Origin of the sequence: Okeania sp., assembly GCF_035285525.1 — a bacterium.
In the GTDB taxonomy this organism is placed as follows: Bacteria; Cyanobacteriota; Cyanobacteriia; order Cyanobacteriales; family Microcoleaceae; genus Trichodesmium.
Map to the genome: position 1 here is coordinate 1 of NZ_JAYKGW010000061.1, position 87,084 is coordinate 87,084.

Genomic DNA, 87,084 nt, shown 5'->3' on the forward strand with positions numbered 1-87,084 from the left:
TTTTGAGTGGTTATGGAAAGATAATATTTGTTTGTTTGAGTTTGAGAAATTCTACTACAGGAAAACTTTCCTAAATTTTTCTACTGATTAAATTAGAAATTTTAATTTGATTAAGAGTTGAGGCTAAATTTCTGAAGTGGTAGTTGGAAGTGGTTATGGAAAGATAATATTTGTTTGTTTGAGTTTGAGAAATTCTACTATAGGAAAACTTGTCTAAATTTTTCTACTCATTATTTCTGAAGTGGTAGTTGGAAGTGGTTGTGGAAAGATAATATTTGTTAACACACAAAGCTTAAAGGGTTTTTCTCATAACACAAAGTGTCAAAAAACTACTAAATTAATCTTGAAAACTATGGACTTTTTCCCACAAAACTTGGAAAAATTTAGAACAATTAATAGCTGTAACTATTACCTATTGCTCCCTTATTCATTGCCTACCTTCACCAACAGAATTGTTCAGCAAGCTCTAACTAATATTATCTCTAGATTAAGTGCAAATTTCATCTTTTTTCAAGATTTATCTCTTCTTCCCTCTTCCTTCTTCCCTCTTCCTTCTTCCTTCTTACTTCATTTTTAGAGATATTTGATAAATCTTACTACGAGATACATTAATTTTTTCTGCAAGTTGACGACTAGCTTGAGAACGAGAAATTCCTTGAGCAAAAAGTTCTTGTAACTCCTCTTTAATAGTATCTTCTGATAATACTATTTTTTCTGCTTCAGCACCTGCAATAACAATCGTAAATTCTCCTTTTGGTTGATAATTTTGATAATGAATAATTGCTTCTTCAACACTTCCACGCCAAAATTCTTCATGGAGTTTTGTTAGTTCTCTTGCCAAAACTATTTTTCTATCTTTACCTAACATTTCGGCTAAATCTTCTAGAGTTTGTAATAACCTATAAGGAGACTCATATAAAATAATAGTTTCTGACGAATTAGATAATTTTTCTAATTCTTCTTCTCGTAGTTTAATTTTAGTAGGTAAAAAACCAATAAATATAAATTTGTTAGTCGGTAAACCAGAAGCACTTAATGCTGTAATACTAGCAGTAACTCCCGGTATTGGTACAACAGAAATATTCGCTTCCACACAAGCTTTTACTAACTCATATCCAGGGTCAGATATTCCTGGCATTCCTGCATCAGTTACTAAAGCTATAGTTTTTCCTTGCTTTAGTTTTTCTATTAATTCTGGTATGCGACTTTGTTCATTATGTTGATGGTAACTTAATTGTGGAGTTTCGATTTGAAAATATTGTAATAATTTTCCTGTATGACGAGTGTCTTCCGCTGCTATTAAATCTACCTTTTGTAATGTTTGAATGGCTCTAAATGTTGTATCCTGTAAGTTGCCTATTGGTGTACCAACTATGTAGAGAGTTGATAAATTTATTTCACTCATAATATTATGTCCGGTTGAATAATTAGACTTTGGTGGAAGGAAAGCAGCTATGCTGAAGCTTTTCTGACATTTAACCTTGATTTTATAAACAGACTATGCTAACGGACATGATATAATGACAATTACCATAAACTTTGCTATATTTGGATTTTCTATTAGACATCTCCAAAAATAAAAATTAAAATCAATTATCCCATACGAAATTATCAATTCTTCTTCCCTATTCCCTGTTCCCTCTTTTCTGGAGATGTCATATAGCAACCGACAAGGCGATTAGGACATGGACTGATGATAGATATCAGACTTTTCCAACTGTTCCCAGTTAAGTGTTCCCTGCTATGAATATTATTTGTTCGACCAAATGCTTGATAAAGTGGTAATTACGCTTATGAAGAACAGTAATTTTTCCAGTTTCCAAGTATAGCAAGAAGGCATGAGAAATGGTATGACTTGACTCTTCTACCTTCTTATAGTTATTCTGAATAAGAATGAAACATTTTTTTAGCTGAAACTCTTTGATAGTAAGAAATTATTGTCTCAGTCTAAACCAGAATGACTATATTTTCTTGAAATTTGATTGATAAATAAACAAAGTCATTTTAAAATATTGTAGGGACGTTCCATGGAACGTCCCTACACTGAATGAAAATTGCTTTAATATTTAATTTAATTAAGACTGCTAGTATATGATTCCCAGTCTGGACAACTTTCGTCTTCCACACCATAAGGGTGCATCGCACAAACTAATAGATTTCCTCCATAAGCTTGACCATGATAATGAGTACATCCTCTACAAGCTGGATGATTTTCTAATGTAGGTTTTACACGATCAACAAAATGATAGTCTACTTCTTCTTCCTGTGTCTCAACATCAAAGTCTAAGTAAACTTCAATTCTTGGTTCAATTAAATCATTGAGATACTCATCTAATTCTGCAATAATATTAGTCTGTATCTCTTCAGTAATTTCTTCAGAGAATTTTCCCCACTCTTCAAAAACTTCTGAAATTTCTTCTGCCATTTCATTAAAAAAACCCTCTACTTCCATCATGGCATTTTCTATTACTTCAAAGAAGTTTTTTGACCAATCTTCCATTATAATCTCTTTCGACTTTCCTTCAAAATTTTGACTACTAATAAAATTCCTTCAATCTTGCTCTGATTTGGGAATATAAATTTAGTCTTTTTGTAAATGATGTAATTCATCTTGCAACTTCTTTATTTCTTGACGCATTCTATCTACTTCTGTAGAACTATCGTCTTCTGAAATAATTTCTATACGGCGTGGTTCATTAGGTCTTGTTTCCGAATATGAATCTATAGGTCCTTGCTCCATAGATTTATTCATCATATCTTCCACAAATCTACGAGCTTCTTCTGTGGTCATTTCACCACGCTTAACCATTTCATCTGCCAGCTTTTGGGTTTCTGTCCTTAGTTCTGCCAACTTCTCGCTAGCTTTCTCACCTGCATAAGAAGCTAGTCCCACTCCTAGATAAACAGCCCTTTGAAAAATTCCTCCCAAATTATCCATAATATGTTCATGGCTCCTTTAAATTGGGTGACCCGGAGTCAACGCCTACTATAAGCATCCCGTGTTGCTGCTACCTTCCGGTCCTGACAAGGTTTAGGTGTTATGGTCGCGATGGTCCGAATCGTTTATTACTATAACATAAATTTTCATTCTGCAACTATATACCACTGATAAATTTCATAAGTTACGCAATTATTTTTAATTAGGGGGTCTTCGGCTACTATTTTTTCTGCTTCTGCCATAGATGCAGCCTCAAATAGCAGCATTCCGCCTCCCTTTTTTGCCCAATAACCACTTTTGGCTTTATGTCCTTTAGCAATTAATTCTTGGACATAAGCTATATGGTCTGGCACATACTGGTCAAATATTGGCTTTTCTACTATACCTTTTTCTATTTTGGCAAACCAAGGCATTTTATTTTTTAAATTTTAATTTTATGGGTTTATCTAAACGTTTATTATTTGTGGCTCTTGTGCCACCAGAAAATATTCAAAACCAAGTTACGAAAATTAAGGAATATTTTGCTCAAGAATATAATAGCAGTCATGCTTTAAAGTCTGTACCTCATATTACTTTACAACCTCCTTTTAAATGGGCGACTGAAAATTTAAGTTTGGTGCAGGAGTCGTTAGAGATTTTTGCTCAAAAATGTTCTACTTTTCCGATTACTTTGTCTGGTTTTTCTGCTTTTCCTCCTCGTGTTATTTATGTTAATGTTGTGAAAACTCCAGAACTTTTAAAAATACAAAAAGATTTAATTGAGTTTACAGAAACTACTTTGGGAATTGTGCATCCCCCTTCAAAAATGCGCCCTTTTTGTCCTCATGTTACTGTAGCTTTTCGAGACTTAAGTAAACCAAATTTTCGATCAGCTTGGTTGGAGTTTAGGGAGCGATCGCTTCACTTAGAATTTACAGTTTCTCAGTTAACTTTATTAATTCATAGTGGTAGAGGGTGGGATATTTGTAATGAGTTTGCTTTTTCAAAATTAAGGGAATAAAAATATTGATTTTTTCTGTTAAAATAGACTTGTAATTAATTGATAATAAGACATTGTTTTGGATTATAAATTTAATTGGTTGATAACTAAAAAAAAGCAAAATATTGGCAAACAAAAATTTAATTTATGTTTGGCATCAACTATTTTCCACGATTCTTATCAATTAACAATTTATGCTGAATAATATAGTCAAAATTAAGATGAATGAAGCAGGTATATTAAGGTTTTTTGTCGATACCTTTAAAGAAAGAAATAAATCAGGGCTATTTCATTCTAAATGCTATGATATGTATGTTAATTTAGAATCAAATTAACATACATGAGCAAAGTAGCTATTTTTAAAGCTTTTGAAGAAATGCCCGACTCTAGACGAAAACAAGGAACTAGACACTCCCTACAATTATGTTTAGCTTTGTTTACTCTCGCAGTAGCTGCGGTAAATCAGGGATTTTTGGCCATAGGAGATTGGCTAAAATATCATCATCAAGAATTGAAAGACTTGTTCCATGTTGAGGGTATTCCCTCCTATAGTGCTATTAGAAGAGTATTACTCCAAGTTGATTATCTTGACTATGCTGGCACCTTAGCGAACTTTTTTTGGTGTGAAGCCAGAAGTAGGAGAAACCATTAGTCTGGACGGTAAAACCTTGAAAGGTTCTTATCTAACTCAAGAAGATAATCCTGAAAGCGAGCCACATCCAGCTATTACTTTAGTAACTTCTTACTTAGTGGAAAGGGGACTAATATCGCCTTAAATACAAGTAGAGCCAGGCAGTAACGAAATTACAGCCTTACCAAATTTAACTAGGAGTTTGGCTGTGGAGGGAGTAGTCTTCTCCTTTGATGCTTTGAACACACAAAAAAACCCTTCAAACGATTCGCGAAACCTCAAACCATTATCTAGCTGCTGTTAAAGGTAATCAACCAACTCTTTATAGCCAGATGGCTACCTAATTTGAGCCTAGCGAATCTTGCCAGACACTCAACAAAGCCCATGGACGAATCGAAAAGCGTCTGGTGGAAATTATGAGAGTAGATCCAGATGATTACCCTGACTGACCTGATATCAAAACTATTATCAGAGTACATAGGCACAGAAGTCTGACTCATCAAGCTGAAGAGGAAACCTGTTACTATATTACTGATTTAACTGAATCAGCCATATCTTTAGGTGAAAGAAGTCGTGGTCATTGGGTTGTGGAAAATAGGCTTCACGTTAGTTAAAGATGTGACTTTTGGTGAGGATCGTTCTCGAATCCGCACTGGGTTTCTGCCTCATTTGTTGGCGATCGCTCGTAATTTAGCTATTAATCTTTATCGTCAGGCAGGTTTCACCAATATTGCTCAAGCTCAACGATTATGCAGTTATGGCCTTAAGCATATTCTCGAACTTTTTAGAATGAAATAGCCCTGATATAATTCTGAGAATAAGAATTAAAATTATAGCTCAAACCCGCCCCTACCCCATGCACCATTTTTCGGTGTAATTGTAAGTAAGATAAATTCAAAAGTTTTTCTGAGGCGATCGCTAAAAAACCAACCTTTCCTCATAAATTTGTATAGAGGTTCCGAGAAACTTCCATACATTCTTTTTTCAGATATATCTAATTTGGTCTATGAATAATTTTCTCCACTATTCGTTGCTTCATCTTCCCATCAATGCCAATTAAACGAACATAATCATTTTGAAGTTTTCCGTGGATTTGGTTTTTTTTATCTAAAATCGAAAGTTTTACCACAACTGCGATATAATTAATAGTCATGCTTCGAGTGTATAAGCTTGCTTGAAAAAGACTTTAACAATTGTCAAGAGTAAGGAGCAAATTCGATATTACTTTCTGAATTAATTTATAAGTATAAAAATAAAAATACTACTTTAGTTCAGCTAGAAGTTAAGTTTGGTGTTTACCCTCCTTCAAAAACAGAGAAAAAACTTGTTATAGTCATTCTGGTTTAGACTGAGACAATAATTTCTTACTGTTAAAAGGTTTCAGCTAAAAAAAATGTTTCATTCTTATTCAGAATAACTATAGTTGTTATGTTTATGAGGATAGTGCATCTGTAGATTCAATAGAGATCGTGAAGCTTACTGACTCTTTTAATATTACAATAAAAGGCTTTAAATTAAAGGAATTTGTCAAAGAGCAATACTGGGTATTAATAGATTTTTTTCATGGGCAACCTGGAGGAGGAGAAAGAGAAATTTGCTATACTAGAGAAACTGCTTTAGAACTTCAAAGCTTTAAAGAAATTTCTTCAAAGCTAAGTATTAGTTGATCTCAAAAAGTAGGAGTTTATTTTTTTAAGTTAAGAAATGAGATATCCAATTAGTTAAGTAGATTAACAGGTGAGAGAGTTACTATTTCTGACAAAACTTCTAAACAACATATAACAAAAATACTACCCCAACCTTTTGAATGGTATTTTGTCATCTACCAACTAATTGATGTATATACAATTAATGCAGTAAAATACACGCCAAAAAACTATAACATTTATTTCATGTCAAATGAAAAAAAAGAGTATGAAGACTATAGAGAAAAGTCAAAAAAACAAGAAGCAGACTACTTAGCTAAAATAAATTTTGAATCTGGGTTAAAGAAGCCTAGTTATGTGTCTGACTTTAACTTTAAATCAGAGACTTTTGAAGTTACAACTCTTTATTTTGGCGATAAATGTTATCCCCCATTAAAGTAAACTATTTCAGCTGTGGTGCAATATAAAGTTCCACTGATTAACCACAATATAAAAAGATGAAAAATATTGGTAAAAAATCTACTTCTATCCCTACTATTAATTTTTTCCTCAAGTAGTGCTAATTTCTGCAGTACATTTATGTGTATTTTTGTCAATTATCAGTTAAATAGGGTGGAGAAAATTAGTTAGTCATCCTTCCAGCAATAAAGAGTGATCGCCACCTAAAACAACAAGATAATAAGGGTTTACAAGTTTATTTTTTGATTAAGCAATAAACCTCCTGTGGAGTATAATTAAATTTACCATATCACGAAATTGGGAAAAATCGCTGAAAGTATTGAAAATTTGTTAGTTTATCTAACGATATTATTATTAGGGATTGATGATAAAGTTTTAAAATTTAAAAGACATAACCTAAAAAGTATAATTAAAACTTGTTAAATATCTCTGAACATTATTGAGGCAAACATTTTGAGAAAAAAAGACATCTATAATATGTAGATGTCTTTCTTAAATACGGATATTTTAGATAATAATGTACAAGGAGTGAAGAATAAAATTCTTATGGTGCAGTCATCTTGCTTGGGAAAAGATGAAAAATATTGGTAAAAAGTTTACTTCTATTCCTACTATTAATTTTTTCCTGATGCAATGCTAATTTCGGAAATACATACAAATGTATTTTTGTCAATTGCCAGTTAAATAGGATGCAGAAAATTAGTTAGTCATCCTTCCAGTAATGAAGAGCGATCGCTACTAAAACAACAAGATAATAAGGGTTGACAAGTTTATTTTTTGATTAACCAATAAACTCCCCTTTGATTATAATTAAATTTACCATATCACGAAATTGGGAAAAATCCCTCAAAGTATTGAAAATTTGTTAATTTATCGAACGATATTATTATTAGGGATTGATGATAAAGTTTTAAAATTTAAAAGACATAACCTAAAAAGTATAATTAAAACTTGTTAAATATCTCTAACTACTATTCAGATCGAGGTTTTGAGAAAAAAAAGACATCTATAATATGTAGATGTCTTTCTTAAATACGGATATTTTAGATAATGATGTACAAGGAGTGAAGAATAAAATTCTCATGGTGCAGTCATCTTGTCTGGGAAAAGATGAAAAATATTGGTAAAAAGTCTACTTCTATTCCTACTATTAATTTTTTCCTGATGCAGTGCTAATTTCTGAAATACATATAAATGTATTTTTGTCAATTACCAGTTAAATTAGGGTGGAAAAAATTTGCAATATGAAATTGTTTGTGACAAAAAAATGTAGGGGTTTGGTCTCCAAACCCCTACGAGCAAAATATTACAACCTATGCACGGATTGCTATATCAAGTTCTAATTGAAACCCAACCAAGAAAGTAAACCTTCTCTGGTAAAATATTCAATTGCTAAAGTCAACACAAAGCCAATCATTGCTGCTCTACCATTTAGACGTTCTGCATATTGGTTGAATCCGAACTTTGGCTCATTTAAGTTAGGAGTAGTAGTAGGTTTTGGTTCTGTCATTATTAATTGGCCTGAAATTTAATAGTGTTTCTTAATAGAGTTGTTTCTTTACAATTCTTAAATATATTCTAAAAGGAGTTAACTGAACGTCAAGCATATCTGTGTAAAAATTTTAAAGAAGTTAAAAATATACCAGCAGAAGAAATATGTCAAATTCATCAGACTCAACTTCTTCCTTGCCTCCTACAGTTAAACAAGTAGCCCAAGCTCTCAGGTTAGGTGGTTGGGCTTGCTTTTGGGTACAACTTGTGTTGGGGATAATTTCTGGCATAATTTTTCTGTTTGCTGTAGTGGCTTTACCAGGTCAGAAACCTGGAGCAGGTTCAGGAGGTGGATTATTTTTTGCTGTTTGTGGACTTGTGGTACTGTCATTTAGTATTTACTTGGCCTTTCGTTATACTCGTTTAGCCAGAGATTTGCGATCGCCTACACCTTCTTTAAGGCCAAGTAGGGCAGATACAACTCAACAAGTGAAAAGGACTTTAATTGCTAATCTGATTGGTATGAGCCTAACTTTATTTGGGGCAGAAGCAATGGGGGGAATTTTGTTAGGTAAGTCATTAGCTAGACCACAAATATTGATTGAAAGCACTGCTAATCTGAGAGAGTTTATTCAACCACTAGACATTTTTATAGTTTTGGGTAATACTCACATGATTGTAGCCCATTTTATTGGAATCGTAGTAGGACTATTATTGCTTGACAGGGTTTACAAGTAGTCAACTGAATAATGGACAATTGATAATTAGGGTTTGCTGATTAAATCTAAAAGGATTAACAGACAAAGCTTAAAGGCTTTTTCTAATCACAGAGATTTTCAAAAAACTACTCAATTAACCTGGAAAATTCTGGATTTTTTCTCACAAAACTTGGAAAAATTTAGAACAATTAATGGCTGTAACTATTGCCCCCATAGCATTGCCCATTGCCTACCTTCGCCAACAGACTTTTTCAGCCAACCCTAATTAATTTTCAAAGGTTTAAAGCCTCTGCTTTTTAGGAGCGATAATTAGCCGAGTTTCCCCTATAGTGGGATGGCATACTTCGGATCGGAGTGGCTCTTCTATTCCCTCCTTGACGCTACACATTTCATGGCCCGCAGCCTTCACCAAGTTGGGGGTTAGCTAAACTCCATATCCAAATTTACTAAGAAAAAAGAAACAAGTCCACACTTGGTTCAATCTTCTCAGTTTTAACTTGAAGCAATTAAGTAGGTAGGTGAAAAAATTTATAAGTAAGTCCGCAGCTACTGTAACGAAGTGAAAAGAAGCAATATAATCGGTTTCAACTGCTTTAAAATTTTGTTACATAGTGACGTTGTATTCACACCAACATACTTAATTTATTATTAATATATCTATAAAATATCAATGCTTAGTGATAAAAATATTATTTATTATACAATTTTTCATGCATTTTTGCTATACTCAGGAGTTGCTGAAGAAATCTAAAAGCATTTATATATAAAGCTTTTAGCATTTTTAGGTATCAAAAAAGTACCAGCTTTTAGGTATCTCATTTTTGGCTCACGGGAAACAGAAAAATCAAAGGACAATTCTTATTCTTACCTCCTCTAAATTTCTCCTGAGTCCTGACTCCTGAGTCGTGACTCCTGATTTCTGACTCCTACCCTTACTAAAAGAAAAGACTGAAGAAGTGCCAACCCTACTTAATAAGCTGGCAAAATCACTTTTCTTCATAACCGGAATTATCATTATATCAAGCATTTGCTCAAACAGATAATATTTATAAATAGAAAACCGAAATATAGCAAAGTTTATGGTAGTTTGTATTACTTCTGACTTCTGACTTCATTCCTTTTCTTGGTCTTTTCAGGCCCAAATTATAATTAAAAACTAAAGAAGTCAAAAAATCTACAGAAATTAGACGTTTCATCGCTCCATATCACCCAAGTACAGATTAGAATAAACCAGTGAAAGCTAGATTATATGAGGTTTTCAGCAAAAAAAAATCCTGATGTTATTTCCAAGACTCATGCTTATGATAAGTAAGAGAATAGGGGAAAGCATTATCATTCAAAGGATATGAGGTTTTGCTAATAAAAAAGGTTGTAGGGGCAGGTTTTCATGTTAAACTAACCAGTTTCACATAAAGCTAGCTAAACCCGCCCCCCCACAAAAAGCCAAATAGTAAAACATCCATATACCCAAAGACCTTACTGGCTGGAATTATGGATTTATTAAATTGCTAAATAAACCCTGCTAGAATACCTTGTCCAACATAAAAAGGAGTATCTAAATGAACAAAGGTGAATTAGTTGACGCAATTGCTAAAAAAGCTGAAGTTACTAAAAAACAAGCCGATGCTGTACTAAGTGCAGCCCTAGAAGCTATCATGGAGGCTGTGGCAGAAGGGGATAAAGTTACCCTAGTGGGCTTTGGTTCATTTGAATCAAGAGAACGCAAAGCACGTGAAGGTCGTAACCCTAAAACAGGGGACAAAATGGAAATTCCTGAAACTACAGTCCCTGCCTTTTCTGCGGGTAAATCTTTCAAAGAGTTAGTGGCCGAAAGAAACGGTAAATAATTATTATCCAGCTTTGACTAAACCAGTACACGGAGGAAATTTAGCTTGGGCGGCCACAATAGCAGGTTGTCCAACATCTGCTATTATTGATTTCTCGGCTAGTATTAATCCTCTAGGGCCACCTAATTCGGCGCTCCAAGCTATTCAAAGCAATATCAATCAACTGAGAGCTTACCCAGACCCTAGTTATCAGGAGTTAAAGAAAGCTATAAGTTTGACTCACCCTCCTCTGACTCCAGAATGGGTTTTGCCTGGCAATGGTGCAGCGGAATTATTAACTTGGGCAGCTCTAGAGTTGTCAAAGCTGGAAACAACTTATTTATTAGTGCCTGCTTTTAGTGACTATTGGCGTGCCTTGAAGACTTTTGCAGCTAATGTAGTTGAATGTCCCCTGGAAATAGGGGAATGGAAATTAGAACAGTTAGCAATAAAATCTGATATAAGCAAAGGACTACTACTTAATAATCCTCACAACCCTACGGGAATGTTGATGGAGCTAGAAAGTATAGTCCCTTTTTTAGAGAAGTTTGGTTTGGTAGTGGTAGATGAAGCATTTATGGATTTCTTGCCACCACCCCAACTTGAAAGTTTAATTCCACTGGTGACTAAATTTGACAATTTGGTTATTTTACGCTCTTTGACTAAATTCTACAGTTTACCTGGACTAAGGATAGGTTATGTAATTTCTCATCCTGAACGCCTTCGGAAATGGGAAAAATGGCGCGACCCTTGGTCTGTAAATAGTTTAGCTATAGCTGCTGCTCAAGCAGTTTTAGAGGATAAAGTTTTTCAGGAGCAAACTTGGAATTGGTTGTCAAAAGCTTGTCCTCAACTATTTCAGGGTTTGGCAGAGTTACCAGGTTTACAACCTTATTCTGGTGCAGCAAATTTTTTATTGGTCAAGTCAGAAAAATCTGTTGACCAGCTACAGATTAAATTACTAAAAGAATATCAAATTTTGATTAGAGATTGTTTGAGTTTTGCTGAATTAGGCGATCGCTATTTTCGAGTAGCTGTCCGTACCCAAGAAGAAAATCAAAAGTTAATTGATGCTTTAGCAAAAATTTTATAGAGAATAGGGAGTAGGGTTGTTTCAGTTATCAGTTCTCAGTTCTCAGTTCTCAGTAGCTCGTGAAATAAGAAATTAGTATATTAAATTTTGGCGTTGGTGAATCAAGCTATGAATTAAGGTATGATTAAAATCAATCAAGATTACTATAGTCTCAAATCATGGAATGTCCCGAATGTAAATCTCATCATATCCGCAAAAACGGAATTAATCGGCAAGGGAAACAAAACTACATCTGTGTTAATTGTTCTCGTCAATTCATTGATAATTATCAATTAGAACAGGGCTATTCTAACGAATTTAAACATGAATGTTTAACAATGTATGTCAATGGTATGGGAATTAGAGCGATCGCTCTTGGTCAAAAAAATTCACCACGCCACTATAATCAATTGGATTAAACAAGTGGGTGAGTTATTGCCCAATAGTTATTCGACACTACTGGACTCCACAGGTGGGAGAATTAGATGAACTGGAGACTTTTGTCGGTAAAAAAAAACAAGATTTGGATATGGACTGCGGTAGATCATTTTAAGAGAGGTATTTTAGAGTGGGTGATTGGAGATCATAGTGCAGAAACCTTTGAACCGTTGTGGGCACAGGTAGAAAAGTGGAACTGTTATTTCTATGTAACAGATGGATGGAAAGTATATCCACAGTTGATTTCAGAGGGGGATCAGATTATTAGTAAAACCTATATGACCAGGGTCGAAGGAGAAAATACAAGACTAAGGCACCCTGAAAGCCAGACTACACCGAAAAACTTTATGTTATTCAAAGTCGGTGGAAATGTTGAAGTATTCTGTCCGTTTACTGATTCATTATCTTTATTGGAAAGATGTTCCAGTTCCTTATCGTTCATAGCTCAATTCACCAACGCCTAAATTTTTAGGTAGTTATGTACAAGTAGTGATATTTGGATAAAAGGGCAACTATGGCTCTTAGATTATTTAGTATGATAGATAAATTATGGCATAGAAATTGCCAATTATTTTCCCCTAGTGCGAGCATCCTGCTCGCACGAGTCTATCTCACCAAACTGAGAAACCCGGTTTCTTAAAGAAACCGGGTTTCTTATGTCTCCCCCTCTCCGCGTCTCCGCTTCTTCGTACTTCCTCTTTATTCTTAATAAATTATGATTGATTATGATGTAGTAATTATAGGTGGAACAATCACAGGTATTTATGCTGCTATTACCGCAACAAAATTTCAAGGACGTGTTGCTCTTGTACAACCTCCTCTTGCAGAAATAAATACAAATAATTCCCCAATTTTTGATAATACTCAAGGATTTCATCACTACAAAATTATCAATCAAATAGCAAATTTTGTTGAACAGATACACCACAAACAACAGTTCGGTATTTATCAAGAAAGTGATGATTTGGGAGAAATTTCAGTTAATTTTAAAGAAGCAAAAAAGTATGCTAATTATGTAATTAATAATCAATTAGCAAAATATGAACCTGCGGTTTTAGCAACTTTAGGAATAGATGTAATTTTTAGTGAGGGAAAATTTGTAGATCGACCTCATCTATCTTTTGTTGTTAAAGGCAGACATTTACGTTCACGGAAATATTTATTAGCTACTCCATCTCAACCTTTAATACCAGAAATTCCAGGATTAATTACTACTGGATTTATTATTCCCCAAAAAATTGAACAACTTTCTAAACAACCTCAAAGTTTAATAGTTATTGGAGGTGATCCTAGTGGAATAGAAATAGCACAAACTTTTTGTCGGTTAGGAACTAAAGTTACGATAGTTGTCAAAAGTTCTTATATTTTAGATAAGGAAGATTCAGAAGCAGCATTTTTAGTTCAAGCTCAGTTAGAGGCGGAAGGTATTAGAATTTTAACTAAAACTAAAGTATCTGAAGTTAGAAAAATAGAGGATAAAAAATTTGTTTTAGTAGGAGATGAAGTGATAGAAACTGATGAAATTATTTTGGCAGCAGGTAATAAATCAAGTTTAGAAAATTTTAATTTGGAAGCAGTGGGAGTGAAGTTTAAAAATAATAAGTTGTTGTTAAATAAAAAGTTGCAAACGACTAATTATCGGATTTATGCTTGTGGAGATTTATTAGGAGGATATTCTTTTCCTCATATTGCTAATTATGAAGCTAAAATAGCAATCAAAAATATTCTGTATTTACCTATTTTTTCAGTTAACTATAATAGTATTCCTTGGGCAATATTCTCAGAACCACAATTAGCAAGAGTTGGTTTAACTGAACAACAAGCTAGACAACGTTATGGAGAAAATGTATTAGTTTGGCGAGAAAATTTTAAAAATATTGCTCGGGCACAAATTTTGAGCAAAACAACAGGATTTTGTAAAATTGTTGGTCATCGTAATGGGAAAATTTTAGGAGTTTCCATAGTAGGGAATCAAGCAAGTGAAATAATTCATGTTATGGCATTAGCTATTCGTCAAGAAATAAAAATAGAGGCGATTGCTGAATTACCTAATGTTTGGCCGACAATATCAGAAATTAATGCTCAAACAGCAACAGCATGGTTAAGGCAAAAACGAGAAAAAAATCAAATACTTAAAGATTTGCTAGAAAATTTATTTCATTGGCGACGTTCATTCTAGAGGAAGCAATAACTAATCAGGAATAAGTAATCAGGAATAAGAAAATTGTGCTAAATTTAAAGTTATAGGTTAAGAGTAAGATGCCCGTACTTGTAGAAACAAATTCTATAGAAAAAAGATAATAAATAACATCGAAACTCCAATTTTTATGAAACGCCAAGATATAACTTTAGGTGACACACTATTACGAATAATATTATAAGAAGTAATAAATAATAAGTAAGAAGTAATCAGGAAGAAGAAAATTGTGCTAAATATAAGGTTATACGTTAAGAGTTAAGATGCCTATACTTGTAGAAACAAATTATTGAAAAAAGATAATAAATAACATCGAAACTCCAATTTTTATGAAACGCCAAGATGTAACTTTAGTTGACACACTATTTAGCATTTCCTTTCTTACGGAATGCTTCGCAAATAACTATCAGCCGATAACTGATAGCTGAATGGTTACTTAATAATGAGTTATATTATGTCCGGTTGAATAATTAGACTTTGGTGGAAGGAAGGCAGAAGGTAGCTATGCTGGAGGCAAAAGGTTTTATCTCATTTTCACCTGAATTTTATAAACGCTCCGATGCTACCGGACATGATATTAATAACAAATAGCTGATAGTTGATAGCTGATAGCTGAATGCTTACTTAATATTGTTTAATTGCTCTTTGCATAGCTCGTTTATCATCTCGACGCTTAATAGTTTCACGTTTATCATAAAGTTTTTTACCTTGAGCTAAACCAATATCAACTTTTACCCAACCATGTTTAAAATACATTCTTAAAGGTACTAAAGTTAATCCTTGTTGTTCTACTTTTCCTATTAGTTTCTGAATCTCTTGTTTATGTAATAATAACTTTCTACTACGTCGAGGTTCGTGATTAAAAAAATCTCCTGCTTTTTGATATGGAGAAATATGAACATTAAGTAACCATGCTTCATTATGACGAATTAAAGCATAACCATCCCGCAAGTTAACTTTACCTTCCCGGATTGATTTTACTTCTGTTCCTTGTAATGCCACCCCAGCTTCATAAGTCTCTAATATGTGATAATTAAATCTTGCCTGACGATTATCAGCAATTAGTTTTTGCCCTTCACCACTTTTTTTACTCATAATTTATTCTACTTATTTTTTTATCCTATATTAGCATTCAGCTATCAGCTTTAGACATCTCCAGAAATAAAAAATCGAATCAATTATCACGACAAGAAATTATCAATTCTTTCTTCCCATTGCCTATTGCCGATTGCCTCTTTTCCGAAGATGTCTTTTTTTTAAGAGTCAAGCAAAAATTGCTGATAACTGATAACTGAAAAAGAATCAAGCAAAAATTGCTGATAACTGATAACTGTTAACTGATAACTGAATTAAGCGTAATCGCTGTAAAATAACCATCTTAGAATTAATCACTGAAGTTCGAGCTACTATTCTGCCTTGAGAGTTAATTAGTGCTAATTTAGCAAAGTCTAAATCTTGCACTTCTTCAAACATTTGAGTAACTAATTTATCTTGTTCCTCTTGAGTCATTTCATACCAACTATCACTCACTTCAGCAATTAATAAATTAATGGGAAAATCAAATTTTAAAGATTCAACAATTCCACCACCATATTCATTAACTAAATCATCAATCTGATTCTGAATTGATACCAGAAAAACTTGCTCTGGTGTTAATTTTGGAGGTTCAGGTACAATGGACTCTAGAAAATCAGGAGCTTCAGGCAATGTCAAATCAGAAATTTCCTCATTTTCTTTAGAAAGTAAAGACTCTGCCATAGCGATCGCCTCTGTTGATTGAGATTCAACTACAGAAATATCTGCTACTTCAGTAGTAGGTTTGTTAGAAGAAAAAGAAACAAAAATAATTACCAAAATTAGGACAAAAATAGCAGTAATCGCCCCAGTCAATAACCTATCAGAAAGCTTCTGATTAACAGACTCTGGTAGAAAGGAACGAACTAACCCGAAAACTTGCTGCCCAAATCCAGGTTTCGGTACACCTGATTCATTCTCAGTAATAGGTTGTTCTTGAGGTTGAGTTTCAGAAGCAGCAGAATAAGTTTCAGTTGTTTCCTGGGAAACTGCTTCTGTATCAGGTTGTTGGAAAATTGGTTGATTTGATTGGTATTCTGACATTTTTTTATATCTTTTGAACAAAACACAATGGATAATTGATAATTAGGGTTTGCTAATTAAATATCAAAGAATTGATTAGTAAAAGTTTAAGCAACTTTAGGTCAGAAAAAAGTACCAGCTTTTAGGTCTCTAAAGCACCGTTCCCGAAAAATCAAAAGTCACGACTTTAAAGAAACTAAAGGTAGAAAAATCGAAGAAAAATTATTTTTCCTACTGCTTCTATCTTCTCACCCTCCACGCACTTTCCACAATTCCCAGACTTCCCAAACCTGGAGACGTCAATTAACCACTTCATTAACTGGAAAACGATCTATCAACTGCATTGCCCGACAAGCATTCCGTTGCAAAACATCAGATAAATGAGGCACATGAGGAATTTGAGACAAAAAATCCAAAGTCCGACGTAAAATCCGGACAACATCTCCCTCATCCAAACTTGTACTTGCCACCAACTCCTGCCATTCCACCCCCAGTGCCCACTGTTCCACCAAACCAATTACATCTCGTTCCCACCAAACAGGTAAAGCTGCCCCATATCGATATTGAACCTGAATTAACTGTTGTCGTAAACCACGCAAACTAGCCAAAACTTCTTGTACCTCAACAGACAACTCATAACGAGTCCAACTATCAGGTCTACTAATCTCCGTCACCAAACCAGCACAAGCAGCAGCCAAATGATGAGGGTCAAGTAGTTCCAAAGCACCAGACATTAACGCTAAACCAAGCCATAATTCATTATCGCCCCTAATTGCAGCACAAGCTTGACCAATATTCGTCGGCTTAACTCCATGCAGACAACCAAAATACTGCAAAATTTCAATTAAATTAAGAAACTCTTGCCAATGACGTGCCAATTTATCCTCCAAACTGGTTTGGCGGTCTTCTATTTCTTCCTTCAACATTTCCATCCGTCGCCAACCTTTTATTATAGTCCGAGGGTTTCCCCACTCCCTCAAAGGATGTTCCTCACTTTGGGCTTCTACTATTACCACTTTCTGTATTTGTGCTAAAACTTCTGGAGGTTTTACTGGTAGACCTACTACTGGAATTTGTTGAGCCAAAGCTAGAGAAAATTCATCTCCTTTGCGACATTGCCCCAATCTCAAATCAATTTCCACAGGCAATTCCATATCATCCACAGCAATCAAACGTGGCAAATCTGCCTGTAAAGCCACAACATCCATTGCTGCCACCACATACCACCGATTATCCCCTCCCAAACACAAGAAATAAAGAGATTGACCAGAACCAGGAATTTTTGCCACCAAGACCGCTGGTATTGGTTCTGAAGTAGATTTTTTAGCAGTAGGAACGTGCTTTCCTTTCAAACTAACTATAGTTCCCAAGACAGCAAAAGATAAAGATAAAGAAATTTCTCTAATCCTGGTTTCTTCTGCTTGCCTTTCCAAAATTTTCAGCAGTCGTTTTTCCTCCTTTAGTTTTTCCTGTAACTTTTCATAACTTGCCAGTAATTTTTCTAGATTAATCCAATCATTCTCTTCATAAATTCCTAACTTATTCTCAACAGAAATCAATTCCTCTAACCTTTGGTCAATCACTTTTTGCTCTGGCAATAGAGATAGGGAAGATAAATACTGACCAAAACTGCGTTCTACTAAATCTTTTGCCTCCTCCAAAGTATGAGTTTGGAGTAAATTCAATACCATACCATAACTAGGAGTAAACTGACTTACTAGAGGATCGGCTCCCGCAGTTGCTAAATAAGCTGCCTCTTTAGCACCCTCAAACCTGGTTTGTACAGTTAAAACATAACCTTGATCATCCATCCCTCGCCTTCCTGCCCTACCTGCCATTTGCAGAAATTCTGATGGTCTGAGGAGTCGGTGTCCATCATCTGTACGTTTCGAGAGACTGGAAATAACTGTTGTGCGAGCTGGCATATTTATTCCTGCCGCTAAGGTTTCTGTGGCAAAGACTACTTTGATTAAGCCTTGCTGAAATAATTCTTCTACTAATGCTTTCCAGACGGGTAACATTCCAGCATGGTGAGCTGCTATGCCTCTGGTGAGAGGTTCTAATTGTTGAGACCTTGCTAAGTCTGGGTTGCGGTTGAGAAATTCTCGTATTAGGGTTTGTAGTCTAGCTACTTCTGTTTCGTTAACTAAGGTCAGATTATTTAGTTGTACTAATTCTGTTACTGCACGAGCGCATCCTCTACGGCTGAATATAAAGTAGATGGCTGGTAACATATCTCGTTCTTTGAGTTGAGACAAGACTGTTGATAAGGTCGGTTCTTGTTGTCTTTCGATTTTACCTCTGCCTGTTTGTCTAGTTTTAGACTTAAGTTGAGGATTAATTCTTTTTTGATTGTTATGAAGTAAGGGAAATAAACCTTTATTGTTGGAGAAGTTAAATTGCAGAGGGACTGGTCGAAAATCAGAGTAGATTAGTTCGGTAGAACCGTGTACTTTGGCAATCCAATCTGTGAGTTGGTCGCTGTTGGCTACTGTGGCTGAGAGGGCTAATAGTTGGATTTCTGATGGGCAGTAAATTATTGATTCTTCCCAGACTGTTCCTCTTTGGCGGTCGTTCATGTAGTGGCATTCGTCTAGAACTACTGCTTCTACTTTTTCTAGGGATGTGCCTATTTCTCCAATGGGAGTACCATACAACATATTGCGGAAAATTTCTGTGGTCATTACCAAGATTGGTGCTTCCCGGTTGACAGATGTATCTCCTGTTACTAGCCCTACTCTTTCTGTCCCAAATAAGTTGCGGAAATCCCGTAATTTTTGGTTAGACAGGGCTTTTAGGGGTGTGGTATAAAATACTCGTTGCCCACGACTTAGGGCGCGGTAGATGGCATATTCTCCAATTAGGGTTTTGCCTGAGCCTGTGGGGGCACAAACAACTACTGATTTTCCAGCGTTAAGGGCGGCGATCGCCTGTTTCTGGAAGTTGTCTAATTGAAATGGAAATAAGGTCTTCAGATCCAACTCTCGGTTGTTCTGGGTTGAGTATGACACTAAAATTTATTTTCTTGACTTTACAGAGGTTATGTGATAAAGTCTAACTCCTGCTTTTCATCAGGAGGTATAGACTTTAATATTTTATTTTAACTATATATTTCAAAGGTTTTAAGTTTGAAGCCACTAGACGATACAAGACGTCAACATTCAGCACTCAGTTATAAGTAATCAGAAGAGTGCTTTTTCTCAAATATTTTTGAGCGCCAATGTTAAATAGGGTTTGTTGAAAAAACCAGAGTGTTAGAAGTGTAGAAAGATTGAATCTTGTTTGCTAAAAATTCTAACTGTTTGAGAATGAAGCAGCTCAAAACTAGCTACTTTTTCAATACCTAACAAAACTCAAATATTTATCTATATATTTTTAAGTAGCCCTGACTTTGAGGAACTTCTTAGTTGAAAGAGGAAACAGGTAGGTAATAGGGAACAGGAAAAAATAATTAATTATTTCTGGAGAAGAGTGCTTTTTCTCAAATATTTTTGAGCGCCAATCTTAAATAGGGTTTGCTGAAAAAACCAGAGTGTTAGAAGTGTAGAAAGATTGAATCTTGTTTGCTAAAAATTCTAACTTTTTGAGAATGAAGCAGCTCAAAACTAGCTACTTTTTCAATACCTAACAAAACTCAAATATTTATCTATAAAAATGTTTTTAAGTAGTCCTGACTTTGAGGAACTTCTTAGTTGAAAGAGGAAACAGGTAGGTAATAGGGAACAGGAAAAAAGAATTAATTATTTCTGGATAATATTGGAGATGTACAATACTAATTACTGATAGCTGATAGCTGATAGCTGATAGCTGAATGCTTACCTTATTTTTAATCAGCAAAACAATCAATATGTCAGAGTACACTGCTATATTTTCGATTTTTTGAGACGTTTATTAATAAGTTAGTCTTAATTTCTTCTAAAATTTGTAAAGAATTATTGCTAAGTCTTACTAAGAAAAAAAAAGGCACAATTTTTTGGTATAAAGATGCCACTGAGGTTTTCAATTTACACATATAAAGGAAAAAATGCTTTACTCAACTTTATTAACACTTGGCCCTAATACTTTTAGCTGGAGTCCAAAAATTGCTCTAATAATGATCGTCTGCAATATTGTAGCGATCGCTTTTGCTAAGTTCACAGTTAAATATCCTAGCGTTGGGCCAGCTATGCCTAGCTCCAACTTGTTTGGTGGTTTTGGGGTAGCTGGTGTTTTAGCAACTACAAGCTTCGGTCATATTTTAGGTGCAGGTGTGATCCTTGGTTTGGCAAATTTAGGTAGTCTGTAGATTATTTAGACAAATCAAATCAATAATTTAACTTACATTGTTTTTAGGTAACTTCTTTCAAGTTACCTTATTTGTTTATTAGTATTGTACAATAGTTGAGGAAAAAATCATGGGTACTAAAGAAGCATCTCTTTTATTAGGTTTCTCCCGTAAACGTCTTCTAGATTTATTAGCTGAAGGAAGAGTAAAAGGAGCTTATAAAAATGGTAGATTCTGGGAAATACCAGTTTATGAGGATGAAATGCCTATAATAATTCCGGGTCGGCGCGGTCCGAAAGGTAAGTGGCGGACAAAAAAATCTACTAAACCAACAATGATTCATGTTAATCAAAGCAAAATTAAAGGTAATATCGGTAAGCCTCCAGCAAAGCTAGAACCTGTTCTTTCAGTTAAGGACGGTGATCGTAATGATTATGGTTATCAATTAAATATTACAGGTCCTTGCCAAATCATATATCGACCTTACAAACCGACAGCTTGTGGCGCTCGCTTGTGGATTAATACTTATGAGCGAGTGGAATTTATAGATACTCAGTTTAATCCGGTTACTGCTAGGCAGCCTAGCAAAAAAATATATAGGGTTGGCTGAAAAAGTTTTTTACTTGAGGTGAGGAGCCAGAATTGGTGAATCCAGAATCCGTATGGGAATAAGAATCATAGAAGAGGTAGCCAGAAGAATCTTACTCTAATTTTTGACCCCTATCTTGTCTTGCCCAAAATCCTAGATTTTTAAGCTGGAATCACCTAAGAGCTGGTACTTTATTAGTATCTATAAATGCTGAAAGCAGTGCCCGTCAACACTTTGATAAATAATTCAGTCAGCCCTATATATATAGATACTTAGGATCATCAAAAAAGAATATTTATTCCCTAGAAAATTTTAACTGACAATAACTTCAGCCAATTTGTGCTGTTTACTTATAGAAAAATTGCAGTGTATTTATTAGGGTTTAAAAATTTTCCCTTAATTTTGAAATCTCTTCATACAATACAACACTTATCGTTGCTCTGAGTTACAAGAAATAGAATTTTGACAAGGTAAAATTTTTTGCTTATTTTCTATCTCCCCATCTGCCTAATACCAATTTCACAAAAGAATGATACAAAAAAGTTTTTCTTAATCAGATATACTTAAAAATGGCTGCCATAATTTATTTTAGGTAGATTTATCTATTATATTTATCCTTTTTTATATTTTTCCATATTCTTCTTTCCTTCTTTTTCTTTGTTTATACCATCGGAAACTTTAGAAACTTTTCTGTTTTCTCTTTACTATTTTCCTCCTCCAGTCTAAATTTTTACCAAGACTTACACCAAGGTACTATTTATAGAGTTAAAAAACTATTGTGCAATAGTTATAGACGCTACATATAGCGTATATGCCTAATTTGTAATTACTATTTTGAGTTGACAGAAATAATAATGTTTGAAGTGGAAATATTTTATCAAATTCATATTAGCCAACTATGATTAAAGCTACTAATCAAATTCTCCCTTTCCAAGCTTTAGCTCTTCAAATCAAAGCTGAGGTAGTAAATCAGGCCAATGACCGCCAAGAAGCGCGAGGGATGATTGAACAAAAGATCGACCGGATTGCTCAACAAATAGCTGCCAGTAAGGCATTTATTGGGTCAAACTGTAAATTAGTGCTATTACCAGAATATTTCCTGACAAGTTTCCCAATGGCAGAGTCTTTAACAACTTGGGCAAAAAAAGCTTGTTTAGAAATGACAGACCCCATCTACGATCGCTTAGGAGAAATTGCTCAAAGAAATAATATTTTTCTGGCAGGTAATGCTTACGAACTTGATCCTAACTTTCCCAAACTATATTTTCAAAATTGCTTTGTTTTTGACCCTAGTGGCAATATGGTATTACGCTACCGCCGTCTCAACTGGATGTTTGCTCCTACTCCCCATGATGTTTGGGATAAATATCTTGATTGTTATGGTTTAGAAGGTGTATTTCCTGTTGCCAAAACAGCGATCAGTAATCTTGCTGCTGTTGCCTCTGATGAAATTTTATTCCCAGAAGTGACCCGATGTTTAGGGATGCGGGGAGCAGAAATTTTACTTCATCCGACCTCGGAAATTTATGGGCAAGCTAGATCGCCAAAAGAAGCTGCTAAAGTTTCCCGCCCTGTGGAAAATATGATGTATGTTATTTCTGCTAATACTGCTGGTATTGTTAATACTTCTATTCCTGAAGTTTCTGTTGATGGAGGTTCCAAAATTCTTGACTATCGAGGTTTAATATTAGCAGAAACTGGGCAAGGAGAAAGTATGGCAGCTTATGCAGAAATTGATATTACTGTTCTGCGTCAGTATCGCCGTCAAGTGGGAATGAAAAATTTGTTAGCTAGACAACGGTGGGATGCTTATACAGAAAGTTATAGTCAGTTTTATGGTTATCCAGCTAATAGTATGGATAGTAAAGTTGTGGAACGAAAACATTTTATTGAAACTCAACGTGCCACTATTGAATAGTTAGTAAAAAAAGATATTATATAAAATTTAGGGAGTAGGGAGTAGGGATTAGTTAAGAGCGAGGATAAGATGACACGCAAATTCACTATAGTTGATAAATGATCGAAAATTTTCTCTGAATAATTTAGAGAAAAAATCTATTGAAAATCTTTGGTAAATCACCCAAAACTTCATCAGACAATTTTATCTTCTTTCCAGTTATTTGAAAATATTTAAGTGACTATTAAAGTTTTGACACTCTAGTTAAATATCAGACTTTCCCCAACTTTTTCAATATCGAATTTTTCCCGAAATAACTTAGGATTGCTATCTCATCTTTGCAGTTATTTAAAAATTGATAGAATATGCTTCTAATACTCAAAATTTTAAGCACTCAGTTATTAGCATTCCCCAGGAAATGCTTACTTAAAATTTACTAAATCAAAAAAAGAAAAGAATCATTTATGGTTAATCAAATTGAAGTGCCCAATCCACATTCTGGCAAAATAGATTATTTCATTAATCCTCCAAGAACAGCATAAATTATTGCCAAATATATCAATTTACGCCAGACACAAATTGAGTGGCAAAAGTTAGAAATAGAAAGACGAGTTGAGGTAATTCAAAAATCGAAGAAAGCAATTTTATCCAACCCCAAAAAATTAACATTAGCATTAGTAAATGATACAGGTAGACTGATAGAATCAAGAATAGAAATTGAATCTGTAATTAATAATATAGATAGATGGTGTAACTTAGTGCCAGAACTATTAGTAAATGGAGAAATAAAAACTACAACTATTCCATTTATTCAACTAAAAAATAAGTTAATTCCTGATCAGTTAGTTGGTATAATTAGCCCCTGGAATTTCCCGCTATTGTTATCTTTAATAGATGCAATACCATCTCTAATTGCTGGTTGTGCTGTCATAGTTAAACCAAGTGAAATTGTTCCTAGATTTATTCAACCTTTATTAGAAACTATTGCTACTGTTCCCTTGTTAAATGACATTTTTACTTATATTGAAGGAGCTGGAGAAACTGGTGCAAATTTAATAGAATATGTAGATTTTATTTGTTTTACTGGTAGGGTTGCTACAGGTAAAAAACTTGCCGAATCAGCAGCCAAAAATTTTATTCCAGCTTCTTTATAATAGGGATAAAAAATCAAGAAATAGTTCTTACTTTCGCAGATTTAGAGTTAGCAACATCGGCACTTTTATGGGGTTCTGTCCTTAATGCACGGCAGTCATATTTATCAATTGAACGTGTTTATGTCGCCCAATCAATTTTCACAGATTTTATTACTAAATTTACTACAAAAGCTAAAGGTTTGAAGTTAAATTATCCCCATATTGAATATGGAGAAATAAGACCAATTATTTCACTTAAACAGGCAGATATTATTACTGAACATTTACAAGATGCAGTGAGCAAAGGTGCAGTTATTCATTGTGGAGGAAATGTAGAAAAACTAGATGGTGGTTTCTGATGTTTACCTACGGTTTTAAGCGAGGTAAATCATAGCATGAAAATAATGACTGAAGAAACTTTTAGGTCAGTAATACCAGTGATGTCTTTTGCCACTATTGAAGAAGCAGTTAGGTTAGCAAATGATACAATTTATGGTTTAAGTACTACTGTATTTGCAGATTCCGAAACTAAAGCTTTAGAAATTTCTAATCAGATAAATGCTGGTGGAATTAGTATTAATGATGCAGGTTTAACTGCATTAATAAATGAAGGAGAAAAAAATTCTTTTAAGTTTTCCCGTTTAGGTAATTCTCGGATGGGTGCTGATGGTATAAAAAGATTTTTACGGAAAAAAGCTATCTTGAGTAAAGTAAATTCTGCTCCTAATCCTTGGTGGTTTGATTGAAAGAAGAAAGAAGGCAGAAGGCAGAAGGAAAGAAAAGTTGATTATGGCAGAAAGTTTTTTTTGTAAGCATTCAGCCATCAGCTATCAGAAGAGCGCTTCTAGTTTTTGAATAGAAGCTTTATTATTCAGAGATTTCATTTTACTATAAAAGCTAATTTTCAATGTTTTTATTCTTTTAAATATCTTCCTTAAACTTGAGGTTTTTGTTGCTAATGGCTAACAGCTAATAGCTGAATGCTTAAGTTTTTTGATCACTGATTATCCCGACATGATATAATCAGCTCTTATGCATTAGAAACGCAATTTCAAAGTTTGAGATTGCTATCCCGACGGACTGCTTCGCATTTCCTGAGGTCATGCTGCGCTTTCCATGTCGCGGAGCGTTAACGCCCGTTATGCGAAGCGCAAAACGCTGTCCCTTGCGCTGCGAGTCGCGCAATGACAAAAATACGTTACGCCTGCGTAAGTCCTGATAATAAAGGATTGATACTAATTACCAAAAGTAACGCAATGTGCAACTTTTCCTGATTTACTAAATTTAGGGAGTTCTGAAAATAGCCTTTTCAACTTATGGCGATAAGCCGTTATATTTTTGTAGAAACTTGCACACCTAAAAATAATGCCATACTTCAGCCATACTTTAACAGTCAATAGTTACCAAGATTAAAAGTCTGTTTTTGACAATTAAATTATTAGTTAGTTAGTAATTATTTTTCCTACTTTTCCTCTCCCCATACCTCCCACACTTCCCCACCAAATCAGATACAGCATTCATGCATGAGAAATGGCATTAGACGTTAGAAGCTTTATCAAGAAAAGTAGTAGACTGTATCTGAACCTAGCCAACCGCGATCGCCATTTCTTACTTAACAGAGAATAGCCGTTTTGTCAACTTATTTAATTGATGACACGCCCTAAGAAATGAGGATTTATTAACTTCCATATTTCCTGCACAGGAAAATTTCAGTGCGGTACTCTTAATAACCAATATTTGTGGATCATATTTTATCCTCATTCCTAACTTTTTAAATCTGAATCTACCTAAAAGGTAGCACTTTTTTAGACTCAAAAAGCCTAAAATTCTAACTGTAAATAATTACTAGATTTAACCATCATCAACCACATCATCCATCTGAGAGAAAATTTTCTCCATCTCAATATTTGACTCCTCAATTTCAACCTCTATAGAATCATAAGTTGGCTGAATTACAAAAGGTAAATTTGCTCCCATAAACCCTCTTTTAACCCTTTCTGGAGTTTCGGAAAATAAAACAAATAAAGGATAAATTTCTTCTGCTTCTTGATAATAAATATGTTTATAACCTTGAGGCATTACCCACTCATATTCTTTATCTAATAAAACCTGAGTTTCTCGCCAACGAGTCAGTAAATCAGAAAAATCTTCTTGGGGTCGATAAATAAAAACAAAAATTTCTACCCCAGTCTTAACCTTCCATTCCGGGTCACACATAAAAATCCCTAAATCACAGGGTAAAGCCACAGTTTTTCTAGATTCATAACTATCTTTTCTTAACCGAATAATTGGCAAAGGAATAGTAATTAAACTATCTTTAGGCCGACGCAAACTTGGCACCATTTCTAAATACAATCTATATTGTTTAAGCAATGCAATAGCAGCTTTAGGATTACTATATTCAGCTAATAATGCTTCATAATCTGACTTTTTGACAACCATAAATAAATTATATTAGGAAGTAGTTTAATAATGAATAATGAATAATTAATAATTAATAATTAGGGTTTGCGGAAAAAGTCTTTTTATTACGGTAGGGAGTAGGAAATAGGGAAAAAGTAAGAAGCAAGAAGAAAGAAGGAAGAGAGAAGAATAGAGCAAAGATATCTTATTTTGAATAACTCCATTTCCCTACTTCCCGACTCCCATACTTCTCCTGCTATCTGTTCCCTGTTCCCAGTTAAGTGTTCCCTTATTCCTAGAGACTTTCAAACACAGCAAACATAGGTAAATACATAGACATCAAAATCGAACCTACCATTCCACCAATACCTACGATCATTAACGGTTCCAACATACTTGAGAGAGACTTCACAGCTTCCTCAACCTCAGTCTCATAAAAAGCTCCCACCTTCATCAACATCGCATCCAGTTCACCAGTTTCCTCACCAATAGCCATCATTTGAATTGCCAAAGAAGGGAAAACCTGTTTCTCCTGTAAAGCCAAACTAATCATACCACCACTTTGGATTTCCTGTCTTGCATACTCAATAGACTGAGCGATCGCTTCATTCCCTGCCACATTTCGCACAATTTCTAGAGATTTTAACATTGGAACTCCAGAACGAGTTAAGGTACCAAAAATCATACAAAAACGAGCTACTGCTGACTTCTCTAAAATATCTCCAAAAATAGGCAGCTTAAGAAAAATTTTGTCAAAAAATAGTCTACCTTGGTCTGTTTTATAAGCTGTTGAATAGGCAATATAAAGAGCAATAATTACTCCTATTACGGTTGCTTGAGGAATTGGAGGCCAAGTCCGACAGAATTTACTTATGTTCAACATAAATTTAGTAAAAGCAGGTAGTTCTGTACCAATCTGTTCAAAAATACCGGCAAAGGTTGGTAAGAGAAAGGTTGTCATTCCAAAAAAAACTGCTAAAGCGATAAACATAACGGTTTTCGGATAAGACATTGCGGAATTAATTTCACTGATTGTTTTAGCGTTTTTTTCTAACATAACTGCTAAACGATCTAGAACTTCATCTAGTACACCACCGACTTCTCCAGCAGCTACCATACTGATAAATAGTTCATCAAAACAAGCGGTATGTTTTTTCATTGCTTCTGACAATTCGGTGCCTTCTTCTACTTCGGCACTAATCTCTCTAACGGAGACTTTAATTTTAGCATTGGAAGTTTGTTCTGTTAAAACTCGTAAACAGCGAATCATGGGTACTCCAGCATTAAACATTGCGGCAAACTGGCGAGCAAAAATTGATAAGTCTTTGACTGTCACCGATGCCATAGCAACATTTATTTTTTCTTCTATTACCTCTAACTGTTTTTCTAAGTTACTTTTAGGTTTTTGATTAGCAATATTACTAGCCATTTTTTTCTTCCTTTTTAATAAATTAGGGAGTAGGGAGTAGGGGAGTAGGGGAGTAGGAAATAAAATAATTTAGAGGAATAAAGTTCTTAAAAATAAGAGTAAGCATTCAACTATATTCCATTCATTACCGAATAATTAATTCAGGACTTACGCATTAACGCTATTAGTAGTGTGTGTTTTGCCTTCCGCAAAGCTCCGCTTTATATGTCGGCTCAAGCGCCGAAACGCTACGCGACATGTAAAGCGTATCTCGTAACGCACCAATACGCTATATATAGTACCTTTGCGTAAGTCCTGTAATTATTAATAATTAAGAGTTGATAGTCAATAATTATTCATTCAACAATTCACGCCTAGAACCCAGACCAAGGATTGGGGATAAATCTTCATGATTAGTCCATCCCCTTCTTTAAAGAAAAAGTAGTTATTAATTATTAATTGTTCATTATTAATTGCTGAAAGGACTTACTTAGAGTTACTAACTATATATATAGTTTTGGAAACTATATTTAGGGTATATATGTAAGTCATAAATTAATAATTAAATAATTCAAGCTAAAAGCTTTACTTTTCAAGGGAAAAAATTTATTTTTGCCCTTCAGGATAAATCCTCTCACTTTTAGGGAAAAGTAATTAGGGTTTGCTGATTAAATCTCGCTTGGATTTCCAGATAAAGGTTCAAGCTTTTTTCCGGTCGAAAAAGTACCTGGTTTTCAGTCCCAAATGCTGAAAAAGTAAGTATTTTGGGAAGACAAGGGTGGAAAAATTAAGGAAAAATTCTTACTTTTATCTCCTCGCTCATTCTCCATTTATCCTGATTTCCCCTCCACCAGAGGTGTTAGGGGTAGGTTAACTCCTGACTCCTACCAGTTAATACTTTATTCAGCAAACCCTAATTATTCATTATTAATTATCAATTATCCATTATCAATTATCCATTATCAACGACCTTTACCCTTAGCCTTAGCATTAGCCTTAGTTTCCTTGGGTTCCGGACCAATCAAAGCAACTAATTCATCAGGCTTAACTGCTTTAGCAATAGCATTTCCCCAAGTAATCTTTCCTTCTTTATAAAGATTAGCCAAAGACATTTCCATAGTCTGCATTCCCAACTTAGCACCCATTTGAATTTGAGAATAAAGCTGAGAATTTTTCGACTCCCTAATTAAGTTAGCGATCGCTGGAGTATTCAACAAAATCTCGTGAGCAGCACAACGACCTCCACCTACTTTCTTAATTAAGTTTTGACTACAAATACAAACGATGGAGTTAGCTAACTGTGACCTCATTTGCGGTTGTTGTTCTGGCGGAAAAACATCCAACATCCGGTCTACTGTACCTGATGCTGAGTTGGTGTGTAGTGTTCCAAATACTAAGTGACCTGTTTCTGCTGCACTACAAGCTAAACCAATAGTTTCCAAGTCCCGCATTTCTCCTACTAGAATAATATCAGGGTCTTGACGCAACGCTCCTTTGAGAGCATTAGCAAAACTTTTGGTATCTTCGCCTTTTTGTCGTTGGTGAAACAAACTTTTTTCATTAGGAAACACATATTCGATAGGGTCTTCGACGGTTAGAATATGCTCAGTACGAGTACGGTTAATCAAGTCGATCAAAGCAGCCATCGTAGTTGTTTTACCAGAACCTGTTTGCCCAGTCACCAAGAACAAACCCCTAGGTCGCTCGGTCATTTCCCGTAAAATCATCGGTACCCCTAATTTATCTGCATTAGGAATTTTAGAGGCTAAAGCACGCATACAAGCTGCCCAACTTCCGCGCTCCCGATAAACATTGAGACGAAAACGAGCTAAACCTTTAACACCATAAGCGCTATCAAGTTCCCAGTTTTGCTCTAAGGTTTTCCGCTGCATATTATTGAGCATTTGGAAAATGAGGGTTTGTACTTCTATTGGTTCCATATTTTCCCCAAATTGAGGTTGAGGAGTCAACTGACCGCTAATACGGAAAAAAATCGGCGCTCTTGCTTGAATATGAACATCAGAACCACCTTGTTCTACTAGGGATTCTAAAACATCCTCAATCATTAAAGACATAAATTAAACCTCCGCTTTATTCAGTTAAATAGGGAGTAGGGAGTAGGGGAGTAGGGAGTAGGGAACAGTTATCAGCTATTAGTTATCAGTAAAACATTAACTCATACCAATTCCCATCCATTATTGCTATACTTGATGAATACTTCAGTTATCAAGTAATTAGGACAAACCAAGTTATTTTTTGCCAATTTCGGATAGGTTAATGTTAATTTTTATGATGCTTACTTCTCCCCCACTCCCTTACTCCCCTATGGACGTTGCATAACAAAAATGCTAACATCCCTACCCTGCTCAATCAAATGTAGAAAAGTTTTTGAGTATTTGGTATTAGCGGGACTTACACAAAAAAGTAGCAATAAATAGGCTCAAATATAGATATCCAGAGGCTTTTACGTCGAAAATGTATAGTCCTTTTATTACCAAGGGTTCTAGACATTTTTAGAGCTTTGACGTAATTCTCTTACCTAGACTGACTTTGAAGCATTTTTCTGCCCACAAAATGTGTAAGATTTTTCAGTTATCAGTTCCTCCCCACATTCCCGACACTCCCCACACTCCCCACACCTCCCAAACTCTCCTACTCAAAACGAGGGGTGGTACAATAAGGACAGTCTACCCACTCTGGTTGCAATTCAGCGTTACAAGACCTACATATCAGATTTTCTCTAGCTTGGCGTTTCATTTCTGCCTCTAAACCAGAATCAGTAAATGTTACCCGTTCCACCTCCTCAAAAGTTGTATGACCTTCTCGTACCAAATTCAAACTATACTGCAATAGAGGAATCATTCCCTCTTCTACCGCAACTTCCTTAATTTGTTCTGTTGGCGCTCTTTGAGTAATTAAAGTTTGTAACCGCTCCGTAATTTTCATAAATTCATAAACACCAACACGACCTTTATAACCAAGACCATTACACTTGCGACATAATTCTCCCCTTTCCTTTAAATCTTCCCGTTGTTCAACTGGTATAGTATTTGCCCTATAGTATGTAAACTCCTCCTCCTGAGAAGGAACCATACCATAACGACGAAACTCATCAGGTTCAGGTTTATACTTAGCTTTGCATTGACTGCAAACCCGACGCATCAGACGTTGTGCCACCACACCTAACAAGGCTGCTGAAACCATGAAAGATTCTACTCCCATTTCATCAAGACGAGCGATCGCCCCCGCAGCATCATTAGTATGGAGGGTTGTTAAAACTAAGTGACCAGTTAAGGCGGCTTCAATGGCTGTTTTTGCCGTTTCCTTATCTCGCGTTTCTCCCACTAGCAAAACGTCAGGGTCTTGTCGGAGAAAGGCGCGGAGGATACTGGCAAAGGTTAAGTCTTTTTCCCGAATTACTTGACATTGAGTAATTCCTGGTAAGGCATATTCAATGGGGTCTTCTGCGGTACTAATATTAATACCAGGGTCATTTCGTTCTGCCAAAATCGAATATAGAGAGGTAGATTTACCAGAACCAGTTGGCCCCGTCACTAGAATTAATCCAAATGGACGACTAGCAGTTTCCCTCACGAGTTCCAAAGTTGGTTTATGTGAAATTAATTTATCTAATCCCAGTTGGGTACTAGAGCTATCCAAAATCCGCAAAACTATTTTTTCACCATACCGACTTGGTAAACTATTTACTCGGAAGTCAATTGTACGTCCCTTAAATATTTTGCGGATACGACCATCTTGTGCTTGCCGTCGTTCAGCAATGTCTAAATTTGCAATAATTTTAAATCGGGAAGTAATGGCTGCAATAACTTTTTTGGGAAATCTAAAATACTCTTGTAATACCCCATCTTTACGCATCCTAATTTGGATAAATTCTTCTTGGGGTTCCACATGAATATCAGATACTCCCTCAGTTAGTGCCTTGACTAAAATAACATTTACTGCTCTAATAACTGGTGCATCTTCGGCAGCAGCGATACTTTCAGCAATGTCTTCGCCTTGTTTTTGGTCGTCAGCTTCTTCTAATTCAGCTTTATCAAAGAAACCAGAATCTAAGTCTAGTTCTTTTTGTTCTGCTTCTTTTGCCTTAGCAGTTTCTCTCTTGGTTTGTTCTTCTGAGTAATAATTAATGAGACTGTCAAAATCTTGTTGAGTAATAACCAATCTTTGTAAAGTTAATCCATTGTTATGCCTCAAGATATTTTTCAGGTCATCCAAAGCTTGAAGATCGTCAGGGTTAACCATTCCCACCATCATATATGGTTCCTGACTTTCATAATCTTTTACCAGTTCTGCTGGTATAGAATCTCCAGCACATTTTTCTAATTCCTCAATAAATTGAGCCTCGGAACTGTTACTCTGGGCTAAAGCTTTCAGCATTTGCCTTTGATTCATAATTCCTGTCTCGACAACCTTATTTGCCAGATCAGTTTCATGGCTAAATAATGGTATAAATTTATTCCGACGACAAGTTTCTACTGGGATTATTTTGTCTATTAAATAATATACCTGTTGTTCTGGAATTGGGGTAATTTCTGGGTCAAAAGCAGCTACACCATAGAGAATCATTAACTCAAATAGCTGTTGCTTTTTATACTGCCTAATTAATTCTGGGGGTAAGGGTTGGCCTATTACAGTTTCTAATACATCTGTCAGTGATTTACCCGTTTCACGACTTTCAACTTGGCATTGTTTGAACTGTTCAATGTTGACGTAGCCGGCTTGAACCAGTTTATTTCCAAAGGGAGAAAGATGACTGAGGGCAACTATAGCGGTTCGTGAATTGAGTGAAGAGGTTTGGGCCATAACTGATAAAAAATTTCTCCTTAATCTAATCTAAAGTATTCCTATATTTTTGATAAAATTTGCACCCATTTAATAGATTGTTAACTTGATTGATTTTTTAAGTATCTTAAGTATCTACAATTAGCTTTTTTGAGGTTTAATAGGGAAATTATAAGTCCTAAGTCTCAATTCTCTATTAAACTTAAGGCTAGAAATTAGTAAACTACTGTAATAATTTTAGCAGTCTATAGAAATCCTATTTTACTTCTGTATAAAAATTTCACTACTTTTCAGGAATGGGGATAGAGGTAATGGTCAATGGGTAAGACTTTCGGATTTTATTTCTAGTTTTTGATTACCGGCAACATAACCACGGATTGCTATATATAAATACTTTATTTATTACTTGAGATAGTTAAGTATAATTGACTATTAAAAACAAAGATTTAAACTACGAAAATGTATGGTTAAGTAAAATTAACTATTAAAAACAGAAGTTTAGACTACGAAAATGTTTGGATTCATAGTTTCATAATTAGGTATGATGTAGAAATTTATTTATAGCCTAATGATTTTTCCTACCACAAGTTTAAGGCCATAAAGTTAGCTATAAAGAATTATGTATTATAACATGACTTACTCAGCGACCCTAGATATGGTGCTTAAAACTATTGCGCAATCGTTTCTTAAGGCTGTATTGTATATAGTACCTTTGCGTAAGTCCTGTATAATTAATTTTTTAATTTTTCTTGGAAAAGCCAAAAAATTATATAGCAATCCCATTTTATTCGTGTTAAAAATCTTACTGCTTTTTAGGGAACACTTAACTGGTAAGAGTTAAGGTTCCGGAGCCATCAGTTTTTTGATCTACTTTTTGATTGGTCACAACCTATTACACAGATTTCTATAGATTTAAAATTATTAATTATTAATTCTTAATTACCTTAAGACAATTAGCATCCAAAACAAATAAACTATCATTCTCAAAGACAGTACAAATAGATATAGTCTTTGCCAAAGCCGGAATATTTCTTAACTGTAAAAAAGTAACTGCTTCCTGTGCAGACTCATATTGCATTAACCAACTATTATTCTCAACATATTCTGGGGTAAAAGCACCACGATGTATCATCCAAAAATCAATTCCATACTTCTGAATAAAATCTTTCACATCTTTTAAATCTGAACTATATTGAGCAACAATTAAATCTATAACTCGTTGGCGAAATTGACTATAATAACCAACTTGATAAGGAATAGCATATTCTCTACCTAACAAGATAGAACGTTGAGAAAATGTAGGCAAGAAATTTGCCTCTTCCTCCACAGAAGCAATCATAATATCTTCAGGTTGTTGTTGAAAAAATTCATATAAATTTGTAGCCTTACCTAATTTATATCTAACTAGAGGAAAACCTTTGACAAAAGCAGGATATAACACCAGAGATGCCACAATTAAACCTGTTAAAACTAAAGAAATAATTCCCCGAAAATTAATAGGAGACTTTTCTCTATTTTCTGCCCAACTTAACAACGCATCAATAATCAAAGTTAGAGTTATCGCTGTTGCCAAAGCAATAATTATTCGGAAACTTAATCCTGTATATCTACTGGGAAGATGTAGTCGAAAAAGTAAAGCATGAGCAATCAAAAACATTCCCAAAGATGAAAGTAATAAATGCACTAATAACCAAATACGATTCGTAATATTTTTAATTAAAGGAAAAGCAGAATTAAAAGATAATAAAAACGGCAATAATAATCCGGCACATTGAGTAGCAGGAGTGAATAAAGACTTAGGAAACATCCCACTACGTTTGCCAGTTAACCAAAAATCTTTAGGATGAACATGAAAAAATGTACTTCTGCCATTTGGATAAAACTCCCTTAACTTCATCGCTGCTTCTCGACTAATAGCAGGTCCGTATTCTGAAGAAGTTAAAGCATAAGGTAATAAAACTAAAAATGCCGTACTTAAACCAACTCCACAAAGTAGAAAATCCTGTTTTTCTAATGATAGTTGAAACCTGCCATTTCTCCAAGAAATTAATCTCAAAATTAACATTCCCGAAGCCACAAAAACATACTGGGGATAAAATAATCCAATCAGAGTTATCGCTATTCCCATTCTGACAAAAGAACCACGAATTAAATAATATAAAAAAGCCATAAAAAATGGATAAACAAAAGCTCTAGGAGTAGCCGAAGCCACATCATCTTTCATCCAAATAGCTTGATTCATTACCAAAGTAGAAATAAATCCTGCCAGAGGAACTGGTAAAATTTCCAGACAGATTCTAAAAATATAATAAGTACAAATTAAGCCTAAAATAAAAGGAATAATTTTTGCTAAAAAAAACGGATTAATTCCGATAAATGCTGCACTTTTATAAAGCCAAGTATATCCTGCGGGAGCGACAGACTGAAAATAGTCAGCAATTAAATCATTAGGAAATAAATCAGGATTAGAAAAACGCTGCATCCAAAAAATATGTTGTCTAGCATCATCTTGAACACTAAGACTATTAGCAAAAGCTTTTTTAAGTACTAAAAAACCATAAAGGACTGCAAAAGTTATGCTGAGACTAAACCAAAATATTATTCCTTTTTGCGTTTTTTGATTTATAGGATTAGTTAAAAATTTATGTAAATTAGAAATTAACATTTAGAGGGAATAGGGAACAGGGAAAAGTAGGCTAAAAAAAGGTTTCAGGATTTAGAGCAGATTTCATTTTGGTGATATACACCTCTGGGAGCTTTGCGTCTCCCTGCTTACAAAGATTTTATTATTAAATCTGTACTTCTTATACTTGGAATTTGCTATGTCAAGGATTAGGAAGTAGGGGATAAGAAGTAGTGTAAGAATTACAGCGGATTCTACTTTGGTAAGGTACATCCACGGTAGTTTTCCGGCTCGCATTGGTAAGTTAACTTTAACTATTAATATCTCTATTTCTTATGCTTGAAATCTGCTGTAATTGATAATGTAGTCGAAAAAAGTGCCAGCTTTTAGGTCTCTCAGATTCAAAAAATTAGCATTATGTACCTGACTTGTAAACTTCGCCAAAAGTTTTAGATTACCTAGCTTTTAGCATTTAATAATTTACTTGACAAAACTCCTAAGACCTAAATAGAGGTATTTTTTCATTATTAATTATCCATTATCAATTTCCAGAAAAAAGGGAACAGGGAACCAGAACTAGGAAACAGGGAAAAAGAATTGATAACTTCCTATAGGATAATTGATTTTGCTTTTTATTTTTGCAGATGTCTATTATCAATGGTGAGGTACACCTGCTAAACTAAACACATCGAACTTACCCAAAGGTACTATATATAGATTTTTTTAACTATTGCGCAATAGTTTTCAACACTATATCCAGGGTCATTGAGCCTGACACATTTAATTAGTTAGCCCTAATTATCCATTATCAATTATGCATTATCCATTACTATACCCCTTTTATGGAACTACCAATAGAAAGAATAAAACTATCTAAAGTCGCCAAAGAACAGTTAATTAAACTGAAACGTAACACTAAAATTGAACAATGGAATATCCTTTGCCGTTGGTCATTCTGTCACTCTTTGGCAGAACCTAGCATTCCTACTCTAGTACCAATTCCTGCTGATAGTAATTTAGAATTAACATGGAGAACCTTTGGTGGGGAATATTCTGATATTTTGTTATTAGCTCTCAAACAACGTTGCTATAATGATGGTATGGGTATAGAGCGAGAAACCTTGGCCACTCAATTTAGACTGCATCTACATCGAGGTATTGGATATCTAGCTGGTAATCAAAATATCAAAAAGATAGAAGACTTAATCCGAACTGCTGTTTAGTAGCTGAATACTTAAGCTATTTGTTCATAATTACATCTCTACTCATTAATTAAAAATAGTAGTAATTATTTGAATCAAATAAGTTAATTAAGAAGGTATTCTAATCATTAATTTGAAGTTGAAACAGCTAGGTTAATTAATGAATAATAGATAATAGATAATTAATAATTATTTCTCCTTTTTAGGGAGAGGATTTAACCTTAAGGAAAATATTTATTTTATCCCCTTGAAAGGGGATAATTTTAACATAAATTATTTAATTATTAATTATTAATTATTCGGTAACGCTATGTGCAATTTTTCCCAACCTAATAAATTTAGTGAGTTCTGAAAATAAGCTTTCCAGTCTTATGACTATAAGTTGTTATATTTCCCTAGAAAGTTGCACACTGCGTAGGTTAATCAAAAATCAATGTAGATAAGAAGGAAATAGGAAGATAATTATGGGAGTTAATTCTAATAATAAATATGTCAATATAATGGAAAAAATGGTAGCAGAGGAAGTAACTCGTCAAATTGCTGTACTTCCGAAAAAGTTAGCTAAATATATTAAGCAAACTGATGTAGAAACTTATGCTCTAAACCGTCTTCCACCTTTATATGCTTCTAGTAAGGAAGGCTGGAATTTCCAAACTAAAAAAGCAGAGGAAGATTATGAAGAGAAAATTGCTGTAGCAGTACGTCATGCTCTGGCTGCAATACAAAGAGACCTTCTGAAAAGCTCCACTCCTATTTTTAAAGACGAACATCAAAAAGCATCTTCTTCAAAGTCCGAAGCAGAAAAAAGCCAACCAAATACCTGGCGTCATGGTCGCTACTATCGCTTAGGGTCTGCAAACAAATATGGCAGTGACTGGTCAGGTATTTACAGGGTCTAGCTCAAAGTTCAATAAGCGAAAAGGTGTACAAAAAATAATCTGTAAATATTTAAGTGCGCACATTGCTATAAATAGGGTTTACTGAAAAAGTCTTTTTGTTATAGTAGGGAGTAATAGCTTGTCAAGACTAAAATTGTGGATTAGGAACGAGCGACAAGGAAAGACTTCTCCCCCAACTCCTCTCCTGTGAGGAGAGGGGAGAATTCCTCTCTTCCCTTTCCTCTTATCCCCTTTCACGCCTATCCATTACCCACATTTTTCTTAACATAAGCAGGACTTACCCATGAACACTATTGGTAAGGTGTGTTTCGCTACGCGACATGTAAAGCGTATCTCGTAACGCACCAAGACTCTACATATAGTGCCTTTGCGTAAGTCCTGAGCAGGTTTGACAAAAGTGACAAGTTATGTACAAATTTGGGAGCGACTTTTTCGGGAGAAAATTGTATTGAAAAATACACAGGACTTACGCCCAGGTACTATTATATATATATAGTTAAAAAACTATTGCAACCTAGTTTGAAGCACTACATCTAGGGTTGCTGCGTAAGTCCTGATACACTTTTTTTTGAGGATTGTAGACCTGAACTTCCCCTTTGACAAAACGGCACAATGTATGCTTTACAAGATATAACTTCGATTGTCCACCTGCATTTACTGGGTACAATCTAAATAGGGTTTGCGCTTCTTTAGTCTGATGGTGGAGGTAGGAAGTAAGGAGTAGTGAAGAGTTAGGAGGAACGGGGAGTTTTAGAAGAAGTGGCGTTAATAATTGGTGGGATGATTTTTTATAGGGGTGATACCCATTACTTACTCTGGTTAAATATTTAGAGGTATTAGAAACAGATTACTTTGAAAATTTCATCCCTTGATTTACCAACGCCGAAAAAGTAGTTATTCATAATTCCCCCTTAGTTTTTCTGTCATAATTATCCTAAAATCCTCACTTTTTCGGCTCCATCAACCAAAAAGTTGGTACTTTTACGATTCCTGATAAATCAGTACCTAAAATTCTGTAAACGTTTATCTGTCAATGCTTTTAGAATTATTAATTAGCTATTCCTAGATATATTTGGTAAAGGTTTGGTCAGTCAACCCCTACCAAATACTATTGTAAGTCTTAGATAACAAGGGGAAAAAATGCCCTACTGGACCTTGACCTGCACCAATTTCCAAAGCATATTTTAAAGCATTCGTAACATAATCTTTGGCTAATTTAACACTAGAAAATAAGTCTTCTCCTTTTGCCAAATTAGCTGCGATCGCTGCTGAAAGAGTACAACCTGTTCCATGAGTATTAGTAGTCTCAACTTTAGGAGTTGTTAAAGTTGCAAAATTTTCCCCATCAAACCAAATATCGGTTCCGCGCAAATTATCCTGGAGAGCGCCTCCCTTAACTAAAACAGTTTTTACCCCTAATTTATGGATTCTTTCAGCAGCCAGTCGCATATCGTTAATGTCATTAATATCTAAATTCCCCAAAATCTGGGCTTCATAAATATTAGGAGTAACAATACTGGCTTTTGGGAGTAAAAAATCTCGTAAGGCTCCCACTGCTGAATCATCAATTAACTGAACACCTGCACGGGATACCATTACTGGGTCTACGACTAATGGTGTTAACTTTAAGGTCTCTACCGCTTCAGCTACAGCTAAAATGATTTCTTGGTTGAGTAACATTCCGGTTTTAGTTCCGTGAACACCTATATCTTTAACAACGCTTTCAACTTGAGCTTTGACTGATTCTGGTGACAAAGCATCAACTCTATTTACTCCTAAGGTATTTTGAGCAGTGATGCAAGTCAATGCACTTGTACCATGAACACAGTGGAAAGCAAAGGTTCGCAAGTCGGCCTGAATACCTGCTCCACCACCACTGTCAGAACCAGCAATAGTTAAAGCAATAGGAATAGTCGATGCTATTAAATCAGCCATAAGAGTTTATATTGTAGGAAGCAGGAAATAGTTGGGAAAACATTTTTATTCTAAAGTTCATTGTCAGTTTATGCTTTAACTAATTCTTTCTTTGGTATACTATATCAGGACTTACGCATTAGACATCTCCAAAAATAAAAAATTAAATCAATTATCGGACATAAATCATTTATTCTTTCCCCCTACTCCCTAATCCCTACTCTCTACTCCCTCTTTTCTGGAGATATCTATTGGGAAACAGTATTGGGCCTCTGAGATTGCTGTCGGTCCGGAATGCTCCCCATTCATGTCGCGGAGCGAAACACTATCGCTTGCTAACGCCAAGCTGCCCTGAGGCAATGACGGAATCACGTTATTTTGCGTAAGTCCTATATAGAACCCCTAAAGGTATCTTTTCCATCCCAGGTTATAATAGGTAGCGATCGCGCTCTTCTTTAAGCAAGAGGTGGGTAAGTCGCATATTCAAGTAGTTTAACAGATTAAGAATGGGTCTTAATTGAACTATCCCATACCAAAAAAAAGAAAACTTGCCCCACGATCAGGAAGTAAAAGACAAATATTGGATGGTCTACTCTATCAATTAAAGAATGGTTGTAATTGGTCTGATACAATAAAGATTTACCTCCTTACTCCACAGTATTTTAGCATTATAAACAGTGGCTATAATCAGGTGTAACCCTTGGAAATTAGAGATGTATTGCACTCTCAAGTACGTCAACAGGTAAAAAAAGCGCTCCGGGACAACTTTAATAATCATTGATTTACTTATCTATCAAAAATACCTGTAATGCTAGTGTCAAGTCCAAGGGATTCTGTTTCTTATCAGCTACTAATGGAATTAAGAGACATTTAGCAGTAGATAGTTTAGGCTTTCCTTTTTTTTTGCTCTGTAGCACATGCATCATCAGTTTCTGATGATGACGGATTAATTGAAATGTTATCAGATCATATTAACTACTTTAAGTCTAAACCTGTAAACCTTCATAAAATCACTATTTTACTTAATAATGGATACCACTCCGAAAAAATTACACAGGAGTTAAAGAAAATTAATAAGCGCAATGATGAGCAAGATTAGGTTTCAACTTTTCCCCAAACCATCAAAAGTGGAGAAAGAAAAACCAGGAAAAAGGGGTTTGGTTCCAGTTCAAGCTAGATGGGTCATAGAAAGAACGTGCCTCCTGGATGAAAAGGTGTAAAAGCTTGCCTAAAAATTTTGAAAGAAAGGAAAATGTCACTGCTAAGATTAATCTTTAGTTTGATTCGACTAATGCTCAAGAGATTGGCAAGCGCCTAACTTTTTAAAGATACGATTAGGGGTTCTGTATAAATAATTTAAGGAAATTAGATTTCCAAAAGATTGCTTTGATTTTGCTTGGGGTTTGCGTATGGAACTCTGTTAGTGAGGCAAGGGAACAGGGAGTAGGGAGTAGGGAACGGGGAACAGTTTAGACTGTTTGCTACGGCTAAATTTTCTGATAGTTAGGGTAAAAATTATTCCGTTTTGAGACGACAATGGCTAAAAATTAGGACTTTTACGGTTCCCAATAAATCAGGACTTAAAAAGACTAAAACTTTTACCTGTAAACAGTTTGATCTTTAATCAGCAAGCCCTACTTAGGGTTTGCTGATTAAGTCTTTTAGGGAAGGAAGAGAACAGGGAACAGTTTAGACATTCTGTCATGGCTAATTTTTCTGATTGTTAGTGCCAAAACTCTGCCTTTTGGAGACGAAAACGGCTAAAAACTGGGTACTTTTTCCGGATAGAAAAGGGCTAAAACCTTTGTTGAATAGTGTTTTTATATTTAATGAGCAAACACTATTTATTAGGATTAGTTGGATTTCGTCGCTTTTGCAGAAAGTCTGGTATGCTTAATCCTGGTGTTTTTTTCTGTGATTCAGAGGTTGAAGGAGATGTATAATTCTGATTTGTACTAGGATTATGAGCTATACCAGGTACTGGTCGTCTTCCTGGCACTTTTTCTTGGATGGGTTGAGGTTGTGCTTCTCCACTAAAACCTGTGGCTATAACTGTTATTTTGATTTCTCCCTGAAGCTTTTCATCAATTACTGCTCCAAATATAATGTTAGCATTAGGATCGACCACTTCATAAATAACTTCGGCAGCAGCGTTAACTTCATGTAAGGTTAAGTCTGTACCTCCTGTAATATTAAATACTACTCCTCTGGCTCCTTCTATGGAAGATTCTAGTAAGGGAGAAGAGATGGCTGCATTTGCTGCTTCTCTAGCTCTGGATTTACCAGAACCCATTCCTATTCCCATCAACGCTGAACCTGCATCGGCCATGACTGCCCTCACATCAGCAAAGTCAACATTGACTAATCCTGGTACGGTAATAATGTCTGAAATTCCCTGTATACCTTGACGTAAGATGTCGTCTGCTATTCTAAAAGCTTCTTGTACGGGAGTTTGGTCATTGATAACGGATAGCAAGCGATTATTGGGTATGACTATTAATGTATCTACTCTGGTTTGGAGTGCGGAAATTCCTTCGTCTGCTTGAGTAATTCGGCGTCGTCCCTCGAATGTAAAAGGGCGAGTCACTATACCGACAGTCAAGGAACCTGCTTCTTTAGCAATCTCAGCTATAACTGGAGCAGCACCAGTACCTGTACCACCTCCCATTCCTGCGGTAATAAATACTAGGTCGGGATGGTCTAAAGCATTAGCTATTTCATCTCTAGATTCTTCTGCTGCTTTTTGCCCAATGGCAGGATTACCCCCTGCCCCCAAACCTCTAGTCAGTTTTTGTCCAAGTTGGAGGCGTTTGGGAGCATGGGACAATGTTAAGGCTTGGGCATCTGTATTAACTGTCCAAAATTCTATACCAGAGACTTCACTAGCAATCATGCGGTTAACAGCATTGCCCCCACCACCTCCGACACCAATTACTTTGATTTTGGCCGCATTACTTGGCACAATATTATCACTCCTTGATTCTTCTTCTGTTATACCTCTGGAGTCATAATTTTGTTCTCCATGAATCCCGAGGTTATTACGAAATGGATTAGCAACATTTTTTGGCAATGGAAAATCTCCTTGTCCTTGCAATTGGGGACTTTCATGGTTGACCCCTTCTTGATTATTGACTATCATTATTAGGGATGGTTAATATAAAGTTTTTTACTTTTACTATAAGTTAGTTTATAGCTAACCAAGATGGCTCTGGGAAAATATTAGTCAGTCATATTCTAAGATATGTTGCACTATAATCCAACCAGCTCAGAGTTTTTATTCATTTTTATTAAATAAAGATTATATACTGGAACTTTACTGTATATTATATCGTCTTTATCCTAATTTATATAAGTCTTTCCCATAGCCATAACGTATATAGCAGTCCTATTTTAGGGAGTAGGGGAATAGGAAAGTATTTTTTTTGCCCAACTATGCGCCTAAAATGGTAGCTTGAGGAGTATAGTTGAGCTGAAAACCAGGTACTTTTTCTAGACCTAAAAAGGCTAAAGCATTTACATAATCACGACTTACGCAGCGACTCTAGATAGGGCTTACTGAAAAAGTCTTTTTTCAGAAGTAGGGGAGTAGAGGAACACGAAAGTAATTTTTTGATTTTTCCGGAACCGTGCATTAAGCAGCTCAAAACCAGGTACTTTTTCTCTACCTAAAAAGGTTAAAACCTTTATCTGCCAATATTTTTAGGTTTAATCAGCGAATTTATAGATAGGGTTTGCTGAAAAATTCTTGATCAGGAGATAGGGTGATGGGGAGATAGGGAGGTAGAAAGTAATTTTTTTTGCCCAACTATGCGCCCAAAATGCCCTCCTTTTTAAACCTTTTTGACCTAAAAGCTGACATAAAATTCCTAAAAGCTTTGCCTGTAAATGCCTACTTTTTTAGCAAGTCCTAGATGTAGTGCTTAAAACTATTGCACTGGTAGTTTTTCAACTGTATAATATATAGCAATGTGCGCACTTAATATTTACAAATTGCAGGAGGTGTCCAAGTAGCTCATAGTCTTATATTATCGGCAATTTATTCTCCCTATTGTCTGTTGCCTGCGCGCAGCGCTATAGTACATTTGCGTAAGTCCTGATACTAAAGGTTTTAGTAACTTTACGTTGGGAAAAAGTACCAGCTTTTAGGTCAAAAAGATTAAAAAAGTTAGCAATAAATGTCTCACCCTTGACAGAAAAATTAATTCCTCTAGAATTTTTATTCTTCCTGATTCTGTACGGACGTTGCATCCAAGGTCTTTGCGACTCCCTACCTTCACCACAGTATTTTTGACACGAATAAAATAGGATTGCTATATCTACAATTTTATTTTTATCTTACTCCCTACTCCCTAGTCCTTATTTAATTGAATTAAAGGAGAATCTGGATTTTTGAGGTCGATATAAGATGTTTGACGAACATCAATTTTATTTGGTAATTCTCGCATTTGGTCTAGAATATTTAGTTGTTCAGTAAATTTAGAGCTGTAAGGTCCGAGATGTACTAATCCTAATTCCGTTGTCAGAATTAAATTTCCTGGATCTTGCCAATTAATTTCAAATACTTTTACAGGACTACTGCTTAAACCTTGGTATAAAGAATACCAATATTCACGATATTGTTCAGTAAAACCAATTACTTTTAGGGTAGGTAAAGACCTAGTTCTTTCTATAGCGGAAAAGCTTTCTAAAGGTATCCAATTGCCATAGGCATCTAACCATCCCATTTTTTGGGAGTTACCAGTACCTACTTTATTTTTGAATTTAGTAATTGCTACGGGACGTTTTTCTATAATCTCAATTCTTAAGCTTGGGGGAAATAAATGACGGCTTATTTTGGCTTTGGCAATTGGACTATGTGATTCTAATTTTTGAGCTAATATTTGTGGTTTAATTCCCCAAATAGACTGAGGATAATCTAATGAAATTAGGGATAATATGGCTCTGTCTGAAAGTAGTTGGTTTCCTTCTATCGTTAATTGTTCGGGTTTAGTTATTAGCCAAACTGGCTGAGTAATTGCCCATATTAGACCTGTTCCTATACCAGCAGTTGCTAGTATTTGCCAGATTATTACTACTAATTTTAAACGTCGTTGATGTCGTAATTTTTGTCGCCGACTTACTAAGTCTGATTGAGAAACCGATTCAATATTATTAGTCATTTCAAATAATGGATAATGGATAATGGATAATGGATAATGGATAATTAATGATTGAAAAGGCTGATAGATAAAGTCGTCTTTTGCTGATAACTAAAAACTATTGCCGCTCCGTACTCCCCTACTTCCTACTCCCCTACTCCCTAAAAAGGGGGGTGAGAACAATTGATACTCTTGCCCCTAAGTATTGCCATATATCTTGACCAGCTTAAAAGAATCTTAGAAAATAACACTCAACAATATTAGAAAATACTAATTTTTTTTGAGACATGGGAACACAACTATTGAGTGACTTAGATTTAGTTAGATTTTATAAAGCTTGCAACCCAAGCAAAACTCTGATAGTAGGAAATCCTGATGACAAACAATATTATATAGATTTTGCTAGTGTTAGAGGTACTGATATTATCAGAGAATTAGAGAGAACTATTACCTTATTATCTGGAAATCAGCCTACTTGTCAATTATTTACGGGTCATATAGGTTGCGGTAAATCTACCGAGTTATTTCGACTCAAAGATAAATTAGAGAAACAAGGATATCATGTAGTTTACTTTGAGTCTTCTGAAGATTTGGATATGGGAGATGTAGATGTTAGTGATATTTTATTAGCGATCGCTCGTCAAGTTAGCGAAAGTATGGAAAAGGCTCAGATTAAAATGCAATTGGGTTATTTCCAAAAGTTGTTTTCCGAAATCTCCGAACTGTTGCAGACTCCTATTGAACTGGCGACCGAAACGGAAATCTCTGTGGGAATTGCCAAAATTACTGCTAAAACTAAGGATTCCCCCAGGTTACGTTCTCAGTTAAGACAATATTTGGAACCCCGAAGTAGCACTATTTTAGAATCTATTAATAAGGAATTGTTTGAACGTGCGAACATGGAGTTGAAACGTCGGGGTAAAAACGGACTGGTGGTTATTGTTGATAATTTAGACCGGATAGATAATTCTCCCAAGTCTTGGGGACGGACTCAACCAGAGTATTTGTTTGTAGACCGGGGTGAACAACTGAAGAAATTGAATTGTCATGTGGTTTACACCATTCCCTTGACTTTAATGTTCTCTAATGATTATGGCAGATTATCTAGTAGATTTGGGGTGAAACCAAAAATTTTACCGATGGTTCCGGTGCAAACTAGGTCGAGAAAGTTGGCTACGGGGTCTGATTTTTCGGGAACTCTTGACTATGAACCTGGTATGAATTTGTTAAGGGAGATGGTTCTGACTAGAGCTTTTCCGAATGTTCCTTCTGCCGAACGTCTGGAATTAATCCCTGCTTTGTTTGATAGTTCGGAAACTTTGGATAGACTTTGCCGTATTTCTGGGGGTCATATCAGGAGGTTGTTGATGTTGCTTTATAGTTGTTTGCAACAGGAAGACCCTCCTTTTTCTGCTGAGTGTTTGGAGGGTGTGATTCAGGAGTATCGGGATGATTTAATTAGGGCGATTACTGCTGATGAGTGGGAGTTGTTGTTTAGGGTGGTGGAAAATCAAAGGGTGACTGGGGAGGAGGAGTGTCATACTTTGTTGAGGAGTATGTTTGTTTTTGAGTATCGAGATAAGAGTGGTCATTGGTTTGGGATTAATCCTTTGTTGGCGGAAACTAAAAAATATACTACTTGGGTTAGTTGTAATTGTTGATAGTTCAGGGAGTAGGGAGTAGGGTGCGTTACATTTCATTAGCGCACTACTGTTCCTAATATTTCTACCTGGGTTAGTTGTAATTGAATTAATAAATAATTGATTTTTAGGGAACCGTAAAAGCTTTGTAGGGGTGGGTTTCACTCTTAAGGTAAGGGTTTTGACACTCAGCTACCCAAACCCCCCACTCACATTTATCCCATATAAGGAGCGCGGGTTTGGGTAAGTTGGGGATGGCACGGGGAAGTCTTTGATTAAACCGGCTCCTATGTAATTATTAATTATTAATTGAAATAGTAGGGGCGGGTTTCACTGTTAAGCTGGCGGTTTTGACAGTGAGCTACCTAAACTCGCCCCCCCCCACCCACATTTATTTGTCAATATCATATAAGGAGGGCGGGTTTGGGTAAGTTGGGGATGGCACGGGGAAATCTTTGATTAAACCGACTCCTATGTAATTATTAATTATTAATTGAAATAGTAGGGGCGGGTTTCACTGTTAAGCTGGCGGTTTTGACAGTGAGCTACCTAAACTCGCCCCCCTAGCATTGGGTAAGCTCAATCCCCCACCCACATTTATCCGTCAATATCATATAAAGAGGGCGGGTTTGGGTAAATTGGGGATGGCATCGGGAAATCTTTGATTAAACCCGCCCTTACATATTTACCCGCCAATATCATATGTCAATAATTAATAACTAATAACTGAAAAGAAAGGGTCATGAAAGATTTGGAAGAAAGTATTGTTTATAATCGGCGATCGCTGAAAAGATTAATTAGGTCTTTGACTATTTCTCAAGGGCAGTTTTCGTTGGTTTTAGTTGGTTGTAATTATGAATATTTGCAGCAAATAATGATGGCTGAAGTCAGAAAGTTATCATCTGTGGAGTTGCAAGAAATGGCTTTGCCAACAACTGTGAATAGTTTGTATAGAACCATTGACGAACAATTAGAAAGGTTTCCTAATTCTGCTGCTGTAATGGTTTTTGATTTACGAAAAGTAGAGAGAGTTGATGAGTTATTAATATCTACTAATCAGGTCAGGGATGAGTTTCGGAAGAAGTTTAATTTTCCTCTGGTTTTGTGGGTGACGGATGGGTTGTTGGCTAAGTTAATTAGGTTAGCTCCTGATTTTAAAAGTTGGGCAGCGGCTACTATTAAGTTTGAGTTAGGAACTTCTGATTTAATTCATTTATTAAGGCTAGAGGTTGAGAGTTATTGGGTAAGTGAGTCTGCTAATCAAAAACAATGTTTAATTCCTTTGGTTGACCAATCTGTTATGCTTTTGCCTTATTCTTCTGAAGGGTTGTCTAATAGTAAACGTGAAGAGATAGGGTTGGCTCTGGAAGATTTAAAGGGTCGTGGGGAGAATTTAGAACCTATTTTGGCGGCAAATATAGAGTTTCTTTTGGGTCGAGATGACTATCACAATGAAGAGATAAATTCTGCTATTGATCATTATCAAAGGTGCCTAAGTTTGTGGAGGTATGAGGTTAGAGAACAATGTTATTTGTATCAACCAGAGTTTCCACAGTTACCAGTTATTAGCAAGACTTTTATTCTGGAACAACAGGGGATTGTTTTGTATAATATTGCTTTGTGTTATTGTTTGCTGTCTACTCAAAATATTTTAGATAATTCTCAAGAGTTAGAAAGGGCTAAACTGATACTGCTAGAGGCAAAACAACTTTTTGAAAAGGTTAATAGTTTTACTTTGGTTGCTGAAGTAACTACTACTTTAGGAGGGGTGGTAAAACAGATGAGGTGTTGGCAAGAGTTAGAAGATTTGGCTTTGGCAGGAATAGAGTTGCATCAAAAGTATGGAAATGAGTTACAAGTAGCGCAAGATTATGGTTTTTTGGCGGAAGTTGCTCTCCAAAGGTTAAATTGGAGCGCGGCTCAGAGGTTGTCTGAAAAGGCGTTGAATATTTTGTTTTATGCTAAGGATGTAATTTTACCGACTGCCAAAAATAAATATTTATTATTATTGGCTAAAAGTCTGAAAAATTTATATCGTCAAGTTGAGGCTATTGAATATTTAGAAATAGCTGAGGCTACGGAAAAACAGGCGGTGGAAAATAGTTTAAAGTTTCAAAAAAATAGAGACCCAAAACTTTATATTGAGATTTTGACGGAGTTGCGCTCGCTTTATTATGAGCAAGGCAGATATTTAGAGGCATTTCGTTTAAAAAGAGCTTCTAGAGAGGTTGCTCATCAATACGGACTTTTGGCTTTTATTGGTGCATCTCAGTTGCAACCCCAAAGGGGAGTGGGGGAGTGGGGGAGTGGAGGAGAGGTGGAGATGTGGAGACGGGGGGATTCAGGGATGGGGAGTGTGAAGTCTGTTTCTGCTTTTTATAATTTACCTGTGGAAATAACTGCTTCTAGTCGGCAAGAGGATATTAATAATCTTGTGGAAAGAGTCTGTCGGGATGATTATAAGTTGACTATTATTCATGGTCGTTCTGGTGTGGGAAAAAGTTCTTTGGTTAATGCTGGTTTGATTCCGGCTTTAAGTAATATGAGTATTTCGGCGCGAGATACGATGATATTGGTGGTTCAAACATATAAAGATTGGTTAGGAACGTTAGGAAGTTCTCTAGAGAAGGCTTTACAAAAAAGAGGTTATTACGGTTATCAGTCACCAGTTAATGGTTGTCAGTCAAGTCAAGAGTTAGGCTCTCATAATAGGGTTCCCTTAAGGTCAGAGGCTGAAAAAATTATTCCCTATTTGTCTGATATTACGGAGGAGTTTAATTCTAGAGAGTCGTCTATTTTGGAGCAAGTTAAAAGGAACGGGGAGAATAGTTTATTAACGGTAATAGTGTTTGACCAGTTGGAGGAGTTTTTCTTTATTAGTAATGGCAGTGTGGAGAGGGAGGCGTTTTATAGGTTTATTTGTGATTGTTTAAATATGCCTTTTGTGAAGATGATTTTTTCGATGAGGGAAGATTATCTACATTATTTGTTGGAGTGTGATTTTATTGGCTATTTAGATGTTATTAATAATAATATTTTAGATAAACAAATTCGTTATCATGTGAGAGATTTTTCTAAGAAGGATGCTTATAATGTTATAGAATGTTTGACTCGGAGGAGTTGCTTTAATTTAGAACCTCAATTAATTAATGCTATTGTTGAAGGTTTGGCGGATGAGAGGGAGCAAGTTCGCCCTATAGAGTTACAAGTAGTTGGCAGTCAACTCCAGGAAGAGAAGCCACCAATTAAAACTTTAGAACATTTTCAACAAAAGTTTGGTATTAATCCGAAAAAGGCAAAGGCTAGATTAATTAAAAAGTTCTTGGAGCAAGTAATAATAGATTGTGGTGAGGAGAATGAGGAGGCTACTATGCAGGTTTTGTATGCACTGACTAATGAGAATTTAACTAGAGCCAGTCGTACTGAGAAAGAGTTGTTAGAAATAGTTCAAAGATGTATGGAACCGACAAATTTTCTGATAAAAAGTCAGTCTGGCGATTTTGCTATAAGTCAGTTTAATTATTCGGAAGAAACGAAAAAGTTACTAGATTTAATTTTAGAAATATTAGTAGATTCAGGACTATTATTTGTTCGCCAAGAGTTTCAGGAAAAATACTATCAGCTAGTTCACGATTATGTAGTAAAACCAATTAGGAATAGGTTTAATTTAGAGGAGAGATTGCAGAGGGCAGAGGCAGAAATAAAAAAGGTTGAGATTGCTAAGAATCAGGCAGAAACTGATAAAATAATTAGTCAAAATCAGTTAAATATAGTATTAAAAAGACAGTTGACGGCGGCGATAGTCGGAATTATATTAATGTCATTTTCTACTATTACGACTTTAGGTTTTTGGCAAAAAGCTATTTTTCAAAAGGAAGTGGCTCAAGCTCAAAGACAGTTAGCAAATGCTCAAAAACATCGAGCCGATATTAATAGTATGACGGCTCTTTCGGAGGCTTTATATTTCTCTGGTTATAAGTTTGATGCCCTCATCGAAAGTATTAAAGCAGGTCAAAAATGGCAAGAAATCAAACAATTATCAATAGAAAATGACCTCTCAAAAGATACAGAATATCGTATAGCAGCTTCCCTACAACAAGCAATTTATGGAGTCAATGAATACAATCAATTAGTAGGACATAGCGACGTAGTTTGGAGTGTCATATTTCATCCTGAAAAAAAATTAATAGCTTCGGCGAGTGCAGATAAAACGATTAAAATATGGAGCAAACAAGGCAAACTAGAAAAAACTTTGACTGACCATACGGACAAAGTTAGCAGAATAAGTTTCAGTCCTAATGGTCAATATTTAGCTTCGGCTTCCCATGATAAAACGGTAAAAATATGGAACTTTGAACGATTAGAAAATAAACCTATTTCTCTCAAAAGTCATCGTGATGCGGTAGTCACGGTAAACTTCAGTCCGAACGGTCAAATATTAGCGTCAGGTTCCCTAGACAAAACGATAAAAATTTGGAGCCAAACAGGAATATTACTCAGAACAATTAAAACTAAAACAATTATTCAATGGGTAAATTTTCATCCTAATGGCAATATTATAGTTGCTGCCAATCAAAACGGAACAATACAACTATGGAATCTCAAAGGGCAACTTTTAACTACTATAAAACATCAAGATAATAATAGTAATCACGCCGTTTATAGCGCTAACTTTTCTCCCGATGGCAAAAAATTAGTAACGGCAAGTAGAGATAAAACTATCAAAATTTGGAATTTTTCGGGCAACAAATTGACTTTGAAAAAAACAATAACCGGACACAAAGAACAAATTATTAGTGCAGTCTTTTCTCCAGACGGCAAAACTATAGCTTCCTCAAGTATAGACAAAACTATTAAAATTTGGGCTTTAGACGGAACCCTCTTAAAAACCTTCCTTGGTCATGGAGACACGGTTACTCAAATTAACTTCAGTCCAGATAATCAAACATTAGTTTCAGCTAGTTATGACAAAAGCATTAAACTGTGGAATCTCAAAAATAGTTCTCTCAATATTCTCAAAGGACATAAACACAGAATTCTTAATGTCACTTTCAGTGCAGATGCTCAAATATTAGCTTCTGCATCCCAAGATAATACTATTAAACTTTGGAGTTCCACAGGCAAACAATTGAACACTTTGAGAGGTCATACAGACAGAGTATCTAGCGTCAGTTTTAGTCCAGACAGTCAGATACTCGCCTCCGGTAGTTATGACAATACAGTAAAACTATGGTACTTCAACACTCCCCAAAAAAACTGGAGAAAAGAATCAATAAACGAACCTCAAGATTGGCAATCAGACCACCAAAATAATCAATATTATTTAGAGAATAAAAAGCATCAAAAAAATCAACATTACAACCTAGAAAAAAAAAACAATTGTTTTGTCAGACTGAGTAATTTTTGTCTGATATCCTTAAACACAACTATCCCCTTTTTTCCAGCAAATCTTTATTCGCCATCACATCAGTTTTCTGAAGAAGAAAAATATTCCAACTTAATTGAAATTACAGTTGATACTCAACTAAAAACTTGTAGTAAAACAAGATGTTTTCCTAAATCAAATTATCCCCCCTTACCCCCTTTAAAAAAAGAAGAAACTTATCCAAACCTTCCTCTCAGGAATATCGACCTGGTTGGACATACAGACAGTGTAATGAGTGTCGCTTTTAGTCCTGATAATCAAATTATTGCCTCTGGTAGCAAAGATAAAACCGTAATGCTATGGAACCGGGAAGGTAAGTGGTTGAAAACTTTACCTGGACATAAAAAATGGGTAAGTAGTGTCAGTTTCAGTCCCGATGGTAAAATTCTTGCTTCCGCTAGTGATGATGGTACGGTAAAATTATGGACTAATAAAGGTAAATTGCTCAGAACTATCAATGCTCATAATAGTTGGATTTTAGGAGTAAGCTTTAGTCCAGATGGTCAGGCGATCGCTACTGCTAGTTATGATAATACCGTTAAGCTTTGGAGTCTTGATGGTAAACTACAGAAAACATTTTTGAAAGGAGCTAGTGATAGTGTCACCAGTGTCAGCTTTAGTCCAGATGGTCAGGTTTTGGCTTCGTCTAGTTATGATGGTAAAGTCAAGCTCTGGAGTCTGAATGATGGTAGTTTATTAAAAACATTAAGTGGTCATCAGGATAGCGTTATGAGTGTCAGTTTTAGTCCTAATAGTAAATTGTTAGCGTCTGGGAGTAGAGATAAGACTATTATTTTGTGGGACTTGGCATTAGATGATTTATTAGAAAAAGGTTGTATTTGGGTAGATAATTATTTACGGACTAATCCTCATGCTTTTCAGAGCAATGGTGAACTTTGTGGAAATAAGTAGGGGAGTAGGGGAGTGAGGGAGTGAGGGAGTAGGGGAGTGAGGGAGTGAGGGAGTGAGGGAGAGGTTTAGCCAACTTCTTGTCAAAAGCGATCGCTTACTTGCCAGACCCTGAAATGGCTGAAACCTAGATATATCAAGAAAAAGTTTGATTTTAGCTAAAAGCATTATTCTATAAAGTTTTGACCTTATTTTTAGTCTGTTTTTTCCTCAAGTCCAGTGACTCGCGGGAGCAAGATGCACGGTTCCCGAAAAATCCCACTATAATAAATAATTGTATCATTCACCTCTTTAAGAAACTGGGTTGCTCTCAGGGAGTAGGGTTAGTTATCCAATAAATCTTGTTTCTTAATAATCCAAAGCAAATAGATTTATATTACCTTTTCTTCCTTCTTCTTTCTTCCTTCTTCTTTCTTCCTTCTTCCTTCTTCCTTCTTCCTTCTTCCTTCTTCTTTCTACAATGAATGACAATAATAAACAAACTTTACCAGAAATGAATGATGTTTGGCAAGAAACATTAAATTGGCAGCCAACAACACTACAAAAAGAACAATTTCAAAAACTTTATGAATTAATTATTATTGGCAATAAAAAGTTAAATTTAACTCGAATTACTAACCCGGAAGAATTTTGGGAAAAACATCTTTGGGATTCTCTTCGAGGGATTAAATTTATCTTAGAAAATCAAATAAATTGGCAAGAGAGAAAAAAGGTTATTGATATTGGTACAGGGGCTGGTTTTCCTGGATTACCAATTGCAATTACTCTACCTCAATATGTTGTTAATTTACTTGATTCAACCCATAAAAAAATTAGTTTTATTGAAACAATATTAGCAGAATTAAACATTAAAAATGCTTTAACTATAACTAACAGAGTTGAACAAATAGGTCGTCTATTTCAATATAGAGAAAACTACGATACTGCACTTTTAAGAGCCGTTGCACCTACAGTTGTCTGTGCTGAATATGCTTTACCATTATTAAAAATAGGTGGAATAGCAATTTTGTATCGAGGAAATTTCACAACTGATGAACAAGCAAATTTGTCAGAAGTTGTCAAAATTTTAGGAGGCGAAATAGAGACTATTGAAGAATTTAAAACTCCTTTAAGTAAAAGTATTCGTAATTGTATATATTTGCTAAAAGTAAGAAAAACTCCCATACATTATCCCCGTGCAGTTGGTGTACCTACTCAAAAACCGCTTTAGGGAGTAGGGAGTAATACCATTTCTCAAAAAGTTTTCTACATTTGATTGAGCTGGGGAGCAGGGAAGTAAGGGAGTGGGGGAGAAGTAAAAATCATAAAAATCCACATTAACTTAGCTAAAGTTGGCAAAAAATGATTTGATTTGCGTTAATTATTTGATGACTGAAGTATTCCTCAAGTATAACAATAATCTATGGGAATTGAGATAAGGAGTAGGGAGTAGGGGAGAGATGTTTGCTTCATTCATTAAAAAAGCAGGGAACTGAATACTTGCAGTCTTATTTTCTGAATTTATCTTTGAATCCTTGTATAGAAATAATAAAGCCGGATAAATTTCAGTTACAAAGATTATTTTTAACTTTTAACTTTTGACTTTTGATTTTTGACTTCCGCATAGCCCGATAAAATCCTGTTTATTAATTCTACTGCAAGTATATTTCAAAGAAAATTTATGATTAACCAAATTATGGAAATGGAAATAGACGAACTATTAAGACAATATGCAAAAGGAGAAAGAAATTTCAGTGGCCTATACTTAATAGAAGCATATTTGGAAGGAGCCAACTTAGAAGGAGCTAACTTTTTTGAAGCAGACTTAACAGGTGCTAACCTTAGCAAAGCCAACCTCAATCGAATAAACTTGACTAAAGCGAATCTCAGTGGAGCAAACCTCATTGGAGCCGATTTAAGTGAAGCAAATTTGTCAGATGCTATTTTAGTAGGAGCTAAACTCAATAAAGCAGATCTAACAAAAGCAAAATTTACCAAAGCAGATTTAAGTCTTTCTAATTTTAGTCAAGTTAATATGGTAGATGCTGACCTCTCCAGAGCTATTCTCTATGAAGTAGACTTGCATGGAGCTAACTTATACGGTGTTAATCTCCGACGAGCTATTCTTAATAAAGCTGACTTAATAGGAGTTAACCTGGCTAGAGCTGATATGTCAGGAACAGACTTAATTGGAGCAAATCTGATGAGAGCAGACTTGACAGAAGCTATTTTAAGTGCTGCTGATTTAGCTGAGGCTAATCTTTTAGGTGCTAATATTTCTGGTATTAATTTGGATAGAGCTGCTCTCGAAGGAACAACTATGCCGGATGGTACAAGTTATGAAGAGTTTAGTATAGGGTTGACTGAATAAAGTCTTTTGGTTGAGGTAGGGAGGAGAGAGGATGGGGAAGTGTGAGCAGAATTTTCGCCCATTTTTTGTATAAAAAAGCACGCTTGTCTTGAGATTTTCTGCTGAACAGAACCTATCGCTCACCCCTTTGTTAAAAACCTACTCTTGTAAAGCCCCTGAAGGAACTCCTGAAACCCTTGTGGGAAAACCCCTAGCCCCTCCCAGGAGGTGAAGGGGAGCAGAGACTAGGGGAGAAAGGAGTAACAATCATAGTCGCTAAGTAAAAATATTTAAGCGATCGCCAAAAAACGTGTTTTTTCATACACTTTTCTCCCGATTTATTGGGAACCGTCAAAGCCGAACCAAGACTTATAGATAACTTGTCATTAATGCCGAAGTTTTATGTTCAGAAATGTGTTGATCAAGCATAGCTTTGTCAAGGGGAAGGAGGGGGAGGAAAAATCCTGTCTACAGTTATCAAAAAAATATATTTTTCAATACACTTTTCTCCCAAAAAACCTTTGAGAGGCTTGTCTATAATTTATCTATGTTTATCAAGTTTTATGCTCAGAAATGTGTTGATAAAGCATAGCTTTAAAAGAAGGGAAGGGGGAATTTTCTCTGCTTTCTGCCTTACATTCATGGGTAATCTCTTTTTTCAACCAGATTTAGTATTACTTGTTTCCTAAATATAGATTAAATTTTATTCTTTAATTCAGAAAATTTTTTATAATACAGTAAATTCCAGATTAATATGATAATATTGGGAAAAATACTTTTTTTAAGTTCCCCTCTAAATCACTTTCCCTATTTCCTAAAATGAGATTCAACATCTTTTCTACTGTTTTAATTTTCACTACAATTTCTCCTATTTTTCCAGCCATTGCTGAGAATATCCAACATACACAAAAATTATTATCTAGCAAACAATGTCCTAATTGTGAATTAACTGGTGCTGGTTTGGTATTAGCAAATCTTCAAGGTGCTAACTTAGAGGGAGCTAATTTGAGTGGAGCTAATCTCAGTCGTGCGAACTTAATAGGGGCAAATTTATCTGGGGCAAATTTGGCTGGAGCAAGTTTATTTGGGGCGAATTTAACGGGTGCAAATTTAACAGGTGCGAATTTAGCTGGTACAGATTTAAGAAGTGCTTATTTAACTGGTGCTAATTTAACAGATGTTGACCTAAAAAATACTTTTTTATTAGGTGTTATTGGATTGTCTTCTGATGTTGGTGAAGCTGAAGATTTTTATCGGTTAGGCATTGCTGAAGCTAAAGCCGGACATTATAAAGATGCTGTCAAATATTATAATCAAGCTATTAGTTTAAAACCTGATTTAGCTGCTGCTTATTTTGCCAGAAGTATGGCTCTTGCTGACCTGGGAAGTCTAGAAAGGGCGCTGGTAGATGCAGAAAAATCTAGGGAAATTTTTATTTCTAAAGGTAGCCAAGAGGGTGAAGAATTATCACAAACTTTAGTAGAAATTATTGACTTACGTTTAAATCCTCCAGAACCAAAAAAGCCTAATCAAATTGTACATGCTATTGGTTCGTTACTTCCTTCTTTATTAAGATTAGCGTTTTAATCAACTTTTCAGTGATTAGTTATTAGTTGTTAGTTATTAGGGATTTTGGAAATACTAAAGTTTAATTTTTTCATCTTCTGAAAATGAGTACAAATAATATCAAATTCGTATATTTTAGACTTTGACAAGAAACCGGGGTTGTGAATAAAAATATCAGTCTGTTAAGGCATTTAAAACAAACCCGGTTTCTACGCTTTTTCCTATCAATGAAATTTATTCAAAGTAAGAATTTAACTTTTAACTTCTGACTTCTAACTTTTGTTTAACCCCTTCCCGGTAAAAAACTACTACTCAACTTCTTAATAGCAGTATTAGCAATATCTGCATAACTTAATTCCCCACACAAAATTTTACTCATTACCGTAGTAGCTGCTGGTAACTTAACTCCTACTTTATAAGCTACTTTAGGAAACCGATAAAATGCTCCTGCTAAACGACTCGCCCAAACCATATCTGCGCCCCATTCTTCATTAATTATTTGAGTATATTTTGACAGAGCATTTTTATTACCCCCTAAAGCTTCATCTATAGCTTCAGCAGCTTTGACACCACTAAAAATTGAAGGGCGAATACCTTCTGCTGATAAAGGGTCTGATAAACTTGCTGCTTCTCCTGCTAATACAGCATTTTGAGCGTGCAGATTTTTATCTCCATCCCACAATGAAATATAACCTTCTAATAATTTATCTTTACTTACATTTACACCAATTTGTTGAACATATTCCAGCAAATTTTGAGAGAGATTTTTTACTTCTCCACCTCTAAAAGTAGCAATACTAATTGAATAAGAATCAGCCTTAGGAAAACCCCAAATATTTCCATTTTTAACTGAACCAAATTCAAAGGTAGCTGTTTGATTTGATTGATTTAATGGTGCTTCTAAAACTAGACTTTGCCGTTTTTTAGACTCTTTAAAACCTAACCATTTAGCCATCGGACCTTTGGCACCATCGGCAGCAATTAAATAACGACAAGTAAGAGGTTCTAGAGTTGTTTGAACTTCCCAATAATCGCTTTTAAATTTAATACCTGTAACTTCCGTTTTATCTCTTAATTCTGCACCTTTTTCTTGAGCTTTTTCGATGAGAAAATTATCAAAAATATCCCGTTTTACCATCCACATCGGAACAGGCAAATCTGCTTCTACAGGATCTTCTAATTTCCAGGTATAACGAATTTTTTCCACCATCAGAGAAATAGCCGGAGTTAAATCAAAATCAAACCATTGAGCGATGGCTGGAGATACTCCACCACCACAAGCTTTAATTCTAGGCCAAGATTCTTTTTCTATGACTAAAACGGAACGTCCTTTCTTTGCTAAATGATAAGCTGCTGTTCCTCCTGCTGGACCTGCTCCGACAATTATACAATCAAACATTTTTTTTCTAACTTTAATATTGATATTTTTGGTGGTTTGGTAAAACGTGAAAAAGTTAATTGAGTAGGGGTATTTCCTAATAAAATAGATAGTTAATTAACTTATTAAAACTATCTATCTATAGAACTACCCTTTGTAAAAAAAAAGTGTAAGCATTGAGCTATTAGCACCTCAGCAGTCAACCAATAGTCAAGCAAACATACAAGACTGATTAAAATTAGCTGACGATATTTTTCTTTAGGTTTCACTTTTTAGATATTAATTTATCCTTCAAAACAGGATAAATTAATAAGTCATAGCTGATGGCTAATAGTTGATGGCTAAATGCTTATGTAAAAGTTATGATTTTCTATTCTACCGAATAATTAATAATTAAATAATTCAGGTTCAAACTCTCCCTGGAAACGGAAAAAAGCAGTCGAGAGATAGCGAGGAGACCTCGCCATCTTTAAATTGACCAAGAGAAATAATTTTTTTCCTTTAAGGGTCAATCTTCTTCCTAAAAGGGAGAAGTAATTATCAATTATCTATTAATGAACTTTTCTTTTCTAAGATACTCCATTTTGAATGCCTTTGTCGATAAATAGAGGAGAGGGGTTTAAAAGTAAGGATTTCCAGCGGAATGCTGCGCAAACAGCTATTGTTCCTAGTTTTAGATAACAGTATTATTAATTAATAGACGACAAATTAGAGTTTACTACACTGATCCCACCTTTATTTCTGATAGCTGAATCCTGAGATTAGCTGACAGATAATTGCTTACTTAAACCGTCATAATATCCTTCTCTTTTGCTGCTAATAATTCATCAATTTTAGCGATGTATTTATCAGTTTTCTTTTGAATTTTGTCTTGCAAATCTCGTGATTCATCCTTAGATATATCACTCTTTTTTTCTTGTTTCCTAACTGAATCTACTGCCTCACGACGAATATTCCGGATAGAAACTTTCCCCTCTTCAGCAAGTTTTGCTGCTAACTTAACCATTTCCTGACGACGCTCACTTGTTAGTGGAGGAATATTTAATCTCACAATAGAGCCATCATTGTTGGGAGTTAAACCAACATCTGACATATTAATAGCTTTTTCAATTAAACCAAGACTACTTTTATCAAAAGGTTGAATAGTAATTGTGCTAGCATCTGGGACACCAATATTTGCCATAGACTTCAGTGGAGTTGGAGTTCCATAATACTCCACTATTACTCTGTCTAACAGAGAAATATTAGCTCTTCCAGTTCTAATAGTATTGAAGGAACTTTTAGTCGCTTCAATTGCTTTTTGCATCTTCTCTTCAGCTTCTTCTAGATTCATTTGAACCTCCTACAATAGTTCCTATTTTTTCTCCCATAACAGCTTTACGGATATTACCCGAAACTGACAGGTTAAATACAATAATTGGGATATTATTTTCTTTACAAAGAGCGATCGCTGTACTATCCATCACCCGTAAGTCTTGAGCTAAGACTTCGCTATAAGTTAGGGACTGGTATAGTTTAGCCTCTGGATTCTGATGTGGGTCAGAATCATAGACCCCATCAACTTTAGTGGCTTTAAAAATTACCTCTGCATCTATTTCTGCGGCTCTGAGAGCCGCAGTAGTGTCAGTGGTAAAAAAAGGATTACCAGAACCTGCACCAAAAACTACTACTCTACCTTTTTCTAAATGGCGAATAGCTCGACGACGAATATAAGGTTCGGCCACTTCCTGCATAGAGATGGCTGTTTGGACTCTTGTTGGTACTCCTGTTTGTTCCAGAGCATCCTGTAAAGTGATGGCATTCATCACAGTGGCAATCATACCAACATAATCTGCTGTTGCCCTATCCATTCCTTTAGAGGCTGCTTTTACGCCTCTAAAAATATTACCGCCTCCGACTACAATTGCCATTTGGATTCCTGTGGCCGCTACTTCGGCCACTTCTTGAGCAATGCCTTGGACTACTGCTGGGTCAATGCCGTAGCCAAGACCACCCATCAGGGCTTCGCCACTTAATTTGAGTAAAACCCGTTGATAACGTGTCCCCATGCTGTCAGTATTTTCTCAACTAAAGTTGCTTTCACAATAAGATACCAGATATCAGTTATTAGTTAAAAGAGGGAGTAGGGAGTAGGGAGTAGGGAGTAGGGGGGGAATAATAGATGTCTAGTTATTAGTCAAAAGAGGGAGTAGGGAATAGGGAGTAGAGGCAAATAATATATTTCTAGTTATTAGTTATTAGTTATTAGTTAAAAGAGGGAGTAAGAAGTAGGGGCGAATAATAGATGTCTAGTTATCAGTTATTAATTATTAGTTAAAAGGGGGAGTAGGTAGTAGGGAGTAGGGAGGAATAATAGATGTCTAGTTATCAGTTATTAATTATTAGTTAAAAGAGGGAGCAGGTAGTAGGTAGTAGGGAAGAATAATAGATGTCTAGTTATCAGTTATTAATTATTAGTTATTAGTTTTAAATTATCAGTATTTCTATAATTTTCTCCTGAATCATGACTCCCAACACACAGAACTATAGATTTTGTTGATGCTCTTTTTTTCGACTACAATAAATCAATAAAAGCATCAATAAACCCATCCCAAAAATGTATTTAAAAATATTTGGTATTAATGGATTTGGAGAGAAAAAACCTTCAACAATTCCAGCAATAACTAACAATCCGACTACACCAAAAATTAATTGTGCAGCTTGGAAACCATAAAACTTTAAAGCATCAACTCGACGATATTTACCCGGAAATAAAATTGCTCTTGCTATTAATAAACCAGCTCCACCAGCGAAAAATATAGCAGGTAATTCTAAAGCGCCATGAGGAAATACAAATGCCCAAAAAGGAAATGCTAAATTATGCTGACCAACTAAAGCGCTTATTGACCCAATTAATAATCCATTAAATACCAATAAATAAATTGTGTAAACACCACCACTAATACCACCAGCAACTACACTAAATGAAACCCGTAAATTATTAATTATAATATTACTAGAAGCTAGAGGTTCAATTCCTACTATTGACCCCATCCATAATTCCTGGCGATCGCGTACCTGAGAAATTAGAGATTCTGGTACTACTAAAGACATAAACACTGGGTCTTGCCAACTATACCACCAAGCTACCAGTCCAGCCACTAAAAAAAATGCTGTCCCTACCGCAGTATAAGCCCAAGTTTCTTGTACAATTGCGGGAAATCCCCATTGACAAAATTCCCAAACTGCTAGCCATTCTTGCTTTCGTTTTCCTTGATAAATTTGAGTGTAACTACGAGCGGTTAACCTTTGTAAGTCTTGTTCCAAAATAGTTCCCACTTGATGGGTTTTAGCACGAGCTAAATCTGCTGATACAGAACGATACAAACTCGCCATTTCTTGAATCTGAGTTGCGGACAATGATTTTAATCCTTTGTCTTCCACTTTTCTTAATAGACTGTCTAAATGTTTCCAATTTTTTTCCCGACGACGAATCCAACGATTAATATTCATTAAGCTTTCCTCATAGTCATTTTTTCTACCTTAAGATCGGAGTAAAATTTAGGTAAGCATTCAGTTATAGCCATCCTATTTTATTCATGTCAAAAATCTTCCCTTTTTTCGGGAATAGGTATGGAGGCAATAGGTAATGGGTAAAAGTTTCGGAACTTATTTCTAGTTTTTGATTTGTTACAACCTATTTAGGATTGCTATATTAGGCATCAGCTATTCCTGGGGAATGCTGCGCCAACAGCAAATCCTATTTAAACTTTAAAATTTATTTAAATGAATATAACTTTTAAAGTTGGCTTTGATAGCAAGATTCTATTTCCCTCAACTAATTCCCTCAACTAATTAAGATTTTATCTAAAACTAAAATAAATATCGCAATCCTATTTTATTTGTGTACAAAATTTCATTGCTTTTTAGGGAACAGGGAACAGCCCGGAGTTTCAGTTTTTTATTTATTTCTTAATTAGTCACAACGTATTTAGAATTGCTATAGATAACCGCTGCTTGCTGAATGCTTAAAAATTTAGATTGTAAGTAATTAAAATAATTTTAATTATGTCTCAAAACCAAACACCAATAGAACCTCTAAGTGTAGGAAATGTTGTTAGTGCTGGCTTACGAATTTATCGAGACCATTTTAAGTCATATTTTGGTTTATCTGTTATAGTAAGTTTATGGTCTTTTCTCCCTTTTGTGCTTTTGATTCCTATAGTTTTATTGTTTATTTTTAGTCAGTTAGAAAGCCAAGCTTTATTAATACTAATTCCCCTGTGTTTATTACTTATTTTATATAGTTCAGGAAAATCAATAGTTAATGGATCAATAATTGCTAGATTAGTATTTAGTGAATTAACAAATCAACCAGAAACTGTGAGTGATATTCGGCAGATTCTCAATCCCAAAATATGGATTTTTTTATGGGCGTTTTTTCTGTTATTTTTAATTGGAATAGGAGCTTATATTGGATTTTCTCTGGGGTTCGGAATTTTTGCTTTTATTATAACTGCTGTGGGATTTCCCTTTCAGGATAATTTTGTTTTAACAGGAATTGTAGTTTTAATTGGGATTGTAATTTTTGTTATTGCTTTGAGCTTGATGATCCGATTATTAACTCGCTTTTTTATTTTTGATATGCCTTTGACTGTTGAAGAAAATATTACTGCAACTAAAACTTTAGGACGAAGTTGGGAATTAACTAAAGGATATATAGGTAGAATTTTTATGATATTGCTGGTAGCAAATTTGGTAAGTATTCCTATTTACATAGTTATACAAATTATTGCTGCAATAATACAGGGTATTGTATTTGTAAATATTCCAGTTGAAACCATCGATCCTAGTTTTCAGTTATTATCTTTTCTGGTTGGATATGCTATAGGTATATTAGGTAATATATTTTTATTACCTTTTTGGCAAGCAATAAAAGCTGTGATTTATTATGACCTCCGCACTCGTCGAGAAGGCATGGGTTTAGAGTTAAGAAAGCGGGAAATTTAATTTGGTTACAGTAGGATAAATTGATTGGTTTTAGGGAATAGGGAATAGGAAAAAAGTATAGAATAATTTTTGTTATAAAATTTTGAAAAGAATGAGACTTTAAAGAAACTGTTAGAGCTAGAGTTAGAAATAGAAAATATTAACATGATTAATAACGGTTGGTTTGACGAAAGGTTTTTATCTCAATCTTGATCAGAATATCAAATAGGTGAAAGAAGCGATCGCTTAGAAAAAATGTGTGGCTGATAACTAATAATTAATAACTGTAAAATAATGTATGGGTTGAAAATTAAGAAATGAGATTTTGAAGAAACTGTTAGAGCTAGAGTTGGAAATAGAAAATATTAAAGCGATGGCTTAGAAAAAATGTGTGGCTGATAACTAATAATTAATAACTGTAAAATAATGTATGGGTTGAAAATTAAGAAATGAGATTTTGGAGGAAACTGCTAAAGCTAAAGTTGGAAACATGATTAACGACGGTTGGTTTGACGAAAGGTTTTTATCTCAATCTTGATCAGAATATCAAATAGGTGAAAGAAGCGATGGCTTAGAAAAAATGTGTAGCTGATAACTGAGAACTAATAACTGTAAAATAATGTATGGGTTTAGAATTAAGAAAGTGGTAAATTTAGTTTTCTTAAAGTATAAGAAAGCAGGATAAATTAATTGATTTATATTAAGTAAGAAGAATGAAAATTTTTAATCAAATTTCTATAAAAACTCCAGAAAGTGTAGAATTAGATTTTAAGTTGGCAGGAATTGGCAATCGTACTTATGCTCTAATTATTGATTATGTTATCTGGAGTTTGACTTTATTTTTAGTGCTAATTTTTGGCGTTTTTTTGTATTTCCAATTTGGAGATATTTGGGATAATTTCGGGTTAGATAGAGACCAGGTTTCACTGTGGATATTCTCAATTCAGTTATTAATTTTTTTCATTATATATGTCGGATATTTTGTTTTTTTTGAAACTATTTGGCAAGGGCAAACCCCGGGAAAACGTTATGTAAAAATTCGGGTAATTCGTGATGATGGTAGACAAATTAGATTGCAACAAGCAACTATTCGGGCTTTATTTCGTCCTGTAGATGATACTTTTTTTATTGGTATGTTATTAATTATTTTTAGTAAAAAGGAAAAGCGTTTAGGAGATTTAGTGGCGGGTACAATTGTTATTCAAGAAACAAAGGTTATTGCTGATATAGTTTCTACTTCGGAAACGGCAAAAAAATTAGCAAATTCTTTGTTGCAAGAGGCTAATATTTCAGAGTTATTACCTGAAGATTTTGCGGTAATTAAAGATTATCTTCAACGTTCTAAGTTAATGACTAAACAAGCAAATATAGAACTAAGTAAAAAATTAGCAAGTGAAATTCAAGCAATTATTAGTTTGACACAAATTCCCGAAAAAGTTTCTGCTACAGAATTTTTAGAAGCTGTTTATATTGCCTATCAGCAAAAATCAGAAAATTAAAACAGGACTTACGCAAAGGTACTACATATAGATATAGAACCCCTAAACGGGTCTCCAAAATTAGTTGGGGAAATGGGGAGATGAGGAAATGGGGAGATGGGGAGATGGGTTCTATAAGGCTATTTTTCTAGCTTTTTCCCTATTTCGCGTCCACGGTTAGGGTTAGGGGTGGGTTGACTCCTCACTTCTTTGGCAAAAAAACACATCTTTGTAAAGATACGGTTAAGGGTTCTATAGAGTCAAAAAACTATTGCACAATAGTTTTAAACACTATCAGGACTTACGCAAAGGTACTATATGTAGAGTTAAAAAACTATAGCGCTATAGTTTTGAGCGCTATATTTAGGATCGCTGCGTAAGTCCTGTTATTAATACCTGTATTTCATAATACTTGGAATCTAGTCCTTAGAAACCCGGTTTCTTAAAGAAACCGGGTTTCTGAACCTACGGTAACTAATACCCACACTTCCCACACCTCCCTACTCCCTACTCCCTCTAGAGTAAATTCCGAGATTTTAGCTGTAAATATCTATCTACCAACTCTGTACTAATCTGATTTGCAGGTGCATCCAAAACCAAAACTCCTTTTTGTTTCAACTCAGCAAAAGCAACCTCTCTTTGACATAACAAATCTATTGCCACCCCACGAGAATAAGCAGCAGAAATTTTTTCATGTACCTGCTGATTTTCCCCAAAAGTTTCAGCATGAGCTAACTTATCCACTAAAGGGTCGCGCAAAGTCACGCAAAACGGTAAATAACGAGGCGTTAACTTTGCCAATGCTGATAATAACTCTCCAGAAGCAGTCCTATCCACAATATCTGTAATCATAACGATCAAAGCACGACGACTTTGTTGATTAACCACTCTGCTCACAGCTCCCACATAATCTGCTTCCAATAAAACTGGTTGAATAGGAGTGAGACTTTCGACTAATTTTGATAACCGATATTGACCTCTCTCTGGTGGTATCCAAGTACTAACTTGGCGGTCGAATACTCCTACCCCCACGCGATCGCCCCGACTCAAACCTGTCAATGCTAAGGACAAAGTAGCATTTAAACCCCAGTCAAACCGTTTTAAACCTTGCACTTGAGCAGTCATCAACCGACCTCGATCTAGCAAAATAATTAAAGTTTGCTCGGTTTCTGGTTCCAAAACTCTCACCAGGGGACGACTGCGACGAGCTGTTGCTTTCCAGTCTATTAAACGAGTATCGTCTCCAATACCATATTCTCGGAGTTCAGAAAATTCTGTTCCTATGCCCAGTGGTCGGTTTTGACGAATAGTGCCAGTGTTTTCTAGAGCAAGACGGATAGAGAGCGATCGCAGTCCTATTAAATCTGGATAAACTGCTACCTGTTGACTGGCAGAAATTTGCCATTGATGCCAAGTTAATCGCCATTTTCCCAACTGTCTGACTTGAATATTACCCCATTGAAATTCACCACGTTTATTCGGGTTGATAATATAAGTTAATTCTTGACTTTTATTTGGTTCAATTTTTGCTGATAAAGTAGGAGGAGAAACAGTAAATTCTGAAGGATAATTATCGCGCAAGATAATGTTGGCTTTTTGTTTGCTAGATTCGACTAAGAAAGTAATGTTATTATCGCGACCAATGGAAAGTTTGTTTAAAGGATGGCGGGTTATTTTAACTCTATTAGGTTTGACTGTTATTCCATCCCAAATTGCTAAACTACAGAGAATAAAATCAAACAGTGCTAATATTATTAAACTGATCGATTGATTAAATAAAATAGCAATTACTGGGGAAATTGCCATTCCTAATAATAATAGTAAATATAAACGTTTTGAGGGAACCATTTTTTTTCATTTATCAGTTATCAGCGATTAATTTTCAGTTGTTAATTTTCAGTTATCAGGGATTAATTTTCAGTTATCAACGATTAGTTTTCAGTTGTTAGTTTTCAATTATTAGTTTAGGACTTAAGCAGTGACTCTAGATATCCTGCTTAAAACCCCATACGCAATAGTTTTTTGTTCTATATATAGCACCTTTGCGTAAGTCCTGTAGTTATTAGTTGTTCAGGACTATTTTATTCTAAGTTACAGCATATCTTGGGCAAATGATGTACGAAGTAAATGGTGAAAAGATTAAGGAAAGAGGGAGCAGGGAGAGATACCTAATAGTTTAATAAAATTTACTGGTGTCAAATATTCTACATTTGATTTTGGCTACCTAGTTATAGTTGCAAAAATACTTTTTTCCTATTCCTTATTCCCTATTGCCTCCATACCTTTCCCCTGCTCCCTAAAAACAATAAATTTTGGCTTTCTTCAAAATTGAAATGCACCCGTTATAGTTAATATCACACCAAATCCAAAAATAAAACTAAACAGAAAATATTTTTTTCTATTACTTCTTCCTTCTCCCTTTTCCCTTCTTCCTTCTTGCTTCTAAATATCACCTTGGCACAGAAACTTGTTTCAATATAGAACTAATTACCCCATCAATTATTACCCCATCTAAAAGCGATTCTGGTTTCAAAATTAATCTATGACGTAACAGAGGCAATGCCACCATTTTAATATCATCTGGAGTTACATAATTTCTATTATCCAACCAAGCTTGTGCTTTACTAATTTTTAACCAAGAAACAGCAGCTCGTGGGGAAGCACCTAAAGCCAAATCTGGATGTTTTCGGGTTTGTTGAACTAATGCTAATAAATAATCTAAAACTTTTTCTTGAAAATTAATAGCTTCTACTTCTTGTCTAGCTAAAATTATTTGTTCTACAGTTGCTACAGGTTCAATTTTATTTAAGTCGAAACTTTTAGCACTAAAACCTTGTTGAGTATTTAGTAACATTTGTTTTTCTGCTGTTGTCTCTGGATAATCCATAATAATCTTAAATAAAAATCTGTCTAACTGTGCTTCTGGTAGAGGATATGTACCTTCAAATTCTAGGGAATTTTGAGTAGCAACTACCCAAAATAAATCGGGTAATTCTAAAGTTTTTCCGTCTAATGTTACTTGTTGTTCTGCCATTGCTTCAAGTAAAGCTGCCTGGGTTTTTGGTGGAGTTCGATTAATTTCATCTGCTAATAATATTTCTGCAAAAACAGGACCTTTTTTAAGAGTAAAATTCCGACTATTAAGGTCAAATACATTAGTTCCTAAAATATCAGATGGCAGAATATCTGGAGTTAGTTGAACTCGACGAAATTCGGCTTTAATTAATTTGGCTAAAACTTTAACTGTCAGAGTTTTTCCTGTGCCTGGAACTCCTTCGAGTATTACATGACCTCCTGTTAATAGGGAAATTAATAATTGTTTAATTGGTAAATTTTGACCGACAATTATTTGGATAATAGCTTGATAGAGTTGGGTAAATATAGAGTTAGTTTCTTTCATTAATTTACTGACTATTTGTGAATATTTTTTTTGTTTTAATTAGGGAATAGGTTATTTCAGTTATCAGTTATTAGTACCTCTCGCTGAAACATTAGGTATTAAAATACTGAAGTCTATTTTATCTATAGATTAGATTCATTTAAATAAATACTTTACTATAAATCAATACAGTTCAGTTAAGGATTGTTCTAACATTTTTGTGGTCTGAAAAACCTATACAATGGTTCGATATCATAATAATTTTCGTATTAACTTATAAATAAGGTTTGCTGAAAAATTCTTTTAGTAATGTGATTTATTCACCTAAAAATTGTTTGATAATTTGACAGCATATTTCTGGCAAATCAGTTACAGAGTAAATTTATTTTAGGCATTTTGCCCGCCACAGATATACCTCTTTTTCAGTTATCAGCAAAACTCTTTAAAAGAATACTTTACTATCAATAAGGTTTGACTGAAAAAGTCTTTTAGTAATGTGATTTATTCACTTGAAAATTTATGTATGATTTCCTCATAACTCCTGACTCCTAATTTTAATGTGATTAATTAACCTAAAAAATTATATATAATCTTCTCCTGAATTCTAATTTTCATACTGACAAAATTTCCTCCCATTTATCTAACCAATCTACTAAATCTAATTCACTAATCTTTCCTTTTTTAAATTTAACTTTCAGCAGTTTTTCTAATTCTGTTGATGGCTGCCCAGTTTGTTGTATCCAAGCATCTATTAACAATTGATCGTCAAGTAAAATTTTTCCTAATCCTAATTTATTTTGTAATTTTATTTGTTCTGCTTTTCCTATAGTTTCTAAAATAAATTCTGTACTTTCTGCTTTTTCTAATACCGTAGCTAAAGCTTGAATATAAGCTTTACTATTATCAATTACTGATGCTGATAATTTTATTGGTTTAGCCAACCGACGATTTTCAGCAAAAATCAGAATAACTAAAATAATTAATCCTTGAATAAATATTGGGAATAAAGGAGTCTTAACTAAATAACTGATGATACTTTCTCCCAACTCCTTTTCAATTACTTCTTTATCTTTATAACCATGAATATATTCATCTACTAAAATAGGTTGTTGATTTTGAGTAACAAGTTGAGCTAAAAATTCATAATTTCCGATTATATCTTGATAAGCATTAGCTCCTAAAAATTGAGTAGTAGCTAAAATAATTTTCCCTCCCTCAAGCCGTTTTTCCCAAACTATAGCACCGTAGCGATCGCCTAATAAAACCTCATCTTTTTTTTCCTTAAATTTAATTGCTCTACGTCTGGTCTCAATCTTAACTTTTCCCACTTTTGTCTCATGGATAGTAGTAAAATCTGCTTTTGTTGGTTGGTTATTTATTCCTAAAATTACCAGAATATTTCCTTGCTTTACCCACTTATCTATCTCAGCAGAAATTACTGAATTTTTCAGTTTATTATTTACCCGTAATAAAGTTACTGGATAGTTAATATCTTGATTATTTATTAAATCTGTAAAAGATTTTTCCCATCGTTTAATCTCCACATTTTTTTGCAACATAAAATTGTACCATGCACCATATCCACCAGGAGCGCGACTATAACTAGAACCACTATTTAATTGATTATTTGTTGGAGCTAAAAAAATGCTAATTATTATAATTGAAATTATAGCGATCGCTCCCAATAACCATAATTTATTATTTTTCTTCATCCTTGATTTGTTGATAAGCTTGTTGACATTCTTGAAACATAGAAGCAGAAATTTCTAAATCAGCAAATAATAACTGCTGATGAATTATAAATAACTTTTGGTATGGTTGAGATTGAGATAAATTTTGAATTAATTTTAGATATTCTCCATCAGTGCGACTAGATTGGTGAAGTATAATTTCTCTATCATTTAATCCTTGCAACATTGCCATATATAAACAACGAAAAGCTTCTCCATAATTGCCTAGTTTTTGAAATTTTTGTGATTGATTTAACCAACCTGTAATTGATAAATCTGTCTCTAAATTTTCTCTAGTTTTTGTTGTTAAGTTGATGCTATTACGAATATGATAAAAATAAGGATTTATAATTCTGATAATTTTTATAGCTAGCCAACTTAACAAACCAGCAAAAATTAGCCAAGCAACTATTTTAGCTATCATTAATATTGTAAAAATATCCCACCATGAAGGCAAATCTATTTCTGGTAAATCAGGGTCTACTTTAGCAATTTGTAGTTCCCACCATTCACTAATTTGTTGTTGTATTTGTTGAATTTGCCAACCTAAACTATCCTTTTGAAACGAATTTTCAGACATGGTTTAATCAAGTAATTTTTGTAAGCAAATAATCTTTGAATGTAAGCATTTAGCTATTAGTAGTCAGCTATCAGTTTTTAAACTAAGGTTGGCTGATGATCTTTTTATTTAGGGACTACTGATTAGCTGATTAAATATCAAAGCATTAACAGAGAAAGAAAAGACTTAAAGAATTTTAGGTACTGATTTCTGGGAAACAGTAAAAGTACCAGCTTTTCAGTTTAGGGAGTAGAAAAAGTCAGGATTTTGAAGTAATTATGACAGAAAAACTAAGGGGAAATCATAAATAACAACTTCTTTTACAACTCCCCTAAATCCTAAATCTTAATTACTCCCTATTGTCGAAAAAGAGCAAAAAGATTTTTTCAGCAAAACCTATTTATATTTTACTTCTTAGAGACTAATTCCTTCTGACAAACAAAATGACTTAATAGCTAATAGCTAATAGCTGTTTGCATAGCATTCTGGAAGAAATACTTAGGGCTTGGGTGTGAAAATATGAAAGAATTGAAAAATAAAGATTTTAGCAACTTGTTTGTTGGAAAAAAGTATCAGCTTTTAGGTCAAAAAGATTAAAAAATTTAGGACAAAAACCTCGCACTTCAGAGAAAAATTAAGAGACAACTCTTCTAACTAATTCCTTTATAACTCCTCTTCTTCCTGACTCCTGACTCCTGACTGCTGACCCCTAACTACTTCCTACTCCCTACCTCTACCATCAAACTTTTTCAGCAAACCCTACCTACCTTTGGATTTTGATTTGCATAATACCGTTTATCAAAAGTATTGCTATACTTGGAAGCTAGTAAAATCACTTTTATTCATAACTGAAATTACCGCTCTATCCAGAATTTGCTCGAACAAATAATATTTATAAATAAGATTGCCTAATTAAATATCAAATCATGAACATTAATCATGGTTTCAAAAATTTTAGGTACTGATTTATCGGGAACCGTAAAAGTAACATATTTTCCCTTGATCGAGTGGAAAAAGTGATAATTTTGGGGTAATTATGAAAGAAAAACTAAGGGATAATTCTGAACGGTCGCTTCTTGTATAACCTCCCACTTCTCCTAACTCTTAACCACTCCCTACTCCTCCAACTCCCCTACTCCCTATAATGCTTGATAACCAATTAGTTTATAAACTAATTTGGCTGCCGTAAACTCAGATACTACGGAATCATTAACCGGAGCCAACTCCATAATATCACAACCTATTACTTCATATAATTGAAATATTCTGCGCAAAAATGTAGTCAAAGAATACCAATTTAATCCACCTGGTTCCGGTGTACCAACTCCAGGAATTAATGTTGGATCAATTCCATCTAAATCTATAGTTAAAAACACACGTTTAGTCGAAATACTCGCTATTGCTTTTTCCATCCAATCTGACTGAATAGCTATTTCTCTAGCTCTAAAAACAGTTAAATTTTTCTCCTTAATTAAATCAGCTTCCTCTTTACAAATTGCCCGAATACCTATTTGTAATGTTGGTAAATCCATTTCAATTATTCGTCGCATTACGCAAGCATGATTATATATTGAACCTTCATATTCATATCGCAAATCTCCATGAGCATCTATTTGAATCACAGTAAAAGGCTCATCAAAATATAATTTTTTATAAGCTTTTACTATTCCATTTGTAATGCTATGTTCCCCACCAATAGCAATCACAAATTTTCCATCATTCACTAATTTTTCCACAGTTTCTTCAGTAACTTTCAGCATCTCTAATGGAGAAATTTTTTTGCCATTACGAGTATCCGCTATAGGTTCATAAGTGTAAATTCCAACTTCCAAACCTGTTTCTCTATCTAATTCTTCGTCATAACATTCTAACTGTTGAGACGCATCTAATAATGCTGTCGGACCATTAACACAACCTCTTCTATAAGTAGTAGTTGCTTCATAAGGAATTGGTAAAATTACTACTTTAGCAGTCGTGTAATTTGGCTCAATTTCCGAACCAATAAATGGTGGTAATGATATAGAGTTAATTGCTGACATTTTTTTAACTATATTAATTTTCTAGGAGCTTGCTTAAACAAGGTCAAAAATGATAAAATTTATCCGATTATTATAAATAATAAATTATACTTGCCTTATCTGAACAAGTAACTTATTATAGTTCCAATTTCGTAAGCATTCAGCCGTCAGCTATAAGCTAGCCTCCTGCGGAGGAGCTGCACTAACAGCTATTCATAAAAGCTTTATGATTCAGAATTAATTTGACTACAAAATCCAGTTTTTAAGTCTATATTCGTTTAAATTTCCTTCTTAAGGTTTGCTGATAGCTGACAACTAATAGCTGAATGCTTATCCAATTTCTTTCTCCCTACTTCCTCTTCCCTAACTTACAAGGGTATGTTTTTTTTAATTGCCCTTGGATGTGAAAACTGTAGAGAAATTTTTGAACCATTTTGTTTATAGACAAGCAAAATTTTGTTGATATTTTATACTAAATAAAGGTAGTTACTCACCTCTTTCTTAAAAAGACTCCTATTATCTACTCCCTACTCCCTAAAAAAAGAAATGATTACCACAAAAACTTGGAAATGGCAAGGTCTACCAATATGTTATCAAAGCCAAGGCGACCAAGGACCTCCTGTAATCTTAATACATGGCTTTGGAGCTTCTTGGGGACATTGGCGCAAAAATATTCCCGTATTAGCCAAAAGTTGTCGCTGTTATGCTATTGACTTACTAGGTTTTGGCGGTTCAGCTAAACCTACCCCAAGTCAAGATGTCACCTACACATTTGCCACCTGGAGTCAACAAATTAGTGATTTTTGTAGAGAAATAGTTGGCGCTCCTGCTTTTCTCGTGGGAAACTCTATTGGTTGTATTGTAGCGATGCAGTCAGCAGTTGATAATCCTAATCTTGTTTTGGGGGTAGGAATTATTAATTGTTCTTTACGACTTCTACACGAACGGAAACGCTCCACTCTTCCTTGGTATCGTAGTCAAGGCTCGCTAATATTACAAAAATTGCTAAAAGTCAAGTGGATAAGTCAGTTATTTTTTAATCAGTTAGCAACTAAGAAAACTGTAAAGCGAGTATTATTGGAAGCATATAAACGTCCTGAAGCAGTAACAGATGAATTAATTGAGATAATATTGAAACCTGCAAAAGATGAAGGAGCGGTTGATGTTTTTGTAGCTTTTACTGGTTATTCTCAAGGACCTTTAGCAGAAGATTTATTACCAATATTGCCCTGTTCAGCTATTATTTTATGGGGAGAAGAAGACCCTTGGGAAAATATTGAATTAGGAAAAGAATTTGCTAAGTTTAAAACTGTAGAAAAATTTATTCCTTTACCAGGAATTGGTCATTGTCCTCAAGATGAAGCACCAGAATTAGTAAATCCTATTTTGCAAGAATGGATATTAGAAAAATGGAAGTGTTAACTTGAACTTTCTCAAAATAATTAAAAGTTAAATATTAGACTTTTTACAGAATTGGATAATAGGAAAAATATTTTGGGTACATCGCAATAAAGGAAAAAAGAAACAGGAAATAGGGAATGGAAAAAAAGTCTTTTTGCAAATATTGAGATGCACCCAATATTTTTAATAAAAATTACGAAAAAAATTTAACTTTAACTTTTTCTATAACTCTATTAGTCTGAATCTACTATTTTTTGATGAGCCAAAATATCCCTCAATCTCCATTCTTTAATTCTTAAATAGAAAAGAAAAATCAACATCAAATACTATGACAAAAAAATCTTCCACATCCGAAAAAAATTTAACTTTAACTTTTGCTGTAACTCTATTAAACATCTCCAAAAATACAAAGTAAAATTCAATTCTTATACATAAACTATCAATTACTCTTCCCTGTTCCCAGTTAAGCATTCCCTCTTTTCTGGAGAAACCTATTAATTTGAGTATGCTGTTTTTTTAAGGAAATAAAATATCACTTAATCTCCATTTTTAAATCTGAGATAAAAGCTCAAAATAAAAATCAGATACTAATATAAAAAATCCTCCATAACCTTCATTATCTATAAAAGTATCAATACCCCAAAAAGTGGGAAGATGACCCAATGGTGCATCAAGATTAAAAGTATATTGAGATGGATAATTAAGCCAAACTCCTTCTTTGCACCAACCCACATAATCGGCTAATTTGCATATAATACCAACTTGCCAAAGATTTTCTTGATTTACTTGATTAAGTTTGTTAGCAGATATTATCTGCTTATGTATAGAAAAACCAAAATGATTATTACTATATTTTAACCATAACTTATCAAGAGTTTTTATCTCTACAGACATTTCTTCAATATCTTCAACATCATATATTTCCATGAGTATTTTTTCTGTTTCATCATTAGCATATTGCCACTTTTGTTGTTCGAGATAATTATCTAAATTTGCAAATAATAAAAAGAAATTGTTATCTTCTGCTTCCATCTCTAACAACTCCTTTGATTTTAACTTATAAAGATGTTACCTACAAATTACGCTAATCACTCTTAATCTTCAACTTATATCATGTTCGGATAATTCAGTGGAAAAAAAATTTCTCCCTTCTAACCTTTTCTTTCCTTCTCCCGTCTGCCTTACTTCCTACAAAGTGTTAAGTATTCAACCGAACATGATATTAAATATTAACTTAGAGAAAATATTAAAATCAACCAATTGACAATATAATTAATAATGAAACTACACCAATAGCTATCAATATAATTCCTGCAAGTAAGACAAAATTTATATACAAGTTTAAATTTTTTTGAGCTGTAGGATTAAAAGTTATAAATAAACATATAATTCCCAAAAGCAAAAAAACAATAGGAATAATAAACATAATTAGAAGACAATATTTTTTATTCTTTCTGTTCTATCGGAAAATAAAAATTGATAACAGAAGAGATACTAAAGCAAACTTTGCTGAAAAATTATTTTTTATTCAAGGAGTAGAGTAGAAGGGGATTAACTTTTTCTCCCTTGTCTACCCAAAATGTTAACCCTCACAGAACTATCTATCAATTATCAATTATTAATTATGTAAGCATTCAGCTATCAGCTATTAATTTTGAAGAAGGTAAAACAACCCTTGAAATTGAGAAACAATAAAAAGTTACTGTCAAAGTTCCCTTCCCAAAGCTCAGAAATAATTATTCATTACTAATTGCTTTTAACATTTTGCTTTTCGGCTGTCGCCGAGATAAAAAGCTGCAAACATATAGAGCATTCTGTCAGGAAAAAGCATTAGCGTAGCTGCTCCGCAGAAAATACTTATTCCATTATTAATTATTAATTATTAATTATTAATTATCCATTATTAATTATTTTTTGCCATTTGATTTTCAAATATTTCTAAAGTTCTGAGAAGAGAAACTGATGACCGAAAAGCTTCTTCAGTAAGCTCCATTTTTTCTTCAGGTGTGTCAACTATTTCATCAGCTAGTAATGTTAAAGAACCAATAATTGTATTCAGAAAACCACGAGCTTCATAGGATGCCTTAGCTAAAACTTGCTGGTCAATATATTTATCTGCTTCAGACTGGTCGCCAAACTGTATAGAATAGAGACGATGATAGTAACCACCTTCTCTTGCTAAAAGTTCTAAATGAGTACCCATTTCCACTAACTTTCCCCGATCTAAAACAGCTATTTGATCCGCATTCTGGACTGTGGAAAGACGGTGGGCAATAACTAAAACCGTTCGATCAGAACTTAACTTATCAATGGCCTCTTGCACCAAACGTTCAGAAACTGTATCCAGGGCACTGGTGGCCTCATCTAATATCAATATTTCTGGGTCTTGTAATAGCGCCCTAGCAATAGCCAATCTTTGTCGTTGACCCCCCGAAAGCATAACCCCGCGATCGCCTATTTCTGTATCCCATTTTTTAGGCAAGTCCATAATAAAATCATAAGCATTAGCCTGTTTAGCCGCCTCAATAACCTCTTCCTCTGTAGCATTAGGACGGGCATAAATAATATTATTTCTGACTGTATCGTTAAACAGATGAGTAGTTTGACTAACAATACCAGTTTTCCTCCTCAGACTGGTAATATCAAAATCCCGCAAGTCAATGCCATCTATATCAATGGAACCAGAAGTAGGGTCATAAAATCTTGGTAGTAAGTCGGCAAATGTTGACTTTCCTGCTCCGGAACCTCCCACCAACGCTAAAGTTTTACCTTTAGGCACAGATATATCAATATTTTTGAGAATCAATTTAGTATTACCTGGGTAAGAGAAAGAAATATTATTAAAATGAATGTTACTACTCACCTTTTCAAAAGGTATGGAACCAGGTTTCATAATTGGTTTATTATCTCTTCTCCATAAGTCTACGGCCATCTCAAAACTAGCACTACCTTTGGCTATTGCATTACGACTGCTATTAATTTGAGAGACAATAGGTAGTAGGCGAAATAAAACTAAAAGATAAGTAAGTAGGATAGCAGAAACATTGGCAATTTGTTCGGCAAATAAATATCTACCCAATAGTAGAATACTAATTACCGTCATCATGCTTGTCACTTCATTTACCGGAGCTATTAAAGCAGAGTTCATTTGTGCTTTCAGCGCTATATCCTCTAGGGAAAGCATTAACTTTCTTATGGCTCTATACTCTCTATTTTCACTGCTTACTGATTTAATTAACCGAATACCGCTCAGAATTTCAATTATCCTAATTGCATAATTTTTTTGTTCTCTATTTAAAATAGTACCAAATTTCTTTGACCGACGAATAAATAGCTGATTAATTAATGCTATCAAAGCTACTAATAGAGAAGAAATTAAAGTAAGTTGCCAAGAAATAGAAATTAGTAAACTTACAAATACCGAAATAGTAATTAATTGAGTTGTTAAATTAACATAACCATTAATAGTTTGTATGCATTGAGCTGTATCCGAACCTAAGCGTTTTGCTAAATCTCCTACTTTGATTTTTGAGAAGAAATCTAAATCAGTATCCATTAGTGTTTGTAACATTTCCGATTTAATCGTATTTGCCAGACTACGATTAAATGCTACTGTTAATAAACTTCTTAAATATGCCGTTAAATTTTTCAGAATAATAGTTAATATAACTGCTAACAGCATTACCACAAGGCGATATTTTTCTGGAACTCCATCGAAAGGAGATAGTAGAAATTTAATGATAGGTGGTGAACCTTTCAGTGCAATTTCTTGACCAGAAATTTGCAGTAGTATAGGTACTATCAGAGCTGTATTAACTCCATTAAATAATCCGCCAGCAAATCCTAATATAATATTTCCAATAATTTGAATTTTGAAAGGTTTACGAAGAATAAATTTTAAGATAAATTCTTTTGCAGACATTAATATTTTCCTTGTGTCTAAGTTTAATTTCTACGAATATAGAATTCGGGTAATTAGTTATCCTAATTTGCAGTTCAGCCTTCGTTTGCTGTAACAATCTAGAAGATTGTGTTACAAAATTGAATATTGAAGTAATTATAGAGCTATAAACGTACACTATATAATCGGATTATATATAACTAATTATTGCGATTATTTTCATCTTCCCTAATCCCTACTCTCTACCCTAAAATAAATTCTAGGATAAATTATTTTGAGACATTGATATTTTTTTGTATCTAAGTTTAACTTCTACAAACTATTACTAAAAAATCAAGGTATAAAGCTTCTCGTTTTAAGGAGAAAAAAAGTGCTAGGATATTTCCTTACTTTCAATTACCCCAAGTTTTTAACCAGACGTAATATAAGCATTTCCTGCCGAATGTGCTCCCATTCAGCAGTCAGCTATTAACTATCAGCAATGAGTTATTAATTAGGACTTGCGTATGGAAAACTAAAAGTATTTACCGAATAATTAATAATTAAATAATTAAATAATTCGCGCCTTTTCCCTATTTTAATTTTCTTTTCTATACTTTGATTAAATTTGATAAAATAGTTGCCATAGCATCAATACTATAGTAATTAATGCACCTTTCTCTAGCTTTGATACCTTTAGCATTTGCTGTTATTAAATCATTAAATATTAACTCAATTTGTGCTGCTATTTGTTCAGGAGAATTAGGTTCCACCAAATAACCAGCGTCGCCTATTATTTGAGGAAGATCGGCTACTTTTGTTAGTATAACTGGTTTAGCCATCGCCATACCATCTAGAAGTTTTAAAGGAAACTGTGCTTGAGTTGCTAAATGATTTCTTTGAGGAACTACTACTATATGGGCGGCAGCTACAATTTCTGGCATAATATTAGGTGGACATTTAGGAATTTTAATTATCCAACGTCCCCATTTTTGCATTAATTGTTTATCATAATCATCATAAGGACTACCACCAACAATTACCAATCTTAAGTCTGATTGATTCAGATTTTCCAAAGCTACTAAAACATCTTCTACTCCTTTGTAGGGTCGAGGAGCTCCTGGAAACATTAGTATCCTATAACTGATCAACCCGTACTTAATCCTACTTTCTTGTGGATCGTACTTACTAGGATCGAATAGAGTTGCATCTTTTCCCATAGGAACATAAACTCCGCCAAAACGTTTTTTGATAAACTGGCTATTAGAAGTAACTTGGTCTGCCTGAGAAACTAAATTTTCCATCCTTTTTAAATAAAATGGATGGTCTGGTTGTCGCAAAGCTCCATTTGACTTAAGAATATCTCTAGCTAATTGTTTAATACTTGGATTGTATTTCCAATCATCTCCTCCATGCCAACTCATCTCCCAGTCACACATATCTAGAAATAGTGGGCGACTGGTTTGGATTTTTTTGATTAAGCCTATACCAAATGTTGTAGTTTTTAGTTTAGAGGCATAAATAATATCTCCAGTAATCTTTTTCAATAGCTCTTGAGCAGAAAGTACAAATCCTGGATAATTTTTCTTCTGAGGAATAGAAATAATCGGAATTTCAGTCTGAGTGATAGTTGTAGGAGAGTTTTCATCAACAAAGCCAACTATTTCTACCTCATATCCAATCTTTTTTAAAGCTTGAGATAAGTAAAAGGGGCGTACTGCTCCTCCCCATCTACCTGCTCCACTACTGGATAGGTTAGCTATCATAGAAATTTTAACCAAGTTTACTACCCTCCAAATTACTAGGTTATACAAAAACTTTTAACTATTTTTCAAGTAGCGATCACCAATCAAATTTGCCTAATGCTTTTTTAATTTAAGCATAAATCTATTCAATGCTAACCTAGTTATACCAAAACTTATAAATCGTCCTATATGCCATCTGGCTAATCTTAAAGTTAGAAGATGTTGCAGATATTCTATATATTGCTTCCAGGTAACTTTGCTCTCTCCTTCCAAACGTTCCTGAAATACATAACCGACTTCTTGGATCAAACCAATATGGCCTCTACCTAAAATCTCTATTAAGATTTTGTATCCTTTTGGGTTGAGAGTTTGGTTAGCGATCGCTCCTCGACGCACCATAAAATATCCACTCAAGGGGTCAGAAACTCGTCCCACTACTTCTGGTAAAATAACCAACCCCAAAATTTGTGCCCCACGAGACAAAAATCTTCTAACTATATTCCAGTCACTTACACCTCCATCAGTAATATGACGACTAGCTACTGCTAAATCAGCACCTTTCTCAATTTGTGCTAGTAGTTTTAAAATAGTCTCTAGAGGATGTTGTAAGTCTCCATCAATAACTCCTAATATATCTCCTTTTGCTACTTGCCAACCACGAATAACTGCTGTAGAAAGTCCTCTTTCTTTTTTTCTACACATCACCCGAAGTTGTGGGTATTTTGGTGTCATATTCTGAGCTATTTTCCAAGTTAAGTCTGGACTATTATCATCTACTACAATTAATTCATAAGTATTAGGAATTTTAGTATCTAATAGTTGAGTTAATTTTTGAATAAGTGTGGGAATATTTTGACTTTCTTTGTATGTAGGAATTACTAGAGAAAGTTTAATTTTTTTTGTGTTTAATTTTATGTTTTTTTCTGCTATTGCTGTAACTTCTAATAAACCAGTTGGAGCTTTTATCCATGAATTTTCTTGACTTTTTATCATTAATTTATTTTTAGATTAATATCATTAATTACTGTTTATTTTGCTCATTTTACTGTGAATATTAAATTGTAAAATCAAGCTTTTTTTATGTATTAACTAAAGATTTATTTCAAAATAATTAGTTAGAAATTACTAATTAAATACCAAAGCATTTATAGATAAAGATAAAGGATTTAGAGATCAAGATTTGGTAAGGATTCAGCTATTAGCAATAAAGCCCATATTTAGTGTAGTAAGTTCTAATTTGCTTCAATTAATAATACTGTTATTAAAACTAGGAACAATAGCTATTTTCGTCTACTGGATAGGAGACTAACTGACGGCTGAATGCTTATAATATTTGAGCAATTTTAAGTCTGGAAAAGGTACTATATTTTGGGTATAAGCGATCTGAAAAAATGATAATGTTGTTCTAATTTGTTCTAACTATAGCAACAAAATTACTCTAAACTCCTGTATAAAAAAACACCCTCGCTACTTCCTAGTTCAGCCAAAATACTTTCCATAAGTTGTAGGCATTCAGCTATTAGTCGTCAGCTATTCCTGCGGGATGCTGCGCAAACAGCAATAATATCTAAATCTTAAAGAGGAGTTTTAAATAAATGTAGCCTTTAAAAGTCAGGTTTTATAGTGAAATTCAATTTAACTCATCAATAGAGGTTTTATTTCAAACTAAAATAAATAGCTGATAGCTGACGTGCAGAATGTTTACCCCTAGTTAAATATGAGCTATTATGATTTATTTTTTATTTATAAAAATCATTTTACCCAATGCTCTTATTTAGGGTTAGCTGAATAAATCTTAAAGCATTCATCTATAAAGATTTTAGACTTTTTAGCTAGGGAAAAAGTACAAGGTTTTTGTTCTTCAATTGCTAAAAAAGTTAGGATTTTGGTTGACGCGAGGCAGAAAAACTAAAGGATAATTTTTCCCCTTATCTTCTGTAAATTCTCTACTTATCCTGGATTCTGGATTATGACTTATGGCTCCTCTAAGGTAATTATTAATTAGTTAATTATTAAACATAAATTCAGCAATACTATAAGCTTGACTGAGAATCATCAATCAAATTAATTTTACCTATTTGAATAAAATCAAATATCTGATTAATTTTATGTCGTTCTTGATTTGTTATGTTTTTTCCAGATAAAATTGATGAAGTAAGCTGTAGATATTCCTGACGGGTAAGTTTAGCTGATGTCATAATTCGGTTTACCATTTGATTAATCGTTACTTTTGGTTGATTTTGCTCAGTCCATAACATAATTTATTATTCACTATACTAAATTTATAATTTATTGACCTTACATTTTATATTGGATTATATAGTTTTAGTAGGGTGTATCTCATATTTACCAAAATACTTTTTAGCAATTCAAAAGTCAAAAGTCAAAAGTCAAAATTGATAAGGATTGTATTATTAATATAGATATACAACAAATATATCCTTATTGCCTATTCCCTAAAACAGATATTTTTATGCAGATTTATCGACTATCGGCACTTTCGGATAACTATATTTTCTTACTACATGACCCAACTCAAAATATTGTAGCTGTAGTTGATCCTGCCGAAGCAAGACCAGTGTTAGAAAAACTAAAATCATTGTCAGCTAAGTTGGTGGCCATTTTTAATACTCACCATCACGCTGACCATGTAGGTGCTAACCAAAGCTTAATCCAAAAATTTCCAGAACTAACTGTTTATGGTGGACTTAAAGACCGAGGTAGAATTCCTGGACAACAGGTATTTTTACAAGAAGGCGATCGCGTCCAGTTTGCCGAGCGAGTCGGAGAGGTTTTATTTGTCCCTGGTCATACAAGTGGTCATATTGTTTATTATTTTCCTCCTGTAGTTGTTGGAGAAACAGGGGAATTATTTTGTGGTGATACTTTGTTTGCTGGAGGTTGTGGCCGTTTATTTGAAGGGACACCAACACAAATGTTAGCATCTTTGACTAAGTTGCGTAGTTTACCTGACAATACACGAATATGGTGTGCCCATGAATACACTTTGAAAAATTTACAGTTTGCCATGACTGTTGATGGACAAAATACTGATTTACAGGCTCGTTTTGCTGAAGTTAAGGAGGCACGGAGTCGTAATCAAGCAACCGTACCATCAATGATGGGTATAGAAAAACAGACAAATCCTTTTTTACGTTGGGAGCAACCTACTCTAAAATTAGCAGTTCAAAGTCAAGAACCAGTAGAAACTTTTGCCCGTTTGCGAGAAAAGAAGGATAGATTTTAACCTACATTTTGCACGAGATCTTGTCATGCAAAGTCCTCAAGCAAAATGTTAAAAAATGTAAAGAGTGTTAAGATTAAATTATAAATTAGAATAAAAAAACAATTTAGAAAAATGCTAAACCCCAAACTGCCAGAACCAGATTTACTGAAAGCGGTACTGCAACCCTTGCTAGAAGATTTCGGGTATTGGTTTGAGCGCACCCGTCAGTTATTGGAGAGAGAAGAAATTACTTTTCTTAGTAGCAATAAGCAATTAGACTTACTTGATAGAGTCAAGCAAGCTCAACAGGAAGTAAGTACAGCACAAGCTCTTTTTCAAGCAACCGGAGGTCAAGTAGGGGTAGAAATGACAGTGCTTTTGCCTTGGCATCAGCTACTGACCGAATGTTGGCAAGTCACAATGCGGTTTCGCCAAGAACAATCTAGATAGGGTTTGCTGATGGAAAGTCTTTTGGTAGGAGTCAGGAGTCAGGGGTCAGGAGTCAGGAGTCAGGAGAAATGTGGAATGAGCGAGAAGTAGGGACATTGTATACAACATCAGTAAAGAAGAATAATCCCTTGATTTTTCTGCATCGCGTCAACCCAAAATTCTAACTTTTTGGTCACTTCAACTTAAAAAGGTTGCACTTTTTTTTAGATATAAAGGCTAAAACCTTTACCTATAAATGCTTTGATATTTAATCAGCAAACCCTAATTAGTGGCAATACTACCTACTCTGAAAAGAATGATAGCATATGTAAATAAGATAATCTCTGCTTATAAAACTTATCCAGACTGAAAGTGATAAGAACCAAAAAATTGTTTAATCTTTTTTTAATTTGTTGAGTTGTAATTTAGCTTTAAGGAGAACACTATGTTACATTTACTTTATATCTTAGCCTTCACTATTATAGCTGTTTTAGCAGTTCATAATTTAATCCGTAGCCTTTTAACCGTAGGACTAGAGTCTCAATCTTGGCCTCAAAATCAAGGGCAGTTCGGTCCTGGTTCCCATTCTCAGTATCGTAAAATTCCACATCCAGAACTATTAGATGAATCTGGTAATTTTATTGATGAGCCTTTGTTAGTAATACGTTCTGTTAATGTACAAGAAGCTCGTAAACAGTTGGATGCTATTTACAATTCTGAAATTGGTTCAACTGGTGAAAATAGAGATGAAAAAAATAAATAGACTCCTACCATAAAACGTAAAAAATTTAAAATTTAGAATTGAAGCAACTATTCAGGTGGTGTGGTTGACAAATAATCATATCTATTTTTTTCTGACTTTCCATAGATCTTTTAGTCTGATTTATAAATTATTCAGTATCCTTAATATACAGTTTTTGATTTTAAAACACTGAATTATGCACAAAATCAAGAATAATGGAACCCCAAAACCTGAATGTTTACCATAAAACTAATAAAATGTCAAAAACTTGCTATTAGTTTCGTTCCTACCTAATGTCCCAAGGGGTCTCCTGTTAAAGTTAAAGATGATAACGGGAGCCACTTTCAAAAGTGTAGTGAGAATGTTAAATCAACTAATGTATATTTGATGTTATTAATGCAATAGGTGAAAAATAAATATTAATCGCCAGATGACCATTCCTAAATCTGTATTGGCAGAACTGGTGCTAGAGGTTCAGCATATCAAACCACAAATCTACTTCAAGTCATCCTTAACTGCTCTCTCTCATGCAATGGAAGACCAGGTTTTAGCAAGCTCCGATCAACCTTTGGTAATAGCTACTTTTCAGAGAGAGCATTTTTATCGTCAAGAGGCTCACCGTTATCGACGAATTGCGAATCTTACATCCCAAGTATATGTGCTAGCTGCACCAGAAACAGAGTTTAAAAATTCTTCTGAATATTATGAAACAGTAGCTTTTAATTCTAAAGATGCTTTAAGTAGAGAATGGAATTTATTGGTACTTGGTCAACAATATTCAAGTTGTTTAATTTGTAATGAGTGTGATAATTCGGGTCTAGTTGATGAAACATCCCAATTCAATGGAATGGAACAAGCACGTCGGTTTGAGGGTATCTGGACTTTTGATCATCAGGTATGTGTCCAATCTGCTATTTTACTATTCCATCGAATTCTTAAGTATAGACCAGAGTTAAAGAAAAAAGTCCAACTAGCTACAGAAGTTTATGGTATTAATTTGGACTTAAAAAAGGGAAAAAAATCTCCTAAAAAGAAATCTCCTTCTAATGGTAAAAATAAGCAAACCTCAGCAGTAATTGGAAATACTAACTTTCACGATCCTTTTGCCCAACGTTTGGTGACTTATTTACAAGCAAGTCAATATAAGTTGATTAAGGCTTATCGCTCAATTGCAGCTCAAGAACAAAAACAACGCTTAATTAATATTATCTCTTCTTCTATGAGGCGATCGCTAGATCCGGATGAGATTATTAAAGTGGCAGTTGCCGAACTAGGAAAAGCACTTTTAGCAGACCGATGTTTAATTTATCAGTGTCGCCCTACAGATGAGATAGCTACGATTACTCATGAGTATTTACGGCCATCAGTAAAATCTTTGCTGAATCAGTTGTGGCCTCTAAAAGAGAATCCCTTATTTCAGAAAGTTATTCAAACTAAAGAGCGAGTTTATATAGAAGATACAATTTTACTACCTGAAGATTTGCTGGCCAAAACATCAGAAACTACTAAATCTCAAGGGAGAAATTCTATAGAAAACTTAATATCTCAATGGGAGATTTCGAGTTGGTTGATTATGCCTCTACTTTATCAGGGACGGCTATTGGGTATTGTAGAATTGCATAATTGTGGATCGTGTTCCCATAACTGGTCTGAAGAACAAACAGATTTAGTAGAAGCGATCGCTACTCAATTAAGTATGACTTTAATTCAGGCAGAAACTTATACTCATCTGGAAGAATTAAATCAACAATTGGAGGCCCTTGATCGGACTCGCAGTAATTTAATTGCAATTACTGGCCATGAGTTACGGACTCCTTTATCTACTATCCAAGTTTGCTTGGAAAGTTTAAGTCAAGAACCAGATATGCCAGAAGAGTTGCGTCAAGTTATGCTAGAAACTGCTTTAGCAGATGCAGATAGAATGCGCAACCTTGTGCAAGATTTCTTAACATTGTCTCATTTAGAAAGTGGTAGAGTTGAATGGAATATAGAACATCTACCTCTATTGGAATGTGTAGATTTAGCTTTGAGTAGTGTTCGTGCCCACAACTTAGAGAAGGAGTTGCCAAATATTACTACTCAGGTGTCTTCAGAATTACCTTTAGTATTGGCCGATGGAGAATGGTTAGTAGAGGTTTTGTCCAAACTTTTGGACAATGCTTGTAAGTTTACTCAGGCGGAGGGAAAAGTAATAATTACAGCTACTTCTTCTAATAGTGAAAATATGTTGGAGGTGACTATTTCTGATACTGGTCGTGGGATTGAACCTGCTAGGTTAGAGGCTGTGTTTGACCGTTTTTATCAAGAAGAAGGTGCTTTACGACGGAGTGTGGGTGGTACTGGTTTAGGTTTAGCTATTTGTCGTCAGGTTATTACTCGTTTAGGGGGAAAAATTTGGGCTGAGTCGGCAGGTAAGGATCGAGGTAGTCAGTTTCATTTTACTATTCCAATTGTTGGTAATAGTCAAAAGCAACAAGAAATGCAAAAGAAACTTAATTAGGGTTTGCGCTTCTTCAGTCTTTTTTAAGGGTAGGGACGCCCTTATGCAACGTCCCTACGGTAGGGGAGTAGGGAGTAGGGGAGGGGAGTAGAAAAGTAATTTTTTTTGCCCAAATATGGGCTTAAAATGGTAATTGAGGAGCATTAAGAGCTGAAAACCATGTACTTTTATCCATGATTCAGATAACTTTTGAATTTTGACTTTTGAATTCTGACTTCTATGAGATAATCCTTTTGTAACAGAACCTTACAATTTCTTAAACCTGAGCAACCCTAATGATACCATGCCATAAAAAGGTTCATATAAGAAATCTATGGCAGACGAATTAACTGGACAACCTCCAATTTTTGGTGGCAGCACTGGTGGCTTGCTAACCAAGGCCGAAGTTGAAGAAAAGTACGCTATTACCTGGACTAGCTCTCAAGAACAGGTGTTTGAAATGCCTACAGGTGGCGCAGCTATTATGAATGAAGGTGAAAACCTACTTTATTTAGCTCGCAAAGAGCAATGTTTGGCCCTCGGTACTCAACTACGGACTAAATTTAAGCCCAAAATTGAGGACTTCAAAATCTACCGGGTTTTCCCGGATGGTTCTAACGAGTACTTACATCCTGCTGATGGTGTTTTTCCTGAGAAGGTGAATGAAGGCCGTCCTTATGCAGGTAAAATTGACCGCAATATTGGCAGTAACCCAGAACCAGCTACTCTTAAGTTTACTGGCAAAAAACCCTATGATGCATAGGATAGATTTATGAGTTAGAATTAGGGATAGAATGAGGCTTTAATAATATAGGCTTCATAAGATTTGCAATATTTTTTGCATTTTCTATTGCTTGATGATTAATACCTCGGCTTTCAAACATTTTATGTAAAGCTGAGGTTTTTATTTTGTAAAGGAAGGAAAAAGTAAGAAGGAAAAAGTAAGAAGGAAAAAGTAAGAAGGAAAAAGTAAGAAGGAAAAAGTAAGAAGGAAAAAGTAAGAAGGAAAAAGTAAGAAGGAAAAAGTAAGAAGGAAA

The 87,084-nt window shown here is 34.6% G+C and carries 61 protein-coding genes, 1 other RNA gene and 3 pseudogenes; 31 read left to right on the top strand and 34 right to left on the bottom strand.

Annotated elements, in window-relative coordinates:
* Window positions 1–562: 562 nt before the first annotated feature.
* The 5 genes from rsmI to VKJ25_RS06315 form a co-directional block, all read right to left on the bottom strand.
* Window positions 563–1,405 carry a 16S rRNA (cytidine(1402)-2'-O)-methyltransferase gene (gene rsmI / locus VKJ25_RS06295; protein ID WP_324235775.1) on the bottom strand — a complete coding sequence of 281 codons (843 nt, stop codon included), beginning with the start codon at window positions 1,403–1,405 and terminating at the stop codon, window positions 563–565.
* 666 nt (window positions 1,406–2,071) lie between these two features.
* Window positions 2,072–2,500, bottom strand: coding sequence for a hypothetical protein (locus VKJ25_RS06300; RefSeq protein WP_324235776.1), 429 nt, complete (start codon window positions 2,498–2,500; stop codon window positions 2,072–2,074).
* Between the two features lie 81 nt (window positions 2,501–2,581).
* Window positions 2,582–2,938: a phasin family protein gene (locus tag VKJ25_RS06305; RefSeq protein WP_324235777.1), complete on the bottom strand. Its 357-nt coding sequence runs from the start codon at window positions 2,936–2,938 to the stop codon at window positions 2,582–2,584.
* A 26-nt stretch (window positions 2,939–2,964) separates the two neighbouring features.
* An RNA gene (ffs, locus tag VKJ25_RS06310) (signal recognition particle sRNA small type) lies at window positions 2,965–3,061 on the bottom strand.
* Between the two features lie 23 nt (window positions 3,062–3,084).
* Window positions 3,085–3,351 (bottom strand): YciI family protein, encoded by a 267-nt coding sequence (locus VKJ25_RS06315; RefSeq protein ID WP_324235778.1) that lies wholly within the window; start codon window positions 3,349–3,351, stop codon window positions 3,085–3,087.
* Window positions 3,352–3,374: 23 nt separating this feature from the next.
* On the opposite strand from VKJ25_RS06315, the gene VKJ25_RS06320 reads away from it, so the two are divergent.
* The 4 genes from VKJ25_RS06320 to VKJ25_RS06335 all read left to right on the top strand — a co-directional run bounded on the left by VKJ25_RS06320 (window position 3,375) and on the right by VKJ25_RS06335 (window position 5,346).
* Window positions 3,375–3,938, top strand: a complete 564-nt coding sequence (locus tag VKJ25_RS06320; protein ID WP_324235779.1) for a 2'-5' RNA ligase family protein — start codon at window positions 3,375–3,377, stop codon at window positions 3,936–3,938.
* 58 nt (window positions 3,939–3,996) lie between these two features.
* Window positions 3,997–4,122 (top strand): hypothetical protein, encoded by a 126-nt coding sequence (locus VKJ25_RS06325; protein WP_324235780.1) that lies wholly within the window; start codon window positions 3,997–3,999, stop codon window positions 4,120–4,122.
* Window positions 4,123–4,257: 135 nt separating this feature from the next.
* A complete protein-coding gene (locus VKJ25_RS06330) occupies window positions 4,258–4,569 on the top strand; it encodes a transposase family protein (RefSeq protein ID WP_324235781.1) in 312 nt (103 codons plus the stop codon).
* A gap of 540 nt (window positions 4,570–5,109) precedes the next feature.
* Complete coding sequence (locus tag VKJ25_RS06335) at window positions 5,110–5,346, top strand: hypothetical protein (protein WP_324235782.1); 237 nt, start codon at window positions 5,110–5,112, stop codon at window positions 5,344–5,346.
* A 32-nt stretch (window positions 5,347–5,378) separates the two neighbouring features.
* Here VKJ25_RS06335 and VKJ25_RS06340 read toward each other — a convergent pair whose 3' ends face one another.
* Window positions 5,379–5,525, bottom strand: coding sequence for a hypothetical protein (locus VKJ25_RS06340; protein ID WP_324235783.1), 147 nt, complete (start codon window positions 5,523–5,525; stop codon window positions 5,379–5,381).
* A gap of 17 nt (window positions 5,526–5,542) precedes the next feature.
* Entirely contained in the window at window positions 5,543–5,701 is a 159-nt protein-coding gene (locus VKJ25_RS06345) for a hypothetical protein (RefSeq protein WP_324235784.1), read from the bottom strand.
* A 316-nt stretch (window positions 5,702–6,017) separates the two neighbouring features.
* Here VKJ25_RS06345 and VKJ25_RS06350 point away from each other — a divergent pair, with 316 nt between their 5' ends.
* Together VKJ25_RS06350 and VKJ25_RS06355 are read left to right on the top strand one after the other, a co-directional pair.
* Complete coding sequence (locus VKJ25_RS06350; RefSeq protein WP_324235785.1) at window positions 6,018–6,215, top strand: hypothetical protein; 198 nt, start codon at window positions 6,018–6,020, stop codon at window positions 6,213–6,215.
* 225 nt (window positions 6,216–6,440) lie between these two features.
* Window positions 6,441–6,635, top strand: coding sequence for a hypothetical protein (locus VKJ25_RS06355; protein ID WP_324235786.1), 195 nt, complete (start codon window positions 6,441–6,443; stop codon window positions 6,633–6,635).
* A 1,357-nt stretch (window positions 6,636–7,992) separates the two neighbouring features.
* Here the strand turns inward: VKJ25_RS06355 and VKJ25_RS06360 are convergent.
* Window positions 7,993–8,163, bottom strand: coding sequence for a chlorophyll a/b-binding protein (locus VKJ25_RS06360; protein WP_324235787.1), 171 nt, complete (start codon window positions 8,161–8,163; stop codon window positions 7,993–7,995).
* 146 nt (window positions 8,164–8,309) lie between these two features.
* On the opposite strand from VKJ25_RS06360, the gene VKJ25_RS06365 reads away from it, so the two are divergent.
* From VKJ25_RS06365 to VKJ25_RS06385, 5 genes and pseudogenes are all read left to right on the top strand, one after another.
* Window positions 8,310–8,882, top strand: a complete 573-nt coding sequence (locus VKJ25_RS06365) for a DUF3611 family protein (RefSeq protein WP_324235788.1) — start codon at window positions 8,310–8,312, stop codon at window positions 8,880–8,882.
* Window positions 8,883–10,422: 1,540 nt separating this feature from the next.
* Window positions 10,423–10,710, top strand: a complete 288-nt coding sequence (locus tag VKJ25_RS06370) for an HU family DNA-binding protein (RefSeq protein WP_324235789.1) — start codon at window positions 10,423–10,425, stop codon at window positions 10,708–10,710.
* A 13-nt stretch (window positions 10,711–10,723) separates the two neighbouring features.
* Window positions 10,724–11,782 carry a threonine-phosphate decarboxylase CobD gene (gene cobD, locus VKJ25_RS06375; protein ID WP_324235790.1) on the top strand — a complete coding sequence of 353 codons (1,059 nt, stop codon included), beginning with the start codon at window positions 10,724–10,726 and terminating at the stop codon, window positions 11,780–11,782.
* 158 nt (window positions 11,783–11,940) lie between these two features.
* Window positions 11,941–12,643 (top strand): annotated as a pseudogene (locus VKJ25_RS06380) (IS1 family transposase).
* Window positions 12,644–12,914: 271 nt separating this feature from the next.
* The gene (locus tag VKJ25_RS06385) at window positions 12,915–14,378 is read left to right on the top strand and encodes a dihydrolipoyl dehydrogenase family protein (RefSeq protein WP_324235791.1); all 1,464 of its coding nucleotides are present in this window, start codon (window positions 12,915–12,917) and stop codon (window positions 14,376–14,378) included.
* A gap of 642 nt (window positions 14,379–15,020) precedes the next feature.
* Here VKJ25_RS06385 and smpB read toward each other — a convergent pair.
* The 3 genes from smpB to VKJ25_RS06400 all read right to left on the bottom strand — a co-directional run bounded on the left by smpB (window position 15,021) and on the right by VKJ25_RS06400 (window position 19,504).
* Window positions 15,021–15,491, bottom strand: coding sequence for an SsrA-binding protein SmpB (gene smpB / locus VKJ25_RS06390; RefSeq protein WP_324235792.1), 471 nt, complete (start codon window positions 15,489–15,491; stop codon window positions 15,021–15,023).
* 207 nt (window positions 15,492–15,698) lie between these two features.
* Entirely contained in the window at window positions 15,699–16,514 is an 816-nt protein-coding gene (locus tag VKJ25_RS06395) for a hypothetical protein (protein WP_324235793.1), read from the bottom strand.
* A gap of 278 nt (window positions 16,515–16,792) precedes the next feature.
* The gene (locus VKJ25_RS06400) at window positions 16,793–19,504 is read right to left on the bottom strand and encodes a DEAD/DEAH box helicase (RefSeq protein ID WP_324235794.1); all 2,712 of its coding nucleotides are present in this window, start codon (window positions 19,502–19,504) and stop codon (window positions 16,793–16,795) included.
* A 1,013-nt stretch (window positions 19,505–20,517) separates the two neighbouring features.
* Here VKJ25_RS06400 and psaK point away from each other — a divergent pair.
* From psaK to VKJ25_RS24480, 5 genes and pseudogenes are all read left to right on the top strand, one after another.
* Complete coding sequence (gene psaK / locus VKJ25_RS06405) at window positions 20,518–20,778, top strand: photosystem I reaction center subunit PsaK (protein ID WP_324235795.1); 261 nt, start codon at window positions 20,518–20,520, stop codon at window positions 20,776–20,778.
* A 109-nt stretch (window positions 20,779–20,887) separates the two neighbouring features.
* A complete protein-coding gene (locus VKJ25_RS06410) occupies window positions 20,888–21,367 on the top strand; it encodes a hypothetical protein (protein ID WP_324235796.1) in 480 nt (159 codons plus the stop codon).
* A gap of 877 nt (window positions 21,368–22,244) precedes the next feature.
* Window positions 22,245–23,264 (top strand): nitrilase-related carbon-nitrogen hydrolase, encoded by a 1,020-nt coding sequence (locus tag VKJ25_RS06415; protein ID WP_324235797.1) that lies wholly within the window; start codon window positions 22,245–22,247, stop codon window positions 23,262–23,264.
* Between the two features lie 599 nt (window positions 23,265–23,863).
* Entirely contained in the window at window positions 23,864–24,397 is a 534-nt protein-coding gene (locus tag VKJ25_RS24475; RefSeq protein WP_375340307.1) for an aldehyde dehydrogenase family protein, read from the top strand.
* Between the two features lie 20 nt (window positions 24,398–24,417).
* Window positions 24,418–25,122: pseudogene (locus tag VKJ25_RS24480) on the top strand (aldehyde dehydrogenase family protein).
* A gap of 1,105 nt (window positions 25,123–26,227) precedes the next feature.
* On the opposite strand, the gene VKJ25_RS06425 reads toward VKJ25_RS24480, so the two are convergent.
* The 5 genes from VKJ25_RS06425 to VKJ25_RS06445 all read right to left on the bottom strand — a co-directional run bounded on the left by VKJ25_RS06425 (window position 26,228) and on the right by VKJ25_RS06445 (window position 35,655).
* The gene (locus VKJ25_RS06425; RefSeq protein ID WP_324235798.1) at window positions 26,228–26,818 is read right to left on the bottom strand and encodes a hypothetical protein; all 591 of its coding nucleotides are present in this window, start codon (window positions 26,816–26,818) and stop codon (window positions 26,228–26,230) included.
* A 256-nt stretch (window positions 26,819–27,074) separates the two neighbouring features.
* A complete protein-coding gene (locus VKJ25_RS06430; RefSeq protein WP_324235799.1) occupies window positions 27,075–28,208 on the bottom strand; it encodes a type II secretion system F family protein in 1,134 nt (377 codons plus the stop codon).
* A 941-nt stretch (window positions 28,209–29,149) separates the two neighbouring features.
* On the bottom strand, window positions 29,150–30,262 hold the full coding sequence (locus VKJ25_RS06435; RefSeq protein WP_324235800.1) for a type IV pilus twitching motility protein PilT: 1,113 nt from the start codon (window positions 30,260–30,262) through the stop codon (window positions 29,150–29,152).
* Between the two features lie 577 nt (window positions 30,263–30,839).
* Complete coding sequence (locus tag VKJ25_RS06440) at window positions 30,840–33,011, bottom strand: ATPase, T2SS/T4P/T4SS family (RefSeq protein ID WP_324235801.1); 2,172 nt, start codon at window positions 33,009–33,011, stop codon at window positions 30,840–30,842.
* 907 nt (window positions 33,012–33,918) lie between these two features.
* Window positions 33,919–35,655 carry a hypothetical protein gene (locus VKJ25_RS06445; protein WP_324235802.1) on the bottom strand — a complete coding sequence of 579 codons (1,737 nt, stop codon included), beginning with the start codon at window positions 35,653–35,655 and terminating at the stop codon, window positions 33,919–33,921.
* 800 nt (window positions 35,656–36,455) lie between these two features.
* On the opposite strand from VKJ25_RS06445, the gene dndE reads away from it, so the two are divergent.
* Together dndE and VKJ25_RS06455 are read left to right on the top strand one after the other, a co-directional pair.
* Window positions 36,456–36,836, top strand: coding sequence for a DNA sulfur modification protein DndE (gene dndE, locus VKJ25_RS06450; RefSeq protein ID WP_324235803.1), 381 nt, complete (start codon window positions 36,456–36,458; stop codon window positions 36,834–36,836).
* A gap of 443 nt (window positions 36,837–37,279) precedes the next feature.
* On the top strand, window positions 37,280–37,714 hold the full coding sequence (locus VKJ25_RS06455; RefSeq protein ID WP_324235804.1) for a late competence development ComFB family protein: 435 nt from the start codon (window positions 37,280–37,282) through the stop codon (window positions 37,712–37,714).
* A gap of 1,098 nt (window positions 37,715–38,812) precedes the next feature.
* Here the strand turns inward: VKJ25_RS06455 and thiD are convergent.
* The 3 genes from thiD to VKJ25_RS06470 all read right to left on the bottom strand — a co-directional run bounded on the left by thiD (window position 38,813) and on the right by VKJ25_RS06470 (window position 44,787).
* Complete coding sequence (gene thiD, locus VKJ25_RS06460; RefSeq protein ID WP_324235805.1) at window positions 38,813–39,649, bottom strand: bifunctional hydroxymethylpyrimidine kinase/phosphomethylpyrimidine kinase; 837 nt, start codon at window positions 39,647–39,649, stop codon at window positions 38,813–38,815.
* Window positions 39,650–41,468: 1,819 nt separating this feature from the next.
* Window positions 41,469–42,767 carry a cell division protein FtsZ gene (gene ftsZ / locus VKJ25_RS06465; protein WP_324235806.1) on the bottom strand — a complete coding sequence of 433 codons (1,299 nt, stop codon included), beginning with the start codon at window positions 42,765–42,767 and terminating at the stop codon, window positions 41,469–41,471.
* Window positions 42,768–43,977: 1,210 nt separating this feature from the next.
* On the bottom strand, window positions 43,978–44,787 hold the full coding sequence (locus VKJ25_RS06470; protein WP_324235807.1) for a cell division protein FtsQ/DivIB: 810 nt from the start codon (window positions 44,785–44,787) through the stop codon (window positions 43,978–43,980).
* Window positions 44,788–45,053: 266 nt separating this feature from the next.
* On the opposite strand from VKJ25_RS06470, the gene VKJ25_RS06475 reads away from it, so the two are divergent.
* The 5 genes from VKJ25_RS06475 to VKJ25_RS06495 all read left to right on the top strand — a co-directional run bounded on the left by VKJ25_RS06475 (window position 45,054) and on the right by VKJ25_RS06495 (window position 56,656).
* Complete coding sequence (locus tag VKJ25_RS06475; RefSeq protein ID WP_375340306.1) at window positions 45,054–46,427, top strand: P-loop NTPase fold protein; 1,374 nt, start codon at window positions 45,054–45,056, stop codon at window positions 46,425–46,427.
* Between the two features lie 721 nt (window positions 46,428–47,148).
* Window positions 47,149–52,743, top strand: coding sequence for a WD40 domain-containing protein (locus VKJ25_RS06480; RefSeq protein ID WP_324235808.1), 5,595 nt, complete (start codon window positions 47,149–47,151; stop codon window positions 52,741–52,743).
* Window positions 52,744–53,200: 457 nt separating this feature from the next.
* Window positions 53,201–53,950, top strand: coding sequence for a 16S rRNA (guanine(527)-N(7))-methyltransferase RsmG (gene rsmG / locus VKJ25_RS06485; RefSeq protein WP_324235809.1), 750 nt, complete (start codon window positions 53,201–53,203; stop codon window positions 53,948–53,950).
* Between the two features lie 450 nt (window positions 53,951–54,400).
* On the top strand, window positions 54,401–55,090 hold the full coding sequence (locus VKJ25_RS06490; protein ID WP_324235810.1) for a pentapeptide repeat-containing protein: 690 nt from the start codon (window positions 54,401–54,403) through the stop codon (window positions 55,088–55,090).
* A gap of 798 nt (window positions 55,091–55,888) precedes the next feature.
* On the top strand, window positions 55,889–56,656 hold the full coding sequence (locus tag VKJ25_RS06495; protein WP_324235811.1) for a pentapeptide repeat-containing protein: 768 nt from the start codon (window positions 55,889–55,891) through the stop codon (window positions 56,654–56,656).
* A gap of 262 nt (window positions 56,657–56,918) precedes the next feature.
* Here the strand turns inward: VKJ25_RS06495 and VKJ25_RS06500 are convergent, their stop codons facing one another.
* The 4 genes from VKJ25_RS06500 to VKJ25_RS06515 form a co-directional block, all read right to left on the bottom strand.
* Entirely contained in the window at window positions 56,919–58,034 is a 1,116-nt protein-coding gene (locus tag VKJ25_RS06500) for a geranylgeranyl reductase family protein (protein ID WP_324235812.1), read from the bottom strand.
* 763 nt (window positions 58,035–58,797) lie between these two features.
* The gene (frr, locus tag VKJ25_RS06505; protein ID WP_324235813.1) at window positions 58,798–59,346 is read right to left on the bottom strand and encodes a ribosome recycling factor; all 549 of its coding nucleotides are present in this window, start codon (window positions 59,344–59,346) and stop codon (window positions 58,798–58,800) included.
* Entirely contained in the window at window positions 59,327–60,061 is a 735-nt protein-coding gene (pyrH, locus tag VKJ25_RS06510; RefSeq protein ID WP_324235814.1) for a UMP kinase, read from the bottom strand. Before pyrH ends, frr begins: the two co-directional genes overlap by 20 nt.
* 475 nt (window positions 60,062–60,536) lie before the next feature.
* Window positions 60,537–61,505 carry a stage II sporulation protein M gene (locus VKJ25_RS06515; RefSeq protein ID WP_324235815.1) on the bottom strand — a complete coding sequence of 323 codons (969 nt, stop codon included), beginning with the start codon at window positions 61,503–61,505 and terminating at the stop codon, window positions 60,537–60,539.
* Window positions 61,506–62,060: 555 nt separating this feature from the next.
* Between VKJ25_RS06515 and VKJ25_RS06520 the strand changes: the two genes are divergently transcribed.
* The gene (locus VKJ25_RS06520) at window positions 62,061–63,002 is read left to right on the top strand and encodes a hypothetical protein (RefSeq protein WP_324235816.1); all 942 of its coding nucleotides are present in this window, start codon (window positions 62,061–62,063) and stop codon (window positions 63,000–63,002) included.
* 692 nt (window positions 63,003–63,694) lie between these two features.
* Complete coding sequence (locus VKJ25_RS06525) at window positions 63,695–64,480, top strand: RDD family protein (protein WP_324235817.1); 786 nt, start codon at window positions 63,695–63,697, stop codon at window positions 64,478–64,480.
* Between the two features lie 495 nt (window positions 64,481–64,975).
* On the opposite strand, the gene VKJ25_RS06530 is transcribed toward VKJ25_RS06525, so the two are convergent.
* The 5 genes from VKJ25_RS06530 to speB form a co-directional block, all read right to left on the bottom strand.
* Window positions 64,976–66,307: a DUF58 domain-containing protein gene (locus VKJ25_RS06530; RefSeq protein WP_324235818.1), complete on the bottom strand. Its 1,332-nt coding sequence runs from the start codon at window positions 66,305–66,307 to the stop codon at window positions 64,976–64,978.
* 601 nt (window positions 66,308–66,908) lie between these two features.
* Window positions 66,909–67,859 carry an AAA family ATPase gene (locus VKJ25_RS06535; protein ID WP_324235819.1) on the bottom strand — a complete coding sequence of 317 codons (951 nt, stop codon included), beginning with the start codon at window positions 67,857–67,859 and terminating at the stop codon, window positions 66,909–66,911.
* Window positions 67,860–68,449: 590 nt separating this feature from the next.
* A complete protein-coding gene (locus VKJ25_RS06540) occupies window positions 68,450–69,550 on the bottom strand; it encodes a DUF4350 domain-containing protein (protein WP_324235820.1) in 1,101 nt (366 codons plus the stop codon).
* Entirely contained in the window at window positions 69,537–70,148 is a 612-nt protein-coding gene (locus tag VKJ25_RS06545) for a DUF4129 domain-containing protein (RefSeq protein WP_324235821.1), read from the bottom strand. The genes VKJ25_RS06540 and VKJ25_RS06545 overlap by 14 nt, the downstream gene beginning before the upstream one ends.
* Before the next feature lie 1,118 nt (window positions 70,149–71,266).
* The gene (gene speB, locus VKJ25_RS06550) at window positions 71,267–72,166 is read right to left on the bottom strand and encodes an agmatinase (RefSeq protein ID WP_324235822.1); all 900 of its coding nucleotides are present in this window, start codon (window positions 72,164–72,166) and stop codon (window positions 71,267–71,269) included.
* Between the two features lie 525 nt (window positions 72,167–72,691).
* On the opposite strand from speB, the gene VKJ25_RS06555 reads away from it, so the two are divergent.
* Window positions 72,692–73,567 (top strand): alpha/beta fold hydrolase, encoded by an 876-nt coding sequence (locus tag VKJ25_RS06555; RefSeq protein ID WP_324235823.1) that lies wholly within the window; start codon window positions 72,692–72,694, stop codon window positions 73,565–73,567.
* 528 nt (window positions 73,568–74,095) lie between these two features.
* Here the strand turns inward: VKJ25_RS06555 and VKJ25_RS06560 are convergent.
* The 5 genes and pseudogenes from VKJ25_RS06560 to VKJ25_RS06580 form a co-directional block, all read right to left on the bottom strand.
* Window positions 74,096–74,578 (bottom strand): GUN4 domain-containing protein, encoded by a 483-nt coding sequence (locus VKJ25_RS06560; protein ID WP_324235824.1) that lies wholly within the window; start codon window positions 74,576–74,578, stop codon window positions 74,096–74,098.
* 871 nt (window positions 74,579–75,449) lie between these two features.
* On the bottom strand, window positions 75,450–77,468 hold the full coding sequence (locus VKJ25_RS06565; protein WP_324235825.1) for an ABC transporter ATP-binding protein: 2,019 nt from the start codon (window positions 77,466–77,468) through the stop codon (window positions 75,450–75,452).
* Between the two features lie 569 nt (window positions 77,469–78,037).
* Window positions 78,038–79,192, bottom strand: a complete 1,155-nt coding sequence (locus VKJ25_RS06570) for a glycosyltransferase family 4 protein (protein WP_324235834.1) — start codon at window positions 79,190–79,192, stop codon at window positions 78,038–78,040.
* Window positions 79,193–79,333: 141 nt separating this feature from the next.
* Window positions 79,334–80,164: pseudogene (locus VKJ25_RS06575) on the bottom strand (polyprenol monophosphomannose synthase); the annotation flags it as partial.
* Window positions 80,165–81,204: 1,040 nt separating this feature from the next.
* Window positions 81,205–81,429, bottom strand: a complete 225-nt coding sequence (locus tag VKJ25_RS06580) for a hypothetical protein (protein WP_324235826.1) — start codon at window positions 81,427–81,429, stop codon at window positions 81,205–81,207.
* A 215-nt stretch (window positions 81,430–81,644) separates the two neighbouring features.
* Here VKJ25_RS06580 and gloB point away from each other — a divergent pair, with 215 nt between their 5' ends.
* The 5 genes from gloB to psaD all read left to right on the top strand — a co-directional run bounded on the left by gloB (window position 81,645) and on the right by psaD (window position 86,810).
* The gene (gloB, locus tag VKJ25_RS06585) at window positions 81,645–82,418 is read left to right on the top strand and encodes a hydroxyacylglutathione hydrolase (protein ID WP_324235827.1); all 774 of its coding nucleotides are present in this window, start codon (window positions 81,645–81,647) and stop codon (window positions 82,416–82,418) included.
* 111 nt (window positions 82,419–82,529) lie between these two features.
* Complete coding sequence (locus VKJ25_RS06590) at window positions 82,530–82,847, top strand: DUF2605 domain-containing protein (protein ID WP_324235828.1); 318 nt, start codon at window positions 82,530–82,532, stop codon at window positions 82,845–82,847.
* Between the two features lie 424 nt (window positions 82,848–83,271).
* On the top strand, window positions 83,272–83,589 hold the full coding sequence (locus tag VKJ25_RS06595) for a DUF2973 domain-containing protein (RefSeq protein WP_324235829.1): 318 nt from the start codon (window positions 83,272–83,274) through the stop codon (window positions 83,587–83,589).
* A 409-nt stretch (window positions 83,590–83,998) separates the two neighbouring features.
* The gene (locus VKJ25_RS06600) at window positions 83,999–86,068 is read left to right on the top strand and encodes a DICT sensory domain-containing protein (RefSeq protein ID WP_324235830.1); all 2,070 of its coding nucleotides are present in this window, start codon (window positions 83,999–84,001) and stop codon (window positions 86,066–86,068) included.
* A gap of 313 nt (window positions 86,069–86,381) precedes the next feature.
* A complete protein-coding gene (gene psaD / locus VKJ25_RS06605; protein ID WP_324235831.1) occupies window positions 86,382–86,810 on the top strand; it encodes a photosystem I reaction center subunit II PsaD in 429 nt (142 codons plus the stop codon).
* Between the two features lie 7 nt (window positions 86,811–86,817).
* Here psaD and VKJ25_RS06610 read toward each other — a convergent pair.
* The coding region (locus VKJ25_RS06610) for a hypothetical protein (RefSeq protein WP_324235832.1) at window positions 86,818–87,084 on the bottom strand (267 nt) is incomplete at its 5' end.

Bases quoted from the DNA above. Each gene is read 5' to 3' on its own strand.
- rsmI (WP_324235775.1), bottom strand. From the start codon at position 1,405: ATGAGTGAAATAAATTTATCAACTCTCTACATAGTTGGTACACCAATA.
- VKJ25_RS06300 (WP_324235776.1), bottom strand. From the start codon at position 2,500: ATGGAAGATTGGTCAAAAAACTTCTTTGAAGTAATAGAAAATGCCATG.
- VKJ25_RS06305 (WP_324235777.1), bottom strand. From the start codon at position 2,938: ATGGATAATTTGGGAGGAATTTTTCAAAGGGCTGTTTATCTAGGAGTG.
- VKJ25_RS06315 (WP_324235778.1), bottom strand. From the start codon at position 3,351: ATGCCTTGGTTTGCCAAAATAGAAAAAGGTATAGTAGAAAAGCCAATA.
- VKJ25_RS06320 (WP_324235779.1), top strand. From the start codon at position 3,375: ATGGGTTTATCTAAACGTTTATTATTTGTGGCTCTTGTGCCACCAGAA.
- VKJ25_RS06330 (WP_324235781.1), top strand. From the start codon at position 4,258: ATGAGCAAAGTAGCTATTTTTAAAGCTTTTGAAGAAATGCCCGACTCT.
- VKJ25_RS06340 (WP_324235783.1), bottom strand. From the start codon at position 5,525: ATGTATGGAAGTTTCTCGGAACCTCTATACAAATTTATGAGGAAAGGT.
- VKJ25_RS06345 (WP_324235784.1), bottom strand. From the start codon at position 5,701: ATGACTATTAATTATATCGCAGTTGTGGTAAAACTTTCGATTTTAGAT.
- VKJ25_RS06355 (WP_324235786.1), top strand. From the start codon at position 6,441: ATGTCAAATGAAAAAAAAGAGTATGAAGACTATAGAGAAAAGTCAAAA.
- VKJ25_RS06360 (WP_324235787.1), bottom strand. From the start codon at position 8,163: ATGACAGAACCAAAACCTACTACTACTCCTAACTTAAATGAGCCAAAG.
- VKJ25_RS06365 (WP_324235788.1), top strand. From the start codon at position 8,310: ATGTCAAATTCATCAGACTCAACTTCTTCCTTGCCTCCTACAGTTAAA.
- VKJ25_RS06370 (WP_324235789.1), top strand. From the start codon at position 10,423: ATGAACAAAGGTGAATTAGTTGACGCAATTGCTAAAAAAGCTGAAGTT.
- VKJ25_RS06385 (WP_324235791.1), top strand. From the start codon at position 12,915: ATGATTGATTATGATGTAGTAATTATAGGTGGAACAATCACAGGTATT.
- smpB (WP_324235792.1), bottom strand. From the start codon at position 15,491: ATGAGTAAAAAAAGTGGTGAAGGGCAAAAACTAATTGCTGATAATCGT.
- VKJ25_RS06395 (WP_324235793.1), bottom strand. From the start codon at position 16,514: ATGTCAGAATACCAATCAAATCAACCAATTTTCCAACAACCTGATACA.
- psaK (WP_324235795.1), top strand. From the start codon at position 20,518: ATGCTTTACTCAACTTTATTAACACTTGGCCCTAATACTTTTAGCTGG.
- VKJ25_RS06410 (WP_324235796.1), top strand. From the start codon at position 20,888: ATGGGTACTAAAGAAGCATCTCTTTTATTAGGTTTCTCCCGTAAACGT.
- VKJ25_RS06415 (WP_324235797.1), top strand. From the start codon at position 22,245: ATGATTAAAGCTACTAATCAAATTCTCCCTTTCCAAGCTTTAGCTCTT.
- VKJ25_RS06425 (WP_324235798.1), bottom strand. From the start codon at position 26,818: ATGGTTGTCAAAAAGTCAGATTATGAAGCATTATTAGCTGAATATAGT.
- VKJ25_RS06430 (WP_324235799.1), bottom strand. From the start codon at position 28,208: ATGGCTAGTAATATTGCTAATCAAAAACCTAAAAGTAACTTAGAAAAA.
- VKJ25_RS06435 (WP_324235800.1), bottom strand. From the start codon at position 30,262: ATGTCTTTAATGATTGAGGATGTTTTAGAATCCCTAGTAGAACAAGGT.
- VKJ25_RS06440 (WP_324235801.1), bottom strand. From the start codon at position 33,011: ATGGCCCAAACCTCTTCACTCAATTCACGAACCGCTATAGTTGCCCTC.
- VKJ25_RS06445 (WP_324235802.1), bottom strand. From the start codon at position 35,655: ATGTTAATTTCTAATTTACATAAATTTTTAACTAATCCTATAAATCAA.
- dndE (WP_324235803.1), top strand. From the start codon at position 36,456: ATGGAACTACCAATAGAAAGAATAAAACTATCTAAAGTCGCCAAAGAA.
- VKJ25_RS06455 (WP_324235804.1), top strand. From the start codon at position 37,280: ATGGGAGTTAATTCTAATAATAAATATGTCAATATAATGGAAAAAATG.
- thiD (WP_324235805.1), bottom strand. From the start codon at position 39,649: ATGGCTGATTTAATAGCATCGACTATTCCTATTGCTTTAACTATTGCT.
- ftsZ (WP_324235806.1), bottom strand. From the start codon at position 42,767: ATGATAGTCAATAATCAAGAAGGGGTCAACCATGAAAGTCCCCAATTG.
- VKJ25_RS06470 (WP_324235807.1), bottom strand. From the start codon at position 44,787: ATGACTAATAATATTGAATCGGTTTCTCAATCAGACTTAGTAAGTCGG.
- VKJ25_RS06475 (WP_375340306.1), top strand. From the start codon at position 45,054: ATGGGAACACAACTATTGAGTGACTTAGATTTAGTTAGATTTTATAAA.
- VKJ25_RS06480 (WP_324235808.1), top strand. From the start codon at position 47,149: ATGAAAGATTTGGAAGAAAGTATTGTTTATAATCGGCGATCGCTGAAA.
- rsmG (WP_324235809.1), top strand. From the start codon at position 53,201: ATGAATGACAATAATAAACAAACTTTACCAGAAATGAATGATGTTTGG.
- VKJ25_RS06490 (WP_324235810.1), top strand. From the start codon at position 54,401: ATGATTAACCAAATTATGGAAATGGAAATAGACGAACTATTAAGACAA.
- VKJ25_RS06495 (WP_324235811.1), top strand. From the start codon at position 55,889: ATGAGATTCAACATCTTTTCTACTGTTTTAATTTTCACTACAATTTCT.
- VKJ25_RS06500 (WP_324235812.1), bottom strand. From the start codon at position 58,034: ATGTTTGATTGTATAATTGTCGGAGCAGGTCCAGCAGGAGGAACAGCA.
- frr (WP_324235813.1), bottom strand. From the start codon at position 59,346: ATGAATCTAGAAGAAGCTGAAGAGAAGATGCAAAAAGCAATTGAAGCG.
- pyrH (WP_324235814.1), bottom strand. From the start codon at position 60,061: ATGGGGACACGTTATCAACGGGTTTTACTCAAATTAAGTGGCGAAGCC.
- VKJ25_RS06515 (WP_324235815.1), bottom strand. From the start codon at position 61,505: ATGAATATTAATCGTTGGATTCGTCGTCGGGAAAAAAATTGGAAACAT.
- VKJ25_RS06520 (WP_324235816.1), top strand. From the start codon at position 62,061: ATGTCTCAAAACCAAACACCAATAGAACCTCTAAGTGTAGGAAATGTT.
- VKJ25_RS06525 (WP_324235817.1), top strand. From the start codon at position 63,695: ATGAAAATTTTTAATCAAATTTCTATAAAAACTCCAGAAAGTGTAGAA.
- VKJ25_RS06530 (WP_324235818.1), bottom strand. From the start codon at position 66,307: ATGGTTCCCTCAAAACGTTTATATTTACTATTATTATTAGGAATGGCA.
- VKJ25_RS06535 (WP_324235819.1), bottom strand. From the start codon at position 67,859: ATGAAAGAAACTAACTCTATATTTACCCAACTCTATCAAGCTATTATC.
- VKJ25_RS06540 (WP_324235820.1), bottom strand. From the start codon at position 69,550: ATGAAGAAAAATAATAAATTATGGTTATTGGGAGCGATCGCTATAATT.
- VKJ25_RS06545 (WP_324235821.1), bottom strand. From the start codon at position 70,148: ATGTCTGAAAATTCGTTTCAAAAGGATAGTTTAGGTTGGCAAATTCAA.
- speB (WP_324235822.1), bottom strand. From the start codon at position 72,166: ATGTCAGCAATTAACTCTATATCATTACCACCATTTATTGGTTCGGAA.
- VKJ25_RS06555 (WP_324235823.1), top strand. From the start codon at position 72,692: ATGATTACCACAAAAACTTGGAAATGGCAAGGTCTACCAATATGTTAT.
- VKJ25_RS06560 (WP_324235824.1), bottom strand. From the start codon at position 74,578: ATGGAAGCAGAAGATAACAATTTCTTTTTATTATTTGCAAATTTAGAT.
- VKJ25_RS06565 (WP_324235825.1), bottom strand. From the start codon at position 77,468: ATGTCTGCAAAAGAATTTATCTTAAAATTTATTCTTCGTAAACCTTTC.
- VKJ25_RS06570 (WP_324235834.1), bottom strand. From the start codon at position 79,192: ATGATAGCTAACCTATCCAGTAGTGGAGCAGGTAGATGGGGAGGAGCA.
- VKJ25_RS06580 (WP_324235826.1), bottom strand. From the start codon at position 81,429: ATGTTATGGACTGAGCAAAATCAACCAAAAGTAACGATTAATCAAATG.
- gloB (WP_324235827.1), top strand. From the start codon at position 81,645: ATGCAGATTTATCGACTATCGGCACTTTCGGATAACTATATTTTCTTA.
- VKJ25_RS06590 (WP_324235828.1), top strand. From the start codon at position 82,530: ATGCTAAACCCCAAACTGCCAGAACCAGATTTACTGAAAGCGGTACTG.
- VKJ25_RS06595 (WP_324235829.1), top strand. From the start codon at position 83,272: ATGTTACATTTACTTTATATCTTAGCCTTCACTATTATAGCTGTTTTA.
- VKJ25_RS06600 (WP_324235830.1), top strand. From the start codon at position 83,999: ATGACCATTCCTAAATCTGTATTGGCAGAACTGGTGCTAGAGGTTCAG.
- psaD (WP_324235831.1), top strand. From the start codon at position 86,382: ATGGCAGACGAATTAACTGGACAACCTCCAATTTTTGGTGGCAGCACT.